The organism is Serratia sp. N21D137 (assembly GCF_047530005.1).
Lineage (GTDB): Bacteria > Pseudomonadota > Gammaproteobacteria > Enterobacterales > Enterobacteriaceae > Chania > Chania fonticola_B.
Window position 1 is genome coordinate 57,672 of the sequence record NZ_JBLJAJ010000007.1, and the last position, 115,343, is coordinate 173,014.

The following is a 115,343-nucleotide window of genomic DNA, read 5'->3' on the forward strand; positions in this document are numbered from 1 at the left end:
CGGCCCCACGGCGGCACAGGATATGCAAATCGAAGGCCGCAAAGGCGATCTGATCAAAGCGTAAAGCCTTGGAACCGTCCGGCAGTTGATATTCCAAATCGGTACGCGTCCAGTCGAGGATCGGCATAAAGTTGTAGCACACGGTATCAATGCCACATTCCGCCAGATTGCGCAGCGATTGTTGATAGTTGGCGATATAACGTTGATAGTTGCCGCTGTGGGTTTTAATTTCCTCGTGCACCGGGATACTTTCCACCACCGACCACACCAGCCCTTTTTCCGCTAACAGAGCCTGCCGCGCCTTGATCTGTTCAACCGGCCACACTTCGCCATTAGGAATATGGTGTAACGCGGTCACTACGCCAGTCGCACCAGCCTGACGCACATCGTCCAGCGAAACCGGATCGTTCGGCCCATACCAACGCCATGTTTGTTCCATTGATTTATCCTTGTAAAAGTCGCTCTGTCATCGTTAAAGCGATATCGGTGGTGAGGTAGATCGCAAAATCAAATCAATCCTGTTATACCACATTGCAGTAGATATCATTCATCTTTAACCTTACTGATTAGCGGCATGCTGTCAAAACAGAAACGTCGATTGATTGATCCAACTCACGATCCTGGGATATTTTGGACCGACCAATTTTATTCACCTCTCTACCGCTCTACACTGGCGGTTGTTAACAGATACGCGAGAGCCGGGCATACACCTGCGGCTAACTGGTCTGATAGCTTTATACCAGCGATCAACCGCCCCTTGCTCTCGTCATGGAGCCATTAATGAAAACTATCGCCAACTCACCGTTACCCGCCAAGACACAACTGCCCCAGTACGATCGCCAGAGCCTGCGCAGCCGAATTGTCCACCTGGGCTTTGGGGCTTTTCACCGCGCTCACCAGGCATTGCTGACCGACAGAGTACTCAACCGTAACGGCGGCGATTGGGGGATTTGCGAGATCAGTCTGTTCGGCGGCGATAAGCTATTCCAGACCCTGCGCGACCAGGATCATCTTTACACCGTGTTGGAAAAGGGCGCGGCGGGCGATCAGGCCATCGTGGTGGGGGCCGTTCACGAAAGCGTACATCGCAAATTGGAAGGCATCGACGCCGTGCTGGAAAAGCTGGCCGAGCCACAGGTGGCGATCGTCTCCATGACCATTACGGAGAAAGGCTACTGTATCGAACCCGGTAGCGGCCAATTAGACCTGCAACACGACGCGATCAAAGCCGATTTGGCTAATCCGGCCCAACCCACCACGGTGCCGGGGATCCTGGTGGAAGCACTGCGCCGGCGTCGAGAACGTCATCTACCCGCCTTTAGCGTGCTGTCCTGCGACAACATTCCAGAGAATGGGCATGTGGTGCGCAATGCGGTGACTGGGCTAGCCAAAGCGCGCGATCCACAGCTGGCCGAGTGGATCGCGCAACACGTCACCTTCCCCAGCACCATGGTCGATCGCATCGTTCCAGCCGCTACGCCAGCAACGCTTGATGAAATCGCCGCCGCTCTGGGTGGCGTGCGTGATGAATGCGCTATTGCCTGTGAACCCTTCATTCAATGGGTGGTGGAAGATAATTTTGTCGCTGGCCGTCCACGCTGGGAGGATGCCGGTGTGCAACTGGTGGACGACGTTCTGCCGTTCGAGCAGATGAAACTACGGATGCTCAACGGCAGCCACTCCTTCCTGGCCTACCTCGGCTATCTGGCGGGTTACCAATACATAGTTGACTGTATGGCGGATGAGAATTATCGCCGCGCCGCACACCATTTGATGTTGAACGAGCAGGCTCCGACGCTGCAGGTCACTGGCATCGATCTGGCCGCCTACGCGGAGCAGTTGATCGAACGTTACAGTAACCCGGCACTGCAACACCGTACCTGGCAGATCGCTATGGATGGCTCGCAAAAGTTGCCTCAGCGCCTGCTGGAGTCCATCCGTTGGCATCGGCAATATGGCGGCAGCCATGCGGGGCTTGCGCTTGGCGTAGCGGGCTGGATGCGTTATGTCGGCGGGATTGATGACGCCGGGCAACCGATTGATATCCGCGACCCCATGCTGGCCACGTTGCAACAGGCCGTTAGCAGCTCACAGGACGGAGAACCCCGCGTGACCGCATTGCTGGCGTTGAAAAGCGTGTTTGGCGAGCAGTTGCCAGCAGATAGTACGTTTGTGGCGGAGGTAACCCGGGCCTATCTGTCATTGCGCGATCGAGGGGCACGCCAGACGGTAAAAGATTGGGTAACCACCCAGTTGAATTGATCCCTACCGGCCGCCATGCCAATCTACCAGGCATGACGGCCACTTGACTGAATGTGGATTAATGGTATTCCAGCGTCATTATTCCGAGTTTTTTCTGCTGATCCAACCACTTGATTTCGCTCTTGCCGAGATTCATTGGCAGCTCTTTGCTACCGCTCTGCAGGCTCGCTAACCGATGTTTGCTGGTGTAGTTTTGCCCGTCGCGATAGCATTGCGTTTGCGCCGTTGAGTCAGCGACTTCCACCGTGCAAGGGCCTTCGACAATGGCGCCATAGAAGTGGATCACGCCACCGGTAGCTGCATTAGCCACACCAGCTGCCAGCCATGAAAACAACATTCCTGCGATCAAAAATAACCGTAAGCTTTTCATGGTCACCTCACTTGTTATTAAGCCAATATAAACCTGAAAAAAAGTTCTTGGATTAAGCGCAAGTTAGAAAGGTTTTATCTATTTATCATCTAGTTAGATGTATCCCTACCTCTCTGGCGGCGCATAATTTATTGCCGCAAAATACAGATTTCAATTCGGAAAAGTCTTAATTTATTATCTGACAACGGCCTGCTGTGCAGACGGCTTGCCGTGCACAATCCTGGTCAGTCGGTTGGGCAATGAAAGGTGTGGAGAAAACGAATCAAAATGCGGGATCTGGGGAAGTCATGCCGAGCCCCACTCGGCATGACTAGAGGACTTAACGATAAATCACTGTCATTATTGCGAGTTTTTTCTGCTGATCGACCCACCGCATTTCGGTGGTACCGATATTCAGCGGAAGTTCTTTACTGCTGGCATCAAAACTTGCCAGCCTTTGCGTGCCTGTGTAGTTTCGCCCGTTACGATAACATTGGGTATTCGCCGTTGAGTTGCTAACATCTACCGTACAAGGGCCTTCGACAATGGCACCCACAAAGTGGATAACGCCACCTGTGGAACCCGCATGACTTGCTGCCATCCATGAAAACAACGCTCCTGCGATCAAAATTAACCGTAAGCTATTCATGGCAACCTCACTTTTGTTAAGCCACTTTAAAGATAGGTTACTTTTTTAGGAATAATCGTAAGGATAGGCAGTTTTTTTAACGGTTAATCGTTGAATTAAGGTCGTGGAAACAATACGGTACGGTACAGTTGACTTTGTTAACGCCACGTTTTTATGGGAAAAATCCTATCGTTTTAGCGAAAAACAAGCGCACAAAAAACAGGCGATTTTTATGCTTAAATTTGTGATCTTCTCCTCCTAGTTGGCCAAGAGCGATAAATAAGCAAATAATTGCCAACCTGCATACATTGAAAACATCACTAACGGGAATCTCCAAATGACAAAAACCAATCTGATCACCGGCTTTCTCGGTAGCGGCAAAACCACCACCATTCGACACCTGTTGGCCAATAAGCCGGAAAATGAGCGTTGGGCCGTGCTGGTCAACGAGTTTGGCGAGATTGGTATCGATGGCGCCCTGCTGGCCGACAGCGGTGCGGTATTGAAAGAGATCCCCGGAGGCTGCATGTGCTGCGTTAACGGGCTACCTATGCAGGTAGGATTGAATATGTTGCTGCAACAGGCCAAACCCGATCGGTTACTGATTGAACCCACTGGATTAGGTCACCCTAAGCAGATCCTGGCGCTGTTGACCCAGGAAACCTATGGTGGGTGGATCGATTTGCTGGCAACGATCTGTGTGCTCGATCCCCGCCAACTCGGCGAATCTCGCTATAGCGAAAATGAAAATTTCCGCGATCAGCTGGCCGCAGCCGACGTCATCATCGCCAATAAAATGGATACCTGGCAGCCGCAAGATGCCCTGGCTCTGGAAACCTGGCAAACCCTGCATGGCCAGCAGCGGCCGGTCTTTACCATCGAGCAAGGGCGCATGGATATCAAGCTGTTGGATCGGCCACGCACCAATTGCACAGAATTGCCGGACGCACAGCATCATCATAGCCACGCCAAGACCCAAGGATTGGCAGCGTTGCGTTTGCCCGAAAACTCCCGCTGGCGCCGCGCCCTTAATCAAGGCCAAGGATTCATCAGCTGCGGCTGGATATTTGATGGAGAAACCGTCTTCGATACCGTCGGTATGATGGAATGGATCAGGTTAGCACCGGTTGATCGGGCCAAGGCAGTGGTACGCATTGCCGAAGGCAGTTTGCTGATCAACCGCCAAGGGCAGGATCTCAGTATCGAGACGCGCCCCACCGCTCCGCTCGACAGCCGTATCGAATTGATCCACAGCGACGAGGCCAACTGGAATGCTTTGCAAGCGGCCTTGTTTAACATTCGTTTAAGTTAATGCTTTTAACGTTGGCATTATTTTTTTGATTTTTACAGGTTAGCCATGACACGCCGTAATTTACCCTTCATCCTCATGCTCAACGTCTTGGGCATCGTGCTATTTCTTTCCTGGTATTTACCCACGGATCACGGGTTCTGGTTCAAGATTGACTCAGCAATCTTTTTCTACTTCAACCAACATCTGGCCAGCGATGCCTGGTTTCTGAGAATGGTGGCGATCACCAACAATCGGATATTCGACGTCATTTCACTCATCGCCATGGGGTTGTTGTACCTTTACTTCTACCTCAAGCAGGATGCCTTTGGCCGCCGCCGTCTGATCGTTACCGGCGTCGTGATGTTGTTAACGGGAGTGGTGCTCAACCAGTTTGGCCACCTGCTGCCGGTCAAACACGCCAGCCCAACCCTGACTTTTGACAATATCAACCGGGTCAGCGAACTCACCGGCATCCCAACCAAAGACGCCTCCAGCGACAGCTTCCCTGGCGATCATGGCATGATGCTGATGATTTTCTCCTGCTTTATGCTGCGCTACTTTAATCGCACGGCATTTGCCATCGCGCTGCTGATCACCCTGGTCTTCTGCCTGCCACGCATCATGATCGGCGCACATTGGTTTACCGATATTGCCGTCGGCTCGCTGTCGGTGGTGATGGTCGGAACCAGTTGGTGGCTGATGACACCGGCCAGCGATGTTGTGATCCACTGGTTGAACTGCAAACTACCTGGTAAGTATCGCCCAACGCAGCCATAACTTTAGGTTATGATAGCCGGGAGGCCAGCGCCTCTCGGTTATTTACCGGCCGGATCTTGTTTACTCAACAACCACACCGTTAACATGCCTACCCCATTAATTAACCTCAATCCAACATAACCGCCAAACCGCGGTTTTTTATATGAAGATTTACATTATGTTACATCACAATTTCATATAAAGAATGTCGGAAAAAGGCTCGCAATCCTCACGTCATTCCGGTACTCTCGGATGCGTTTGTGCCTGGTTTAGCTTGGCTCATTAGTAAAAATCCGAAAACTGTGCGTTCCTGCACATTTCCGATGCTAACTGATTGTCCTTCCTGCCAGTGCCAACTAGTCTCGTTCCGTTTGGTATTTTTCAGATAACGACTTGCGTCGTTAAGGACTTCAAGGGAAAACAATTACAATGGTCAAATCTCAACCTTTTCTGAGATATTTTTTGCGGGTTTTACCTGCAATTGCGGCAGCCTTGGTGCTCTCCGCCTGTAGCTCAACAAACACTTCGAAGTTAGATAGATCACAAACTGAGATGCATGCAGTTAATGACAAAAACGGTCTTTTACTGCAAGCCTCTCAGGATGAATTCGAAGCGATGGTGCGTAACGTTGACGTCAAGTCAAAGATTATGGACCAGTATGCTGATTGGAAAGGCGTCCGCTACCGTTTAGGCGGTGAAAGCAAGCGCGGTATTGATTGCTCGGCGTTTGTGCAACGTACCTTCCGCGAACAGTTTGGTATGGATCTGCCCCGCTCAACCTATGAGCAAGAAGATATGGGCAAACAAATCCAACGCGCCAAACTGCGCCCAGGCGATTTAGTGCTGTTCCGCGCCGGTTCTACTGGCCGCCACGTCGGCATCTATCTGGGTAACGACAAATTCGTTCATGCCTCTACCAGCAGTGGTGTGACAATCTCTAGCCTTTCGGATAACTATTGGGATAAACGTTATCGTGAAGGCCGCCGGTTACTGGGTAAAAGCTCCAGCTAACGGCGCAGTATCTGAATCTGGTCCTGAAAGCCAAACAAACGAGACGAGAACGCTGCCCCAGGGCAGCGTTTTTTTTCACGGTCATGCTGGCGCCGAACAAACCCGCATCGCTATTTTCGCTTATCACTGTGCCATAAACCACGCAACGGTTGAAAAAATAGCCTATTATCGTCAAGTGACATGCCATTTCGTAACGCACTATTTACGCTGTGTCTCAACAGACAGCCTTGGTGCAAGCCAAACGAATAATGACGCAGGCAGGATCGGTGGGATATATTAATCACCAGCAATATAACAATAATATTTTTATGCTGCGCTCAGGGGGCGAGTAATGGGATTGAAGGGAGCATTTGCACGCCATGCATCCAACACACGACGTAGCCTGACTAAAAGCTGTATTGTCGCCGTCGTTTTCCTCATTGTTTTTACCTCTGTCACCTTATTTCTGATCGATCATCAGCGCTCGCAATATCAGCATAAAATCGAAACCCGTACGCAGAAATTTGCCGTTAATTACCTCGATCATCTGCAAGAAATGATGCAACAAATCATGCCGCTTACCGGTAAACCCTGCGAACAGGCTCAGTCCGATCTGACCTACCGTGCTGCATTTACCCCCGGCGTACGCACCTTTGTTCTGGTAAAAGACGGTTTTGCCTATTGCTCCTCGGCAACCGGTAACATGATGCTGCGGATGAGCCATATTTATTCCGATATCGACTGGCATAAGCCACTGGATATGGCATTACAACAAGGCACGCCGATGGTGCCTGGAAAACCAGCGATTGCCGTGTGGTTACGCCAACCAGGGCCAGGCAATACCGGCATATTAGCCACGCTGGATCTCACCCTGGCCCCCTACCTGCTGCTCAATTCGCCCGATAGGGATACTCCCGGATTTGCCATAGTGATCGGGGGGCATGCGGTTACCACCTTCAGCTCGAATATGCTGCCGCTGGCGCAATTACCTAAAAGCCACGCCAGCCAACTAGCCGTCCCGGGCTATCCACTGAGTATGATCTTCTATCACCAATCCCTGACGGCTAATGATATCCGTTTGACCGTGCTGGGTAGTCTGGTGCTCTCCCTGATGGTGGGCGCGCTGTATTACTATATGCAGATACTGCGCCAAAGCCCCGAACGGGCCCTGATGAGAGGCATCAAGCACAATGAGATCTTTGCTGAATATCAACCCGTGTTTCACTCTGCAACCAACACCATTGCCGGCCTTGAGGCATTGATCCGCTGGCAGCATCCCACCGAGGGGCGCATTCCACCCGATCTGTTTATCCCCTATGCTGAAAGCGAAGGGTTGATCGTAGCGCTGACCCGCCACCTGTTCCGTAGGATCGTGGCAGATATCCCGCAATTGGTACAAGCTCTGCCACGGGGCGCCAAACTGGGCATTAACCTCGCGCCTTCTCACCTTAATGCGCCTTCGTTCCATGACGATATCACCGAGCTACTGGCTAAGTTGCCAACCGACTATTTCACCGTGGTGTTTGAAATCACCGAGCGCGGCATGGTGGAAGAGCAAAATGCCTTGGAAGAGTTTGACTGGCTACATCGCCAAGGGGTTGAAATCGCCGTGGATGACTTTGGTACCGGCCACAGCGCCTTAATCTATCTACAACGCTTTACCCTGGATTACCTCAAAATCGACCGCGGTTTTGTCAATACCATTGGCCAGGATACGGCGACCGCTCCCGTCCTGGACGCAGTGATCTCGCTGTCTAAAAAGCTGAAAATGCTGACCGTGGCGGAAGGCGTTGAAACCGCCGAACAGGTGAGTTTTCTGCAAGAACGCGACGTTAATTTCATGCAGGGCTATTATTTCAGTAAGCCACTGGGTATTGAGGAGTTTGTGGCCTTTTGCCAGAATAAGGCCGTTTTTGATTATCAGGCCGCAGTTAATCCCTGATATTTAAACTTCTTTACTCAGAAAACCAGCCTGAAATGCTATGCTACCGGCTGGATTAATTGACTTATATCCGACGTATTTCAAGCCATGGCTTGAAAGGCAACGGGTATAGCTAGCAGGAGCTTACCGTAGAGATGTCCGTACGCATTTTTGCTGCCTTGGTGCTTTCGGCACTCAGTTTTAGCATGCAGGCCGAAACCCTTAATGAAAGCTACGCTTTCGCCACGCTCGGTGAACCGAAATATTCCACCGACTTTAGCCATTTTGACTACGTGAACCCTGCGGCCCCCAAGGGCGGCGACGTTAGGCTGGCAGCCATCGGCACCTACGATAACTTCAACCGTTTCGCCTCGCGCGGTGTACCTGGTGAAAGAACCGGGGAACTCTACGACACGCTGTTCACCAGCTCGGACGATGAGCCTTCCAGCTATTATCCGTTGATTGCGGAATCTGCCCGCTATCCGGCAGATATGCGTTGGATGGAGCTGGATATCAACCCACGCGCGCGCTTCCATGATGGCAGCCCGATCACCGCCGCCGACGTGGCCTTTACCTTCAACAAATTTATGACCGAAGGGGTGCCGCAATTCCGTTCGTCGTATAAAGGCGTCACCGTCAAGGCCATCTCCCGTCTGACTGTGCGCATAGAACTCCCCAAACCGGATAGAGATCAGCTACTCGGCCTCTTAAGCCTGCCGGTGATGCCAGAAAGCTTCTGGAAAGACCATAAACTGAATGAACCACTGACTGTTCCCCCACTAAGCAGTGGCCCTTATAAAATCAGCAGCTACCGATTGGGCCAATATATTACCTATGAGCGCGTACGTGACTATTGGGCCGCCAATCTGCCGGTGAATCGTGGGCGCTATAACTTCGACACGCTGCGTTACGACTATTACCTGGACGATAAGGTGGCGCTTGAAGCCTTTAAGGCCGGGGCTTACGATTTCCGCGTCGAAGGCTCGCCAAAAAGCTGGGCCACCCAGTATCAAGGCGGTAACTTCGCGCGCAACTTCATCATCAAACAGGATGAAACCAATCAGGCGGCGCAGAATGCCCGCTGGCTGGCATTCAATATCCAGCGCCCGATTTTCGCCGATCGCCGGGTGCGGGAAGCCATTACCCTGGCCTTCGACTTCGACTGGATGAACAAGGCGCTGTATTACGATGCCTATCAGCGCGCCAACAGCTATTTCCAGAATACTGAATACGCGGCCAGCAGCTACCCAGACGCTGCGGAGTTGGCCTGGCTGGCCCCGCTAAAAGGTAAAGTGCCAGCAGAAGTGTTTACCTCAATCTACCAGCCTCCAACATCCGACGGCAGCGGCAATGACCGGGCGAACCTGCTGAAAGCCACCGAATTGCTTAAACAGGCCGGTTGGGAAGTGAAAAACCAGCAGTTGGTCAACAGCAAAACCGGTAAGCCCTTTACCTTTGAACTGATGTTGCCGAGTGGCAGCAATTTCCAATATGTACTGCCTTTCCAGCACAATCTGAAGCGGTTGGGTATCGATATGCAGATCCGTGAGATCGACATCAGCCAATTCACCCGCCGCATGCGCGAACGTGATTTTGATATGATGCCGAGGGTCTACCCCGCGATGCCGTTCCCCAACTCCAACCTGCAGATCTACTGGGCCACAGAATATCTGAACTCCAGCTACAACAGCCCTGGCGTCAGCGATCCAGCCGTCGATGCCCTGATAGAACAGATCATGAAGCATCAAGGGGATGAAAAAGCGTTGCTGTCCCTTGGCCGTGCACTGGATCGGGTGTTGACCTGGAACATGTATATGCTGCCGATGTGGTACTCCAATCACGACCGTTACGCCTATTGGGACAAATTCTCTTCGCCAGCGGTACGCCCGGCCTATTCGATCGGGTTCGACAACTGGTGGTTCGACGTCAACAAGGCGGCACGCTTGCCGGCGCAACGGCAATAAGGAGCCTCAGGTGGCCGCTTATCTGATACGCAGATTACTGCTGGTGATCCCCACGCTGTGGGCGATCATCACCATTAACTTTTTCATTGTGCAAATCGCCCCCGGTGGACCGGTCGATCAGGCCATTGCCTCTATTGAGATGGGGCAAACCAGCGGCTTTGGCGGCGGTGGCGCAGGTGAAGGCCTAGGGCATATGAAGGCCGGCGCGGGCAACGTGGCCGAAGGCCAATACCGTGGCTCACGCGGCCTGGATCCCGAAGTGATCGCCGAGATCACCAAGCGTTACGGTTTCGACAAGCCGCTGCACGAACGCTATTTCACCATGCTGTGGAACTACATGCGCCTCGATTTCGGCGAAAGCCTGTTCCGCGGGGCCTCGGTAATGCAGCTGATTGGCCAGAGTCTGCCAGTTTCCGCGACCCTGGGGCTATGGAGTACGCTGATCATTTATCTGGTGTCGATCCCGCTGGGGATACGCAAGGCCATCCACAACGGCAGCGCCTTTGACACCTGGAGCAGCACGCTGATTATCATCGGCTACGCCATTCCGGCATTCCTGTTCGCCATCCTGATGATCGTGCTATTCGCCGGTGGCAGCTATCTGGACTGGTTCCCACTGCGCGGGCTGGTTTCCAGCAATTTCGACACACTGCCGTGGTACGGTAAAATCACCGATTATCTGTGGCACATTACTCTGCCAGTGCTGGCTACGGTGATCGGTGGCTTTGCCGCCCTGACCATGCTGACTAAAAACTCGTTTCTTGATGAGATCCGCAAACAGTATGTGGTCACCGCCCGTGCCAAAGGGCTGGACGAGAAGAAGATCCTTTACCGCCACGTGTTCCGTAACGCCATGCTGCTGGTGATCGCCGGTTTCCCGGCCACCTTTATCAGCATGTTTTTCACCGGTTCGTTGTTGATCGAAGTGATGTTCTCGCTCAACGGCCTTGGGCTGTTGGGCTACGATGCCACCCTGCAACGCGACTATCCGGTGATGTTCGGAACGCTCTACATATTTACCCTGATCGGCTTGCTGTTGAATATCGTCAGCGATATCACCTATACCCTGGTCGATCCGCGCATTGATTTCGAGGGCCGTCAATGAGCCGCTTAAGCCCCATCAATCAGGCCCGCTGGGCACGTTTTCGCAGCAACCGCCGTGGTTACTGGTCGCTGTGGATTTTTCTGTCTGCCTTTGCACTCAGCCTGGCCGCCAACCTGATCGCCAACGACCGGCCGTTGCTGGTGCGCTATGAAGGCCGGCTGTATGTGCCCTTTATGGTCAACTACAGCGAAACGACCTTCGGCGGGGAACTGAATACCACTACCGATTTTCAGGATCCCTTTGTTATCAAGCAGATTGAGCAACACGGCTGGGCCATCTGGGCCCCGATCCGCTTTAGCTACAACACCATCAACTTTGCCACCAAAGTGCCCTTCCCGTCGCCGCCGTCACGCCAAAACCTGCTCGGCACCGACAGTAATGGCAGCGATGTGCTGGCCCGAGTGCTGTACGGTTTCCGTATCTCAATGCTGTTCGGGCTAGCGCTAACGCTGTGTTCCAGCGTGATTGGTATCTGTGCGGGAGCAACGCAGGGCTATTACGGTGGCCGATTCGATCTTTGGGGGCAACGGCTGATCGAGGTTTGGTCGGGGATGCCGACGCTGTTCCTGATCATCCTGCTGTCCAGCATCATCCAACCCAATTTCTGGTGGCTGTTAGGCATCACCATCCTGTTTGGCTGGATGAGCCTGGTGGGCGTAGTGCGTGCCGAATTCCTGCGTACCCGTAATTACGACTACATTCGTGCCGCCAGAGCGATGGGCGTGCCGGATCGCGTGATTATGTATCGTCATATGCTGCCTAACGCCATGGTGGCCACGCTGACCTTCCTGCCGTTTATTCTGTGTGGTTCGATCACCACCCTTACCTCTCTCGATTTCCTCGGCTTCGGCTTGCCGCTCGGTTCGCCTTCGTTGGGTGAGCTCCTTTTACAGGGCAAAAACAACCTGCAAGCTCCGTGGTTGGGCATTACCGCCTTCCTGGTGCTGGCGGTGCTGCTCTCACTGTTAATCTTTATCGGCGAAGCGGTGCGCGACGCCTTCGACCCAAGCAAGGCGCATTAATATGACCACTCCTCTGCTCGCTATTCAGGATCTCAGTATCGCCTTCCGCCAGGGAGGCAGCTTGAATCAGGTGGTCAACGGCGTCTCGTTACAGGTGGAACAAGGGGAAACGCTGGCGTTGGTGGGTGAATCAGGCTCAGGCAAAAGCGTCACCGCCCTCTCCGTGCTGCGGCTGCTACCTTCCCCGCCGGTGGTGTATCCCGGTGGGGATATTCTGTTTAACGGCAACTCACTGTTACATGCATCGGAAGCCGAACTGCGCAAAGTACGTGGCAACCAGATCTCAATGATATTCCAGGAGCCGATGGTGTCGCTCAACCCGCTGCACACCATCGAAAAGCAACTGGCCGAAGTGCTGATGCTCCACATGGGTATGCGCCGTGACAGCGCCCGTGCCGAAATCATTCAGTGCCTGGATCGGGTGGGAATACGTAACGCCAAAGCGCGCCTGAAGGACTATCCCCATCAACTCTCCGGCGGAGAACGTCAGCGAGTAATGATCGCTATGGCGGTGTTGACCAAGCCCAAGCTGTTGATTGCCGATGAGCCTACCACCGCGCTAGACGTGACCATTCAAGCGCAGATCCTGATGCTGCTGAAAGAGTTAAAGCAGGAGCTGGGGATGGGATTGCTGTTCATCACCCACAACCTGAACATCGTGCGCCGGTTGGCGGATAACGTGGCGGTAATGCGCCAAGGGTTGTGCGTAGAACAAAATAGCCGCGATGGGCTGTTTAGTGCCCCACAACACGCCTATACCCGTCAGTTATTGGCTGCGGAAGACGTAGGCGAGCCTCTGCCACTACCTGCCAGCGATAAGCCTATGCCACTGCTCAAAGTGGAACACCTGCAGGTCAGCTTCCCGATCAAACGTGGCCTGTTACGGCGTATCGTCGATCAGAACTACGCGCTGAAAGATCTGAGCTTCGAAATACGGCCTGGGGAAAGCGTGGGCCTGGTAGGCGAATCGGGTTCAGGTAAGAGCACGACTGGCCTGGCGCTGCTGCGCCTGTTGAGCTCCAAAGGTGCGATCTGGTTTGATGGCCAACCGCTGCATCAGTTCAATAACCAGCAGATGTTGCCTTACCGCAGCCGGATGCAGATCGTGTTCCAGGATCCCTATTCCGCGCTGAATCCACGCCTGAACGTGCTGCAAATCATCGCCGAAGGGCTGGAGATCCACCAGCAACTGACCGCAGATCAACGCGAACAACGGGTGATTGAGGCGTTGGAGGAAGTCGGATTGGATCCGGCCCTGCGCTATCGTTATCCCACGGAGTTTTCCGGTGGGCAGCGACAACGTATCGCCATCGCGCGTGCGCTGATCCTGCAGCCGCAGCTGTTGATCCTGGATGAACCGACGTCCTCACTGGATAAATCGGTGCAGGCACAGATCCTGACGCTGCTGAAGTCGCTTCAGCTCCGTCACCGGCTGGCCTATCTGTTTATCAGCCACGATTTGCAGGTGGTACGATCGTTGTGCCATCAGGTGATCGTACTGCGTCAGGGAGAAGTCGTGGAGCAGGGTAACTGCCAGACGATTTTCAACGCACCTGCTGCTGCCTATACACAGCAGTTATTGCAGTTGGTTGATTAGCGGCATCATTCAGAAGGGGTACTGCGCGCTGAGCTGCTCGGCAATCGCCGCACCGACGTTTTTCAAGCGGCACATGGCGGCACTTTCATCACATTGATGAACGAACAGGCAAGGCTCGCCTTCCCATTCAACGATGGAGCAGTTGACCTGTATCTCTTGCAGAGACAGGTTGAGCTGCTGCATGACCCGCCAGGCTTCGCGCCCGTCATGGCTGAGCAGCTTGAGGCCGATCAGATCGTTATCTTCGTCTATGCCGCTAAGCGGAATCGGTTCAACCTTGCTGCCGGTAAAACCTGATAGCCAACGATAACTTTGCGGCAAGCGATGCACTACCGAAAGCTGGAAACTGTCCACATGAAATCCCTAGTATGAAAAGATGAAACACTTTTTACATCACAGGATGACTTAATTATAGCCGGGATCATCCGACTTTGCCGCCCACAAATGTTATTTTAAAGTAAAATTTGCAACAAACAATTAACCACATCCTGCGCTTGCTGATATCACTCAGTTTTTCTCCACCGTAGAAGGTTCTCTCACGGCGTTTTGCGACTCAGCTCGCATTTTTGCGTTATATGTAACCCTTTCCTGCCGCGATCTCAACATTTTTTTCTTGCAATGCGGTTACTTTACAATCGGTATAATTTTACATTGTGCAAACATCTCGCTCAAATACCCAAGGCAGGTTAAATCAATAATATTTTGATTTAAAACAATATTATCCCGATTAACCGCCAAGGAAATACCCCATCAACCAACGGGTTGCACCTCTGGCCACCAGGGAAAATAACGCCGCCATATTTAACAAAAAAACTACAGTTCGTTTGGTCGACGTTTAGTTAGCCTGCATATATTTCGCAACAAACTTAAACTTGCTAGCAGGCAGATTGGGGTCTAATTGCATTTGATCTCCCTCACCCCAACCCTCTCCCCAAGGAGAGGGAGCTGGCCCGGCGCTGTAATCCGATGCAGGATTTAACCTATGGCACATCCGGTCCCGAGGGAGTCAGGTGTTGTGGTAGGGTTCAGGCGTAAAGTGGTGGCACATTCATTGGAAGAGCCAAGGTGATCTCAGTATCGATAAAATAGCTCGATCGGTCCCCTCTCCCTGTGGGAGAGGGTTAGGGTGAGGGGTAATCAGGCAGGATTATTGCGCGGACGGCTGGCATAAAAATAGAACAATACCGCAACGATGCTGCACAGAGCCATCGATGAAACCATCGGCCACGCGCTCTTACCTGGGGCCAAGGACAGTATTGCCCCAACCAGCGCGCCAATGCTGAAGCGCAACGTCCCGGCCAGTGAAGAAGCGGTTCCCGCCATATGGGGGAAATCGTCCAGGATCACCGCCATTGCGTTAGACGAGATCATGGCGATACAGCCGAGATAAACCGCCACCCCGAGCACCAAAGCCCAAAAACCCAGCCCGCTGGCGGTGACGGCCAGCAACCACACGCCCATCGTCAATTGCACAAACAGACCAAGACGGAACATTTTTACTGCCCCTAGGCGTCGCACGTTGCGGCTATTGATCAGGGTTGTCAGGAACAGAAACACGATGTTCAGCGCAAAGTAATAGCCAAAATGCTGCGGTGAAACGTTATTCAGCTCGATATAGACAAACGGCCCGGCGCTGAGGAAAGAAAACATCCCGGCAAACGAGAAAGCACTGGCCAGCATGTAGCTCAACACGCGCTTGTGGCGGAACAACGAGCCGAAATTCCTCAGCGTGGTACGCAGATGGAATTTTTGCCGCCGCTCCTTGGGTAACGTCTCCTTGATAAAGAACGCCACCAGTACCGACCCCAACAACGCCGCAGCCCCCATGGTCCAGAAGATGGCATGCCAGCTGAACCATAGCAGCAGCACGCCACCGATCATCGGAGCCAGCAATGGCGCAATGGTCATCACCAGGATCACGAACGACATCATGCGTGAGAACTCATCCTTGGTGAACATGTCACGCATCAGGGCGTTGATCACTACGCTTGCCGCAGCAGCGGCCAGCCCGTGCAGGAAACGCAGGTTGATCAGTTGCTCCACGGATTGGGCCATCGCACAGGCCCCACCGGCGATAGCAAAAATCAGCGTGCCCCACAGGATCACCGGCTTGCGACCAATGCTGTCGGACATCGGCCCATAGAACAGTTGGCCAACGGCAAAGCCCAACATGTAGGCACTGAGCGTCATCTGCACCCGGCCCGACTCCACGCCAAACTCCTGGGCGATTATCGGCATGCTGGGTAAGTACATGTCGATCGCCAGTGGCATCAGCATGGACAGCAGGCCCAGAATAAAGATCAAACCGAGGTGAGAGGTCCGGTTCTGTTGCACGTTCAACGACTCCTTGGTCGGTCGCAAAAATTAATCCAGCAGGTGCGGTGCGCCTACGCTGGCAATCTCTTCTTCGGTCAGCGGGCGATATTCCCCCGGTGCCAAATCGTCATCCAACACAATGGCGCCAATGCGCTCACGGTGTAATTCGATGACCCGATTACCCACGGCTGCAAACATGCGCTTCACCTGATGGTAACGCCCTTCGCTGATGGTGAGGCGCACCAGGGTCTCTTCGATTTTTTCCAACTTCGCTGGCTTGGTCAGATTTTTTTCGTTATGTAGCTGCACGCCTTGCTCGAACTGCTGAGCGGTATCAGCGGCCAACGGATGTTCCAACGTCACCAGATAGGTTTTCTCACACTCGTGGCGCGGTGAGGTGATACGGTGCGACCACTGGCCATCATCGGTCATCAGTACCAGGCCGGTGGTATCAATATCCAGCCGTCCTGCCGCATGCAGCTTGTACGCAACGGGTTCATCCAGGAAATAGAGCACGGTTGGATGATCCGGATCGTCGGTCGAGCACACATAACCCTGTGGCTTATTGAGCATGAAATAACGTGGTCCGTTCAGCTGTGACAACACGTTGCCATCAAACCGCACTTCCTGTTCCGGAGCCAGCTTGAGCGCCCCGCTCTTGACCACTTCACCGTCTACGGTGACACGTTTTGCACGGAGTTCACGCGCTACCAGCGCACGGCTGATACCCAACTGCTGAGATAAAAACTTGTCCAGTCGCATTGAATCTGCTTTGCCTGTCGTTGTTATGATCGCATTGATCTGGTTGCTAAATATGACGCCCCGTTGTCGCACCAGGTGCAGAAAACAGGTTCGAAGAGGATGTTCGAGTAGGGAAGCCGCTTAGTATAGCGACGGAAACGATGCCATAACAGGGGTAATTTCCATGCTTCTCGCACTGCGTAGCCGCAGAGGGCATAATAATAGAAATTTTTCCGCCGTCTGAGGAGCAAAATGTCACAATTTCAGTGGAATGTTACAGCCCACTTCAGCGAGCGATACTAACGCATGGCTTTTACCCTTCGCCCCTATCAGTTGGAAGCGGTCGATGCCACCATCAAGCATTTCCGCCAACATCCTGAACCGGCCCTGATCGTGCTGCCAACCGGCGCAGGCAAAAGCCTGGTGATCGCCGAGTTGGCAAAACGCGCCCGTGGCCGGGTGTTAGTACTGGCCCACGTTAAAGAGCTGGTGGCGCAAAACCATAGTAAATACTGCGCTTACGGCCTGGAGGCCGACATCTTCGCCGCCGGGCTTCAGCAAAAAGAGAGCAGCGGCAAGGTGGTGTTTGGTAGTGTGCAATCGGTAGCACGTAATTTATCGCTGTTCGACGGCGCGTTTTCACTGCTGATCGTCGACGAATGCCACCGCATCAGCGACGATGACGACAGCCAATACCAACAGATTATTCAACACCTGCAAAAAACCAACCCACAGTTGCGCCTGCTTGGGTTGACGGCCACCCCTTACCGGCTGGGCAAAGGCTGGATCTATCAATATCACTACCACGGCATCACCCGTGGCGACGGCAACAGCCTGTTTCGCGACTGCATTTATGAGCTGCCGTTGCGCTATATGATTAAACACGGCTTCCTGGTGCCGCCAGAACGGCTGGATATGCCGATCGTGCAGTACGATTTCAGCCGCCTGGAGGCCAGAAGCAACGGCTTGTTCAGCGAAGTGGATCTTAACCGCGAGCTGAAACAGCAAAACCGCATTACGCCACACATCATCAGCCAGATCGTCGAATACGCCGAAACCCGCAAAGGCGTAATGATTTTTGCCTCCACGGTCGAGCATGCCCGTGAAGTGCATGGCCTGTTACCAAGTGGGGAGGCGGCGCTGGTCAGTGCAGAAACGCCCCCCGGCGAACGTGACGCGCTGATCGAAGCTTTTAAGCAACAGCAATTGCGCTATCTGGTTAACGTGGCAGTGCTGACGACGGGTTTCGACGCACCTCATGTCGATCTTATCGCTATTTTGCGCCCCACCGAGTCCGTCAGCCTGTATCAGCAGATCGTCGGGCGCGGTTTACGGCTGGCCCCAGGCAAGACCGACTGCCTGATCCTGGACTATGCCGGCAATCCCCACGATTTGTTCACGCCGGAAGTGGGCGTTAGCAAACCCCACTCAGACAGCCAACCGGTGCAGGTCTTTTGCCCTGGCTGCGGTTTTGCCAACCTGTTTTGGGGCAAATGCACCGAGAACGGCGACATCATCGAGCACTATGGCCGTCGCTGTCAGGGCTGGCTGGAAGATGATGAGGGGCATCGCGAGCAGTGTGACTATCGCTTCCGTTTCAAATGCTGCCCGCACTGCGGCGCAGAGAACGATATTGCGGCACGCCGCTGCCATCAGTGCCAGGAAGTGCTGGTCGATCCGGATGATATGCTGAAGGCCGCATTGAAGCTGAAGGATGCGCTAGTCCTGCGCTGTGGCGGAATGGAACTGCAGAGCGGCAAGGACGACAAAGGGGAATGGCTGAAAGCCACCTATTATGACGAAGATGGCACCAGCACCAGCGAACGGTTCCGCCTGCAAACGCCCGCACAACGCAAGGCCTTCGAGATGCTGTTCCTGCGCCCGCACCAACGGGCACCAGGCGTCCCCTTCAGTTGGCAAAACGCAGCGGACATTCTGGCTCAGCAGGCGCTGTTGCGCCATCCAGACTTTGTCGTCGCACGTAAACGCGGCCAGTTCTGGCAAATACGTGAAAAAGTTTTTGATTATCAGGGCCGCTTTCGCCGTGCCAATGAGCTGTATTAGGCCCGAGCGGCAGGTTTTCATTGCCCAGCGAGCGGCTTTCCGTTAAAATGCCGCCCGCTTTACCTGGGTTCGCCCAGTGTGAAAGCAGGTTATCGAGCCTGTTACTGGGTCGCCTGTAGCAGGGTAAATTTTCTTTTAAGAGAAAAAACAATGTTCACTATCAACGTACAAGTACGTAAAGACCAGGGTAAGGGTGCGAGCCGCCGCCTGCGTGCAGCAAACAAATTCCCAGCTATCATCTATGGTGGCGAAGAAGCTGCGATTGCTATCGAACTAGACCATGATTCTGTCAAGAACATGGAAGTTAAACCAGAATTCTACAGCGAAGCCGTAGTTTTGGTTGTCGACGGTAAAGAAACCAAAGTTAAGGTTCAGGCTGTACAGCGTCACCCGTTCAAGCCAAAACTGGCTCACATCGACTTCGTTCGCGTTTAATCGCCACGTTATCGATTTTCGGGACGCCGAAGTGAAAAACGCCGCAATTGCGGCGTTTTTTATTGGCTATCATTCTGCGATGCTTACTTGCCGCCCGTGCGACGTTGCAACTGATCGCGCAGATTCGGTGGCGTACCTCTGATCGTCAGGGTATCGGTGGCCGCATCCCAGAAAATGCGCTCCCCCAGCAGCATCGCATCAAAGTTCAGGCTGATACCGCCGCCGCTGCCGGCAAATTTGGTCAATTGGCGTAACGTGCCGCGATCCGCCGGGAAGCTATCTTCCAGTTCGTAGCCCTGTTCGCTGGAAAACTGCAGGAAATCCTTCTCGCCCACCGGGGCTATCTCTTTCGACAGTTCCTGCAGCTCAATCTCTTCACCGGCCTGCAACTGCTCATTACAGTAGCTGTAAACCTGCTGACGCACCGTCTGGCGTTCGTGTTTGCCTAGTTGAGCATCGGCACAGTAATCATCCACCGCCTGTAACAAGCCACGGTTTTGCGCTTTGGTATCCAGCCCTTCCGACGCCGCCAGGAAATCCATAAAGAAATCGGAGACCTTGCGCCCTACCCGCCCTTTGAGGAATGTCAGGTAGCGAGTCGATTGCGGGTTGGTTTCCCATTCGGTCAGATCGATACGCGCCACAATGTCCGCGTGGTTGATATCCAGATAGTGGGTGGTGCGGATATCCAACTCTTCATTGACACGCGTACTGTTGCAACTGTTCAGCACCGTGATCAGCAAGTATTCCACCGCCAGATAGCGGTAATGAGCGAACAGCACCACGCCACCGTCGGCAAACGGATATTTGGCCAGTTCGTCGCGCAGACGGCCGGTGGCAGCACGGCTAAATGCGAGGAAATCGTCATCACCTTTACGGCAGTTACGCAACGCGTCCGCCAGTTCGCTCTGCTCGTTGAACAGGCCGTAAGCCTTACTCTTGGCGCTGTAAACGCGATGCAGCTCTGCCATCATCTCTTCCACCGCCGCATTGGTGGTAAGAAGGGAATCGCGCAACACCACTTCCAGCGTCTGCTCATCGCGTTTTACCAACTGGTGCAGTGCAATCTGCTCGATATCCAGACTCATGATCAATCCTCCTGTTCTTTGAGCGCGTATTCAAGCACTGACGAAGCCGAAAGACAACGGGCATGGCAATGCCTTAACGATCTTCACGCTATAAAAGAGCGGAAAATCACGGCTCCATACGGTAAGATATGGGACTTTGTCGAGCTTTGAGCACAATATTTATGCCACAATCATCTCGTTATAGTGACGAACACGTTGAACAACTGCTCTCTGAGCTGGTCAACGTTCTGGAAAAACACCATACTCCCACCGACCTCTCTTTGATGGTTCTGGGCAACATGGTAACCAATTTGATCAACACCAGTATTGCTCCCGCACAGCGGAAGACACTGGCCAGATCGTTTGCTGAAGCCCTGCAGGCTTCTATCCGTGAAGATAAAGCGCATTAATAATTACTTATGGTGACAAACCGTCAGCGTTATCGTGAAAAAGTCTCCCAGATGATTAGCTGGGGGCACTGGTTCGCCTTATTTAATATTCTGCTCAGTATCGGGTTGGGCAGCCGCTACCTGTTTGTTACCGACTGGCCGTCCTCATTGCTGGGGCGAGTCTATGCGTTGGTCAGCCTGATTGGGCAGTTCAGCTTTATTGTCTTTGCCGCCTACCTGCTGATCATCTTCCCGCTCACCTTTGTGGTGATGTCGCAGCGCCTGCTGCGATTTATTTCCGCGACGTTGGCCACCGCTGGGCTGACGTTGCTGCTGGTCGACAGCGAAGTCTTTACCCACTTCCACCTGCACCTTAATCCGGTGGTGTGGGAGTTGGTTATCAATCCGGACCAAAGTGAGCTGGCGCGCGACTGGCAGCTAGTGTTTATCTGCGTGCCGGTGATATTCCTGATCGAAATGCTGTTTGCGACCTGGAGCTGGCAGAAACTGCGCAGCCTGAACCGGCGCAACTTCGGCAAACCGCTGGCGGTGCTGTTCATCTGTTCGTTCTTTGCTTCGCACCTGATTTATATCTGGGCGGATGCCAATTTCTATCGGCCGATCACCATGCAACGCGCCAACTTACCACTCTCTTACCCCATGACGGCGCGTAAGTTCCTGGAAAAACACGGCCTGCTCGATCAGCAAGAATATGAGCGCCGCCTGATGCAACAGGGCAATCCAGAAGCGGCTGCCGTTGAATATCCGCTCAATAGCCTGAACTACAGCGATAAAGGCAGCGGCTACAACCTGCTGATGATCGTGGTGAACGGTGTGCGTACCCAGGATATGGCGCAAGACATGCCAGGCCTGAGCCGCTTTGCCCAGGAAAATATCCGCTTCAGCGACCATTACAGCTCCGGTAACCATGCGGACACCGGCCTGTTTGGCCTGTTCTACGGTATTTCGCCTACCTATCTGGATGGCATTCTGGCCGGGCGCAAACCGGCCGCTTTGATTAGCGCACTGAGCGATCAAGGCTATCAGTTCGGCCTGTTCTCTTCAGACGGTTTCAACGCCACGCTTTACCGCCAGGCACTATTGACCGATTTCTCGCTCCCGCCGGAACCGTTCGTGCAGAGCGATGCCGCCACCACGCATCAGTGGCAGAGCTGGTTGGCCACACAGAGCGGAAATAGCCCCTGGTTCTCCTATATCAATTTCAGCGGTGCAAAGTTCCCAGAAGGCGACAACAAGCTCTCGCCGGAAGCCTTTACCCAGCTCTATCGTACTGGCGCGAAAGACGTCGATGCGCAGATCGAGCAGGTGCTGGCAACGCTGAAAGAAAAAGGCCTGTTGGATAAAACCGTGGTGGTGATCACCGCTGAGCACGGCATAGAATTCAACGATACCGGTAAAGGCAACTGGGGAGCAGGTAGCAGCTTTAATCGCAGCCAGTTGCAGGTTCCGTTGGTCATTCACTGGCCAGGCACCCCGGCACAAACCATCAATAAGCTGACCAATCATAACGATGTGATGCGCACGCTGATGCAACGTCTGCTGCATGTGAAAACACCGGCTAACGACTATTCGCAGGGCGAAGACCTGTTTGCCGCACAGCGTAAAAACAATTGGCTCGCCACCGGTGACGGCACCCAGTTGGTGATCACCACGCCAACGCAGACGCTGACATTGGATGGTAATGGCAACTACCGTGCCTACGATCAAGACGATAACGAGATTAAAGACGAGAAACCCCAGCTAGCCCTGCTGTTACAGGTGCTGACCGATGTAAAACGCTTTATCGCCAACTAACTGCTTAAATCTAGAGCAATCGGTGAGGTAGCTGCTTGAATTTACTTCTGAAAACGGTAGTATAGGGTTCTGCGTCGGCATGTAGCGCAGCCTGGTAGCGCACCGTCATGGGGTGTCGGGGGTCGGAGGTTCGAATCCTCTCATGCCGACCAATATTCGATAGAGAAACCAACCACTTACGGTTGGTTTTTTTATGCCTGGAATTTGGCAATGGTAAAACGATGGTAAAATTGCCGGCGAAATGAGTGATTCAGCTAAATACGTCTATACCGTATACCAAGTCTGCTTATTCTATGTTTTAACAGTGTTTTTTTAACCCTCCTGGTTTAACCGTGCATGCTCAACGTAATCCTGATCAGGAAAGGCGCTGCCCCTCCCTATGTTCCAACCCTATTGCGAACATTACGGAGCCGGTACGGGGCAGCGTTGATTATGTTGTGGCGGCTTTGGGGATTTCAACTACCGCCATGGCCCTTGCCGTCTGAAGTGGCTAATGCGCGCTTTATAAACTCAATCTTTGCCGTTTGCCGCCTGAGCTCCAAGATGTGTAATACGTTGAAAACGTCTGCCTGGTCGATGGTTTTATCACTCGCTCGCCAGGGGCCTGAATTCCAGTACAGTGTTTTTAAAAACACTATAAACAACTTGTGATGGAGGTTTGGGGAAGGTGGTATTTGCTATTGCCTTGATAGCTGCACGACAAAGTGCAGGGTCACCATCTACAGCCTGGACATCCAGAAGCATACCATCCGGAGCTAACTGGATCCTTAAATTGCATTGTTTACCAGCATATGAATTGGCATCGTAAAAATTGCGTTGAATAGCGTATCGAACCTGCTCGGCATACTTTTCCCCCCCCACCCCAGAGGCATTAGTAGTACCACCGTTGAGGGGAGTAAAAAGATCATCAACACTGTTTCCGGATGGCCTGGTTTTAGCAACAGAGTCTGTTTTTACACACCCCGACAATAACGATGTGGCAATTACTAGCAGCAATGTCGGCAAGCCAATTTGAAATCCTATCCAAACCCTCTTCACGCTTTGTTCCTTATGGAATATCCACAGCAAAGAATAATAAACTAGCAAAAGAATTCAGAAGATTAGAGCGGTTTCTTACGCTCACGCGTAAAATGTTAATAAAAATGATAAAACCCCGCCAAAGCGAGGTTTTTTGATTAAATAAGCTACTGACTAGCAACAGGCCATACCAATGTATCATCTCAGGTCGTTCGTCAGCTTGTGTTTCTCATTGGATAGCGCTGCCATGGCGACTGTTCTCAAGCACATCACTAATCAGAGACCACCATCGATTAATAACCCAACGAGTTTCAGCTCTGCGGGCAAGCGACCAGATAAAGATCGTGAACGGGCATACTCGCATCAAAACCACGCACTCTCTCTGGATCATCAATAGCCGGGTCAGCAAGCTGCTTGGCTACGTCGTCTACACTGACATCTTCAACATAAAAAGTCGCATCAGTCATTTTATTGCAGTTAAAGTAGGTCCCCATTAATACCATTTTCCCAGGGGTCGTATAGCTCTCCTGTTTATTGACCAGTGCAACAACACCATCCGCTCGTTTAGCGACGACAGTATAGCTTTCCTCTGAGCGATCAAAAACATAGGCATCATTTTCAGGATAAGTCGACCATATACCAGACTTTTCAGCAAACAACTCTGCCAAATTAATCGCTGGCTTTAGTGCATTTTTGTTATCAGCATCTTGGGCAACTGCCGACGTCACCACACCGATGGTGCCAACCGATAGCACACCTAAAAAGAGTAATGTTTTTTTCATGTAATTAATTCCCTTTGGAAAAATTTTAAATATAAGAGCTTAAATACTAGCCTTAGACATGTAAAAAAAGTATTGCACAACCAAGCATCTTTGCACTCAACTATGATGGATTCATTCAAACTGACGCACAAATATCAATATGCATAATAAAAACCAACGATGCATACCTTGACAAATAGTGAGTAATGGCAACAGCAAAATCCAGGTTAAGAATGTCACCAAACCTGGCAGCACTGACACCACCAACATCGAGGGATCCCCTTTCACAAGAAGTGTGGAGACCATAACTCATTATCGATGGCACTCAGTTCGGAGATACCCCATCGTCGCAAACAGGCAAAGCGAATAGCCAAATAGCTCACAGCCCTCTTCCACCATATTCTTCACCACGCGGTTATATCCATCGAGCATCAGCTCATGCCATAGCAGTTGCATACCAAACAGACGTGAAAAAACTAATATGCATAACAGCCCGGAAAACATCACGCCGTAACTTGGGTGACTGAAGAAATGTGCTAGCCCACGTAGCGTAGCGGGCAGCTCTTTGAGAGCATAAAGTACACAGGTCAGCGCTACGGCTAAGGCAAACCACACCCAGGCACCATGCCGCAGCATATCGAACACAAAGTCCATCTCGCGGATCAGCATACATAGGAAGAAGCCACCGATTAATACCCTGGCATACCGATGTTCCGCCTGACGATAAGCGGAGATAAAGAAGCTGAGGGCTATCGCCACCAGTATGATCTCTTGGGTTACCTCGGTGAGCGACGTCTCGGAGACAAAGTTATGCAACCAATGAACGTCAATGAAGATAAGGCCTATCAAGAATGCTAGGCAGATACCTGATAGAAAGAAGGCACTCAACCTTCTAATAATTATGGATAAATCTTGTTGCATATTAAGAATGATTATCAATTTCAAGGTAGCTCTATACTATTAATCTCAGCCAGGGATACCGTGGCAAATAGTGCGTAATGGCGATATTGGCAACTCTATAGAGCACACATTCCCCAAAATAGACCACGATAAAATTTTCCCCTCCCCCTCTTGCACTCACCCCGTCCCTTCGGTCAAAATAACTGTATACATAAACAGTAAATTTAGGGTTGGGCTATGTTCGTTGAATTGGTGTTTGATAAGCGTAATGTCGCAGGGATCCCCGGTGCCGATGAAATCATCAAGGCCGAGCTGACAAAACGGGTACATCGCATCTTTCCGGATGCAGAAGTGAAGGTAAAACCCATGCAGGCCAACGGCCTTAACTCAGACGCCAGCAAAAGTGACCGCGAGAAGTTAAACCGTATGCTGGAAGAGATGTTTGAAGAGTCTGATCAATGGCTGGCCACCGATATTTAAAGGGCCTAAGGGCGCGGTCATTGACTGCGCCGCACCATGGATGCCCAAAACAAAAAACCCCAACATTTCTGCTGGGGTTTCTTATATGGTGCCGGCTACCGGAATCGAACTGGTGACCTACTGATTACAAGTCAGTTGCTCTACCTACTGAGCTAAGCCGGCGAAATCTGTTGGAAGTCGTGCTGTTTCCGTGGGGCGCAATATAATACAGCCAGACTGGAACAATCAAGCGTAATCAACAGATTATTTATCTTGTTGATTAAAAAACGGCTTATATGCCGAATTTCTCACCGATGGCCCGTTCTTCGCGGCTTAATGTCTGATTAATATAGTCCACAAACAGCTCCAAAGCCGTGCTCCGCTGCCGCCCCAGAGGTAATTGCAGCTGCAAGGTCCGCGGGCTTTGCTGCTCGACAGCAAAATGTTTCAGGATCAATCCTTGCGGTTGCAACAACGGCATCGCGGTAAACTGGCTACAGATGGTCACCGCCAGCGGGGAGCCCTGTAAAAAATAGTACAGCGTGGAGAAGTTATCACAGGTTAGCACTGGTTCAATGAAGGTGCCATTCATCTGGCAAGCGATATCAAACAGTTGACGTATTGTGGAGCCCGGCTCTGGCAGACACACCGGATACTGGCAGAGATCTGCCAAAACCACCTGCCTGCCGGCTAATGGGTGCTCCTTCCTCATCAACAACAAGACCGGTGCAGGCCACGAAGCCGCTACCTCAACACCCCGCTCTGGGTGCAAACTAAACTGCAGCACCATGTCACACTCGCCATTACGTACCAACCGCGCCAACGTTTTAGTGTCTGCCACCGTCAGCACGAAGCTGACAGCCGGGTATTCTGCACGAAAACGCGCCATCAGTTGTGGCATCAGCATAAAAGCCACTCCATTACTACAGGCCACGCGTAGCGCAGTACGGCGTTCGGCTTTCAACCCTTTGATTTCTGCCACCGCCTGTTCAATATTCAACAGGCTTTTACGAATATGGTTTTCAAAAATCTGCCCGGCCTCGGTCAGCACCATCCCCCGCGCGTGGCGTTCGAACAATGGCGTGCCAACCTGCACTTCCAGGCGCTGGATCTGCCTGCTGATCGCCGAGACCGCCACAAACAGCTGTTCACTGGCCGCACTGAGCGAACCACAGTTGGCGACCACCAGAAAAAAGCGAACCTCGCTACTCAACATGCCGTCCCTCTCCATGGTGCAAAGCTTGCCAACGAGCAAACCACCGTTGCCTTTAAAGCAAAGCTTGTTTGTTAAATGGATAATTGTGGCAAACCCCGATTTTAGCTTAGATAACAAACACAACAAGTAAAACAACACAACGCAAACACAACGGGGAAAATAATCATGACGGGTGAACAGGCCGTCGCTTTGGCGACAGCGTATTTTGACAGTGGCGAATTCCGCCGCATATTGGCACGGCGCATCGCGCTGGCCACCGAAAGCCAGCGGCATGACGACGATGCCGGCATTTTGCTCTACCTCGAACAGGAAATCATGCCGCCGTTACGGGCATTGGGTTTCGAGTTACAACTGTTCGATAACCCGGAAGCAGCCAACCGCCCGTTTCTGATCGCCGTACGCATTGAAGATCCTTCCTTACCTACCCTGCTGAGCTATGGCCACGGCGATGTGGTTTTCGGCGATGACGAGAACTGGCGCACAGGTCTTTCGCCTTGGGAATTGAGTGAAGAAGGCGATCGTTGGTACGGCCGTGGCAGCGCGGATAACAAAGGCCAGCACAGTATTAACCTGGCGGCGCTGGAGCAGGTTTTCCACGCACGCGGGGGCAAACTAGGGTTCAACTGCAAGCTGATTTTCGAAATGGGCGAAGAGATCAGTTCCCCTGGGCTCGCGGCCATTTGCCAGCAGCAACGCGAATTGCTGCAAGCCGATCTGTTTATCGCCTCCGATGGCCCACGGCTGAACGCCACACAGCCCACATTGTTCCTAGGCTCACGCGGCTGTATCAATTTCCGCCTCAGCATTCACGCCAGGGATAACGCCTATCACTCTGGCAACTGGGGGGGATTACTCAGCAATCCTGGAACCCAACTGGCTAATGCCATCGCTTCTCTGATTAATCAACATGGGCAGTTACAGGTTGCAGCGCTGAAACCCGCCCCTCTGGATAGCAACCTGCGTGCCATTTTGCGCGATCTCAGCGTTGGCGGCCAAGCTGGCGATCCGGCGATCGATGAGAACTGGGGTGAAGCTGGCCTGACCCCTAGCGAGCGCCTGTATGGTTGGAACACGCTTGAAGTACTGGCCTATCAAACGGGCAACCCGGCTCGGCCAATGAACGCCATCCCCGGCAGCGCAACGGCGGTATGCCAACTGCGCTTCGTGGTCGGTACCGACTGGCAAAATCTGGTTAACCATATCCAACAGCATCTGCAATTACACGGCTTTGGCAATGTGGAGGTGGAATGGCTACATGGTTCACCGGCCACCCGGCTCAATCCACAAGATCCACTCGTTCCCTGGGCACTTGAGATCCTGCAACAAACCAGCGGCAAAAAGCCCGCATTGCTGCCCAATCTGGGCGGTTCGCTGCCTAATGACGTGTTTGCCGATACGTTGGGACTGCCCACGCTGTGGATCCCCCACTCCTATCCGGCCTGTGGTCAACACGGGGTCAATGAGCATATGTTGAAATCCATTGCTCGTGAAGGATTGCAGATCATGACTCGCCTGTTCTGGGAGTTGGGCGAAAATGGCAGCACGATCCTGGCACAACGCCGGGCAGGAGAGTCTTCATGAGCGCGATAGCCCAACAGGATAGCGTAGCGGCCAAGCCCAATTTGTATAAAACGCTGTTTGCCACCTGCATCGGCAACGCGTTGGAATGGTTCGATATCGCGGTTTATGGCTTTTTCGCCAGCTATATCGCCCATGCCTTTTTCCCTACGGAGGATCCGGCCGTTTCATTGTTGCTGACTTTCGGCAGCTTCGGTGTCTCATTCTTAATCCGCCCTCTGGGTGCTGTGGTGCTCGGAGCCTATGCCGATCGGGTTGGCCGCAAGAAGGCACTGTTGATGTCCATCAGCCTGATGCTGCTTGGCGGTGCGATCATCACCTTTATGCCTTCTTACGCCACCATTGGGCTGGCGGCTCCGCTGATGATCTTGATTGCCCGATTGATTCAGGGTTTTTCCGCCGGTGGGGAGTTTGGCAGCTCAACCGCCTTTCTGGTCGAACACTTCCCGGAGCGCAAGGCGTTTATCGCCAGTTGGCAGTTTGCCACGCAAGGCGCCAGCACGCTGATGGCTTCCGCCTTCGGGTTAGGTATGACCCACTGGCTGACAGAAAGCCAAATCCAGGACTGGGGCTGGCGTATTCCCTTTGCTTTTGGGCTACTGATCGGCCCGGTGGGGCTGTATATCCGCCGCCATGTGCATGAGCCGGCCAGCTTTGTACAGCAGAAGAAACCCGAAGCACCGTTAAAGATGCTGGTCGGTAATCAAAAAAACCTGCTGTTGCTGGCCATCGGGCTGATGGTGATTTCCACCGCCATCAACTACATGCTGAATTATGTGCCCACCTACGCAACCAAAAACCTGAATCTGTCCGGTTCCGCCGCCTTTAGTGCAACCCTGTTAGCCGGTGTGATTTTAACGGTAGTCACCCCGATAATGGGATTATGGGCGGAAAAAGTCGGCCGCCTGCCGTTGATGTGGGGTTCACTGATCCTGCTGCTGCTGACTATTTATCCGGCATTCCTGCTGGTGGTGAACCACACTTCGCCGATGATGCTGATGTTAATGGTTGGCTGGCTGGCCTTGCTGAAGTCCATTTACTTCTCGACGGTGCCTTCGGTGATGGCCGACTTGTTCCCGATGGCAACACGGGCCAGCGGTATGGCGATCAGTTACAACGTGGCGGTGACGGTATTTGGTGGCTTTGCACCGCTGATCTGCACCCTGCTAATCACCGCAACTGGAACCAGCCTGGCACCAAGCTATTATCTGATGATGATGGCACTGCTGAGCGGCTGGGCACTGTTAGGTAGCAGAAAACATTTGCGTTCGGCCTGATAAACAACCCCAGGCTATTGGAATAATTAGCCTATTTAACCCCTTGAAGGGATCTTCAAGGGGTTAAAAAAACCTCACGTCAATTAGCAACCATCAGCACACTGGGGTTCAGGATTGTTGAACAGGATACGAACCAGCAAAGCCCGGGGTTCGCGCAACGGATCATTGCCGATAGCTAACACTCGGCCATCATGGGTCGCAGTATATTCCCGAATGATGTCGCCAAATGCATTACGCTGAACCGCCACCTTCTGCCCTTTGACCACCGTATCGCCGACCTTAACCAAAACCTCGGCAAATCCGCCAACCTCAGCTCGGATCGAGCTCATTTCATTACCGATAAAGGTTTTTTGCTCTTTAGCCGTTGTCCCTAATGTTCCGGCTGTCATGCCTTGTTGAACCATCAGATTACGCACCCCTGTCAAACTGCGCGCGATAAGTTCAGGTTGATAGAGCTTGGGCTTGCCAATTTCGAGTGTAATGGCAGGGATCTTGTTCTCAACGAAAGTGGTTTCGACGGAGCCTTCCTCACCAGGATCGGCTTTAATCTGGTCCGCCGGGAACAGTTCAGCCATTTGCTTCACCTGCGGGTTACGATAATCCGCATAGATGAACAAGGGATATTCGGTACCCCGGCTCTGCGTGTGCATATCAACGAACAGCGTGGCATTGCCCGCCCACAAATTATTCCATAGCAGCCAAGCCTGCTGTTCGGCGGCGTTACCTTTTTCTTTACCCGGCCAGACCCGGTTGAAATCGACCATATCTCCGCCGTCATTGGCCAACTGCCAGTTTCGGTTATTGGCCAACATGCCTGAAGGATTCGCACCCACGGCACCGATCACGCTGCCTTTCAACTCTGCGGGATCCAGCTTTTCAAACACCTGCTGTATCACCCGGGTACCATTTAATTCATCACCATGGACCGCCGCTTGCAGACCCAGCTTAGGACCAGGCTGCGCACCTTTGGCCACCATAACAGGAACATACCAATGTTGACCGATCCCATTGCTGGTTCCCTGGAACATGAAGCGATAAACCTTTCCTGCCTCCAGATCGTCTACATCCAACTTGCTGATAACCGGATTACCCTCAATTTTATCTCCGGTATAAACCGTTGCCGCCTGAGCATTAAGCATTCCCGTAAGCAACACCGCCAACATCGTAATCTTATACATAACCATTCCCTTTAGTATCAGTAAGTAACACGCGTGTGATTTCTTGATCATTGGTCAACCGACTAACAAAAGTCGTACTTCAGGAACAAGACTGGGTGCGCTTGCTAGCGCTTCCAATCAAGATATAGGCGCTTAAAAGCTCCAGGGTATAAACATATTGACCGCGCCCGACACGGCGAGCCAGGGGCCAAAGGCTAACGGTTGATTAAGATCTTGTTTCGCCAACCCGCGCTGTATCAGCGTAACCAGCAGCCCACTGGCCGCCGCCACCAAAATCACCTGTGGCAACGCTTGCCAACCTAACCAGGCCCCTAACGCCGCAAGTAATTTAAAATCACCATAGCCGAGAGCCTCTTTACCGGTTGCCAGCTTGAATAGCCAGAACACGCTCCATAGGCAGACATAACCCGCTACTGCGCCAATCGTCGCCTGTTCCAGCGAGGCAAAATGCCCCTGAATATTGAACAAAAGTCCGATCCACAGCAGTGGCAACGTCAGCACATCTGGCAACAGTTGTCTGTGATGGTCAATAACTGCCAGCGTCAGCAAAAAGGAGAGCAATATCCAGGCGCCCAGCAAAGGGAAACCTAGCGGGAATATAAGCGCCGTCAGCACAAACATCATAGCCGTTGCCACTTCAACCAGCGGGTAGCGCCTTGGGATCCGCTCACCACAGCAACGAGCCTTACCCTTTAACAACAGAAAACTCAGCAAGGGGATATTGTCCCTGGCTGCAATAGGATGCTGGCAATGCGGGCAACAGGAATGCGGTAATAGCAGATCAAAACGTGGTGTGGATTCAGGTAAGGGCAGCGCCAGCTGCACTAGCGCCTCACGCTGCCATTGCTTTTCCAGCATCACCGGTAATCGATAAATCACCACGTTGAGAAAGCTACCCACTATGGCCCCCAATATCCCCGCGACACACAGCCAGAGGAGGGGAAATGCAACGGTAAAATCCAATAATAAACTCAAAAAACCTCCCTGCAGTCAGCCAAGTACCTACCCAACCCTTTTAAGACGGCCTAGCGCCGTTTAAAGCAACCGCCCCTGAACCTGCCAGGGTATCTGCCCCTGATCGTTGGCCCTGCCTAACTGATTTATCAGTGGCCTCATCGTCTCCGGTAACACCGGCCCTCGGCGAACCTGACCGTTGAACTGATAGCGCCCGTCAAATCCGACGGTGCCACGCCCCGTCAGGCTCAGATGAGAGGAGTCTTGTTTCAACACCAACACCAGAGCCCCTTTTCCATCACAGCTCAATTGTCCTTGCACGTTGGCCAGCTCCAACGCCCCCAACGGGGTCGCAAGCTGTGCGTGCTGCCAGTTGACAACACCACCGCCAAGACTCCGGCAACCCGCGGAACTGAACTCTCCTTGTTGCAACCGCAGTCGCAGCTCTCCCTGGGCGGTGATCGGTAAAGGCAACGACAACTGTTGCCGCACAACATCTGCAGGAACAGAGAGTTGCCATTCATGCAGTTGAAGATCCTGCCAACCACGCAGGATACCGGCTCCCTGCAAGCCTTGCGGATCTCGTAGCTCAATCTCCAAGGCTGGCATCCAAGAGGAAAAAGTGAACTGCCAGTTCAGCTTGGCCAGCATAATGTTACGCCAGCTTAACTGGTGCAAACTGCCCTGCCACAGGGAACCCGAAAAGCCACCGACCTTCATATCTGCGGGTATAAAAGCTTGTAATACCCGTGCTGGCGCATGGCCTCCCAACAATAGGAGATAACAGGCCAACAAAAGCACGGCCTTTTTGGCTTTAGCTCCCATCGCTGCGCTCCAGCATCAGTTTGTTTACTGTCACCCATCCGGGTTTATCGGGACGCATCGCCACCTCAAGCGCCACAATGCGAACGCTATAACGTTTTTCCAACTGTGTGAGCCAAAGCATCAGGGCATTAAAATCGCCAGGTTCCAGCGTGACCGCCAGCCGCTCTCCCTGAGGCTGCATGCGGGTAATGTTCATGTTTTGAGCTGTAGCGCTCTGCGCCACCCTAGCCGACAAGCTTAGGGAAGCCTCCTGTATGGGTTGTGCCCCTTGCTGGCGCAAGCGCGGAGCCTGTTGCAACATCCATTCCACCGTGTTTTGTTCACGAGCGATAGTACGCTGCCATTGGCTAGCCTGTTGTTGCCAGGGCAACCACAGTGCGTAGTAGCACAAGCTGACGATAACCAATACACCACAGCCCAATACCAATCCTCGTTCCCGAAGGCTGAGCTGTAGCCAGCGGTGCTTGAGTTCATTCATCCTTTATCCCCAGAGTCAGTCGGCCCTCTACCCCAGTTGGATTCTGCTTGATTTCACCAGGTTGCAGCTGATAACGCTGCCCGGCAGCAACCTGAAACTGTTCCAACGCCTGAAAAGAGGCCGCCTGTATATCGACTTTCAGCTCTTTACGGCCAGCGTCATAAGACAGTGCCTGGAACCGGATTGCCGAGTTCTCCGCCATCAGCTGTTGCAATTGGCGCATCTGTGCGACCACACCGGCTTGCTCGATGGGTTGTAATTGTTGCAAGTGCTGCTGCATCTGCACGCGCGGATTAACCACCTTTTTATCAGCCGGAAAAAGCTGTTGGTAGACCCGCACACTTTCCTGTCGCCAATGTTCAGCCTGTTGCCAAAGCCGGTAATGAGACAGCCCGGCGCTCACACACAACAGCAGTAAATACACCGTTAATGCCATCATCACGGTTCGCCAGGGGCGTAATCGTGTACGCCAGGGGCTAGAGCGGGTGAATTCGCCCTGGCGCAGATCGGCTCCGCTCTCGTGCACACCTTCTGCCGCCAGTTGCAGTAAATCCCTCGGTGGTTGAACACGCCATTCCGGAGGGCTAGCGGTTGATGCTGGTGGCGCGGAGTAGCTTTCAATTACCGGCGGTGCCCACACGGCCAAAAACTCCGATAACCAGGAGGATTCAACAATCATGCCGGCATGCTTTTCCCGGCGAAACAACCATTGATCATTGAGACTGACCGCACTCCAACCGTCGGCGGCCAAGGGTAACGCCAGCACATCTGGCAACATTGCCTGCACCTGCCCCCCCAGACGTTCACAACGGGCTACCCACTGATGCATCAGGCTTTTATCAACTACCGCAACGTCACACACATCACCACTTTGCTGCAAAATGGCAAAATGCAGCCGTTCAACCTCCGTTGCCAGTTGCTCCTCCAGCATAAACGGCAGTACTTGCAGACTCTGACGCCTGGCACGACGAGGCAGCGTCACACGATGGAAAACCAACTCGCTCGCAGGCACCAATACCCAGGCAGGGTATCTGGCAAGCAGGCTCACCAATTGGTCATCGTTCTCCCCCATAGCCAAACTACCTTGCTGATGACCGTCTGCTGAAGCGAAATACCACAGCACTGGCTGCGTTTCATCGCTGGGTAAGCGCAGTATCAACCTGGCTTGCTCACGGGGCTTTCTGTTAGGCATCAAGGCTCCACCATCATGCTTAATCCATATTGCCGCTGTACTACCTGGAAACTGTTACCGGCTTTGCGCAACAGGCTGCGCTGGCTATAGTGAGTCTCCCCCATCAGCACGGTGAAACTGGCTAAAAACAGCTCACTCTTTATCGTCAACAGCGATCTGACCGTTGAGGTGTCGATGTCCTTCAGGGCAACCTGTGCCAAAAATGCCGTCGTACTGCTCCACCCTTCACGTGGACGCTGTTGTAACAATCGAGTCGCCATGGCTGTATCAAGCTCCTTGAGAAATAGCGCCGCCAGTAATGGCCCTTGAGACTCACTCAGGGTATTAACGTTTACCAACAGCGTCTGGGTTGGCAGCGCGCAAACGTAAGGCAAAAGACGCCGATAAAGGCTGGTATCAACCCCTGAGACGGTGCGCAACTCGCTGACATCCTGCATGGGTTGATTGGCGGGCAAGTAAGCCACCGCCTGGGCCATATAGACCTCATCTTCAGCCCCGTCACTGACTGGTTCGCTATCACTGTCTACCCAGTCGCGCAGTGCCGCGGCTATCTGCGTCGCACGCAGGGGCTCTTCCCCCAGGTTGATTAACAGCTGTCTAAAAACCTGGCTAGGATAAGGCAATGTCGGCTGCATCCCCTCACTGGCTGCCCCTTGGTTAATGGCATTGAGATTAAAGCAGGCCTGCCCATCAACAATCTGCCCAAACACCTCCCCGCCTTCAACGGGGAAACGGCGCTGTTCTTGCGCCCAGTTTTGCGCCAAATGCGTTTTATTCGGTGAGTCCAGCGCATCTCGTTGCAAAATTTTTACCGCCAGTGTTTCTGCCGAGCGGGCATACCATTTTGCCTGCTGGCGATCCAAATGAGCCGCTGTGCGCAGATAGGTACGCCCGTTTCGCTCGGCAATGGTCGCAGCAATCGTCACCATCAGCGCCAGGATCAGCAACACCACCAGCAGGGCAACGCCCTTTTGCCGCGTCCTCATTCTTGCCCCACCGCCGTGATCAAAAACAGACGGGTCAATTCACCCACGCCAGCAACCACTAATGTCACTTCAATCCCCTGCGGCAAAACCGACGCGTTGTCCCAACTCTCCCGCCACGTCCCCTCGGCAAAAAAGCGCAGACGAAATACACTGACCTCATTGAGCAAAACCTTGACCACCGGCGCTTCCCCAACGAGCGGATCCGCATGGGCATAGCTCAACCGCTCTAACTGCTGATGGCGCAGACGATATGCCACCGGTTGTAACTCGGCGCGGGGCAACATTCCCATCGGGTTTTGCCAACCGTTGCGCATGAAAGAGACGCCCCAGTCCTCACTTTTTAATTGATAGCGCGCCGCGGAAAATACGCGTTCATTCCCTCTGTGATGGCGAGGGATGATCTGACCGAAATCCCCTTCCAACTGCATAAAGGCACGTTGAAGTTCGGCCAACCGCTGCGCCTTGCGCTGCGAAATCTCATCATTGCGCATCACCCCCTGCAACACCTGGAAGGCGCTGATGCTCAACGCAGCAAAAATTGCCAATGCCAACAGCATCTCAAGCAACGTGAAGCCCCGCTGGCTACGACCATTCATTCCCGCACCACGTAGCTGCGTAAAGAAACCACTGGCGCAGCGTCTTCTTTATGACGCCGTACCTCAACATCCAGTGCCCGTAATTGACCCAGTTCGGTATCAACCCCCTGCCAGCGTACAGACCATTCCTCGCCAGCATAGGTCACCGTGGTGCCGACCCAGCGCTTTTCCGGCCAGGTTTTATCAAGATGTAACCTGGCCTGTTGATTATCCGCCAACCAACTTGCCAGTATTTTTTCCTCCATACGGCCAATACTGCCAGCCTGCTGTGCCGTGGTTTGCAGCACGGCTAACCCCGCCAAGGCGAAAACGATCAGTGCCACCAGCACTTCCAGCAACGTCATCCCTCTTTGGGCGTTCACTGTGCTGCTCCGTTTACTGACGATTCGATCGCGCCCACGTCGTCGACCCGCAGCCATACCAATGGCTGGCTACCGGCCTCACTGAACACCAGCTCAAATGGCGTAATCTCCCCGCCAGGTAACAGCAGAATATCGGGTTCCGATGCAGATTCCGCAGCACGCGGCCACTCCTGCCGATCGGGGAAATGCAGCTTGAGCCGAATATCATCAGGCATTTGGCTCCCTAACGCCGCCTGACGGGGTTGCCAATTCTGCCAGACGTAACCTTGCCAACTATCCGAGCCAGATACTGCCCCGCGTTTTTCAGCGGCCTGACGCTGTAGCATTTGGAATTGCCAGCCGTCAGGTCGAACCCGGATCCCCAGCAACTGGTCATTTTGCACCGCGGCATCCATGGCAAACGCCAACTGAGCCTGAAAACGTTTCAGCTGTAGCTGCGGGTTATTTTGTTGCATGGACGGAAATGACATGATCACCAAACTGGCTGCACTCCCGATCAGCAGCACAACCAGCATCATTTCCAACAACGTAAAGCCGCGTTGGCGCACTACTTCTTCCCAATCGTCCAGTTACCGATATCATCCTCGGTGTCCGGTATGCCATCGGGGCCATAAGAGAAAACGTCTAACTGACCGTGTTGGCCTGGGCTAAGCAACTGATAGTCTGCCCCCCAAGGATCCTGTGGCAAACGGCGAATATAGCCACCTTGGGGATAATTGCGCGGTTCCGGTTGTGCCGAGGGCTTGGTCACCAGTGCCTGCAACCCTTGTTCGGTGGTGGGATATCGACTGTTATCCAGCTTGTACATATCCAATGCGCTCTCCAGCGCGACAATATCGCTGACGACCTTCTGATGGTCCGCCTTCTCTTTATTTCCCATCAGGTTAGGCACGACCAGACTCGCCAGGATGCCCAGGATCACAATCACCACCATAATTTCCAGCAGGGTAAAACCTCGCTGACGCTGTTGCCGCATTTTTCTCTCCGTTATTTGCAGATTGAATTTACATACTCATCAAGGTATTTAATTGCAGGATTGGCTGCAGGATCGCCAAAACGATAAACAGCACCACGCCCGCCATACTCACTACCAACAAGGGCTCAAAAAGCCCAAATGCCAACTGCATTTGGGCAGTAAACTCCCGATCCTGGTTGTCTGCCGCACGTTCCAGCATGCTGTCCAGTTCCCCACTGCGTTCACCGCTGGCGATCATGTGCCGCATCATCGGGGGAAACAGCGCAGTGATTTCCAGAGCCCGATGCAGGCTCACCCCCTCGCGTACAGATTCCGTTGCCAGTGACAGCTGGCGGCGCGCATATTCATTGGTTAAAACCTCTCCGCTGATGCGCATCGCTTGCAGCAATGGCACCGCGCTGGCATTGAGAATGCTTAGCGTTCTGGCGTAACGGGCAGTATTGAGCCCTCGTGCGATGCGTCCGATCACCGGGAGGCGCAGCAACTGCCGATGGAAAGCAATGCGCCGGGCTTGTTGGCGCAGCAACAGACGCATCAGCATCGGCGCCAATAACAGCAACAGCAGCACCCAAGGGCCAAAGGCTCGAACTCCGTCACTCAGCCCCATCAGCACACGAGTGGATAGCGGAAGTGCCTGCTTCATGTGAATGAACTGTTCCACCACCTTGGGCACGACGGCGGAAAGTAAAATGGCGATCACACTGATGGCGACCACCGTCAGCACGCAGGGGTAGATCATCGCCTGCAGGATACGAGCTCGCATTTGCTGGCGCTGCTCGGTGTAATCCGCCAACCGGTTCAGAACCAGATCCAGATGACCAGAAGCTTCACCCGCCGCCACCATCGCGCAGTACAACCGCTCAAAACTGGTGGGATAAGCGCTCATGGCTTCAGCCAAGGAATGCCCCTCCAGTACTTTGGTGCGCACTGCGGCCATCAGGCTGCGCTGGCGGGGTTTTTCACTCTGTTTTGCCACGGCATCCAGCGCCTCCTCCAAGGGTAAGGAGGCGGCGACCAAGGTCGCAAGCTGACGAGTCAACAACGCCAGATCGGCACTGCTAATCCCCCGCCCCCATGAAAGACGCCGCCCGTTTTGGGCCTGCTGGCGTTCATCCTGCCCTTCGTCCAGGCTTACAGGGACCAACCCCTGTTCCCGTAAAAGTTGACGGGCATGGCGGGCTGAATCCGCTTCCTGCACTCCCCGTCGTTTTTTGCCGCGCTCGTCTAGCGCCTGATAATGAAATAGGGCCATGTCATCCCTCTTCCTGAGACTGGCTTTCGGTCACGCGGATCACCTCTTCCCAACTGGTCTCACCCGCCAACACTTTTTCCAATCCCCCCTGGCGCAATGTCTTGTACTCATGACGTAATTGACGAGCAATCGCGAATTCACTCTCTCCCTGATGGATCGCCGTACGCACTCGGTCATCAATCAGCAGCAGCTCATGGATACCCGTACGCCCACGGTAACCGGTAAAATTACACTGCGAGCATCCTTTCGGCTGCCATAATGGGGTTCCGGGTAAAATCCCCATTTGATCGGCCAAGGCCGGATCGGCGGCGTAAGTTTGACGACAATCGGGGCAGAGTGTGCGAACCAGTCGCTGCGCCAGCACGGCCAGTAATGAGGTGGAAAGCAAAAAAGGCTCGATGCCCATATCCTGCAGCCGTGATAAGGCCCCCAGCGCGCTGTTGGTGTGCAGCGTGGAGAGTACCAGGTGCCCTGTCAGTGATGCCTGAACCGCAATCTGAGCGGTTTCGCTGTCGCGGATTTCCCCAACCAGCACTACATCAGGATCCTGACGCAGAATGGCTCGCAGACCGCGAGCAAATGTCATATCTACCTTGGGGTTTACCTGCGTCTGGCCGATACCCTCGAGTTCATACTCGATCGGGTCTTCTACCGTCATGATATTGCGTTCGCTGGCATTGAGGCGGCTCAATGCTGCATAGAGGGTGGTGCTCTTACCCGAACCTGTAGGTCCGGTGACGAGGATAATACCGTGTGGCCGCTGGATCAGTTCATCGATCTGCCGCCGATTATGTGAAGACATGCCAAGCGCGGCGAGATCCAGACTGACGCTGTTTTTATCCAGTAAACGCAGAACAATTCGTTCACCATAATTAGACGGTAAGGTCGAAACCCGCACATCAATGGCTCGGCCACCGATTCGCAATGCCATGCGCCCATCCTGCGGTATCCGCTTCTCGGCAATATCCAGCCGTGCCATGACCTTGATGCGCGATATCAATAAAGAGGCCAACCGCCGCTGAGGGCGCAGAATTTCACGCAACACGCCATCGACCCGGAAACGGATCTGCAAATGGCGTTCATAGGTTTCGATATGGATATCCGAGGCTTTATCCTTGATGGCTTCCGTCAGCATCGCATTGATCAGGCGGATAATAGGGGCATCATCATCGGCATCCAGCAAGTCGTCGCTGTCGGGTAGCTCTTCTGCCAGGGTATAAAAATCCATTTCATTGCCGATATCGGTCATCATGCGTCGCGCCTCTTGCGAATCGCGCTGGTAGCTGATCACCAGTTGTTTCTCAAACTCTTCACCCGACACCGTGCTGATAGTCAGCCCACACCCGGCCACCCTACGCACCTCAAGCAATGCTGTGGCGGTGGTTTCCGCCAGACGGAGCACTCGGCACCCAGCATGATCCCGCAAAAGCAAAATGCGTTGCTCGCGCGCATAGGCAAATGGCAACTGCGGGCGTAATTCACTCAGGTCCTCGGGGAGAGTGTTCATCGTCCCCCCGTTGAATAGAATGCGCTGATCGCGGCATTAACCTGGCGGAAAGTGGCACCGTTTTGATCGGGTGGCAACTTCAATACTTCGTTATTCAGCGTGGCTTCGCTCCCTTGTTTGCCACGCTGATGGTCTTGTTCCTGATTAAAAGCCTGATACTTTTCTGAGGAGGCCTGGCGATACTGGTCACGATCCCGGATGATCGACGGGCGGATGAACAGCATCAGGTTGCGCTTGGAAACCTGTTTGCTGTTGGAGCGGAACAGATAGCCCAGCACCGGGATATCCCCCAGCACCGGAACCTTGTCGCTGCTGTCGCGGACGGTTTTATCCAGCAAGCCACCCACCACCACGGTTTCACCGCTGCCTACCAGCACCGCGTTATTGACCGTGCGGGTATTAAAGGTCGCCCCCAGATTAGCACTGCTGCTGGACGCCGCATCAGCCACACTGGAAACCTCCTGCTCGATCTCCAGCAGCACGGAGTCCCCTTCGTTGATCTGCGGTTTGACTTTCAGCTTAATGCCGACGGTTTTACGCTCTACCGTGTTGAAGATATTATCGCCCGACGTCGTTTGCGAGCCGGAGAGGACAGGAACTTCCTGGCCGACATTGAATGTCGCCTCCATGTTGTCAAGCGTGACAATGCTCGGTGTCGCCAGAATGTCATTCTTGCTACTGCTGGAAAGCGCGGTCAGCAGCATTGCCCAATTGCCCTGATAAAAACCGGCAGCAATACCGTTAAAACTGCTGAGAGCGCTGGCCAGGGTACTATTCACCGTCCCGTCCTGATTGTATTGATTGGCTCCGGCAATCGCCGTAGTGATAGGCAAACCGGTATTGGTGAACTGCGTCACTCCAGCATTCTTGTTGGCCCACTGGATCCCCAGGTTCAAACCATCGGCGTCTTGTACCTCTGCGATAATCGCCTCTACCAGTACCTGTGCACGGCGAATATCCAACTGAGCTATCACCTTCTCCAGATCTCGCATGACATCCGGAGCCGCCGTCAGTATCAGTGAATTGGTTTGCTCATGGGCTTTGATGGTGATGTCTTTACGCAGTGCTTCCGCCGGCTTGGCATTCTGTTGCTCACTTTGAATACTGGTACTGACGCCAGTCAACACCTCAACCAGATCGGTGGCTTTGGCATACTTCAGGTAAATCACTTTGGTATTGCCTTGCACGGCCTGCTCACGATCCAGCTGCTTGATCATGGCGATGATCCGCTGGCGGGAGTTGGGTTCTCCGCTCACCAGGACCGAGTTGGTTCGTTCATCCGCAACAAGATTGGCTACCATCAGGCTTGGCATCGCTGATTTGCTGGCATCCTTGGTTAATTCGGTGACCAGTTTGACGACTTCAGCAGCTGACGCGTAAGCCAACGGTACCGTGACCACACTACGGTCACCGACCTTGTCAACGCGTTCAACAATCGCCATCAAGCGTTTGATGACCGCTGCACGCCCGGTCATCAGCAACACGTTGGAAGGCTCATAATGCACAACACTGCCAGCCCCGGCGTTATCGTTCAGTTGACGGAGTAACGGGGCAAGATCGCGTGCCGCCACGTTATTGACCGGCACGACACGTGTCACCACTTCATCACCCTCGCCCGGCTGAGCATCGCTGGCTACCGGCACCGCAGCGGTTTTAGCATCCTTGGAACGCACCACTTTCAACACGCCGTTACGCATATCGACCACGGCAAAGCCATAAACGTCCAGCACGCTGAGGAAGAACTGGTAATACTGCTCCTCATTGAGCATGTCATAACTGCGTACGGTGATAGTGCCGCGCACGGCAGGATCGATAATCACCGTTTTATTCAGGTTCTTGCTGACCGTATTAATAAACTCCTGAATATCCGTGCCCTTGAAGCTGGCAGAAAACTCGGCACTCCAGCCCGGCCGAGTACCAAGCAGCATCACCGCCAGTAGCACAATGCGTAAGCTCCTGATTATTTTTGTATTCAACAATTAGTCATCTCCAAGAGCCAAATAGATATCCTGTAACTGACCGCCACGCTCAACGGTAAGATTCAGTTCACTGAGTTCTGAAAGCTGTTTCAATGCCTGTTGAGCCTGCTGTGCATCACGCAAATCCAGGCCATTTAGCGCTATGGCAAGATCGTTTTCCTGCAGCCCGACCTTGCGGAATAACTCGCCTTGTTTGCCCGGATTGAGTCGGTAGCCGATGAGTTTGTCATCCACCATCACCGGTGAGATATTCAGGTAATTGAGAATGCTTTGCGGCTGCTTTTGCAGCTGTGCCTTGAGCTGCGACGCTGAGGTTTTTTTGTCACTTTTAGCGGCCTCGGGTTGCTCGCTGAACAGCAACAACGATTCATAATTCCCCTGATAGGCGATCACGATACGATCGGCAAAAATTGACGCAATTCGGGCGTCATAACCAGGCACCTTCTCACCCACGCCAAGGCTGAACTGTTTGCTATCTTTGGCGATAATGGCGATGGAACGCTCTGGGCTGGGGCTGGCGACAATGCCGGTCAGGTTTAGCTTGAGAGAAGAAGGCGGTGCGTTACGCAGGGCTTGGTCAGAGACAGAATGCTCAGTAGCAGAAGATGAGGGCAGCGAAGTACCAAAGAGGGTGAAGCGGTAACGTTCAGACTCACCTCCACCGCCGGTTGTTACTGGTGCGAAGTCTGCTTTGGATAAGCGTACGGGGGATATTTCTGGGGGCAGGAACCCGTGCCAGGTGAGCAAGGCGAGTTGATTGCAAATCAACAGTGACAGAACGCATAAAGCCCATCGCGGCGTGAACAGCCTGAAAGTAGCCTCTCTGCATACCGATAACAATACAGAAAATCGCATCTTGCCTTCCTTTGCCTGCTTCTCTGTTTACGCCAGCCAGAAGTTCACCGATATCAGTCAATCGGTGGGCATATCGTTGGGGGCATTGTCGTTGGAGAATATGTAAGGTTATGACTGAAACCTTACAACTCAGTACCTCCATCAGCCCTTACGTTTCTGAATACATCCTCTCAGAAAGGGTTACTTTATACATACTCCCCTCAATAATAAATCATTATTTTTGCTTATCGAAATAATTTATCTTTCTGTTTTTATAGCTATTTATTTCTTAATCTCGCTAGCATAAAAGCGGTTTAACCCGTTTGATCTCCCTACTCTAAACTTCGCGTCCTCCTTCCACCTACGCCCCTCCTCCTCCTAAAGCAGGAGGATGCTCCTCCTTATCATGCAATATCTAATACCACTGCTTTACACATTGATACGATTTTTTACTTTCTATAATGCAAGCCTGATAGGGAATTTAGAATGCTGAAAAATACCTGTAATGCCCTACTTTTCGGCTCGCTCGTCATATTGAGCGGCTGTGATAATAATAATTCTTCAGACGTTAGCCCCGATACCAACAACCAAGAGCCGATTGCACGTCTGCCTGACATAGCCATGCCTGGCGAAGCCGTCATGGCAGGTGAAAACCAGGCGGTCATTCATCTGGTCGATATTGCTGGTATCACCAGCGGCTCCGCCGCTGATTACAGTACCAAGAACCTGTTTTTGTGGAATAACGACACCTGTGACGCCCTGGATAAGCCCTCTGGGGACTGGAATGACACCAGTACAACACCGACAGGCAGCGACAGTTATGGCCCGTATTGGGTGCTACCTCTGAGCAAAACCACTGGGTGTATCAACTTCATTCTGCGTGATGGCACCAATAAGCTGATTGATGCGGATATGCGTTTATCGTTCAGTGATTTTCCGGACAGGACCGTTTCTACGCTTGCAGGCAGCAGTACGCTTTATGATACCCGTGCCGAAGCTTTCCGCGCGGCCTTCGGGGTGGCTCTGGCTGAAGCCCATTGGGTAGATAAACACACCCTGCTGTGGCCTGCCGGGGAAGGGAAACCTATCGTACGTCTGTACTACAACCACAATGGCAAAGTGGCCGCCAACAGCGAAGGGAAGTTTACCGATCGCTATCTTTCGCTGACACCGACCAGCATCAACCAGGAACTGGGTTCACGCTTCCCTCACCTTGCGGGTTATGCCGCCTTCAAATTGCCGGACAATGCAAAAGTAGACGAACTGCTTAGCGGCGAGACCGTCGCCCTGGCCGCCAATCAGGACGGCATCCTTATTTCAGCCACCCAGGTACAGACCGCTGGCGTTCTCGATGATCGCTTCTCAGCCGCAGCGGAAGGCCTGGAATATGGTGCTCTGCTGACTGATTCTGGCGTCACTTTCCGTGTCTGGGCACCCACGGCCCAGCAGGCAGAACTGGTGATCTACAGTGCGGATAAAAAAGTCATTGGTAGCCATCCGATGACCAGAGATAACGATTCCGGTGCCTGGTCATATCAAGGAAGTCATGACCTTAAAGACGCTTTTTATCGTTACGCCCTGACCGTTTATCATCCGCAATCGCGCAAAGTGGAGCAGTATGAGGTCACCGACCCTTACTCCCATAGCCTCTCCACGAACTCCGAATACAGCCAGGTCGTGGATCTCAATGACAGCGCGTTGAAACCAGAAGGCTGGGACGGCCTGACAATGCCACACCCACAGACCAGCCAGGCTGATATTGCCAAGATGGTCATCCATGAGTCGCATATCCGCGATCTTTCCGCCTGGGATCAGACCGTTCCTGAACAGGTACGGGGTAAATATCTGGCGTTGACTGCCAGTGACAGCAATATGGTGCAGCATCTCAGACAGCTTGGGCATGCGGGCGTAACCCACATTGAATTGCTACCGGTGTTTGATCTGGCAACCGTCAATGAGTTCAGCGACAAAGTGGCGGATCTCACCCATCCATTCAGTCGGCTTTGTGAACTGAACAGCGCCGTTAAGCAAAGCCGTTTTGCTGGCTACTGTGGGAGTTCAACCACCATCGGTGATGTACTAGAAGAACTGAAACAGAATGACAGCCAGGACAATCCGCAGGTGCAGGAATTGAATGGCTATGTGGCCCAGACTGACTCCTACAACTGGGGTTATGATCCGTTCCATTACACGGTGCCTGAAGGTTCTTACGCTACCAATCCCGAAGGCACTGCCCGCATCAAAGAGTTTCGTACCATGGTGCAGACCATCAAACAGCAACTGGGTATGAACATCATCATGGACGTGGTTTATAACCACACCAATGCGGCTGGCCCAACGGATCGCACCTCGGTGCTGGATAAAATCGTGCCCTGGTATTATCAACGATTGAATGAAACTACGGGCAGTGTAGAGTCGGCCACCTGTTGTTCCGACTCGGCCCCCGAACACCGGATGTTTGCCAAACTGATTGAAGACTCTCTGGTGGTCTGGAGCCGAGACTACAAGATTGACGGATTCCGCTTTGACCTGATGGGCTATCATCCGAAAGCACAAATCCTGGCGGCCCGGGAGAAAGTAAAATCGGTGAACCCCAACGTTTATTTCTTTGGTGAAGGTTGGAATTCAGGTCAGGACGATCGCTTCGAAATCGCTTCGCAGATCACGTTAAAAGGCACCGGCATTGGCACCTTCTCCGATCGTCTGCGTGATGCTGTTCGTGGAGGCGGCCCGTTTGACTCTGGTGATGCCTTGCGTCAAAACCAGGGGGTGGGTAACGGTGCCGGAGTATTGGCTAACGAGTTAACCCAGCAAAACGAGGATACCGTGCGCCATCTGGCCGATCTGACCCGTCTGGGCATGGCCGGCAACCTGGCTGAATTCCTGTTGATCGATAAAGACGGCTCCGTCAAAAAAGGCAGCGAAATTGACTATAACGGGGCGATTGGGGGTTATGCCAACGATCCGACCGAAGTGGTCAACTATGTTTCCAAACACGACAACCAAACCTTATGGGATATGATCAGCTACAAAGCCGCACGTGAAGCCGATCTCACCACTCGCGTACGCATGCAGGCGGTGTCACTGGCCACTACGTTGTTGGGCCAAGGGCTGGCATTCGATCAACAAGGCTCTGAACTGTTGCGTTCCAAGTCATTTACCCGTGACTCATATGATGCCGGGGACTGGTTCAACCGTGTGGATTACAGCTATCAAGACAACAACTTCAACGTTGGTATGCCACGCATCAGCGATGACGGTGACAACTATTCGCTGATCGCCAGCGTAAAAGATGCTGTTGCCACACCTGGCCAAACAGAGATCGCGCAGATGAACTCGTTCTATCAGGAACTCACGCAACTGCGCCAATCCTCGCCTCTGATTGCCTTGGGTAGCGGCCACGAAGTGATGAAACGTGTCGATTTCCGTAACACGGGCGCAGAACAGCAACTGGGCTTACTGGTAATGACCATTGATGACGGAGTTCAGGCCGGAAACGATCTTGATCCCCAAGCCGATGCGTTAGTCGTTATCATCAACGCAGCGCCGGAAGCCAGAACGCTTAATGACTTTACCGGTGAAAATCTCACCCTGAGCGCAATCCAACAAAACCTGGGAGACCGCTCACTCGCCTCCGGCGTCAATATTACCGCAGAGGGCAGCGTTACAGTTCCCGCCTGGTCGGTGGCCTTGTTGGTCAAACAACAAGTCACTGCCCAAGGCACAGGTTTGCCTGTAAGCAGTAAATAAAACGGTTCGTTTCGGGTCACCATCAGGTGACCCGAAACGAGATGTTAAACCCACTGAGTCACATCAATCCCGAATATCAGTACAATGCTATTGACCCGAGTTTTCGGGCAGGATATACCCTTCATACCTTGGCGTTACCCAGCGTTGGCGACACGCCAATAAACAACCTCTGGCTGTAGAAATCAGCGTTTATTAAAGGTTCAGGGATGTGGACAATAAATCGAAAGTAGAGCTAGAAGCCAGCGTTCACCCCGCCAAGGGGCTGTTTATTCCCCGCTATCTGCTGCCAGTGTATGCATTGCTGTTAATAGCGATAGGCTGGTTTTCCGGACAGCACTGGCGTAACAACGAAGCTTTCGCCGCCCCCGCGTTGACTCAAGTTGCCCCCTCTGTCGTGGTAAAAATGGAGATGCCCAGGCATACGGTCACCAACGCTGATAGAGAAACTGCGCATGATGAAAATAAACCAGCGCAACAAGTGGGATCAGATAATAAAGTCCCCCCCTCCTTAGCCAGTGATGAATTAGCCCCTTTAAGATACAGCGCGCACGTTTACGCATCGGAAGATGACAAACGCAGCATCACGCTGAACGGTCAGCGTTATCAGGAAGGAGACAGCCCTGCCCCCAACCTTACGATTGAGCAAATACAACAGGACGTGACCATCTTTAACTTCAATGGCGAGGTATTCACACTTGACGCATTAGAGGATTGGCCGGGCGGCAAGGTGGATAGCGACAGCACCGCTGAAGAGTCAGAATAAAGCTTACCACTAGCCCGTACACTGGGCACAGGACACCAAGTTGGTGTCACTAACTGCTTTTTTCTGCACGCAGTTCGTCGGTAAAAGGTGCCAACAGGCTGTTAAAGCTGCTGCACTTGGTTTGTTCCGGCGTGTTGTCTCTCATCAGGCTTTGATAAATTTCCTCGCTACGCTGCGGCAAAGCCCCGTAGCCAGCGCTATTCCAGCCTCGTTGTTTGGCGACTTTGTAGGCAACCTTGTCAATGACCGCATCGCTGGGTAAATCACTACGATTACACTTATATTTCAAATACTTGGTACTGGCAATCACTGAAGCCAGCTGTTCTACCTGTTCATTAAGGGCGACAGGCTCCTTTTGCAGAGAAGAACGGGGTTGCTGACAACCCGCCGTTACCAGCAAAAGCAACACAGGGACAAGACGAAAAATCTTAGTTAACTGCATGATAATAATAATCTTATCTTGATTAAGTGGGTCTATTTTAACAAATCCCCCAGCACTGTCACTTGCTAGAGAGAAAAGTTTTCCTTATTGCGATCCCGCTTGCAGATTCATTTTCAGTGCTTTGCATTTTACCTCGTCGCCACACAAGTAGAGCACTGCGCGCAACAAGCACCGTGTTCCGTTGGAACCAAGAACCATTGAGATCTTGGAAGGTATGTGGGGATGACAAGGTGAGTTGGTGTTCTCCCTCCTCCCCCGAACTTCCTGGAAGCTCGGGGTCATCAATAATACGCGTAACTCAAATAAAAAAGTTATATTTTGCCACGTTAAGAAACACTCATCCTAGCTATATAGGCTTCAATTTTTTGATGTCCTTGTCTATCTGACAATGTCGCCCTCATCATTTTAATTTATGGATATATCTTTTAAAAAATCTATTTTCATCCTGTTACACATACAATAATGAAAACCATCACATCTACTTGCTATTCATTATGTTCAAGCATTACTATCTCACCGTTTTATTCTCACCACGGGGGCCTTATGGACGATGGAAGTTTTAGTTTTAGCTTAGTACTACTGGATAAATTTCAGTAATGTAGTTCATGCTACATTCTGAAATAAACAGAATGTAGACAATCAATCAACGGCTTATCAGCAACGTCCTGGCACTGCCTATGTGCCTTGGCATCTGATAATACCGGCTTGTCATGCCTGTTCCTGTAGTATTCATCGTTCACCATCAGCGTAACAATCAGCAAATTAATTTATCTCAAGCTATATATTTTCGTTTAAAACGGAGGCGCTCGGCTTTATCAAGTTGACGTTCCCGCCGGTTTTTTGAGAAATTTATGGGATTGGCATTATGCAAAAAAGCAGAAGTACATCTATTTCTAGAAAGTACTATCTAAATGACCTTATTGTTTTTGTAATAGCATCATTGGTCATCGTCTTTCTTATCCGTGCCTGGGGGGACATGCACGGTTCGTTCGATGAACACAACGTGGGTGCCATTAGTCTGGATACCTGGAATCTTTTCTATTACTCACTAAGAACGACAATGCGGTTTGCCATCGGCATGATTTGGTCATTGTTATTCTCCATTGTCTTTGCCGTCCTGGCGGCGCGCTACGTGCCGTTACGCAGGGTGATATTACCTTTCGTCAACTTTATGGAGTCAGTACCCTTGGTGGGCTTTTTAACCTTCACCACGGTGTATTTTCTTGGCCTGTACCCACACAGTGTGATGGGGCTGGAGTGTACCGCTATCTTTGCGGTATTTACCGGCCAGGCATGGAACATGATGCTAACGTTGTACCAGACGCTGCGCATCGTTCCAAGTGAACTGGATGAAGCCGCACGCAGTTTCAACTACAATCCATGGCAACGTTTCTGGCGGTTAGAGTTTATCTATTCCGTACCCGGATTATTGTGGAATGCCATGGTGTCACAATCGGCAGCATGGTTCGCTCTGGTGGCGTCGGAGGCGATCCCGGTCAACGATAAATCGGTGGCGTTGCCTGGTGTAGGTTCCTATATTGCCGAAGCGCTGGCGCAGCAAAACCTGCACGCTATTCTGTTTGCCGTGATCACATTAGCGGCCAATATTATCGTGCTTGACCAATTGGTTTTCCGCCCGTTGGTTCGCTATACCTCCCGTTTCAAATACGAAGATGTTAGCGCCAATAAAACTGAAGGCAGCTCATGGTTTTATAACTGCCTGAGCTATTCCCATCTAGGATCAATGTTGTCAGCGGCCCTACACATGCTGGCTGATGTATGGCTATTTAAGCTGCCGCAGATCTGGTACGGCCTTGGTTTGCACAAGCTGTTTCGCATCACCGCAAAAGCCAACTGGCTGTGGCGCAGCACTTGGTATCTCGCGGTGGTCATGGCCTGTGCCTGGTTTGGTTATCAACTGTGGGAGTATTTCCCAAAGCAATACTTCGCCATGATGCCTGAATGGATGCTGCTGACTACTGCACGTGTAGTGGCTGCAATGGTGCTCAGTATCGTGATTTTCACCCCACTCGGCGTCTGGATAGGGATGAATCCACGCCTGGTGAAATTCTTCCAGCCGATCATTCAAATCCTGGCTGCTATCCCACCCAATATTTTCTATCCTCTGATCGCCGCTTTTATCGCTGTTTATCATCAGGATCTTGGCTGGTGGGCGATTCCAATGATCATGCTCGGCACGCAGTGGTATGTGTTGTTTAACGTCATTGCCGGCGTCACGGCAATCCCATCACATATCACCGAAGTCAGCGAAACCTTCGGTTTACGGAGTTTCAAATGGTGGCGTTACTATATGCTGCCCGCGATTTTCCCCTACATCGTTACCGGCATTATTTCTGCAGCAGGCGGTGCCTGGAATAGCGCCATTGCAGCAGAAGTCATTCAATGGGGAGCTACCACGATCAGTACTACCGGGCTGGGCGCTTTTATTTCAGTCGTGACCGATGCCGGTAAAAACCCGGAATCCGCGCTGGGCTGTGCTGCCATGTGCTCACTGGTGGCGTTATGCGTAATCTTTATCTGGCAGCCACTGTATCGCGTTGCAGAAACCAAATTCAAATATGATTAATGCAGGGAAATTAAATGACTATTCAAGAAGTGGTACTCAGCGCCAAGCAGGTAAACAAAGCCTTCATTGGAGAAAACAAGCTCCCCAAGGAAGTGCTGCGCGACGTGGATCTGAATGTTCACAAGGGTGAGTTCGTTACGATCCTTGGGCAGTCAGGTTCTGGCAAATCAACGTTGATGCGCATATTTGCCGGCCTGATTTTCCCTGATACCGGCACGGTATCACTGGCAGGAAAACCTATCGAAGGACCCAATGCCGATATCAGCATGGTATTCCAGTCTTATGCTCTTTATCCGTGGCTCACGGTGTATGACAACATCGCCTTTGGCCTGATCGCACAAGACTTGCCACCGCAATTGATCGACAAAAAGCTGAAAGCATTACTCACGCTGGTTGGCCTGAATGGGTATGAGAAAGCCTGGCCCCGTCAACTTTCCGGTGGTATGCGCCAGCGCGTAGGTTTTGCCCGAGCATTAGCCGTGGAGCCCAAAGTTTTGCTGTTGGATGAGCCCTTTTCTTCTCTTGATATCTTTACCGCACAGAAACTGCGGATGGATTTAATGAATATCTGGACGAACAAAAAAAATAATATCAGCGCCATCATCATGGTGAGCCATGACATAGAGGAAGCGGTCATGATGTCCGACCGAGTCGTCATTATGGATGCCAATAAACGGCAAATCACCGATGAGATCGTTATCGACAGGCCAAGAGAATCACGAGGCAGACAGAATATGGCAGCCATTATTGATGAAACCAGCGATCGTTTGTATAAGAGAATTGCGATATCACAAAAAGCATCATAGCTTTCAACGTATTTATTAACATCAGGTTATTGAAATGAAAAAAATAATGCACTTGGCTGTATTGGGGTTACTATTGCCAGTAGCCAGCACCACGTTAGCTGCAGAAATCGTAAATAAAGACGGCAATAAATTGGATTTATATGGGCAGATTAATGGTGTTCATTATTTCAGTAATAATGCTGGCAGCAGCGGCGATCAATCCTACACTCGCTTTGGCTTTAAAGGCGAAACACAAATTAATGATGACATCATTGGATACGGCCAATGGGAATATCAGATTGGGCTGAACGGAGCGGAAAGCGGCGAGCAAAGTGGTAACTACACTCGGTTGGGTTTTGCCGGGGTGAAATTCGGCCCGTTTGGAAGCATCAGCTATGGACGCAACTACGGTTTACTCTATGACGTGGGAAGCTGGACCGATGTATTACCCGAGTTTGGTAATGACAGCTATGAAGCTGCCGATAACTTTATGACCAGTCGGGGCAACGGTATGTTGACCTATCATAATCAGGGTTTGGGGGGGATTATTGATGGCCTGAATATTGGCATGCAATTTCAGGGAAAGAATCGGGGGGACGATGCCCATCACACGCAAGACCTGCAGACACAAAACGGCGACGGATATTCCTTCTCCACGACCTACGACATAGGTTGGGGACTGAGCGCTGGCGGTGCCTACGCCAATTCGGATCGTACACAGGCACAGCGTAGTTTTGGTCTGGCCAATGGCGATCGTGCCAGAGCCTGGACTTTGGGCCTGAAGTACGATCGGGATAACCTCTATCTGGCAGCAAACTATACCCGCACTCAGAACATGACCTACGTAGAGGGTGGCAACTACACCGGCTTTGCACCAAAGGCAGATGCCGTCGAAGCCGTGGCGCAGTATCACTTTGATTCTGGCATCACCCCTTCTCTTGCCTATTTGCAGTCACGTGGGCGTGACCTACCTGGCATCGGTGATACCGATCTGGTCAAGTATATAGATATGGCGCTGGGTTATAGCTTCAATGCCAATATGTCAGCCTATGTAGAGTACAAACTGAACCTGCTGGATAAACACAATGCAGCCGGTTTAGGTTCTGATGATGTCGTTGAAACGGGGATTATGTACCAGTTCTGAGAAGTTAAGCGCTGAAACCCATGCCTGATGAGGTTTGACCTCATTGGGCTTTTTAGCATTTTTGAATGGGTAAAAGCTAGCAAGCAAGACATATGAATGAAAGTTAAAAACAGTGAATACAATCATATTAGCCGTTTCTTTCCCCATTCCACATTGCCAATAGGCATTTCCCTCTGAAATTAGAGTATTTTTCATAGCGACGCCAAAGATAACAATCACCACGTTGACTGCATTACCTTCATTTAACGTTTTAGTTTCACTTCCAATGCTCCGGGGTTTATAGTCAGCCACTCATTTAAACTCCAATCTCGTTGATGCTGTGTTTAGTTTAAACATCCCTTGCGATATCCATTAATATTAAATTACATTTTGCAGTTATAAAACATCACTCAGTTATTGAGCTTCCTGACCCTTGTGGGTACTATGAGACTCCGATTTGATACAGGATAAAATTATGGACACCGACGGTTCGTTATTCATTGGTTTGTTGAGCCTGCTGGAGGCTTAGGCGCAATAGTCATTTTACTGCATCCTGAAAAGTATTCGTATGTGACGTCATCACGTTACAGCTGCACTTTATTCTCACCTCCTTCAGCGCCTTATACTAGGCGATCCTAAGCTGACAGCATCTCTCAATAACCAGAATTCAACTTATTAATCAGACCAATAAGACCGCTGGCATTCTCTAGTGTATATTTTCACGTCTGGATGTTTCTGTGAAAAACTCAGCGGCATATCCTATTCACCTATTTATTTTTTAAAAGATAACCAAGGAAATATGATGGCCAAGAAAAAAATATTACTTACTGTCAGCAACGTGAGTAAGAGCTTCCAACCTACGACCCAAAAATCACATTTGGTCCTTAGTGATATCGACCTCAACGTCTATGACAATGAAGTGATCAGCGTATTAGGGAAATCCGGCTCGGGCAAATCCACCCTACTGCGGATCATCTCAGGTTTGATATCTCCTGATTTTGGGGATGTCATGCTCGGTGAGGACAAAGTCACAGGCCCTAACCCACAAATCAACATGGTTTTCCAGAACTTTGCTATTTTCCCTTGGTTAACCGTTTATCAAAATATCGCCTTTGGATTGCAGGCACAGCATTATTCCCAAGACATCATCGACAAACAGGTGATAAAAATGCTGAACCTGATTGGTCTGGAAAAATACCGCAATGCTTTCCCACGAGAACTTTCCGGTGGTATGCGCCAACGGGTGGGGTTTGCCCGTGCGCTCGTCGTCGAACCTGCGTTGCTGTTACTGGATGAACCTTTCTCTTCCCTGGATATTTATACCGGAGAAAATCTACGCAACGACCTAATGCAGATCTGGTCGACGCGGCAAATAAAAACTCGCTCCATGATTTTAGTAACCCACAGCATAACAGAAGCCGTAATGATGTCAGATCGGATTATTTTGCTAGGTTCAGACCCCGGTACCGTTACTGGAAATTATGAAATCACCCTGCGGCGTGAGGAGCGGAACAAACGCTCAATGCAAAGCCTGATCGAAGAAATCAGCGCTGAGCTAAGCCAGCAAATTGCTACTTCGGTCTATTAAAGCCCGGCCTGTATAAACGCCACTGCTCCGCGTCTGCCAGGCATAATATCAATTTTTAATCGCTGACTGGCAGATGAAAAGTCTGCCATTTTAACTACCTGTTTATCAAGGACTACCTTTTTATCGGTGTTTCATGATAAGCAGATAACATGTTGGTTTTTATCATGCATTTTATTCAAACATTAATAACGCTATCAACAGCATCTTTACTTGGCGCAATTATTGGCTATGAAAGACAGTTCCGGCAACGCACTGCCGGGTTACGCACCAATACACTTGTTGCCACCAGCGCAGCTATCTTTGTCCATCTGGCCATGACCATTGATGGCAGTGGGGGGGCGGTAAGAGTGATTTCTTATGTGGTTTCTGGCGTCGGTTTTTTCGGAGCCGGGGCAATCATGAAAGAAGGAATGAATATCCGCGGTCTGAACACAGCGGCTACGCTGTGGGGATCGGCAGCCGTCGGTACCTGCGCGGGTTGTGCATTATATGGAGATGCACTGGCCGCTACGTTATACGTACTGGCTGCCAATACACTGCTGCGCCCGATCGTCAATATGGTCAACAAACAACCCTTCAGCGATGTTAACGGTGAATCCACCTACCAGATCTGCGTGATTGCATTTGAACACGAGCAACGCGAAGCGTTAGCCAAATTCAAACAGGTGATGCAAGCCGAAAACTGCTTTATCTCGCACCTGGATATTGAGCCTTTTGGCGATGATGACGTAGAAATCACCGCAACTCTCATGCCCGCCTCTGTCACTACTACGGTACTTGATAAAACCGTCAATACTTTACTTGGCGATAGCATGATGAAACAGGCCTATTACAGCAGAATTTGTGGCTCTGGTTAAAAACGTCATACAGCCCCCTTTTACACCGCCAATTCAAATATGAATGAAGAGACTGATTATGAAAAGTATGCCGAAATTATCTCATCTGACTACTTTTAAAGAAATTATTTACTGCGGTAGCTTACATGAAACATCAAAAAAGCTGGCTATTTCACAACCGACACTCAGCCGTATTATTAAAGAACTTGAAGAAAATATTGGCTCGCGTCTTTTGGAACGCAGAAACCGCGGTGTCCGGCTCACTGCGGTAGGTGAAGCATTTTTTCAACGCATTGACGCTATCACCAATGAGTTAAGAAATACCATTTATGAATTCCGTGGACTGAAAGAAACCGGAGAGAAATTCTTGCGCTTAGGCATGAGCACCTACCCACTGCTATGCTATCTCCCCGAGGCACTTGAGATCTTTAATCAGCGTTATCCACACACCCGCATTATCGTGATTGAGGATTGCTCCGAAGAGTTGATTGCCAAGTTGAGAAATAACGAATTGGATCTGGTGGTCTGCAACCTCAGCGAGGGGATTAACAGTGTCGATCTGGTAACGCAGGACTTCAAATGTGAGACGTTTTCGCTTTATCAAGGGAACAATCACTCCTCTGATGAGCTGCCGCTGGAAGAAACAAAGTGGGTAGTTCCACATTCCTGTACTGCAGGCCGTTTAGCAATGCAAGACTCCTCTTTCCCGTGCACGCAGCAGGGTAATGTCGTGGAAACTGACTCTTTCCTCGCCACCTGGTGTCTAGTGAAACAACAGGGTTATCTCGCGCTATTAAGCGATCGTGTTGTGGAGCATTACAGCCCACAGCTGAACCTCAAGAAAAAATCTGCTGAAGATATCAATATCAGCGCATGCTTTTATATTATTAAACGTGACGAGCCCATGACATCGTCTATCACTAACGATTTTACCGAGATCCTGATGGCAATGTGAACACGCGGAAAATCACCTGGCGAAGTGGTGCAAGCGCCTGGAAAGTAAAGACCTGAAGGCCATCTGAAAACGAAAAACCCCAAGCTCTTACGAGCTTGGGGTCTGTATTTGGCGGAAGGACAGAGATTCGAACTCTGGGAGCTGTTACACTCGACGGTTTTCAAGACCGTTGCCTTAAACCACTCGGCCATCCTTCCAATGGGCGCAGATATTAACGGTACCGTTATGAAATGTCTATCGTTTTGACGTAAAAAAATGCGTCAAAACGCTCGTTCGCTTAAATTTCAGACCAATTGCGCTTAAAAAAACCAGAGCCCCGCATCAGCGAGGCTCTTTTCGGACAATAAGCAGGCAGTTATTTAGGTTGGGTATCGTACTCTGAACAACTCTGATACCCCTTGTTCATCACGTGGCCCGTGTCGTTGAAGCTGACAAAATAGGTCTGTGCTTTGCCGTCCCGTGGTGCCACGGCATAAGTATCACAGGTACCCTGCGCATGGATCAGGCTGGCTGAGGTTGATGGTGGCCCGGCAATTGCGCGCACTTGCTGTTTAGTCATCCCGACTTTTACATCGCTTACCACAGGCTCGTTCACATAGCTCGCGGCCCTGTCGTAAGTGGTACACCCAGTCAGTACGGTAAATAGCGCCGCAGTACATCCGGCCAAAACCAGTTTCATTGTCATAGCTTATCTCCTTAGCATGCTTATTGTTATGTAAGTGTAGAAGCTAAAAGGCTTTTATGCCAATAATGCGTTGCCGCTGTTAATAGTTGGCCCAGATACCCGGCGTCACCAGTTCCAACAGGTGGCCATCCGGATCGCGGAAATAAATGCTCTCCGCGCCCTGCTCCCAACGCATACGCCCTTCTATATCAACACCGTGTTCGGCCAACTGCTGCTCCCACAGGGGTAACTGGGCCTTGCTCACGGCCAAACCAAGATGTTGTGGGCCGCTGCCGTCATGAGGGGGAATATAGCCTCCCGGATACTGAGCGCCGTTCAGCGAATCTCCGGCAACAAACAGCAGCAACACGCTTTGATCGGAGATGTTATAGGCCCGGAAACGCTCGTTCGCGACCATCGCTGGCAGTTGCAACACCTGCTGATAGAAGGCTGCGGCACGTTCGATATCGTTAACATACAACACCGTCTCAATCACACGCTCAATCTTAAGTTCCATACCAACCTCCTGATTTATCAATTTATAAACAGGGTAGGCAGGTACGGACTCAGCAGAATAGCAATCAGTGCCGCGTGAAGATCAATCTGTGCGGCTGGCGAACGGACAAAAAAAACGCGGCCCGAAGGCCGCGTAGTCACATTCACGGTATTGCTTAGAACTGGTAAACCAGGCCTACAGCAACCACGTCGTCGGTATTGATACCGGCTTTGTCGGTGAATGTGTTGTCGTCCAGCAGGTTGATTTTGTAGTCAACGTAGGTGGACATGTTTTTGTTGAAGTAGTAGGTCGCGCCCACATCAACATATTTCAGCAGATCCTGGTCGCCGTAACCGCCGCCAATGTCCTTGCCTTTAGACTGCAGGTACGCCACGGAAGGACGCAGGCCGAAGTCGAACTGGTACTGTGCAACCACTTCAAAGTTCTGTGCCTTGTTCGCGTAACCGTACAGAGAGCTATTGCTGTTGCCGAAACGGGTAGCATTGTAAGACTGGGTATACATCGCTGCCAGATAGACGTTGTTGGCGTCGTATTTCAGACCGCCGCTATAGCCTTCGGCTTTGTCACCACGACCCAGAATGGAAGAGGTGCCGTTAGGGCCACCGTTCTGATCGTTGGTACGGTCAGAGTTGAAGAACGCACCGGCAGCACTGATGCCATAGCCCAGATCGTAGGATACGGACATACCGTAGCCGTCACCGTTCTGGTTCAGGACATCACGGCCATTGTTGCTTTCTTCACCGTTGCCGTTTTTACCCTGATACTGCAGAGCAAAGTTCAGGCCATCAACCAGACCGAAGAAGTTGTTGTTACGATAAGTCACAACACCGCTGGTGCGTTGGAACAGGAAGTTGTCCGCGCCATAGGTATCGCCACCAAACTCAGGCAACACGTCGGTCCATGCGCCGATGTCATACATCACACCGTAGTTACGGCCGTAATCCAATGAGCCGTAATCGCCGAATTTCAGACCAGCGAAGCCCACACGGGTGAAGGAGTCATTTTCGTCTTCAGTTTTGTTCAACTGAACCTGATATTCCCACTCACCATAACCGGTCAGTTGATCGTTGATCTGAGTTTCGCCACGCAGGCCAAAACGCATGTAAGACTGATCGCCGTCGGTTTTATCGTTGTCGGAAAAATAGTGAAGACCATCGATTTTACCGAACAAATCCAGTTTATTGCCGTCTTTGTTGTAGATTTCTGCTGCACCTGCTGTGCCTGCCATCAACAGAGCTGGGACGACCAGGGAGAGTACTCGAAGTTTCATCGTTATTATCCTCTTAATTATGTCGAGCTACGGCCACTGCTCTTCTGAGCATTATTAGCGCGACTGTGAATCACCATTCTGGTAACAAGGGCTATATTAATCCAGAAAGAAAATGATACCAAGTATCCGATGGTGTTTCACACCTATATTTAAAGGTTTCAAAATGTAAATAATGGCGAACTTTCACAAAACATTACCGACAAGACAAATAAAGCACCGAAAGATAAAAAAATAAAATAACCAATATAAATCAATTGCATATACAAAACTTTATAAAAATAAAGATAACAGTACAAAAGTATCCAGCAATAAGCACATTGTGCCAAAAATCGTTGCCATGCCTGACGCTATAATCATCCCGCTATCATCATTATTTTCATTATTACCTTCATTATCCGTATGATAATTTTTGTAGTTACAACCGGCCTCTGGCCGGTTTTTTTATACCCAAAAATCAGCGATAAAATCGTTCCAATAAAGCATTTTATGCACAAATTTAATCACAGAGAGATATCATAAACATGATCAATTACCGCACTAATAGCTAAATCACCCCTAAAAGACCGCCGATTAATTAACCAACGAATAATTTGCCGCCGCTCATCGTTTAAATAGACAACAATCACATACAAAATAGCAATGAATCCTGCTTCAATTCCCTAGATAATAGATTTGTTACCTTGAGAAACTATTTCTCCCTCATCCGCGAGTGATCTTACACCGCTCCTGCCCCCCTGATGGGTTACACGGTTAACGCGAATCCTTTCGACCCCGATCACAGATTGTGATAAAAACAGGGGTTCATTTAAGCCACTATCCAGAGCCGATCCCGATACCGACATGACAGTCACTTGCAACGAACAAATTAAGCCCGGTGTGCCCGAGCAGAATGCCACCCGCCTGGCCTTTTTTATCGCCGGACTGGCAATGGCCACCTGGGCGCCGCTGGTGCCTTTTGCCAAAACGCGTATCAATATAGATGACGGCTCATTAGGCCTGCTGCTGCTGTGCATCGGAGTTGGCTCGATCATGGCAATGCCGTTGACTGGGCTTTTGACCGGCAAATTTGGCTGTCGCCGCGTGATCCTGCTGGCGGGTATCGCCCTATGCATCGATTTGCCGCTGCTGGTGCTGATGGACTCCACCTTGGGGATGGCATTAGCCTTACTGCTGTTCGGTGCAGCGATTGGTATGATTGACGTGGCCATGAACATTCAGGCCGTGGTGGTCGAACGCGCCAGCAATCGAGCCATGATGTCCGGCTTTCACGGTTTCTTCAGCATTGGCGGGATAGCCGGTGCGGGTGGAGTCAGCGCCCTATTATGGTTGGGGCTCGGTCCGCTACAAGCCACTCTGATCGCCGTCGTCGCCATTCTGGCTCTGCTGCTGATTGCCAGTAAAAACCTGCTGCGTGAAAGCGGCGGAGATAAAGAAGGCCCGATGTTCGTTCTGCCACGAGGCTGGGTGATGTTCATTGGCCTACTGTGCTTCATCATGTTCCTGGCGGAAGGCTCAATGCTCGACTGGAGCGCGCTGTACCTGACCACCATGCGCGGGATGGATCATAACCAGGCTGGCTTGGGTTACGCTTTGTTCTCCATTGCCATGACGATCGGCAGACTGAATGGCGATCGCGTAGTGAATGCCATGGGCAGATATCAGGTACTGTTGCTGGGTAGCTTGTGTGCGGCCATCGGCCTGGCGTTGGCGATTACCATAGACAGCGCCTTAGCCTCTTTGATTGGTTTTATGCTGGTCGGCGTCGGGGCATCCAATGTGGTCCCTATTCTGTTTAGCGCAGCGGGGAACCAACGCGTCATGCCTGCCAACCTGGCCATCGCTTCGGTCACCACGGTGGGCTATGCCGGTATTCTGGCCGGCCCGGCAGTGATCGGGCTAATCGCCCAGGTCTCCAGCCTGACGTTTGCCCTGGCCTGTGTCGCGGCATTACTGCTGATCGTCACTGCCAGCGCCAAAGCGGTGACTCGCTAATTTCAGGAATGCGTAGCCATGTTGCAAGATAGACAACTGACCATTAATTCCCGCTACATCACCCGCAGCTTCTGGCTGTTTGTCGTGCTGCTGGCCATGGCCATTGGGTTGTACAGCTATAATTATACCAACGCCTATCTGACGGAGAAAAAACATGCCGTCAACACCATCGCCAACATGCTGCAAAAGCGTATCGACAGCTACCGCTCTCTGACCGAGCAAATCTACGACAAATTTGGTAATACCGCGTCGCTTGCTGTTGAGACCAACCTGCAGGAAACCCGGCTGCGTCCGGATGTCTATTATGTCGAGAAGCGACGCAGCAAAACCGATGCGGTCATTTTTGGCAACCACGACAACGCCACGCTGGCTAAGGTTGCCAATATCTCGGACTTCCTGGATAACCGCTGGGGAACCGAGACGGAAAACTATGCGATGTATTTTCTCAACGGGCAAGATAACAGCCTGAGCCTGGTGACGACCCAATCGCTGAAAGACCTGACTTCGCGATTGAAAGAAAACTACCTGACTACGTCGGTGTCAGACCGCCGCACCGAAATGCTGCAACAGGCCAATATGCTGGACGAACGCGAGAGTTTTTCCGGCCTGCGTAAACAGCGCTTCCAGAACGCCTACTCGTTTTCTATCCGCACCACCTTTAACCAGCCGGGGCATTTGGCCACGGTGATCGCCTTCGACCTGCCGATTAACGATATCATTCCGCTTAATATGGCCCGCTCCAACTTCCTGCTGCTGCCCGATAATGCAGAGATCGACGACAGCATGGTGCCAAGCGAAACGGCAATCAACGCCCAGGCCGCCCTGAAAGGCAGTTGGGTTGAGTTCAGTGTTTCATTACCCAACTCGCCGCTGCAGCTGATTTACCGCGTTTCAGCTTTTAATCTGGCGATTGACCTGCTACGCAATAACATCTGGCTACTGGCGGTCAATCTGCTGTTGCTGACGCTATCGATGGTGGGCATTTATTTCCTCCGCCAGCAATACATCCGCCCCAGCGAAAATATCGCCGCCGAACTGGATCTCCAACGCTCGCTCAACCAGGAAATTGTTGCCAGTCTGCCTTGCGGGCTGCTGGTCTATGACTTTGCCGATAACAGCGTGATCACCAGCAACAAGATCGCCGAGCACCTGATGCCACACCTCAGCCTGTCCAAAATTGCCCATATGGCGGAGCAGCATCATGGCGTGATCCAGGCGACGGTCAACAACGAAGTCTATGAGATCCGCATCTTCCGCAGCCAACGCACGGCGGAAACCTATCTGTTCCTGCTCAACGATCAGGATAAAGAGGTGATGGTGAACAAACGGCTGCAACAGGCCCGCCGCGAATACGATAAAAACGTTCAGGCCCGTAAGTTGATGCTGCATAACCTGGGGATCGAGCTGAATCAGCCGGTGCGGCAAATGCACGAACTGGCCGGGAGCCTGTGCCAATCATCAGACGCCGAACAGCAACAGACATTGCTTAAACAACTCAACCTGGCTTCGGCATCGGTATTGGATCTGATCGACAATATCACCCTGCTCACCAGGCTGGAGACACAGGATTGGCAGCCGGTTCGTCAACCTTTCAACCCCACTGTACTGCTGGATGAACTGCTGCTGGACGTGCTGCCAGCCATCAACCAGAAAGGGCTGGCGCTGTTCAATCACGTTAATCTGGACGTCAACCAACGGTACATTGGCGATGCTGGCGCACTGCGCAAAATCCTTTCATTGCTGCTGCGCTACGCCATCATCACTACCGCCTACGGCAAGATCACCCTGGTAGTGGAACAGGAAGTCGATCGTCCTGAACACCTGGTATTTCATATCAACGACACCGGCACCGGCATTTCCAATGAGGAAATCAGCAATCTGACCTACCCGTTCCTCAGCCAAACGCTGGTCGATCGCTTCGATCACGGCTCTGGGCTGACGTTTTTCCTGTGTAATCAGCTGTGCAAAAAGCTCAATGGCCAGTTGGATATCCGCAGCAAAATCGATATCGGTACCCGCTATACCATTCGCGTCACTATGGAGCAGGAGAAAACAGAGGAACAGGCGACGGAGAAATTACTCGATGGGGTAACGGCGCTGCTGGATATCACCTCCGACGAGATCCGCCGGATCGTGACTCAGCTACTGGCGGGATATGGGGCCAACTGCATCGTGGCCGAGGAGCACCAAAACAGCCGGGAATATGATGTTTTACTGACCGATAACCCGCAGCAGGCCGACGACTATACGTTGCTGCTAACCAGCGATGAAGCAGGCTGGCAACAGCTTGATAAAGGCTATATCCGCGTCAACTATAACCTGCACAATGCCATGATCGACGCGGTTCTGATCTTGATAGAACACCAGATGGCGGCACAAGAGCAGGAAGAAAACCCTGTAGGATCCCTGGCAGAAAGCGCCCAAGTGTATGAAAAACAATTGAGATCAAGTGATTACTATGGTTTGTTTATTGATACAGTACCCGACGATATCAAAAAACTGTATACTGAGGCGGGCAGCGGTGATTTTGCAGCGCTGTCTCAAACCGCACACCGCCTGAAGGGCGTGTTTGCCATGTTAAATCTGCTTCCCGGAAAGCTTCTGTGTGAATCGTTAGAACAGCACATCGCGGACGGTGATGCGCTCAAGATCGAGAATAACATCAGTCAGATTGATTTTTTCGTCAGTAGACTGCTGCAGCAAGGTAGCCAACAACATGAATAACCTGAACGTAATTATTGCCGATGACCATCCTATCGTACTGTTTGGCATCCGGAAGTCACTTGAGCAAATTGAGTGGGTGAATGTCGTTGGGGAGTTCGAGGACTCTACAGCACTGATCAACAATCTGTCCAAGCTGGACGCCAACGTCCTGATCACCGATCTTTCGATGCCGGGTGACAAATATGGCGACGGCATTACGCTGATAAAATATATCAAACGCCACTATCCGCAATTGTCGATCATCGTTCTGACCATGAACAACAATCCGGCCATTCTCAGCGCGGTGTTGGATCTGGACATCGAAGGCATCGTCCTGAAACAGGGGGCGCCTACCGATTTGCCAAAAGCGCTGGCCGCATTGCAGAAAGGCAAGAAATTCACGCCAGAGAGCGTCTCGAAGCTGTTGGAGAAAATCAGTGCCAGCGGTTACGGTGACAAACGCCTCTCTCCGAAAGAAAGTGAAGTGTTGCGTCTGTTCGCCGAAGGTTTCCTGGTGACCGAAATCGCCAAAAAACTGAACCGCAGCATCAAGACTATCAGTAGCCAGAAGAAATCAGCCATGATGAAACTGGGTGTTGATAACGATATCGCACTGCTCAACTATCTCTCCTCCGTCAGTATGACGCAGTTGGATAAAGACTAAAGTTCAACGGGTGCAGTATGCGGCGCCCCTGAACCAGCATGGTTATCAATCTAAAGGGCGCTCTTAGGCGCCCTTTAGTGTTTATACCGTTTGCGACTCAGCCCTAAGCCGCCGTACCCGTTGACTGTAATAGCCCAGCGACTGCTCCAGCGTCTCCAGCGTGACCGGTTTCGACAGGCAGTTATCCATCCCGGCCTCAAGACAGCGCTGTTTCTCTTCTGCCAGCGCATTAGCCGTTACGCCAATCACCGGGGCAGTGAAATTCGACTGGCGCAGGCAACGTGTCAATTCATAGCCATCCATATTCGGCATATTGACGTCAGTCAATACGATATCCACCGCATTGCGTTCCAGTACGCTGAGCGCATCGACACCATCATTGGCGGTAATCACCTGATAGCCCAACGATGACAGCTGATCGGACAGCAAGCGCCGGTTGATCGGGTGATCGTCTACCACCAGCAGGCGAATATCCCCGTTATCGGCATTATTGGCCTTAACCGATAACGGCAGTTGTACCAACGCCTTATCGTTTTCGGTAACCACACCAAACAACCGGTTCAACAGCAGGATGGCATCCCGTGGCGTAGAGGTACTATGCAGCCAGTAACCCGGGTGCGTTTCCAATGACGGTCCGATGTGCGCAATGGAGAATTCAATCTGTGCCAACAGCGGGGTATCCACCTGCAAAGGATAATCGCTGAGCAGAACGTCCCCTGCTGCGGTTTGCTGCCCCTCATAACGTAATACCGTGGCACCGAAGCCGCCAAGGATCGCCTGCAGATAGCTTTCCAACCGCTGATTACGAATTTGCAGCCACAGGTTTTTGCCCTGCCAGGTATCGCTGGCCTGCGGCGTCGGAAACTGCGCTCCAAACAACGGAATGCGAATGGTAAACAGGCTGCCGAGACCAGGCTCGGACTCCACCGCGATATCACCGTCCATCAGGTTGATCAGTTTTTCACAAATCGCCAGCCCAAGCCCAGTGCCCTGGAAATAGCGCTGTACCCCGCTGCCAACCTGGAAGAAGGGATCAAACAGGCGCAGGACCTCTTTTTCTGGAATACCGACGCCGGTATCGCGAACGCTGAACTCCAGATAGCTGTCACGGGTGCAGACCTGCAGGATAATACAGCCGGTGTCGGTAAACTTGATGGCGTTATTCAACAGGTTAGACAAGACCTGTTGCAAACGCACGGGATCGCCATTGATACGTTCAGGCACACCTTGTTCAATAAAACAGTACAAACCGAGCCGCTTTTTCACCACCAACGGCAAGTAGTTGCCCGCAATGTGGGTAATCACTTCCAGGCAAGAAAACTCACGGGGTTCTATCTTCAACTGCTCGGATTCAATCTTGGAGAAGTCCAGGATGTCGCTGATGATCTTCAGCAACAGCCCCGAGGAGTTGTTCATCGCATTGACCAGGCGATCAACCCCTTGCGGCAACGCCTTGGTCTGCAACAGATCCAGGTTGCCGATAATCCCGTACAGCGGTGTGCGCAGCTCATGACTGACGGTGGCCAGGAACATCGATTTGGACTGGCTGGCCTGCTCCGCTGCCGCGGCCATTTCCTGCAGCGACTCTTCCATTTTGACGCGGGCACTAACGTCAACCAGCACGCAGATAGCCACGTCCTCATTGCGATAACGGGAGTGCACAAAGCTGATTTGCAGATTGTTGTTATTACTGGTCATCACATCTACAAAGTTGACCTGCTGTTCGCAGATAATGCGTGTAATGCGATCCCGATCCTCGTTGGTCAACAGGTTGATATAGTTATGCGCCAGTTCATTACTCAGGATGTTGGTACCATCACTGATGCGCAGAATGCAGATACCCACCGGTGCCGAAGCCACGATTTTGCGGTTGAACTGTTCATGCTCCTCCAACCGGAAGGCATTCTCTTCCGCTGGCAGAAACATCTTGCGCTCGAACAACCACGCCAGGCTGAACAACACCACGGCCGACAGCAGGTTAAGCAGCACCGCATTGAGGATCAGTACCTTGAAACGCTCCACCACGCTCTTCACCGGCAATGAATACACGATGCTGAGCGACGAAGGCGGCAGCGCCTTCTTCATGATCAGATCCTGGTAACTGTCGACATAGCCAAAATAGGTGTGTTCCTGCGGATAAACATTGAGCGAAGAGGCATAGCGATCGCCATTGGCCAGTCGCAGCACCGATTCGTTGTTCTCATCCAGCAGATTAACCCCTACCGGCAAGTTGCTGGTGGTGACAAAGTCTTCCAGGCGGATCGTCTGTTCAATTCCCAGCAGCGCTTCCAGTTTGTTGCCGACATAGACCGGCGTCATTACATACAGGTAACCTACGTCAGGCCGCTGCTGGCTCGGGCTGATCCAGTAAAGGTTATTGTCTTTCTCCGCGCTGTTGGCGGCGTTACGGTATTTAAGGATGCGCTCATGCAGCACCTTGAGCACGTTTTGCCGATCGGTGATGCCGTTACTGCTACCGAATTCGGTCATGCACAGGCTGTCACTGCCGATAAAAAACACCCGGTTCAGATCATAGGCCGCGACAAAGTTTTCTTTCCAGTATTGGATCAGACTGTTTAACGAGGTGATCGAGTCACGGTAGTTGGAGTTCAGCGCACAATTCGATTCCGGGTACAGCGGCTTCATCTCCGGCTGGCTGTCTTTGCCATTCATCATGCCGGTGAACAGCTCGAGGCTCCCTACCGTGCCGTTGAGGCGGTTTTCCGCCATGTATTTGATGTCGCGGATGATATCCGCCGAGTGGCGAATGTAGCCCTGAGCCTGGTCAAAGTTGAGATTATATTCCTGCCTGATATCGGATTCTTTCTCATGCACGATATCCAGGATATAAAACGTGGTCAGCAGTGCACCCAGCGACCACAGCATGAACGCCAGTACCCGAAACAGATAGCGGGAAATTTTTAACGTGGTACGGAAAGAGGCTAAGTATTTCAAGCAGGTACCATGCCAGTGTAAGGGGTGACGAGCATAATCATAGCAAAACAACGATCCCGTGCAGCATCGACAAGTGATTGCAGCAATTAAACCATACAACTGAAAAAGGGCCTAGCATCGCTGCCAAGCCCTTTTTGAACCACCCAGATTATACGGCCAAGGCCGTGCTATTTAGGCGTTCTCGTCATCCATATCGTCTACGGCGCCGGTATCATCATCACCCTCATCGAGTGGTGTGGTATCTTCTTCCGCTTCTTCTGCGCCCGGTTCAAGGCTATCAAGCTCTTCATCTTCAACCGGTTCAGCAACGCGCTGCAGGCCGACAACGTTCTCGTCTTCCGCAGTACGGATCAGGGTGACACCCTGGGTGTTACGGCCAACCACGCTGACTTCCGCGACACGGGTACGCACCAGCGTGCCTGCATCGGTGATCATCATGATCTGATCGGTAGTTTCTACCTGTACAGCCCCAACAACCTGACCATTACGCTCGCTGACCTTAATGGAGATAACCCCTTGGGTCGCGCGCGATTTGGTCGGGTATTCCGTTACCGCGGTACGCTTGCCGTAGCCGTTCTGCGTCACGGTCAGGATATCGCCTTCACCACGAGGAATAATCAGCGAAACTACGCGATCGCCTTCACCGAGGTTGATACCGCGAACGCCGGTAGCGGTACGGCCCATTGAACGAACCTGCCCTTCTGGGAAGCGGACCACTTTACCGTTGGCGGAGAACAGCATCACTTCGTTGCTGCCGTCGGTCAGGTCAACACCAATCAGCTCGTCACCCTCGTTGAGGTTAACGGCGATGATGCCTGCGCTGCGCGGGCGGCTGAACTCGGTTAATGCGGTTTTCTTCACGGTACCGCTAGCGGTAGCCATGAATACATGGCGGCCTTCTTCGTATTCACGTACCGGTAGAATGGCGGTGATACGTTCGTTGGCTTCCAGCGGCAACAGGTTGACGATCGGCCGGCCACGAGCACCACGGCTGGCTTCAGGCAGTTGATACACCTTCATCCAGTACAGGCGACCACGGCTGGAGAAGCACAGGATCGTGTCGTGGGTGTTGGCCACCAGCAGACGATCGATAAAGTCTTCTTCTTTGATACGGGCTGCTGACTTGCCTTTACCACCGCGACGCTGCGCTTCATAGTCGGTCAGAGGCTGATACTTCACGTAGCCCTGATGCGACAATGTCACGACCACATCTTCCTGGTTGATCAGGTCTTCGATGTTGATATCAGACGTGTTGGCGGTAATTTCGGTACGGCGTGCATCGCCGAACTGATCGCGCATGGCCACCAGTTCTTCACGGATCACTTCCATCAAGCGGTCTGGGTTTTCCAGAATAAAGATCAGCTCAGCGATGAGGTTCAGCAGCTCTTTATACTCGTCCAGCAGCTTCTCGTGCTCCAGGCCGGTCAGTTTTTGCAAGCGCAGATCCAGGATCGCCTGAGCCTGTTGCTCGGTCAGGTAATATTTACCGTCACGGATGCCAAACTCTGGCTCCAGCCACTCTGGGCGTGCAGCGTTATCACCGGCACGTTCCAGCATCGCCCCGACGTTACCCAGATCCCAAGGCTGCGCGATTAACGCAATCTTCGCTTCTGCCGGAGTCGGCGCACGGCGGATCAGTTCGATAATCGGGTCGATGTTGGCCAAGGCAATGGCTAACGCTTCCAGGATATGGGCGCGATCGCGGGCTTTACGCAGTTCGAAAATGGTACGGCGGGTCACCACTTCACGGCGGTGGCGCACAAATGCACGCAGAATATCTTTCAGGTTCAGCAACTTTGGCTGGCCCTGATGCAGTGCCACCATGTTGATACCGAAGGTGACCTGTAGCTGAGTCAGCGAATACAGGTTATTCAGCACCACTTCACCCACGGCGTCACGTTTGACTTCAATCACGATGCGCATACCGTCTTTATCAGACTCGTCACGCAGCGCGCTGATGCCTTCAACGCGTTTCTCTTTCACCAACTCGGCAATTTTCTCGATCAGGCGCGCTTTATTCACCTGATAAGGAATTTCATGCACGATGATGGTTTCGCGGCCGGTTTTAGCGTCCGCCTCTACCTCGGCACGGGCGCGGAGATACACTTTGCCACGGCCGGTACGGTAGGCTTCTTCAATACCACGACGGCCATTGATGATTGCCGCCGTCGGGAAGTCCGGGCCTGGGATGTGTTCCATCAGCCCTTCAATGCTGATGTTTTCATCCTCGATATAGGCCAGACAGCCATTAATAACTTCAGACAGGTTATGCGGCGGAATGTTGGTCGCCATGCCCACGGCGATACCGGACGAGCCGTTGACCAGCAGGTTCGGGATCTTGGTTGGCATAACGGCCGGGATCTGCTCGGTACCGTCATAGTTTGGCACGAAGTCGACGGTCTCTTTTTCCAGATCCGCCAGCAGTTCGTGGGCGATTTTCGACATGCGCACTTCGGTATAACGCATTGCTGCGGCGGAGTCGCCGTCCACAGAACCGAAGTTACCCTGGCCGTCCACCAACATGTAACGCAACGAAAACGGTTGGGCCATACGGACGATCGTGTCATACACCGCGCTGTCACCATGCGGGTGATACTTACCGATCACGTCCCCAACGACACGGGCCGATTTCTTGTAGGGTTTATTCCAGTCGTTACCCAGTACATTCATCGCGTACAGAACGCGGCGGTGCACCGGCTTCAGTCCATCACGAACATCTGGCAACGCACGGCCGACAATAACCGACATCGCGTAATCCAGATACGAGCTTTTCAGCTCTTCTTCGATATTTACCGGTGTGATTTCTCTGGCAAGGTCGCTCATGGAGCTGCTATCCCTCATACTGAATGATTCATCTGCCTTGGCGTAGTGCCAAAGGTGTAAAACTATATCACAAAGCGCGCTTTACGGGGAAATTACCGGCGCTGTTTCGCTGAAATGTGCTGCCCTGCGGGCGAAAATTACCTCGATAACACTTGCCTCGATAACAACAGCGCTGCGCCAAGCCTGCCGGAACATGTATAATCTGCACCATAAGAGAACCAGGAGCCAATAACGCCCATGAATGCTGAATCATCCCGTCACGCGCCAAACGTTGATCACCAGGAAATCGCCAAATTTGAAGCTGTCGCCTCGCGCTGGTGGGATCTGGAAGGTGAGTTCAAGCCGCTGCATCGGATCAATCCGCTGCGTCTGAATTATATCATGCAGCGCGCAGGGGGCATTTTTGACAAACAAGTGCTCGACGTTGGCTGCGGCGGCGGCATTCTGGCAGAGAGCATGGCGCGTGAAGGTGCGTTGGTGACCGGGCTGGATATGGGGGCAGAACCGCTCCAGGTGGCGCGACTGCATGCGTTGGAAAGCGGTATGCAGGTGACCTACGTGCAAGAAACGGTAGAAAGCCATGCGCAAGCTCATCCACAACAGTATGACATCGTCACCTGTATGGAAATGCTCGAGCACGTCCCTGACCCGGCCTCCGTCGTGCGCGCCTGTGCACACCTGGTCAAACCAGGCGGCCATGTGTTCTTCTCCACCATCAACCGCAATACCAAAGCCTGGCTGATGGCGGTCATCGGCGCTGAATACGTACTCAAGATGGTGCCACAGGGCACCCATGATCATAAGAAGTTCATCCGCCCTTCTGAACTGATCGGTTGGGTCGACGGCACCGAGCTGCGTGAAAAACATATCATCGGCCTGCATTACAACCCGATCACCGACCATTTCAAGCTGGGCCGCAACGTTGATGTGAACTACATGGTGCATACCCAGCACCAGGGTTGAAACTGCCGAAACGTACCGGGGGCGATGTTTCCGCCGCCGGTGCAACTAAGCGTATAAGATAAATACCTATTTATCCGTTCTCGATCAAAAAAGCCGATCTAAACCATTTTTAAGAATATAAAAGCAGATCAATATGCGGTTTTTTTCTAACGTTTAATAAAGCGGCAAACGATCGGGGTTTTCACAAAATCAGCAAAATCTCATCGTGCTTATTGACAACCTTGCCACCCCAGATAGGGCGCGCACTAGGAACAATTGGTAACATTTCACCCCCAAGTTATCCACAAGATCGGCAGGTTTTGTTCACTTGCAAACCCACCGTTTTATCACTATCTTGTTACCTCACCGACATACACCCCCTATATATAGTGTTTACATACTGAGCAGAGCGACTACACTTTCTGCTTAGGGGAATCTCACGGACAGGTAAAAATGAACCAAAGCCTACTTGTAACTAAACGCGATGGCAGTAAAGAGCGCATCAACCTCGACAAAATCCACCGAGTCATCGACTGGGCCGCGGAAGGTTTAAACAACGTCTCGGTCTCTCAAGTAGAGTTACGTTCACATATTCAGTTTTATGACGGCATCAAAACCGCCGATATTCATGAAACCATCATCAAGGCTGCAGCCGATCTGATCTCCCGTGACGCACCGGACTATCAGTATCTGGCCGCTCGCCTCGCCATCTTCCATCTGCGTAAAAAAGCTTACGGTCAGTTTGAGCCGCCGAAGCTGCTCGACCACGTTGCACGCATGGTGGAAATGGGCAAATACGATAAACATCTGCTGGAAGACTACACCACTGAAGAGTTCGAGCAGATGGACTCCTTTATCGATCACTGGCGTGATATGAACTTCTCCTACGCTGCCGTGAAGCAGTTGGAAGGGAAATATCTGGTGCAGAACCGCGTTAGCGGCGAGATCTACGAAAGCGCCCAGTTCCTGTATATCCTGGTTGCCGCGTGCCTGTTCTCCAACTATCCGCGCGCCACCCGTCTGGACTACGTAAAACGTTTCTATGACGCGATCTCCACCTTCAAGATTTCACTGCCTACGCCGATCATGTCTGGCGTGCGCACCCCAACCCGCCAATTCAGCTCTTGCGTGCTGATCGAGTGTGGTGACAGCCTGGATTCCATTAACGCCACCTCCAGCGCCATTGTGAAATACGTTTCACAGCGTGCCGGTATCGGTATCAATGCTGGCCGTATCCGTGCCTTGGGTAGCCCAATTCGTGGCGGTGAAGCCTTCCACACCGGCTGTATCCCGTTCTACAAGCACTTCCAGACCGCAGTAAAATCCTGCTCTCAGGGCGGTGTGCGTGGTGGTGCAGCAACGCTGTTCTACCCAATGTGGCATCTGGAAGTGGAAAGCCTGCTGGTGCTGAAAAACAACCGTGGGGTTGAAGGCAACCGCGTCCGTCACATGGACTACGGCGTACAGCTCAACCGCCTGATGTATCAGCGCCTGATCAAGAATGAAGACATCACCCTGTTCAGCCCGTCTGACGTCCCAGGGCTGTACGACGCGTTCTTCGCCGATCAGGACGAGTTCGAACGTCTGTACACCCTGTATGAGAAAGACAGTAGCATTCGCCAGCAGCGCGTGAGAGCGGTAGAGCTGTTCTCACTGATGATGCAGGAACGTGCTTCTACTGGCCGTATCTACATCCAGAACGTCGACCACTGCAACACCCACAGCCCGTTCGATCCGCAGATCGCCCCGGTACGCCAGTCAAACCTGTGTCTGGAAATCGCTTTGCCGACCAAACCGCTGGATGACGTTAACGACGAAAACGGTGAAATCGCGCTGTGTACGCTGTCAGCCTTCAACCTGGGTGCGATTGAGAGCCTGGACGATCTGGAAGAGCTGGCTACGCTAGCCGTGCGTGCGCTCGACGCCCTGCTGGATTATCAGGATTACCCTATCAAAGCCGCTCACCGTGGCGCGATGGGCCGCCGTACTCTGGGTATCGGTGTGATCAACTTCGCCTATTACCTGGCGAAGAACGGCGTACGTTATTCCGACGGCAGCGCCAACAACCTGACCCACAGAACCTTCGAAGCGATCCAGTACTACCTGCTGAAAGCCTCGAACCGTCTGGCTCAGGAGCAAGGGGCTTGCCCGTGGTTCAATGAAACCACCTATGCGCAAGGCATCCTGCCAATCGATACTTACAAGAAAGATTTAGACGCGATCTGTAGCGAACCGCTGCATTACGACTGGGAAACGCTGCGTAAAGAGATCAAAGAGACCGGCCTGCGCAACTCAACGCTGTCTGCCTTGATGCCGTCGGAAACCTCGTCGCAGATCTCCAATGCCACCAACGGCATTGAGCCACCACGCGGCCACATCAGTATCAAAGCGTCCAAAGACGGTATTCTGCGCCAGGTCGTTCCTGAGTATGAACGTCTGAAAAATGACTACGAACTGCTGTGGGAATTACCGAATAACGACGGTTACCTGCAACTGGTTGGCCTGATGCAGAAATTTATCGATCAGTCGATCTCGGCGAACACCAACTATGACCCAACCCGTTTCCCGGGTGGCAAGGTACCGATGAAGCAGCTGTTGAAAGATCTGCTCACCACCTACAAGTTTGGTGTCAAAACGCTGTATTATCAGAACACCCGCGACGGTGCAGATGATATCCAGGAAGACATGCAGCCTGCTCAGGGCGGCGATGACGACTGTGAAGGCGGCGCCTGCAAGATCTAACGTTTGACACAGCGGGCCGGAACTCTTCCGGCCCCTTTAATTTTCAGCCCGGCACTAATGGATCCAAGCTCATGGCTTACACTACTTTTTCTCAAAACAAAAACAACCAGTTGCTTGAGCCGATGTTCTTCGGCCAGTCGGTCAACGTGGCGCGTTTCGACCAGCAAAAACATGAGATCTTCGAAAAGCTGATCGAAAAGCAGCTCTCCTTCTTCTGGCGTCCGGAAGAGGTTGACGTCGCGCGCGATCGTATCGACTATCAAGCGCTGCCGGAACACGAGAAGCACATCTTCATCAGCAACCTGAAGTATCAGACGCTGCTGGACTCCATTCAGGGCCGTAGCCCTAACGTGGCATTTCTGCCGCTGATCTCCATTCCGGAGCTGGAAACCTGGGTCGAAACCTGGTCATTCTCAGAGACCATTCACTCGCGTTCCTACACCCATATCATTCGTAACATCGTTAACGATCCGTCGGTGGTGTTTGACGATATCGTCACCAACGAGGAGATCCTCAAGCGGGCAAAAGATATCTCCGGCTACTACGACGATCTGATCGAAATGACCAGTTACTATCATCTACTGGGTGAAGGCACGCATCAGGTCAATGGTAAAACGGTGACCGTTAACCTGCGCGCCATCAAAAAGCAGCTGTATCTGTGCCTGATGAGCGTCAACGCACTAGAGGCCATTCGTTTCTACGTTAGCTTCGCCTGTTCGTTTGCTTTCGCCGAGCGTGAGCTGATGGAAGGCAACGCCAAAATCATCAAGCTGATCGCCCGCGACGAAGCCCTGCACCTGACCGGTACGCAACATATCCTGAACCTGATGCGCTCAGGCGCCGATGACCCAGAGATGGCCGAAATCGCCGTGGAATGCCAGCAAGAGTGTTATGACCTGTTCGTCCTGGCGGCACAGCAAGAGAAAGAGTGGGCCGAATATCTGTTCCGTGACGGCTCCATGATTGGCCTGAACAAAGACATCCTGTGCCAGTATGTGGAATACATTACCAATATCCGCATGCAGGCCGTCGGCCTGGGTTCACCGTTCCCTACCCGCTCCAACCCAATCCCGTGGATCAACGCCTGGCTGGTGTCGGATAACGTGCAGGTGGCTCCGCAGGAAGTTGAAGTCAGCTCTTACCTGGTCGGCCAGATTGACTCTGAAGTCAACGCCGACGACCTGAGTGATTTCGAGCTGTAAGTGGCGGCACCAACCATCACGCTGCGTGCCACCGGTACGCAGCTCTCCTGCCCCGAAGGTGAGAAGTGCCTGCTCGACGTGCTGGAACTGCATGAGGTGGAGGTGGAATACCAATGCCGCTCCGGCTATTGCGGTGCCTGCCGAGTGAAATTACTGAAGGGTGAGGTCGCTTACCACCAGCAGCCGTTGGCATTTATCAATCACGGCGAGATCCTGCCCTGCTGCTGCATGCCCGCCATGGATATCGAGCTGGAAATCTAACTCAATAAAATAATCATCGATCACTGAATACCCTAAGAATTTCAAGTTGCAGCTAGGTGGTAAAGGTGTGAATCCCCAGGAGCTTACGTTTAGTAAGTGACTGGGATGAACACCCGCAGCCAACAACGCTGCAGCTTGAAAGGCGGCGGGTATCAATGCCGAAGACGAAAAGTCTCAAGCACTCGCAAAGCGTGTAACAACACAATCCCACAGCGAATATCCCTTATATTATTATGATCCATAAGGGATATATCACCGCCATAAACTCGTTTCTACTCGATAATTTCCACAATTTCCAGCCAGCCGTTTTTGCCGCAAACCTGGCCGCCATTCAGCCAACGGCGCAGCATATCCAGCGCCAGCATCGCGACCGACTCCTGACGTAAACGCAGACCATGACGTGATGCACGATAGCTCACCGTCTGGCCAATACCGCCTTTTGGCGTATGCAGGGCAACGCTGACACGATCCCCTGCCATGGAGCTAACCGCCAACGCCAACTGCGCACCGGTGAGCTGCGCCAAAGACTGGGCACGCGCCAGCACCGTTGCCAATGTCTCGGAGCAATGTGCCGGTAACAGTTCGCCACCGGCCAGCGGGGCCCCTTCGCTCTGCAACTGCAGGTTGATTAGCCCGGCGGTAAATTGCTCGCTCAGCGCCAACGTCAAGTTTTGCTGCAGTAAGCGTTGCGTCAGCTCTGCCGGTAGCCCAGCCGTACCTTCAAAAATCGTATTGTCACCCGCAACCTGTCGCACTCGCTGCCAGGCTTGTTCCATCGCGGCACGCTGAGCCTGTGGACCGGTCAACTTCAATTCAATAATCGGGCTGGAAGAGCGATAGCCCAGTACGACACCCGGCGGCAAAGGCATGCCGTCCAGTTCAGCAGCCAAGTCGCTTTCCGAAGTCCCGAAGGTGGTAAGGCGAAGACACAATGGCGGCTCAGGCAGAGTAAAGCCCTGGCGCAGGCGTGGCAGGATCTGCTCTTCTACCATCACTTTAAATTCGGAAGGCACACCCGGCGTAAAGAACATGCGGCACTTATTCAGCGTTAAGGCGAAGCCGCAGGCGGTACCAACGCGGTTATCCAGCATTTCCGCATTAGCCGGGATCTGCGCCTGTTTACGGTTTGAAGCCGCCATTGGGCGGCCGCGTTCCGCAAAGTAGGCTTCCATACGGGCGATCCATTCGGGATGTTCGACCAGCTCGGTATCGCAAGCCTTTGCTGCCGCTAACGCGCTGAGATCGTCGCTGGTTGGCCCCAGACCGCCGTTGACGATCAGCACGTCGGCAATATGGCTACGCTCCTGCAGGATTTCGATCAGCGAAGAAAGGCTATCCCCCACCGTTTCGCGTCCGCTCATCGGCAAGCCTTGCTGGAACAGGTAATCTGCCAGCCAGGCAGCGTTGGTATCAATAATTTGCCCATGCAGCACCTCATCACCAGTGCTGAGCATCTCCACCCTTAACATTGACCTCTCCCTTTATGTTCAGATCCCACCACTATAGAAGCCTGTAACCAACTTTTCACCAAATAGCTGCGGCTAATAGTGCTACAGGCAGGGGGAGCAGTATGAACAGGGAGTTTCGTTAACTTATGATTTGGTCAACAATCCTCGCAGCAATAGCTCCAGCGCGCCAACACTTCCCGCCAGCCGCGTATTGCCGTCATCACCGTCCGCGATCCAGAACGCAGCCTCAGCCAAGCTACCGTAGATCAGCGATGCTAGCGCCTGGGGATCGACCTTAGCGACGATACCTTGTTGGATAAGGTTGTCTATCAGCCGCCGCATCGACTCAACACAATGGCGTTGCGAGTCCGGCGAAGCTCCGCCCAGCACCGCCCTGGCGTCGCGAAGCACGATGCGCTGGAATTCCGGCTCCAGCGCCATATCCAGATAGGCACGACAACGGCTGAGGAAACCTTCCCACGCATCTTCGGCGGTGTCGGAGATGAGTTGTAGGCGCGCATCCATCTCGGCATCGATTTGTTCCACCACTGCCGTCAGCAACCCTTTCTTGTCACCAAAGTGATGATAAAGCGCGCCACGGGTCAAGCCCGCCTGCGCGGTGAGTTCATCCATCGAGGTCTCGGCGTAGCCGTGCTCTCTGAAGACGTTACGGGCAGTTACCAACAATGTGGCACGGGTTTCTTCCATTTCTGCGCGGGTGCGGCGAGCCATTGACGTTCCCCTTTAGATACGTTACGTATGTTTATTTACATACACTCCGTATGAATATACACTCCTATTCATACGTGCCGTATGTATTATCACCGCGCTATGCCACTAAGGCAAGCGATGCCCCCTGGAGACTGAGATGGCTAACCCTTATAGAGAACTGTTCACCGCTCCCGGCACCAAGAGCTTAGCTCTGGCCGGACTGCTGGCAAGGCTCCCGCTGTCGATGACTGGCATCGGCATCATCACGATGTTGTCACAACTGCGTGGCAGCTTCGCTCTGGCCGGAGCCGTATCCGCCACCTTCGTGCTGGCCTACGCTCTACTATCGCCGCAGATATCTCGCTTGATGGATCGCCACGGACAGAGCCGAGTACTGCCAGCTGCGACGGCCATCAGCGTCATCGGGATACTGCTTCTACTCGCCAGTTCCTGGTGGCTGGCACCCGACTGGACTTTGTTCGCAGGTGCCTTACTGGCCGGTTTTATGCCCAGCATGTCGGCGGTAGCGCGGGCACGCTGGACAGCTATCTACCAGGGCCAACCGCGCTTGCAGACGGCCTATTCGCTTGAGACAGTGCTCGATGAAGTCACCTTCATCACCGGGCCGCCGCTGTCAGTTGGCCTGTCCGTAGCGCTATTTCCACAAGCTGGCCCATTAGCGGCGGCGATACTTCTCCCCATAGGAGTGCTGGCCCTGATCGCACAGCGCAGCACCGAACCGTTGGTCAAAACACATGACGCTACTTCGGGCCTGCCAGGATCTGTCATCAAATTGACGAGCGTGCGATTGCTGGCACTGCTGATGATGGCGATGGGTATCATCGTCGGCACTGTTGATATCGTCAGCGTGGCCTTCGCCGAGCAACTGGGGCAACCCGCGGCGGCCAGTCTGGTTCTATCTGCCTATGCCGTAGGATCATGCCTGTCAGGTCTGCTGTTTGGCGCACTCAAGTTACCTATCCCATTATCCCGCCTGCTGTTGCTGGGTGGGTTGGCAACAGCTGTGACAACGCTGCCCCTGCTGCTGGCAGGCAACATTGCCACATTAGCCACTGTGGTGTTCGTAGCAGGTCTGTTTTTCGCGCCAACGATGATCGTGGCAATGTCGCTTATCGAACGCCAGGTACCAAAGCGCCAATTGACGGAAGGCATGACCTGGCTGCTGGCCGCTCTAAATGTCGGGGTTGCGCTGGGAGCAGCCGTATGCGGCCAGGTTGTTAATGAAAGCGGTGCGCGTGCTGGATTTGTTATAGCCCTGTGCGCGGGCGCTTTGGTGCTGTTGGCCGCTCTTTGGGGGAGTCAGCGCCTGCGTGACTCATCCGTACCAAATGCCGCGTGATATGGGCACTACCTGTTTTCCCTACTCACAAGGAGCTTAACTATGGATAAATCTTCAAGTACTGCGCCTCAAACGTCTACCCGACACCAATGGTTGGCCGTCACCGCCATAGGTCTTGCCACCTTTTCGGTGGTCACGACGGAAATGCTACCGGTCGGCCTGCTGACACCGATTGCCGACACTCTGGAGACATCCACTGGCACTGCAGGCCAGATGATCTCGCTGCCAGCAGTGCTGGCGGCCTTGTTCGCGCCGCTGGTGGTGATTGCATCTGGTGGTATGGATCGGCGCAGGATCCTGTGCGGATTACTGGGCCTACTGGCTATAGCCAACATTGTATCGGCATTGGCACCGAACATGGCTTGGATGCTGGCTGCTCGTGTTCTCGTCGGCTTTTGTATGGGGGGAGTCTGGGCTATCGCAGGTGGCTTGGCTTCCCGGCTTGTTCCTGATAACTCCATCGGATTGGCAACCTCCATTATCTTTGGTGGTGTAGCGGCCGCTTCTGTATTTGGGGTTCCACTCGGAGCGCTGGTCGGTGACTTTGTGGGGTGGCGCTGGGCTTTTGGCAGTATGGCGCTGCTTAGCGTGTCGGTGTTGGTTTTGCATCTTGCCGTCGTTCCTGCACTCCCCGTTGCCAGTTCGGCTACCCTACGCCAGTTCGGCAAACAACTCGGTAATCGGAAGCTGCAAGTCGGGTTATTTCTGACGTTACTGCTGGTAGCCAGCCACTTCATGGTCTTTACCTTCGTGCGCCCGTTACTGCTGTCAGTACCGAGATTCGATTCGCAATGGATTAGCGCACTGCTTTTCGCCTACGGCTTTGCAGGCATTGTTGGCAACTTCTTGGCAGGTATCATCGCGGCGCGGTGCACATCCCTGACCTTGATAGCGGTCTCGATGGGCCTACTGCTCACTCCGGTGCTATTCCTGACCATTGGTGACTCCTACATCAGCGGTGGAGTGGTACTGCTAGTTTGGGGGCTGGCCTATGGCGGTGTATCAGTCGGTCTAATGACATGGACAATGAAAGTCGCACCGCGAGCCGTAGAGATTGCTACCGCACTGTATGTGGGCGTATTCAATATCGGCATTGCATTGGGGGCATGGGCAGGTGGCCAAGTTGTGGATGAACTTGGCATGACCGCCAACCTCTGGCTGGCCGGAGGCATCGCCGCCATCGCCTTACTGCTGTCTTTCGGTATCAGTCTGGCGGAACACAGAAGCGAAGCGACAAAGCAGCGGGCTGGCTCGCTAATGAACTGACTGGACAGAGAGCCCCCTTCTGATACCGCCGCGGCCTCACTCACAATCGTAAACTTAAATGTACATCAGACGTAACGTCGGTTTGACACAAAATCGGCAATCAACTATTCTGCCGCACTAAAAATAGGGTCCCGAAAACGCCCCTAAATTATCCAATAGCAGAGAAAAACGTGAAGAATCGCACGCTGGGCAGTGTTTTTATCGTGGCAGGCACCACCATTGGTGCAGGGATGCTGGCTATGCCCCTGGCGGCGGCTGGCGTGGGTTTTGGCGTAACGCTGGCACTGCTGGTCGGGCTGTGGTTATTGATGTGCTATACCGCGCTGTTGCTGGTCGAAGTTTATCAGCATGAGCAGGCGGACACCGGTCTGGGAACGCTGGCCAAACGTTATCTGGGCGGCGGTGGTCAGTGGCTTACCAGTTTCAGCATGATGTTCTTGATGTATGCGCTGACCGCGGCCTATATCAGCGGCGCTGGCGAACTGCTGGCTGTCAGCATCAGCCAGTGGACGTCTCAGGACTTCCCGACTTACCTCGGCGTGCTGCTGTTCACCCTGGTCGCAGGGGGGATCGTCTGCATCGGCACCCATTCGGTGGATCTGTTCAACCGTATTCTGTTTACCGCCAAGTCGATTTTCCTGATCGTCATGCTTGGCCTGATGATGCCGCACATCCAGCAAACCAACCTGCTGACGCTCCCGCTGGAACAAGGGCTGGCGCTCTCGGCCATCCCGGTGATCTTCACTTCGTTTGGTTTCCACGGCAGCGTACCCAGCATCGTCAACTATATGGGCGGTAACATCCGCAAGCTGCGTTGGATCTTTATCATCGGCAGTGCCATCCCGTTAGTGGCCTATATCTTCTGGCAGTTGGCGACGCTGGGCAGCATCAGTTCCACCACCTTTGTCGGCATTCTGGCACAACAGGCCGGGCTGAACGGTTTACTGCAAGCGGTGCGTGACGTGGTTGCGTCGCCTCATGTCGAGCTGGCGGTGCACCTGTTTGCCGATTTGGCGCTGGCAACCTCGTTCCTGGGGGTTTCACTCGGGTTGTTCGACTTCCTGGCCGATCTGTTCAAACGCCAGGATAACGTGCGGGGCCGTTTGCAGACCGGTGCCATCACCTTCCTGCCGCCATTGGCATTTGCGCTGTTCTATCCACGCGGTTTTGTGCTGGCACTCGGGTTCGCGGCAATTGCTCTGTCCGTTCTCGCCCTGTTGCTGCCTTCATTGCTGGTCTGGAAGACTCGGCGGCGGCATCAGGCCAGCTATCGAGTCTGGGGCGGAACGCCAGCGTTGGCGTTGGTGTTTGTCTGTGGGGTCGCGGTGATCGCCATTCAGATCAGCATTGCCAGCGGCCTGTTACCGGCCATCGGCTGACAGAAAAAAATGGGCGCAGCATATGCGGCGCCCGTTTAATAGCAGGCAGGATTAGAAGCCCACGCCCACACCGATATAAGGGCCGTCGGCTATCGCGTTGTCGCGGTTGCCGTCTTTACCTTCGATGTTGATGTAACGATAACCGACATCCACATTGAACGGACGCACGTTTAAGCGCACCCCGCCATTAGCTTCGTTGTAGGCTTTTGCCCCGCTGGTCAAAGACTCCGGCGCAAAATAGCCTTCGCCATACAGGCTGAGATAGCGGTTGAGATCCCATTGCAGACCACCGCCTAATGCCAATGCCCCACCATCTTTGCCATCTTTCGGGCTAAGATAAATGGCCTTGCCGCCCACGGTGGCCGTCAAAGGCCCAACCGGCAGGCCGAAGCTCAGCCCCAGGCTCCCGATATCACCATCATGATCGCTACGGATCCAGTTGCCGTTGATCCCCAGGCCCGCCGTTGTGCCTCCCAAGCCGACGCCCAGGTTGGTGTAATGTTCCCCTGCCTCACCGCTCACGCTGATCGCATTGGCAGAGCCAGCCACAAACAGCAAACCTGCTGCACACGCGACTAAAGTTTTGTTCATTATTGATCCTTTTCATTCTTCATCATCAAGGAGTGATGATGTCTGTCACCGGAAAAACACGCGGGTAAGTGTAACCGAATTGTCATCAGTTTCCGGAAAATTTAAAGCGATAACCCGTTCATTTTTCAATAAACTGTAAACAAATACCAATCAGTTACCCCAAAATTACAACGATAAGTGCTACCTATTTGCCGAGGACTGAGAATAAGTCTACAACTAGTAGTGCCTTTGATGGAGGTCAGCAGGGCTGGCCTTTTCATTTAGTCAATATGATGAAGATCTGCAGCACCCGAAGCTGAGCTTTCAACTTAACTGCTACACAGTAAGGAGCAATTGATGAGCAAGAAAGGATTAACTACTGCGGCTGGCGCGCCCGTTGTTGATAATAATAACGTGATCACCGCCGGTAAACGCGGCCCGATGCTACTTCAAGACGTTTGGTTCCTGGAAAAACTGGCCCACTTTGACCGCGAAGTGATCCCAGAGCGTCGTATGCACGCCAAGGGGTCCGGAGCTTACGGCACCTTTACCGTCACCCACGATATAACCAAGTACACCCGCGCAAAAATCTTCTCTGAGATTGGTAAGCAAACCGAAATGTTCGTCCGCTTCTCTACCGTTGCCGGTGAGCGCGGGGCTGCCGACGCCGAACGTGATATCCGCGGCTTTGCCATGAAATTCTATACCGAAGAAGGTAACTGGGATCTGGTCGGTAATGATACCCCGGTGTTCTACCTGCGCGATCCACTGAAATTCCCAGACCTGAACCATGTGGTAAAACGCGATCCGCACACCAACCTGCGCAATCCGGTATATAAATGGGACTTCTTCTCCCATCTGCCTGAATCACTGCACCAGTTGACCATCGACTTCAGCGACCGTGGCCTGCCTAAATCCTACCGTCATATGCACGGCTTCGGCAGCCACACCTTCAGCTTTATCAATGCCAATAACGAGCGTTTCTGGGTCAAATTCCACCTCCGCTGTGAGCAAGGCATCGAAAACCTGATGGACGATGAAGCAGAAGCCATCATCGCCAAAGATCGTGAAAGTTCGCAGCGCGATCTGTTCGACTCCATCAAGAACGGTGACTTCCCGCGCTGGAAACTGCAAATCCAGATCATGCCAGAGCATGAAGCGTCACAAACCCCGTATAACCCGTTTGACCTGACCAAAGTCTGGCCACATGGCGACTACCCGCTGATCGATGTCGGCTTCTTCGAGCTGAATCGCAATCCGGATAACTACTTCTCCGAAGTAGAACAAGTGGCCATGAACCCGGCCAACGTGGTGCCTGGCGTGAGCTTCTCGCCGGATAAAATGTTGCAGGGCCGTCTGTTCTCCTATGGCGATGCACACCGCTACCGCCTGGGCGTCAACCATCACCAAATCCCGGTCAACGGTGCCAAATGCCCGTTCCATAACTACCATCGCGATGGGGCGATGCGTGTAGATGGTAACAGCGGCAATGGCGCAACCTATGAGCCAAACAGCTTTGGGGTGTTCCAGGAGCAGCCAGATTTCAGCGAACCACCATTGAGCATAGAAGGTGCCGCCGATCACTGGAATCATCGTGAAGACGACGATTACTACAGCCAACCGCGCGCGCTGTTCAATCTGCTGAGTGCCGAGGAGCACCAACGTATGTTCACCCGTATCGCCGGTGAACTGTCGCAGGTGCCAGAACAGATCCAACGCCGTCAGGTTGAGCTGTTCACCAAGGTACATCCCGATTACGGTAACGGCGTAGCCAAGGCCTTGGGCCTGAAATAATTTTTTACACCAATAGCAAGGCCGCCCTCGGGCGGCCTTTTTTCGCAACGCTACAGGTTATGCCTGCAGTTGGCTACTCGCCCACTGTTGTAGACGACGGCGCGAAATCTTTATGCCGCCGTTTTTTAGCTCGTCGGGCAACGCCAATGCGGCAATCGGCCGCTGGAAGTTCGCCAGCCGGTCCTGCGCCCATAGCATTAACCCTTCCAGCGTCAACTCGCCTTCCAGATCGACCACCGCTACCGGCCGTTGGCCAAACTCCGCATCGTCAATCGGTACGATAAACACCTGCAACACCTGTGGATGCGCGGCAAAAACGCGTTCCACATCTTCCGGCTCAACGCCTTCCCCGCCGCTAAAGAACAGGTTATCCAGCCGGCCAATAATACGCAGTTCACCCTGCTCCATCGCGCCACGATCGCGAGTATGGAACCATCCTTGATCGTCGGTAATGGGCACTAGCCCGCCCCGCAGCCAATAACCCAGCACCAGGCTGGTGGAGCGGATCCAGACTTCCTGATCCACCAGGCGTATTTCACGGCCTGGTAAAGGTGCTCCAACGCCGGGCAGCTCGTCGGCACGCTTGGCGCAAACCGTTGAAGCCAGCTCCGTCAAACCATAACCGCACCAGCAGTGGATCCCTACCGCCTCGGCCTGCTGGGTGAGTGACACCGGGATCATCGCCCCGCCGAGCAACACCTCTTTTAGCGCATGCTTGGCCATCGGTTCAGACAGCAGGCGCCAAAGTTGAGTGGGCACCAGCGAAGCATGGGTGCATCCCGCCAGCGCATCGGCCAAAGGTTGCATTTCACGCACCACAAGCTGTGCCCCCACCGCCAGCCAGCGCCAGATAATACCCTGACCAGACACGTGAAACAGCGGCAGCGAGAGCAGCCAGCTATCCTGTGGCTGAAACTCCAGCAGTTGCAACACGCCATCAGCACTGGCAAGGTGGCCGGCATAGCTATGGGCGGCGGCTTTTGGCAAGCCGCTGGAGCCGGAAGTCAGCGTCAACGTTGCCAGTCTTTGTTCATCCCACGGCAGCAGCTGCAAGTGGCACTCATCAACGCCCGGCGGCGACAAGACGATCGCGCCAGGGGGCAACTCAGGTAATCCGTCCGGGCTGAAAGCAAAATCGATATCCAGATCCGGCAGCAAAGCCGCCAGCATCGGCGCCGGCAGCGTCGGATTGAGCGGCAGCAGGCGCGCACCACACTGCAAGAGCGCCAGATAGGCCAACAGCAGCGGATAGCTGTTTTTCCCACACAGCAGCACGCCGCTACCGGGTAATACGCCCTGGCGCTGAAAGTCGGCAGCCAGCACTTCTACCTGCCGTTGCAACATCAGCCAACTGACCGGCTGTTGTTCAAAGATCACCGCGGTCGCCTGCGGGCGCTGTTTGGCCCAATGCCGCCACGGCCAATCACTCAACTGCGCCATACACACTCCAAGGTATCAATACCCAATAACGGCAAGGTGCTCTCTGGCCAGTTGCGTATCAACTGGGCCTGCATCAGGTTCAACGTATCCAAACCTGGCACCGTTTGCGGCGTCAGCCAATGCGCAATGCGCGCCAGCTGCGTCAACCCCAGACTGGACTCAATGCTGGAACTGATCACCGCCACCAATCCGGCCTGATGCGCCTGCATGACCAGTTCACGGCAGCGGGCCAGGCTCCCCACCAACGTCGGTTTGATCACAATCGCTGCCACGCCCGGCTCGGCCTGTACGACAAAATCGGCTTCACGCACGCTTTCATCCCAGGCGATGGCAATACCGGTTGCCTGGGCAAACTCACGGGATTCGTCACGGGTTTTGCAGGGCTCTTCCAGAAACGCGATGCGATCGCGCCACGCTGGGTTAACGTATTTGGCAAAGCCGTCCGCTTTGGCCCGGCTCCAACTGCGGTTGGCATCGAGCCTTAGCTTGAGGTCAGGTAAGGCTTCCAACAGGACATTGACGACCATGCCATCCCGCACCGCCTCATACATCCCCACCTTCACCTTGGCCACTTTCTCCCCCGGCAGCGCGGCCAACAGGTCGAACAGCTCGTCCGGATCGCCAGTGCACAGCGGCGCCTTGCGATAATCGGCCTGCATTGGCAATTGCCCAGCCAGTTCTGCGAGGGCACAACTGGTGCCGAAAGCCACCGACGGCAACTCGCTTTCCGCAGGCAGTTCGCCCGCAACCCAAGCCTGCACCCAGGCCAAAGTAGCCTGCTGCGCCTGGTCGAGTGTCTCCTGGCTGAACTCCGGTAAGGGGGCAATTTCCCCCCATCCTTGCTGCCCATCCTGTTGCAGGTGGATCAGCAAGCCATCTCGGGTTTTCAGCCGCTGGTTGCGCAGCACCACGCCCGCCTCCATCGGCAGGCTATAGCGATAGATCGCAGCAACACGGGTTAGTGCCGTCATTACGGGTTACGCTTGAATTTGCTGAAGTCAGGCTGGCGTTTTTCGATAAATGCGTTGCGCCCTTCCTGACCTTCATCGGTCATATAGAACAACATGGTGGCGTTACCCGCCAGCTCTTGCAGCCCGGCCTGACCATCGCAGTCGGCGTTCAGTGCGGCTTTCAGGCAGCGTAGGGCCATTGGGCTGTTCTGCAACATCTCACGGCACCAGCGCACGGTCTCTTTTTCCAGATCGGCCAACGGCACCACGGTATTCACCAGGCCCATATCCAGCGCCGCAGCGGCGTCGTATTGGCGGCACAGGAACCAGATCTCACGGGCCTTCTTCTGGCCCACGATACGCGCCATGTAGGAAGCCCCCCAGCCGCCGTCAAAGGAACCGACTTTCGGCCCGGTCTGGCCAAAGATGGCGTTATCGGCCGCAATGGTCAGATCGCACATCATATGCAGCACGTGACCGCCGCCGATGGAGTATCCAGCCACCATCGCCACTACCGGTTTAGGGCAGGTGCGGATCTGGCGTTGGAAGTCCAGCACGTTCAGGTGATGCACGCCGCTATCATCACGATAGCCGCCGTAGTCACCGCGCACTTTCTGATCGCCACCGGAACAGAAGGCTTTATCCCCGGCACCGGTAAGAATGATGGTGCCGATGCCGTCGTCATAGCGTGCGTTCGACATCGCCTCAATCATTTCCTTCACCGTATGCGGGCGGAAGGCATTACGCACCTGCGGGCGGTTGATGGTGATTTTGGCAATGCCATCGCTGGACTTGTGATACAGGATGTCTTCGAAATCACCCGAGCAGTCCTGCCAGTCGATCGCGGCGTACAGTTGTTCTTCATTGGGATACAGCATGTTTGGTTCCTTTTTTAGCAAGAAATGCATCGAGCGCGGCGGCAAAATCTGCCGGATTGGCCAGATGAGCGTTATGACCCGCCTCTGGCACGGTTTGCAATGGCAAACCGGCATCACGCGCCAACGCCTGAAACTTGTGATCGTCGGCACCGCATAACACCATCACTGGCAGTGCCAACTGTTGTAATTGCGGCACCAGCCAAGGTTGCCGCCCGAGGGACGTCGCCTCCAGCATATCGGCAATGGCCGGGCCATGATTATCTGCACGGGCGGCGATCAGCGCCTCGCGGTGTATCGGGCTGAGGTTGGCAAAGACCGGTTGGAGATACCAGTCGGCCAATACCGTTTTGATGCGTTCGGTGCGAAAACGGTTCGCCCAGGCGGCATCATGGGCACGCCGCTGGGCACGTAAATCCTCGTTCTCCAATCCAGGATTACCACCCTCGATCACAATACCTTGCAGCCCTTGCGCTTCTCCGCAGCAAGCATGGTACATGGCGATGCGCCCACCGAGTGAATAGCCCACCAGCCAGTAACGCTCAATATTATGCTGCTGCAGCGTAGCGGTGATTTGCCTGCTGACGTCGGCAAAGTCCAGGCAGGATTGATCGGCAGAATCGCCATGGCCGGGTAAATCAATCGCCAGCGAGGGCCACTGTTCACAACGCGAAGCGATCACCCGCCACTCATTGTTGTTCCCTAGCAGACCATGCAGCCAGATCAACCATGGCCGCTGGCTTTCACCTTGTTGTAGCACGCGGGAAGCCAGCATCAGTTTGCCCCCATTTTTTGTACCAGATGTTGCAAGGTTTCTGCGCCATCGCTCGGCGGCACCTGCAACTCAATCAGCGTGGCTCCGCTGTGACGCCAGGCTTTTTCCACTGCCTGCTGCAACTGCCCCCAGTTTTCCGGGCAAGCATAATCAAGCTGGAACATGGCTGCCGCCTGGCTGAACTCCACATCCTGCGGCATACAGTAAAACCGCTGGCGCTCAGGTTCCGGCGTTGGCAACAGCGAGAAAATCTGCCCGCCATTGTTGTTCACCACGATCAGCACCGTGGGCGCCGAACATTGGCGCAACAGAGCCAGGGCATTCAAATCGTATAGCGCGGAGAGATCGCCTACCACGGCCAACGTCGGCTTGGCTGTGGCGCGCTGAACGCCAGCTGCGGTGGAGATTAGGCCGTCGATACCGCTTGCCCCGCGGTTGCTGAACACCGGATAACCGGCAGGCAACTGGGTTAAGGCATCGATCAGGCGCACAATCAGGCTATTGCCGAGAAACAGCTGGCCGTTCTCTGGCAACAGCTCAGGCAGGCGATGGGCCAGTTGCGCCTCACCAAACCGGTTAACCAGGTATTGCGAAGTCGCATCGAGGGCATCATCCGCCAACGCGGACAGATCGCCAGCCCAAGGTGAGCGAGGTTGCGCCGGATGCAGATCGAGCCACTCGCCAACGGTGGAACGAATACGGCGGCCGCGATGATGCGCAGGATCGAGGCGCCCAGGCAGATCGTCGATCAGCCAGAACTCCTCCGGCTGGCAGCGCTCCTGCCACTGTAGCAGGCGTTTGCCCGTCAGGCTGCTGCCAAACTGCACCACCACCTGCGCACTGGCCAACAGATCGCGGGCCTGTGGGTTGGCCAACCATAAGTCGGCACAGGGCAGCGGTTGCCCCGTTTGCGAGAGGGCATCGCCGATCAGCGGCCAACCGAGCATGCCCGCCCATTCGGCCAGTTGCACACCCTCTTCCGCCCCCATCCTGCCAGCAATAATCACGCCGCGCTTCTGCCGCCAGAAAAACCAGTCCGGCTGCTTAATAACCCGATGGGGATCCATTTCACGCAGCCAAGGGTGCGTATCCTGCCACCAGTCCCCTAGCTCCGCCGACCACTGCTCATACTGCTGTTCATCTCCGCCATATAACGGCTCCGCAAACGGGCAGTTGATATGCAGAGCACCGTGCCGCAGACGCGCCATCGCGCTGTCCAGGGTAGACACCAGCCAGCGAGCCGGAATATCCGGGCTTGGGCGTGGCAAATCGATATTCAAGGTAGGGTGGCTCGAGTAGAGGCCGTTTTGGCGGATCGCCTGATTGGCACCGCAGTTAATCAACTCCGGCGGGCGATCGGCGGTGAGAAACACCAGCCGCTCCCCGGTTAGCCCGGCTTCGATCAGGGCAGGATAAAGATTTGCTGCCGCGGTACCCGAGGTGACGATCACCGCCACCGGCTCACGCGTGGCCTTTGCCAGACCGAGCGCTAAATGGCCCAGGCCCCGCTCATCGAAATGAGTATGACAGACAAAAGCGCGGTTCGCGGCAGCGGCCAGAGTCAGAGGCGTTGAGCGCGATCCCGGAGCGATACAGACATGCCGCACTCCATGGCGGACCAGCGTTTCCAGCAACAACGCCGCCCACCGGCGATTAAAAACACTTGTCGACATATTTCGCTCATCAGTAGTAAACAGAGGTTACGCGCCGAAGCCTACCCAAACGAGGTAGCGAACCGGGGATCATAACTCTGAATTATATAAGTAATTATCTTTACGGCTTTTGCGCTGGCGCAAAAACGCCGTATTTCCCTGTGGCAGGTGGCCTGCAATAAATCAATTTCGACCCATCAATGCCCAATAGCGCCCCGAAAGAGAACAAAAAAGAAACATATAAAACACAACAAGTTTACACACGAAGATCGGCCTGCTCAATGTACCGGCCCAGAATGTTCTGACTGCAACAGCGTGCGCAAGCCCGCCGCCTTGTTTTCGATCTCTTGCCACTCCTGCGCCGGATCGGAACCGGCCACAATCCCCGCCCCGGCATACAGCTCAACACGAGCATCCTCGATCTGGCAGGAACGCAGCGCAACGCAGAACTCCGCCTGTGACGCAGAGAGATAACCCGCAGAGCCGGCATACCAACCGCGGGAAAAAGGCTCATGCTGGCGGATAAACTCTAGCGAGGCCTGGCGCGGCAGCCCGGCGACCGCAGCCGTCGGTTGCAGCCGTTGCAGGCAATCGGCATCATCACCCTGGTTCAGTTGCCCTTCAATACGCCGCCGCAGATGCTGTACCTTGCGCAACCGCACCACCTCTGGTGGCAACACATCGACCGCTCTGGCACCGCCTTGCAAACGCTGACAGATATCATCAACCACCAGCAGGTTTTCCTGTTGGTTCTTGCCGTCTTGCCGCAACCACTGGGCCAGTGCCTGGGCTTGCCGCTCATCGGGATGGTTGGCAACCGTCCCCGCCAACGCTTCAGTCAGCAAATGTTTTCCCTCACGCAGGTACAATCTTTCCGGGCTGGAGCCAAGAAATGCGGAATGTGCATCAAAGCGCAGCATAAAGTGGTAGCATTGGTGATTCACCCTGCGGCTGGCGGCCATCATCGCAGGAGCAAACAACGGACTCTCCAGCGTCAACACCGAGCTGCGCGCCAAAACCACCTTATCCATCTGCTGCCGATTTATCGCCTTCAGCGCATCGCGCAGCATGATTTCCCACCCGGAACGTTCCGGCTGATGCTGCACCGACAGCACGTTCACCTGTAAATTCTCGATCGGTTTGGTTACCAGCAGATTTTCAAGCCAGGCAAGCGCCGCTTGGGCATCATCACTCAATGCTTGTTCAGAAAACAGGTTTAGCGTCAGTTCACACTTGCCTTGGCGGTTGAGAATTTCCAGGCGCGGCAAAAACAGCTGGGCGTCACCGTCAAAGGCAGTCAGCCCCCACAAACGGGCCGCAGGATAGGCATTCACGAATGCCTGCGCCATTGAAGGGTGTGAAAACTGCCGCAAAGCGCCGCACACAGCCGCCTCCTGCCGCCCTTCGCGATGACGCCAGTAGAATTGAGGGAACAGCACCTGCGCCGCCAGCCACTCCAGCAACATATCGCTCAGATGGCCGGGAACCACCAGAGTTAACTGCCGAAATCCGGCTTCACGGGGAAAATCGTGCCCAAGCTGCTGACGTAACCGCCGCAGCACTCCCGAAAGTTGTTCCACTGCCACCTCATTAACCAAACGCTATGTGGGGAATTATACGGTAAATCAACCCTCACGGGCGGAAAAATAGCGTCTATTAACCTATACCTTGCGTCGCTAATTATTTATTAAAATTGAAGTTTGAGATTAAAAAACAACCACACGCGCACGGCGGAACTATACTTAGACGTCATGTTCCTGCCGCAGTGAAATCTTGTCATATCAAATCGATAGTTAAATCAAGATGTTCACAGCCTCCCAACGGTATTAACCCGCTGTCCTTTGGGTCAGATGAAAGGAGCTTTTTGCGTGAAAGAAATACTTATCAATTGGTTAAAGAAGCAGCGCCGACACCCCAAAGTAGCTCGGTTGCCCTTACGGCATAACCGTGCCACGGCCGAAACCCCTCCCGCCAGCAACATCAAGGCAGAGCTGTTTTCGGTCGACCAAATGGAACGCTATGGCCAGCGCCTGGCACGCTCCCATAAGCTGGCAACCCATAAAACGCCCTACTATTTGCTCAAACGTCTCGATAACAACGAGCAGGTATTAACGGACAGTTGCCGCAGGTTGAGCAACGACAAGAGAAACACCATGACCCCGGCGGGCGACTGGCTGCTGGATAACTTTTATCTTATCGAGGAGCAGATCCGCGTCGTTCGGCACCATCTGCCGAAAACCTTCGGCCGTGGGCTGCCACAGTTAACCGCCCCGCACAATTGCCCACGCATTTTCGATATCGCCACCGAAGCCATTGCTCATGGCGACGGGCGATGGGATGCCGAGAGCCTGACGCGCTATATTGCCGCCTACCAAAAAGAGGCCAATCTGACCCTGGGCGAGCTGTGGGCGCTACCGGGCATGCTGAGGCTGGCACTCATTGAAAACCTGCGCCGCGTGGCGGTAGAAGTGGCTCAGGCACAGGAAGAACGCAGCCTGGCCGATAGTTGGGTGACTAAAATGCTGGAATCGGCGGAAAACGATCCGGCCAACCTGATCATTGTGATTGCCGATATGGCGCGCTCCAACCCGCCCCGCACCAGCGCCTTCGTGGCGGAACTGGTGCGTCGTCTACAGGGGCACGGCACCATGCTGGCGCTACCGCTGACCTGGGTTGAGCAACGCCTGGCCGAAGTCAGCCTGACCTCCGACGAGCTTATCCATCGTTTCAACCAGCAACTGGCGGTCAGCCAACTTTCCGTCAGCAACAGTATCGCTGGCCTGCGGCAACTGAGTGAAATGGATTGGGCAGAATTTGTTGAGACCATGAGCAAGGTCGATCAGACGCTGCGCGAAGACCCCACCGGGGTTTATCCTTTAATGCATTTCGATACCCGTGACAACTATCGCCATGTGATCGAGAGGCTGGCTCGCCACTGTTCTCACAACGAGGTGGAAGTCGCACAACACGCTCTGAATATGGCACGGATCGCCGCCGAAGACCCCCGCAACGATCCACGCACTCATCACATCGGCTATTACCTGATTGACCATGGCCGCACGCAGTTAGAGCAACAGCTTGACGTGCGGCTTAGCCGTATTACGCGCATCCGTCAGGCGCTCAGCCAATCCCCACTGCTTTCCTGGCTGGGCAGCATCAGCCTGCTCACGACGGCCTGCTGGGCTTTGCTGTTACGCCATGCCCATCAAACCGGACTCACCTGGGGGTTGTTGATCTTGCTGTTCCCATTGGGGATGGTGCTCGCTCAGTTCGTCATTAGTCTGCTCAGTGAGATCACCACCCGCAGCCGTTCTCCACAGCCGCTGCCAAGGCTGGATTTTTCCTGTGGTATCCCGGCAGAGTTCCGTACGCTGGTTGCCATTCCCACGCTAATAAGCAGCAAGTCCGGCATTGACCAGTTGATCAACACGCTGGAAGTTTGTTATCTGGGCAACGCCATTAAACACCTGCATTTTGCCCTGCTCACCGACTTCAATGACTCGCCCCGGCAACAGCAGCCCGACGATACCGAACTGCTGACCTATGCCAGCCAAAAGATGAACGAGCTCAATGCAAAGTATGCCTGCGAAGGGCCAAGCCACTTTTTCCTGTTCCATCGCGATCGCCAATGGAATGAAAAACAGCAGAGCTGGATGGGGCTGGAGCGTAAACGTGGCAAGTTGAACGCGCTGAACGACTGGCTGCGTAACCGTGGCAATGCGTTTACCACTCAGGTTGGCCAAGGGCTGGAGGTGCTGAAAAACGTCAAATACGTGATCACCCTGGACAGCGATACCGTGCTACCGCGTGAAACTGCACACCGGCTGATCGCCGCTATGGCCCATCCCCTGAATCAACCTCAGTATGATGCCAAACTGCAGCGAGTGGTGGAGGGTTATGCCATCCTGCAACCCCGCATGGCCGAAGAGATCCCCGCTTATGGTCAGAGCCGTTATGCTGCCCTGTGCAGCAGCACGCCGGGCAACGATCCTTATACCCAGATGGCTTCAGATATCTATCAGGATCTGTTTGGCGAAGGCTCGTTTATCGGCAAAGGGATTTATGATGTTGACGTCTTCTCCCACAGCCTGAAGGGCACCTGCCCGGAAAACCTGGTGTTAAGCCACGATCTGCTGGAAGGCTGCTATGCCCGTTCCGGTTTATTGAGCGATGTCTTGCTCTATGAGCAGTATCCAAGCAACTATCTGGTCGATGTTGCCCGCCGTACTCGCTGGATCCGCGGCGATTGGCAGCTGTTTAACTGGCTGTTGCCCCGCGTCATCACCGAAGACGGTTCGCGGGCCGCTAACCCATTAAGCCCCCTGTCGCGCTGGAAACTGTTCGATAACCTACGCCGCAGCCTGGTAGCCCCCTGCTTTCTGTTGCTGTTGTTCTTTGGCTTAACCTGGCTACCGGATACCCCATACTGGTTGGCGGTGTTCGCCATTATTCTGCTGCTGCCTACGCTACTGGCGCTGTTGCAGGATGTGGTGCGTAAGCCCCCGCGTCGGCCTGTTATTCAGCACTTGCAGTTGGCACTGAAGGGCTCACTGCATCGGCTGTCTCAGATTGGCCTGCGTCTGGCCGAGCTACCTCATGAAGCCTGGTTCAGCCTAAAGGCCATTGGTATCACCCTGTGGCGTCTATTGATCAGCAAACGCAATCTGCAAGAGTGGACCAGCTTCGACCAATCCAAACACCACCTGACCGTCACGCTGGCGAATTTTTATCGTAACCTGTGGATCAACCCGTTGGCAGGTGTTGCACTGTTGCTATTGGCCGCTTTTTCCAGCCCGGTAGCGCTGTTAGCCGCTATCCCGCTGGCCGCCTTGTGGATCCTGTCGCCGTACCTGCTTTATTCGCTTAGCCTGGAGCCACAGCGCAGCAAAACGGCCATCGACGATCGCCAGCGCCGTTTCCTGCGCCAGAGCAGCCGAGAAACCTGGGAGTTTTTTGCCACCTTTGTCAACCAGCAGGAAAACTGGCTGCCGCCGGATAACTACCAGGAAATTCCAGAGCCGGTGGTGGCACATCGCACGTCACCCACCAATATCGGGCTGGCGCTGTTGGCCGACCTTACCGCCTATGACTTCGGCTATATCACCCTCAGTTCGGCCTTGCAGCGTATTACCCTGACGCTGAATACGCTCGATCGCATGGAGCATTACCGTGGTCACCTGTACAACTGGTACGACACGCGCACTCTGGAACCTCTGAATCCACGGTATGTTTCCAGCGTGGACAGCGGTAATTTCGCGGGCCATCTGCTAACCCTGAGCGCGGGCCTGCCAGGGTTAGCCATGCAGCCAGTTATCGAGCCAGCCCGTATTCTGGCCGGATTAGAAGATACGTTGCTGATACTGGAGCAACACTGGGGTAACGCCGCACCGAAAGGATTAACCAAACTGCGCAAACACTGGGAACAGGCGCAGAACGCCCATCCGGCGGCACTACAGGCTGAACTCAATGAAATGCGTAACCACTGTAATGGATTGCAGGAACCCGCTCTGCAACAGGGTGACGAGGTCAAACGCTGGGCCGGCAACCTGCACCAGCAGCTCAACGAACTGTGCGCCGAATGGGCATTATGGTTTGGCTGGCTGAGCGACAGCATGCCGGAGCTGGAGCAAATCCCTGGTTTGCATTGGCTGGCCAACCCACCTAAACAACTGACGTTGTCGACAGAACAGCAAACGCAGTTGGATGCCGTACAGCAATTGGCAAGGGAACGCCTGGAACAGTTGGTTCAGCTGGCCCAACGCCTGACAGCAATGGCGCAAATGGACTTCAGCTTCCTGTATGACGAAGCGACCCATTTGCTGACCGTCGGTTTCAACTGCGATCAAAACCGTGCCGACAGTGGTAAATACGATCTGCTGGCCTCGGAAATCCGCCTGACCAACTATGTCGCCATTGCCACCAACCAAATTCCACAACGGAGCTGGTTTGCGTTAGGCAGGCTGTTTACGGTGATCGACAAGGAGCCAGCGCTGATGTCCTGGAGCGGCTCGATGTTTGAGTACCTGATGCCGCAACTGGTGATGCCTGCCTATCCCGATACGTTGCTGGTACAGATGTGCCGCTCTGCAGTGGAGCGGCAAATTGCCTGGGGCAAAGAGCGCGGTGTACCGTGGGGGATTTCCGAGTCCGGTTACTTCGGCTTTGACGCTTTGCAAAACTACCAGTATCACGCCTTTGGTGTGCCGGGTTTAGGGCTGCGGCGTGGACTGGGTGACGACATGGTGATCGCCCCTTACGCCACCATGATGGCGCTGATTGTCGATCCCGACAGTGCCTGTAGCAACCTGGTGGAACTGGAAAAAAACGGTGCCAAGGGCCGTTATGGCTTCTATGAAGCGCTGGACTACACCACTTCACGCCTCAGCCGGGGGCAGCTGTATGTCATTGTTCGCTCCTATATGGCTCACCACCAGGGTATGAGTTTCCTGGCGCTGTCACACCTGTTGCTGGATGCGCCAATGGTGAAACGCTTTGCCAGTTACCCCGCCTTCCAGTCAACCCGTTTGCTGTTGCAGGAACGGGTGCCTGATGCGGTTGAGCTGTACAGCACCCGCCGCCACTTCGAAACCCATGAAGGCGCGATTAAACCGGCTAGCTTCGCCGCACGTGAATTCACCCGTGTGGATACACCGATCCCGGAAGTTCAGTTGCTGTCGAATGCCAACTACCACCTGATGATCACCCAAACCGGCGGTAGCTACAGCCGCTGGCAGAATCTGGCGCTGACCCGCTGGCGTGAGGATGCCACCTGCGATAACTGGGGGGCGTTCTGCTACCTGCGCGATCCGCAAACCGGCGAGGTGTGGAGCAATACCTGGCACCCTACCGGCGAAACCGAGAAAGGCGGCTATCGCGCGGTCTTCAACGATGCCGGGGCGGAATTCCAACGCAAGCAGGGGCTACTGTCGGTGAAAACCCAGGTGGTGATCTCCCCTGAGGACGACATCGAACTGCGGCGCTTAACCTTGGTGAACCGGGGCAAACAGCCGCGGACCATTGAGATCACCAGCTATGCCGAAGTGGTGCTGGCCCCGGCCAGCAACGATTTGGCGCACCCGGCGTTCAGCAATCTGTTTGTCCAAACCGAACTGTTGCCGGAACAGGATGCCATTCTGTGCCATCGCCGTCCGCGTGAGCCGAAAGAGAAATCGCCGTGGTTGCTGCATATGATGTCGGTCCAGGGTGCCAGCAGTAAAACCTCCTTTGAAACCGACCGGGCCAAGTTTATCGGCCGTGGCCGCACGGCAGCCAACCCGCAGGCGCTATATCAGAATCAACCCCTGACCAATAGCGCCGGGCCGGTGATCGATCCGATCATCGCCATCCGTCAGCGGATCCGGCTGGAACCCAACGTGCCGCTGACTCTGGATATCTTCTACGGCGTGTGTGAAGACCGCGCCACCAGCCTGGCGATGTTGGAGAAGTATCGCGACCGCCATATGGCCGACCGTATTTTCGAACTCGCCTGGTCGCACAGCCAGGTGGTGTTGCGCCAGTTGAACGCTAACGAAGAAGACGCCAATCTGTTTAATCGCCTGGCCAGCGCGGTGGTGTTCCCGGCGCAGGAAATGCGTGCCGCCAGCAATGAAATCATCAATAACCGCCGCGGGCAGTCCGGCCTGTGGGGCTATTCGATTTCCGGCGATCTGCCGATCGTGCTGCTGTCCGTCACCGACAGTGAGAATATCGGGCTGGTGCAACAGCTCATTCAGGCGCACAACTACTGGCGGTTGAAAGGATTGCTGGTCGACCTGGTGATCCTCAATGAGGATTCCGGTGGTTACCGGCAAGATCTGCAAAATCGGATCATGGGGCTGATCGCCGCCGGGATGGAGTCTTCCCTGACGGACAAACCCGGAGGGATCTTCGTCCGTTCCAGTGAACATATGTCACCGGAAGATCACACCTTGCTGCTGAGCGTAGCGCGGATCTATCTGGATGACCGCCGCGGTGGCCTGACGGAGCAACTCAACCAACGGTTGCAATTGCCGCAAACGCTGCAACAGCCATTGGGGCCGCCGACCGCCTCCTCCAAACTGGCTACCATGGCCAATCTGCCGCGTAATTTGCATTCGCCACAGTTGCCAATCATCGACAAACTCCAGTTCTACAACGGATTTGGCGGGTTCTCTGAGGATGGCAGCGAATATGTGATCGCCATGAACGAAAGCAAGGTGACGCCAGCGCCGTGGTCAAACGTTATCGCCAACCCGATGTTCGGTTCGGTGATCTCTGAAAGTGGCCAAGCCTACACCTGGTATGAGAATGCGCATGAATACCGCCTGACGCCTTGGGATAACGATCCGGTCAGCGATCGCAGCGGCGAGGCTTTCTATCTGCGCGATGAAGAGAGTGGTCACGTCTGGTCACCAACGCCGCTGCCCGCCCGTGGACGCGGTCATTACCTGACGCGTCACGGCTTTGGTTACAGCGTGTTTGAACACCGGGAAGGCGGTATCGACAGCCAGTTGACGATGCTGGTTGCCAAAGACGCTCCGGTGAAACTGTTCCTGCTGACGCTCACCAACACTTCTGGCCGTACGCGGAAGCTCTCGACTACCGGCTATGCCGAGCTAATCCTCGGTGATTTGCGCCAGAAATCGGCGATGCACGTGGTCACCCGCGTAGCCACACCGCCTGGTGGCTGTGGCATCCTCGCCACCAACCATTACACCAGCAGCGGATCGCCACGTACTGCGTTCTTCGGCGTTACCGGCGTCCATTGCTCAGTCACTGGCGATCGGCGGGAATTCATTGGCCGTAACGGTTCGTTGGCCGCTCCTGCCGTACTTAAGCTGCGGCGGTTATCCGGCAAGACCGGTGCCGGGTTGGATCCTTGTGGCGCAGTTCAATCGGCCATCAGCATGATCGATGGCGATCAACGCAGCTTTGTGTTTGCGCTTGGTCTGGGACAAGATGCCGACGAAGCCGAATCTCTGCTGCGTCAGTATCTCAGCGAAGAGGCATTGCAACACGAATTGCAGCAGGTCGCTGCCCACTGGGACAAGATCCTCAACAAGGTGCAAATCGGTACGCCTCATCCCGCGGTTAACTTGCTGGCTAACGGCTGGTTGCTGTATCAAACCCTCTCCTGCCGCATTCACGCGCGCAGCGGTTATTACCAGTCCGGCGGCGCATTTGGCTTCCGCGATCAGCTCCAGGATACCCTGGCCCTGACGCATGCCTTGCCTGAGCGGATGCGTGAGCAGATCCTGCTGTGTGCTTCGCGCCAGTTTGTTGAGGGCGACGTTCAGCACTGGTGGCATCCACCGCAGGGCAACGGGGTGCGCACCCGCTGCTCCGATGATTACCTGTGGTTGCCGCTGGCCATTTGCCACTACCTCGACTCGACCGAAGACTCGTCGATCCTCGACGAACAGGTGGGTTATCTGGAGGCCCGTATACTGGCACCGGGTGAAGAGTCTTCTTATGAACAGCCTGGTGTCAGCTCGAAACAAGAAAGCCTGTATCTGCACGGGGCCAGGGCGCTGAAGCATGGCCTGACCTTTGGCGAGCATGGTTTGCCGCTAATGGGTGCCGGTGACTGGAACGACGGCATGAACATGGTGGGATTGGAAGGCCGAGGTGAGAGCGTTTGGCTGGGCTTCTTCCTGTTCTATATTCTGCAACGTTACGGCAAACTGGCCACCCACCGCGGCGATCTGGAGCTGGCAGAACTGTGCCGCGAGGAAGCAGAAAAACTGCGCGCCAACCTGCACAACAACGCCTGGGATGGCGAATGGTATCGCCGTGGTTACTTCGATAGTGGAGAACCGCTGGGTTCACACCAAGCGGCAGAATGTCGCATTGATGCCATCGCCCAGAGTTGGTCGATCCTTTCCGGTGCGGGTGACAAAGATCGCAGCGCACAAGCAATGCAATCTCTGGATAAGCACCTGGTGGACGACCAGGCCGGCATCATCAAACTGCTGACCCCACCTTTTGACGGCAACGGCCCGAATCCTGGCTACATCCGGGGTTATCTGCCCGGCGTGCGAGAAAACGGCGGTCAATACACTCACGGGGCGGTATGGGCAGTGATGGCGTTTGCCGAGATGGGCAATATCGAGCGCGCCTGGGAACTGATGGCGCTGATCAACCCCATCAACCACAGCCTGGATAGCACCGCGGCGGAGCGCTACAAGGTCGAACCTTATGTCGCCACGGCGGATATTTACGCGGTCGCCCCGCACGTTGGGCGCGGAGGATGGAGCTGGTATACCGGCTCGGCGGGCTGGATGTATCGGTTGATCGTCGAGTCGCTGCTGGGGCTAAAACGCCACGGCAATACGCTTTCCATCCATACCCGCTTACCGGCAGATTGGCCACCGGTCACCCTAACCTACCGTGAAGGGGAGAGTGAATATCACTTCACCCTACGCCAAGGGGAAGGAGAAACGCAGGTGATGATTGATGGTGTGTTGCAGCAGGAAGCGGTGATTACCTTGGCTGATGAGGCTAAAACCTACCTGGTGGAGGTAATTCTGGGAAAGCAATAAGGTACGCAGTAGCTAAATAGCTATGTTTAATAGCGCTACACCCGAAGCTTGAGACAGGAGGGAGTCATTGCAGGTTAGCCGACCGTTGAGCGCATGGATGCGCGATTGCGAGCCCCCAGGGACGGGTTTACGGCGTGTCGGCGTTCTGCATGACTCCTTCCTGTGACACTATTCGGCAGCTATCGCGCTCATTGGTGTTACTTGCGGGCCAGCAATAGCCCAAGCACCAAACCTACCGTGGCACCAATGCCAACGCTATGCCAAGGCTTGTCACGGACATAGTCATCGGCACGACATGCCACCTCTTTCGCCCGCACGTAATAACATTCGGAGCTATTTGCCAGACGCGACTTGATGTCTTTTAGCGCCCGCTCGGCATGGGCTTTGATATCCGTATAAGCCTGATCGGCTCGATCGCCAGAGTAATCCAACACGTCTTGCAGTGTGTCACTCAGCATTCTCAGATCGTCGTCCAGCGTCGTTTGGTTCTCGTTTCGATTTATCGCCATCTTTAAGCTCTCCGTTATTAACAAATTCAACGTTGCTTAACCATCAACAATCATTGGTCGTAGTCCCATGGTAGGACACGACCTGGATACACGCCATCGGAATGTTGATTAAAAAAGAGGCGAGGCAAGATACTGACGCCCTTTCAGGCGTCGGTGGAGGCTTGTTCGGCCAGCGCTACAGAGGGCGATTTACGGCGTGCGGCCAGCCACAAGCCACTGTTTTTCATGGCGTAGCCAAACAATAGCCCGACCAGCAGTGAGACGGTGATCAATGGCCAGTTGCCATCACCGGCGAAGGTGGCGCAGGCACCGATAAAAGTCCCGGGAACAAAACCTAACCATTGTTGTTTGGCCTGAATGCACATCAGGAAGGCGACGATGCCAGTCAGCAGGTAGCCCAGAATGCTCCAGGCAGGTTCCAACGCGCTGCCGTGAATGATGACCATCGCCCAGAACACGCCGCTCAAGCAGGTCAGCGTGCTGATCGCCAAGCCCTTGAGGCCACCTTGCGGGCAGGCAAAATAGGCCGTGCAGCCAAGAAAGCCCGCCCAACTGATTAGCCCAAGGCTGATGGCAACCCAGCCCCATACGCCGGAGAGAATACCGGTAGTTACCGCAATGGCAAAAATGACGTTCATAATCCTGATCCGCTAAAAATAATCCACACAGTTTACGCGAAATCAGTCAATACGATGTGATAAAAATCACATCAATAGTGCAAATTGATGCATTGCAATCATTAAAATGAGATATTAATCACAAAAATAGGGCGTTTTTTCATCATCCTACGCGAAAAAACCGCTAGCCACATGATTGAATAAAGGCGGTGATCACAAGAGCGACCACCAGCCAAATAGCCAGGTTCAGCGCGGGAAGCCCACTCGCGTAACCCATAACCCCAACACCACACAGACGATGACAGTCACCAGGAATAATAGGTTTACCGCCAGATGCAGACTGGCATGGTCGATGATACTGCCAAGTAGAATGGGCACCCAGTTGGCAACATAAGCAATCACATAGAACAGCGAGATCAGGCGTGCATGGCTGGCTTGGGGTGAAATCAGGTTAACCAGCGTCGCACTGCCGACAAAGATGGCTCCGTAAGCATAACCGGCAATGACCATCCCCGCAGCGGCCAGCCCCAGTGAATGGATCTGAATGGCTTCGGCAAAGACCACCACCGCTAACGCCTGTGCCAGGCAGCCAAACATCAGCGAATGGCGTGCATTGATTTGACGACTCAGGATCTGGCTGGCCCCGGCAATCAGCAGGTAGACCGCAATCACATAGCCGAAACTGCTGCGGTTTTGCATACCCAGCAGCGTTTCCGCCACGTTGGGGCCGATCGCCAGGATGCTGGCAGCCAGCGCCCAACAGACAAACAGCGCGCCGGCACACACGAAAAACCGGCTCCCGGTCGCGCGCAGGCCCGCAGCCAAGGTATTTTCCCCTGCCCCAGTATCCTCAGCCAAACGGACGCCAGCTTTGACCACCACGCGCACAGGCCAGCTCAGCATAATCCCCAAAGCGGCAATCGTTGCCACCGCCATGATGATCACAAACGGCAGCGAGGTGGTATGAAAACCGGTCTGCAACGCTATACCACTAAAAATCGGCCCCAATGCCAACCCGGCAGTAAAGGACAAGGTAGCAATTAGCGCCGCCTGCTTGCCACCGTCCGCAGGGCCAAAACGCACCAACGCAATATTTGCCGCACCGGTCAACGCCCCCGTGCCTACACCGGCCAGCAAGCGAGCCATCAACATCAGGGAAAATGAATCAGCCAGGGCAAAAAGCAATGCTCCCAACAACACCACCAGCAGCGCCGGGACGATCATGCTGCGTAAATCTTTTACCTTGCCAGCCAGGTTGCCCACGGCGAACAGGGAAATCAGTACGCCAGCGGCATAAGCCCCGTAGATCAGGGTCAGGCTGACCGAGGTCAGTGCCAGTTGCTGTTGGTACAAGGGATAAAGCGGCGTTGGTGCACTGCTGTTGAGCAGTGCCGACATCAATGCCAGCGCTAGAAACAGTGCAATGGCTCCAGGCGAGGAGGCCGTGTTGGCTCGCGCGGTTTTATCAACGGCTACACCGTCGGACATGATTTTCTCCCTAAATACGCAGGCAAATCACCTCACCCGCAAAATATCAGGCGCTCATCATAGCGTTCAGAGCAGACCGCCAAAACCACCAACAATGCAGCACTATGATGCATTGTTGCAGGTGGCCAGAGCGGCAAAATCACACCGAAGCCGTGGCTACCTTTTTAGCGGGTGCACGGCGCAAAATGGCCAACGCTCCGGAAAGGATGATCAGCACCATGCCCGCCGCGGCGATAAACGACAGGGTCTGGGCAAAAATCAGGTAGCCGAGCAGCGTGGAGAAAATGATCGTGCTGTAGGAAAGAATGCCGACGGTGACCGCATTGCCGCCGCCATAGGCGCGGGTCATGGTGATCTGCCCCAGGCTGCCGAATACGCCGATAGCGCAGACATACAGCAGGCTGGTGGCATCCAACGCCGCGAATCCGACAATCGAACTCATCACCACGCCGAACAAGGTACCAACCAGAGAGAAGTAGAACACCACACGCAGTTCAGGCTCCCCGGTACGCACCAGTTTGCCGACGTTGAAATAGGCCAGTGCCGTCAGCAATCCTGACAGCAAGCCAATCAAGGTGGCGGTATATTCCCCGTTCGGTACATCTGGACGCAACAAGATCAGGATGCCCACAAAGCCCAGCAGCACCGAGAACAGCAACCTGCCGGTCAGTTGGCCTCTTGCCGTGACGAAGGTGATCACCGATTGGAAAATCGGATTGGTATAGCCCAGCGTGGTTGCGGTAGCGATAGGCAGATGGATCAGCGCATAGAAGCCGCAATACATGGCCGCATTGCCAATCGCGGCGCGCTTCATGTGCAAGCCAAGATGGCGGGTACGAAAACCGATATTTTTGATTTTTATCAGCGCCGCCACGATGGCCACGTTGATCAATGAACGGTAAAAAATAATATCGAAGAAACCGACCTTGGCCGAAGCCAGTTTGATGCAGGCCCCCATCAGCGCGAAGAACACGCTGGCAGCGACCATCCATAAAGCAACCATGATTTCCCCAGAATGCAGCCCTGCCGGGCTGCAAATAATCTCTTACGCGGCGGTTTTCACCGTCGGAAATGTGTTAGCAGCACCGACCAAGAATACCAGCATTCTTGCGCAAAATGGATTGCCTGCTACAAATAAGCTTGCTCCATAACGTCCCGCAGATGCATTTACTTATCGCTTACCAGATAATAACTCTCTCTGCCGCCGCTGGCGGCCAAAATAGATCGGATGCCACCAAGGACACTGCACAATGAATTGGGATGATGCACGCTTCTTTCTGGCGGTGGCACGCTGCGGTACGTTACGCAAGGCTGCCCATGAACTTCACGTCGATCAAGCTACCGTGGGGCGGCGGATCAGCTCTTTCGAACAGGCGTTGGGTTCAAAACTGTTTATCCGCACGCCAAAATCCTTCTCGCTCAGCCCGCTGGGTGAAGCCATGCTGGCAGAAGTGCTGGCAATGGAAAATGCGGTTCAGGCTATCGCTCGTAAAGCCAGCAGCGGCGATCAAAGCCTGACGGGTGAAGTACGCATCGCTACCACCGATACCTTGGCCGAGGCCTTTGTGATACCGGCACTGAAACGGCTGCGCGAGAAATACCCGCATATCACCATCACGCTACTGACGGCGCTCAATATCTCCGACATCTCCTATCGCGGGGCCGATCTGGCTATTCGTGGTGCTCGCCCTGAATATGATGAGCTGGTCATCAAACGTCTGGCAACTATTGAGATGGGGTTATATGCCACGCAGGGCTACCTGGATCAACACGGAACGCCGAGTAAAGGCGACCATCTGCGCGGCCACGATTTGCTGATGTTCCCGCGCGAGCTGGTACCACGCCACTGGGACAACTTCGGTGGAGAGCTGTTGAACGAGCCAAACGTGGTGCTGCAATGCAACTCACAGCTGTTACTGCGTTCGGCAACGCGCAACGGGTTGGGCATCGGCCTGCTTTCTTGCTTCCTGGCCGATAGCGATCCCGATCTGGTGCGTATCCTCCCAGAGAATCAGGACTGGGTCGATATCTGGCTGGTGTTACATCCGGATCTGCAACACACGGCAAGAATACGCGCGGTGGTGCAAGAGCTGGAAATCTCGTTTAACGGCGGCGTACTCTAGTCCACAAAAAAACAAGGGCCGCCATTTGGCGACCCTTGTTGTCTAGCTCGAGATCAATCAGAACATCGGCTGTGCCATCTGCACCAGCGTAATCAGCGGCTGCGGGTAGATACCCAGCAACAGCACCAACGCGGCAGAGATCAGCACCACCACACCACCGGCGGTCAACGCCCAGTTGTTTGGCGTATCGCGAACCAGCGTTTCCGGCGCGCTGAGGAACAGGCTGACGGTCACACGCAGGTAGTAGTACAAACCGATCGCACTACCCAGCACCACGGCACCGGTCAACCACCACAGGTGAGCACTAACGCCCATCGCAATCACGAAGAACTTACCGATAAAGCCCAGCGTCATCGGGATACCGGCCAGGGAAAGCATCATCACTGTCATAACCGCTGACAGGATTGGCTTGTGCCAGAACAGGCCGCGATAGGAGAACAGCGAGTCCGCGTCCGGGCCACGGTACGGGCTGGACATCAGGCTAACCACACCGAAGGCACCCAGGCTGCTGAACAAGTAACCGGCCAGATACACCCCGGCGGTTTCCAGCGACAGCTGGTGGGTTTGCACCGCAACCAGCGCTACCAGCAGATAACCCAGGTGAGCGATCGAGGAGTAACCCAGCAGTCGCTTGATGTTGGTCTGGCTGATCGCCATCAGGTTACCGAACAGGATCGAGCAGACGGCGATGATCGACAACACCATCCGCAGCGCTTCGTTGTCGGCAGCCGGTGCGTACAGGAACAGACGCATCACGACGGCGAAGATCGCAATCTTGCTGGCGGTAGCCAGGAAGGTTGAGACCGGCGCTGGCGCCCCTTGATACACATCCGGCGTCCACAGCTGGAAAGGTACCAGGGAGAGTTTGAAGCCCAGACCGACGATCATCATGCCCATGCCTGCCAGGATCAGCGGCTGATGCATCATGTTCTCCTGCATGCTCTTGCCCAGGCCTGCCAGTGACAGGTCACCGGATTCGGCATACAGCAGCGCCATGCCGAACAGCAGGAAGCTGGAGGCCGCCGCAGACAGCACCATGTACTTGATGGCCGCTTCCAGCGAACGCTTCTGGCGATAGGCATACCCTATCAGACCAAACAGCGGCAGCGAGATCAGCTCAATACCCAGGAACAGTGAAGCCAGGTGGTTGGCGCTCGCCAGCAGAATGCCACCCATGGTAGCAATCAGCACCAGCAGGTAGAACTCTTCGCGGTTATCCGGGTAACCCACCAGCCATGGATAGGCAAAGGTGCAGGTTGCCAGACTCGCCAGCACCACCAGCCCGGTGTAGAACATCGAGTAACCGTCAACCCGCACCAGCGGGGTGACGTCCATTGGGCCTACCTGGCCAACAAAGTAGAGTGAAAGCAGCGCCAGGTTAAGACCGATCACTGTCAGGGTGGCGTTGATAAAGTGGTCGCGTCGCCACGCAATGCACAGCATCACAACCACCACCGTCAATCCGACGATCAACAGCGGTAACAGTGCGATCAGTTGTTGAGGAGTTATTGTCATGGCGAATTACGGCCTTGTTGTTGAAATTGCTGAAACTGACGGACCAAACCAGTGTTGCACGTTGCTCATCGCCGCACTTGAGGTATCGAGGATTGGCTGAGGATAGACACCCAGCAGCACCAGCAGTACCACCAACAGCAGAATGATAAACAGTTCACGTGCGGTCATGCCCGGCAACGGTTGATCAGATTTCGGGGTGCCGTAGTAGGCACGCTGCATCATGATTAACGAGTAAACCGAAGCAAACACCAGACCGAAGGTAGAAATCACGGTGATCACTGGTACAACCTGGAAGCTGCCGAACAGGATCATGAATTCACCGACGAAGTTACCTGTACCCGGCATCCCCAGAGTTGCCACCGCGAAGAACAGTGACAGCGCAGGAAGGTACTTGATACGTCCCCACAGGCCGCCCATCTGACGCATATCGCGAGTGTGCAGACGTTCGTACAGCTGGCCACAGATGATGAACATACCGGCCGCAGACAGGCCGTGAGCGATCATCTGGATAACCGCACCCTGGTAAGCCAGCTGGCTACCGGTGTAGATGGCGATCAGCACGAAGCCCATATGGGAAACGGAGGTGTAAGCAATCAGACGTTTGATATCGGTCTGTGCGAACGCCATCCAGGCACCGTAGAAGATACCAATCACACCCAGCCACATGGCAATAGGAGCAAACTCGGCGGACGCGTTCGGGAACAGCGGCAGGCTGAAACGCAGCAGGCCGTAGGCCGCCGTCTTCAGCAAGATCCCCGCCAGGTCGACAGAACCCGCCGTTGGTGCCTGGCTATGCGCATCCGGCAACCAGCCGTGCAATGGCACCACCGGCATTTTCACCGCGAACGCGATGAAGAAGCCCAGCATCAACAGGTATTCAACGTTGTGCGACATTGGGGTTTTCAGCAGATCTTCGTAGTTGAAGGTCCACACGCCGGTCGCATTGTAGTGCACGAATACCAGGCCCAGGATCGCAATCAGCATCACCAGACCGCTGGCCTGGGTATAGATGAAGAACTTGGTTGCTGCGGTGATACGGGTTTTACCATCCGATGCTTTATGACCCCACAAGGCGATCAGGAAGTACATCGGCACCAGCATCATTTCCCAGAAGAAGAAGAACAGGAACAGGTCGATGGCCAGGAACACGCCAATCACGCCGCCCAGGATCCACAACAGGTTCAGGTGGAAGAAGCCCTGATACTTCTGGATTTCACGCCAGGAACAGAGGATCGCCAGCACGCCCAGGAAACCGGTCAGCACCACCATCAGCAGTGACAGGCCGTCCAGCGCCAGGTGAATGCTGATGCCAAAGCGTGGGATCCACGGCAACATAAACTCAGACTGCCACTGCGGCATGCCCTGCGGTTTTATCAACGAATAGCCCCCCTGCAACCACAGTTGCAGAGAAAGCGCCAACGTCAGCCCCATTGCGATCAACGCTATCCAGCGCGGCGCCTTAGTACCGAAACGCTCGCACTGCCAGCACAGCAGACCGCCGATAAAGGGGATAAGAATTAGCCAAGGTAATAGCATGGCGTTTTGTGTCCCTTATATGAATAATCTAAAAAACTTGTATCGGGCCCTTGTTCGACAAGGGCCGAACCCAAAATGCGTCTGTTTAAATTATTCAGTTAAACCAAAATCAACAGAGCCAGTACCAGCACTGCACCCACACCCATAGACGCGATATACCAGCGGATCTGACCGTTCTCACTCACCGTCAGGCGACGGTTCCCCCAGCGGGAGAACAGCGCAGGCAGGTTCATCAGTGAGTTCAGCGGATCGCTTTGCAGCAGCTTGGCGATGCCCAGGTATGGCTTGACGAACACTTTGTCATACAGCCAGTCGAAGCCCCAGGCATGGAACCACCAGGTCGAGAAGAAACGACCCGGAGCGCTGTTCGCGATGCTGTTGACCAGGCGACGTTGGCCCAGCCACAGCGCAGCTGCCAGCAGTATCCCGACGATAGCGACCACGCCAGAGGCGATCTCCAATGTCAGAACGCTGCCGTGTGCCAGTTCGGTGGTTTCCGGCAGTACACCCTGCAACGGCGGCACTATCATCGCGCCGACGAAGGTGGACAGCACCATCAGAACCAACAGTGGCAGGTGGTGAGTAATACCTTTGCCCGCATGCGCTTTGATTTTTTCTTCGCCGTGGAACACGATGAAGATCATGCGGAAGGTATACAGTGAGGTCATGAATGCACCAATCAGACCGGCAATCATCAGGTTGACGTGGCCGTTCGCCATGGCGCCCGCCAGGATTTCATCCTTACTGAAGAAGCCAGCGGTGACGATAGGCAGAGCAGACAGCGCCGCGCCCCCCACCAGGAAGCACACATACACCAGCGGAATGCTCTTGCGCAGGCCACCCATCTTGAAGATGTTCTGCTCATGATGACAGGCCAGGATGACTGAACCGGAGGACAGGAACAGCAGCGCCTTGAAGAACGCGTGAGTCATCAGGTGGAAGATAGCCGCATCCCATGCCTGCACGCCCAGCGCCAGGAACATGTAGCCAATCTGGCTCATGGTGGAATAGGCAAGTACGCGTTTGATGTCGGTCTGCACCAGCGCGGCAAAGCCCGCCAGCAGCAGCGTAACGCCACCAATGATACCGACCAGATTCAGCACTTCCGGCGTCATCAGGAACAGGCCATGCATACGGGCAATCAGGTAGACACCTGCGGTAACCATGGTTGCCGCGTGGATCAAGGCAGATACCGGGGTTGGCCCCGCCATCGCATCTGCCAGCCAGGTTTGCAACGGCAGCTGAGCTGATTTACCTACTGCGCCACCCAGTAACATCAGGGTTGCCCAGGTCAATGCCGTATCGCCAACCGCCAGTTTCTGCGGTGCCAGCACCATCAGTTCACGGATGTTCAGCGTACCCAGCTCGTGGTACAGGATGAACAGCGCAATGGCCAGGAACACGTCGCCCACGCGGGTAACGATGAAGGCTTTCATTGCCGCCGCGCCGTTGGCCGGATCTTTGTAGTAGAAACCGATCAACAGATAGCTGCACAGGCCCACGCCTTCCCAACCCAGGTACATCAGCAGCAGGTTGTCTGCCAGTACCAATACCACCATGCTGGCAATAAACAGGTTGGTGTAAGCGAAGAAGCGGGAGTAGCCCTCTTCCCCACGCATGTACCAGGAAGCATACATGTGGATCAGGAAGCCAACGCCGGTCACTACCGACAGCATGGTCAGGGACAGGCCGTCCAGCACCAGGGTAACGCCGACGTTAAAGTCGCCAACGCTCATCCAGTTCCACAGGCTTTGCTCATACAGCTGCACGCCAGCGGCCTTTTGGCCCAGGAAATCAATCGCCACATACACCGTGACCAGTGCCGCCAGGCCAATCGACCCTACGCCAACGGTCGCCGCGGTGTTTTCAGACCAGCGACCACGGGAAAATGCCAACAGCAGGAACCCGATCAGCGGTAGCAGAATAGTTAAATATAATAGGTTCATCCGCGCATCTCACTGACAGTGTCAATATCCAGGGTATGCCGACGACGGTAGAGCTGTAGCAGCAACGCCAGGCCGATACTGGCCTCGGCTGCCGCCAGGCTGATGGCCAGGATGTACATCACCTGCCCGTCGGTTTGGCCCCAATAGCTACCCGCCACGATAAACGCCAACGCCGCAGCGTTGATCATCACTTCCAGACTGATCAGCATAAACAGCAGGTTACGGCGTAACATCAAGCCGGTCAGCCCCAGGACGAACAGGATCGCCGCCAGGATCAGCCCATGTTGAAGAGGGATCATGCTTGGTCCTCCGATTTTCTTTTCGCCATTTCGCTGCTTGCCGGGGTATTGCTGAACACTTCACCCGGTTTGTGCTCACGACCAATGTGGAAGGCAACGACCAGGCCCGCCAACAGCAGCATTGAAGCCAGCTCAACCGCCAGCACGTAAGGACCAAACAGGCTGATCCCAACCGCTTTAGCATCCACCATTTCACCGGTGATGCCCTGATCGGACACGCTGCGGATCGCCACAATCAGCACCACCAGCAAGATCAGTGACAGCAGACCAGGGCCAATCCAGACGGCAGGCTTCAGCCAGTCGCGCTCTTGCTGCTGCACCGCGTTGCCGAGGTTGAGCATCATGACCACGAACACGAACAGCACCATAATGGCACCGGCGTAGACGATGATTTCCAGAGCACCCGCAAAATAGGCACCCAGTGAGAAAAAGACTGCCGAGATCGCCAGTAAAGAGACGATCAGATACAGCAGCGCATGCACAGGATTGGTATGCGAAATGACGCGAATGGTCGCGATAATCGCAATGAACCCTGCCAAATAAAAGGCAATTTCCATGCTTGCTGGCTCCTTAAGGCAACAGACCTTTGACGTCGATCGGTTTGGCTTCGTTTTCGGCTTCGCCTTTGGCTTTGCCGTCAATCGCCATACCGGCCATCCGGTAGAAGTTATATTCCGGATATTTACCCGGCCCCGAGATCAACAGATCTTCTTTTTCGTACACCAGATCCTGGCGCTTGAACTCACCCATTTCGAAATCCGGCGTCAGCTGGATCGCGGTGGTTGGGCAAGCTTCTTCGCACAGACCGCAGAAAATGCAGCGTGAGAAGTTGATGCGGAAAAATTCCGGATACCAGCGGCCATCCTTCTGCTCTGCTTTTTGCAGGGAGATACAGCCAACCGGGCAGGCAACCGCACACAGGTTACAGGCTACGCAGCGCTCTTCACCGTCCGGATCGCGCGTCAGCACGATGCGGCCACGGTAGCGCGGCGGCAGGTAAACCGGTTCTTCCGGATACATCTGGGTTTCGCGTTTGGCGAAGGCGTGCAGGCCAATCATCCAAAGGCTGCGCACCTGGGTGCCGAAACCAACCACTAACTCTTTCAATGTCATGGTTTATTCACCCCTTATTGAGCGTTGTACAAAATGACCGCGGCGGTTGCCAGCAGGTTCAGCAGCGTCAACGGCAGGCAAATCTTCCAGCCGAATGACATCACCTGGTCATAACGCGGACGCGGCAACGAAGCACGGATCAGAATGAACATCACCATGAAGAAGGCCGTTTTCAGTGCGAACCAGATGAATGGCGGCAGGAATGGACCCTGCCAACCGCCGAAGAACAACGTCACAATCAGGGCGGACACGGTCACGATACCGATGTATTCCCCCACGAAGAACAGACCGAATTTCATACCGGAATATTCAATGTGGTAACCGTCGGCCAGTTCCTGCTCGGCTTCCGGCTGGTCAAATGGGTGGCGGTGACATACTGCCACACCGGCAATCGCAAAGGTAATGAAACCAAAGAATTGCGGAATGACGTTCCAGATGTGCGCCTGTGATTCAACAATCGCCTGCATGTTGAACGAGTCGGCTTGCGCCACCACGCCCAGCACGGACAGGCCGAGGAACACTTCGTAGCTCAGGGTTTGTGCCGAAGCACGCATCGCCCCTAACAGCGAGTATTTGTTGTTACTGGACCAGCCGGCGAACAGCACGGCATACACCGCCAGGCCAGCCATCATCAGGAAGAACAGAATACCGATGTTGAGATCGGCCACCGACCAGGTCGGGCTGACCGGCACGATGGCAAAGGCCAACAGCAGCGAGGTAAAGGCAATCACCGGGGCCAGCGTAAAGATCATGCGGTCGGCGAAGGTCGGAACCCAGTCTTCTTTGAAGAACATTTTGATCATGTCGGCGACCAGCTGCAGCGAACCGCCCCAGCCGACACGGTTTGGCCCGTAACGGTTCTGGAACAGGCCCAGCAGACGGCGTTCGCCGAAGCTCATAAACGCCCCGCAGGTGACCACGACCAACAGGATCACCACCGCTTTCAACACGGCGATCAGGATGTCGATCACCTCAGGTGTCAACCAGCTCATAGTGCCGCCTCCCGCAGATTTTCAACCTTCGCACCCACCAATACCGGCGGGATCCCTGGCAAGCCGAGCGGCAAACCAACCTGGCCTTGGCTCAGGGTTTCACTCAGGCGTACCGGCAAACGCAGCGTTTGACCTGCACAGCTGAACTCGACCCAGGCACCGGCATTGACACCCAACTGTGCGGCATCGGCAACGTTGATCATCACGTAGGCCTGAGGCATACGCTGCTGGATCACTTCGGAGCGCTGTGACATTTCGTCACTGCCAAACAGGTGGTAATACGGCGCAACACGCCAGCCTTCGGCTTTGAACGCCGTAGGGATAGCGGTGAAGTAACCGAGGTTGCCCTCCCCTGCTTCGATCAGGCGGATACCCGGATCGCCATGGCGCAGTTTGCCACCCACTTCGGCCTGGAACTTGTTCCATGCCTGCGGTGAGTTCCAACCTGGTGCCCAGGCAAATGGGATCTGCTGACGGTCAGCCAGCGGGCTGTTGTTCCCTTCCATCGAGAAGGCGAACATGGTGTCTTTATCTTGCGGCTGACGCGGTTCATGCACGCTGATATCGGCACGCATCGCGGTGCGGCCACTGTAGCGGTGCGGTGAACGGGCCAGTTTCTGACCACGGATGCGGAAGGTCGCATCTGGGGCAGCTTCGACAATACCTTGCAACTGCGGCAATGCGCTCACGCAGGCGGCAATCACGTCATCGAGCTGGGTCCAGTCAACCTGGCGGCTGGTGTAGGTGGAATGCAGCGAGTGCATCCAACGCCAGCTTTCCAACATCACGCTGTAGATATTTTTCTTGGCATCATCGTAATAAGCCGGGTCGTAGACCTGGAAGAAGCGCTGTGCGCGGCCTTCCTGGCTGACCAAGGTCCCATCGCTCTCTGCAAAACTGGCCGCAGACAGGATCAGGTTGGCTTTGTCCATGATGGCGGTGCGCTGGTGATCGGCAACGATCAGGTTACTGATCTTGGCCAATGCGGCATCCACTTTGGCCGCAGGGGCGTGACGATAGAGATCGTTTTCCATCACGATGGCGGTATCAGCTGCACCACTTTCCAACTGCACCAGTGCCTCGTCCAGCGAGCCACCACCAATCATCGCCAAGCCCATGCTGTTGGCAGCGGCGGCAACGAAGGTGATGCCGACATTGGCACCGCGACCTTTCAACGCCTTGGCAATGTTGGCCGCAGCTTCAATGATCGCTGTGCTACCCGCATTGCTGCCGGTGATGATCAAGGGTTTCTGCGCACCGGCCAGGGCCTGCACGATCACATCGATTTTCTTGTTCAGATCTTCGGCCAGATCGGTCACCGCCGGCGCGGACTCATCCAGCGCGTGGGCAATGGCGAAGCCTAAACGGGCTTGCTCATCCACCGGCGCACGGTAGTTCCAGGCGGCGATGTCGTCCAGACGGGTGTTATCAACGTTAGTGACGAACAGCGGGTGTTTGGCGTGCTGGCCGATCGTTTGCACCGCCGCGATCTGCCAATCGGCGACGCGATGTGCCGCAGCCATCGCGCGGGCTTTCCCTTTCACCGCCTGACGTACCGACAGCGCGATACGAGCGCCGGTCTGGGTCAAATCTTCACCCAGTACCAACACCGCGTCGTAGCTTTCGATTTCACGCAGGTTAGGCGTATAAACGCCGCTGTTTTTCAACACGTTGAGCATCAGGTCCAGGCGCTGTTGTTCAGCCTGATTGATGCCGGTATAGAAGTTCTCGGCGCCGACCAGTTCACGCAACGCAAAGTTGCTTTCCAGGCTGGCACGCGGTGAACCGATACCGATGGTTTTGTTGGCCTGACGCAGAATATCTGCCGCGCCCTGCATCGCCTGTTCGGCGTTCAGGGTGATCCAGTCGTTGCCACGCAGTTGCTGCGGCTGACGAGGGCGATCTTTCTGGTTCACATAGCCATAACCAAAGCGGCCGCGGTCACACAGGAAATAGTGGTTCACGCTGCCGTTGTAACGGTTTTCGATACGGCGCAGTTCGCCATAGCGCTCACCTGGGCTGGTGTTACAGCCGATGCTGCACTGCTGGCAGATGCTCGGGGCAAACTGCATGTCCCACTTACGGTTGTAACGCTCGGAGTGGGTTTTGTCGGTGAATACGCCGGTTGGGCACACTTCTACCAGGTTACCGGAGAACTCGCTTTCCAGCGTGCCGCTTTCCGGACGACCGAAATAGACGTTGTCGTGCGCGCCGTAGACACCAAAATCGGTGCCATCCGCGTAGTCTTTGTAGTAACGCACACAACGGTAACAGGCGATGCAGCGGTTCATCTCGTGCGAGATAAATGGCCCCAGTTCCTGATTGTTGTGGGTGCGCTTACTGAAGCGATATTTACGGAAGCTGTGGCCGGTCATTACTGTCATATCTTGCAGGTGACAGTTACCGCCCTCTTCACATACCGGACAGTCGTGCGGGTGGTTGGTCATCAACCACTCGACCACGCTTTCACGGAACTGTTTGGCTTCTGCGTCATCGATGGAAATAAAGGTTCCATCGGATGCCGGTGTCATACAGGACATCACCAAACGGCCACGCGTATCGTCCGCGTTTTGGTATTGCTTTACCGCACATTGGCGGCAAGCGCCGACGCTTCCAAGCGCCGGATGCCAGCAAAAGTAAGGAATATCGAGGCCGAGGGAGAGACACGCCTGCAACAGGTTGTCGGCTCCATCTACGTCGTATTCTTTGCCGTCTACATGAATCGTAGCCATAGTCAGCATGCTTCCAAGTGGCCTGCCCATAAGGCAGGCGTTAATCAAAAATTCTGGCCGTGTTTCGGGGCGCGCTCACCGCACCCAGGCAAAGCAGGATTACCAGCGTTGCTTCAACAAGTTGTTTGGCTGAATGCCGCCAACCGCCTGGAGATTGCCCAAGTACTGTGGGGAAATCCCGGCTTCAAACTCTTCACGGAAATATTTAATCGCGCTTTGCAGTGGCTCTACGGCACCTGGCGCATGGGCGCAGAAGGTTTTACCCGGGCCAAGGGAGCGGCACAGCTGCTCGAGGGTTTCGATATCCCCCGGCTGGCCTTCGCCTCTTTCCAAAGCACGCAGGATCTTCACGCTCCACGGTAAGCCGTCACGGCACGGTGTACACCAGCCACAGGACTCACGGGCAAAGAACTCTTCCAGGTTACGCACCAGGGGAACCATGCCGATTTCGTGATCCACCGCCATCGCCAGCGCCGTACCTAAACGGCTGCCCGCTTTACCGATGCTTTCGAAGTCCATTGGCAGATCCAGGTGATCGGCGGTCAGGAAGTCGGTACCCGCCCCGCCCGGCTGCCAGGCTTTAAATTTCAGGCCATCACGCATGCCACCGGCGTAATCTTCCAGAATTTCACGCGCGGTAGTGCCAAACGGCAGCTCCCAGACGCCTGGGTTTTTCACCCGGCCAGAGAAGCCCATCAGTTTGGTACCGGCGTCGTTACTCTTACCGGCAGAGATCCCTTTGTACCAGTCCACACCATGCTCGAGGATGGCAGGCACGTTACACAAGGTCTCTACGTTGTTCACGCAGGTCGGTTTGCCCCATACGCCCACGGAAGCGGGGAATGGCGGCTTGGAGCGCGGGTTGGCACGGCGGCCTTCCAGCGAGTTGATCAGCGCCGTTTCTTCACCGCAGATGTAGCGGCCAGCGCCGGTGTGGACGAACAGCTCGAAGTCAAAGCCGCTGCCCATGATATTTTTGCCCAGCAGGCCTGCTTCGGTAGCTTCCGCAATCGCACGGCGAAGGTGCACTGCAGCCTCGACGTATTCGCCACGCAGGAAGATGTAACCTCGATAGGCTTTCAGCGCAAATGCCGAAATCAGCATGCCTTCCACCAACAGGTGTGGCAGTT

The 115,343-nt window shown here is 53.8% G+C and carries 92 protein-coding genes and 3 tRNA genes (2 of these 95 cut by a window edge); 39 read left to right on the forward strand and 56 right to left on the reverse strand.

Annotation, left to right across the window (positions count from 1 at the left end):
* Window positions 1-439, reverse strand: the beginning of a protein-coding gene (gene uxuA, locus ACMV5H_RS07960; protein WP_223536007.1) for a mannonate dehydratase. 752 nt of this gene lie to the left of the window's left edge; 439 of the gene's 1,191 nt are visible here — the first part of the coding sequence; the start codon lies at window positions 437-439; the stop codon falls past the left edge of the window.
* A 341-nt stretch (window positions 440-780) separates the two neighbouring features.
* On the opposite strand from uxuA, the gene ACMV5H_RS07965 reads away from it, so the two are divergent.
* Window positions 781-2,262, forward strand: a complete 1,482-nt coding sequence (locus tag ACMV5H_RS07965) for a mannitol dehydrogenase family protein (protein ID WP_115158163.1) — start codon at window positions 781-783, stop codon at window positions 2,260-2,262.
* A 58-nt stretch (window positions 2,263-2,320) separates the two neighbouring features.
* Here ACMV5H_RS07965 and ACMV5H_RS07970 read toward each other — a convergent pair whose 3' ends face one another.
* Window positions 2,321-2,632, reverse strand: a complete 312-nt coding sequence (locus ACMV5H_RS07970; RefSeq protein WP_021805864.1) for a type 1 fimbrial protein — start codon at window positions 2,630-2,632, stop codon at window positions 2,321-2,323.
* 319 nt (window positions 2,633-2,951) lie between these two features.
* A complete protein-coding gene (locus ACMV5H_RS07975) occupies window positions 2,952-3,260 on the reverse strand; it encodes a fimbrial protein (RefSeq protein ID WP_037375456.1) in 309 nt (102 codons plus the stop codon).
* Window positions 3,261-3,576: 316 nt separating this feature from the next.
* Between ACMV5H_RS07975 and ACMV5H_RS07980 the strand changes: the two genes are divergently transcribed.
* From ACMV5H_RS07980 to yejF, 8 genes are all read left to right on the forward strand, one after another.
* A complete protein-coding gene (locus ACMV5H_RS07980) occupies window positions 3,577-4,551 on the forward strand; it encodes a CobW family GTP-binding protein (protein WP_021805866.1) in 975 nt (324 codons plus the stop codon).
* A 45-nt stretch (window positions 4,552-4,596) separates the two neighbouring features.
* Window positions 4,597-5,307, forward strand: coding sequence for a phosphatase PAP2 family protein (locus tag ACMV5H_RS07985; protein ID WP_021805867.1), 711 nt, complete (start codon window positions 4,597-4,599; stop codon window positions 5,305-5,307).
* 408 nt (window positions 5,308-5,715) lie between these two features.
* Window positions 5,716-6,297, forward strand: a complete 582-nt coding sequence (gene mepS / locus ACMV5H_RS07990; protein ID WP_024528047.1) for a bifunctional murein DD-endopeptidase/murein LD-carboxypeptidase — start codon at window positions 5,716-5,718, stop codon at window positions 6,295-6,297.
* Between the two features lie 331 nt (window positions 6,298-6,628).
* On the forward strand, window positions 6,629-8,218 hold the full coding sequence (locus tag ACMV5H_RS07995; RefSeq protein WP_414821675.1) for a cyclic di-GMP phosphodiesterase: 1,590 nt from the start codon (window positions 6,629-6,631) through the stop codon (window positions 8,216-8,218).
* 134 nt (window positions 8,219-8,352) lie between these two features.
* Window positions 8,353-10,161 (forward strand): extracellular solute-binding protein, encoded by a 1,809-nt coding sequence (locus ACMV5H_RS08000; protein ID WP_414821676.1) that lies wholly within the window; start codon window positions 8,353-8,355, stop codon window positions 10,159-10,161.
* A gap of 10 nt (window positions 10,162-10,171) precedes the next feature.
* Window positions 10,172-11,266, forward strand: coding sequence for a microcin C ABC transporter permease YejB (locus ACMV5H_RS08005; protein ID WP_021805871.1), 1,095 nt, complete (start codon window positions 10,172-10,174; stop codon window positions 11,264-11,266).
* The gene (locus tag ACMV5H_RS08010) at window positions 11,263-12,288 is read left to right on the forward strand and encodes an ABC transporter permease (RefSeq protein WP_021805872.1); all 1,026 of its coding nucleotides are present in this window, start codon (window positions 11,263-11,265) and stop codon (window positions 12,286-12,288) included. Before ACMV5H_RS08005 ends, ACMV5H_RS08010 begins: the two co-directional genes overlap by 4 nt.
* A 1-nt stretch (window position 12,289) precedes the next feature.
* Window positions 12,290-13,885, forward strand: a complete 1,596-nt coding sequence (gene yejF / locus ACMV5H_RS08015) for a microcin C ABC transporter ATP-binding protein YejF (protein WP_414821677.1) — start codon at window positions 12,290-12,292, stop codon at window positions 13,883-13,885.
* 9 nt (window positions 13,886-13,894) lie between these two features.
* Here yejF and ACMV5H_RS08020 read toward each other — a convergent pair whose 3' ends face one another.
* The 3 genes from ACMV5H_RS08020 to rsuA all read right to left on the reverse strand — a co-directional run bounded on the left by ACMV5H_RS08020 (window position 13,895) and on the right by rsuA (window position 16,963).
* Window positions 13,895-14,239 carry a YejG family protein gene (locus ACMV5H_RS08020; protein WP_021805874.1) on the reverse strand — a complete coding sequence of 115 codons (345 nt, stop codon included), beginning with the start codon at window positions 14,237-14,239 and terminating at the stop codon, window positions 13,895-13,897.
* A 783-nt stretch (window positions 14,240-15,022) separates the two neighbouring features.
* On the reverse strand, window positions 15,023-16,219 hold the full coding sequence (locus tag ACMV5H_RS08025) for a Bcr/CflA family multidrug efflux MFS transporter (RefSeq protein ID WP_021805875.1): 1,197 nt from the start codon (window positions 16,217-16,219) through the stop codon (window positions 15,023-15,025).
* 30 nt (window positions 16,220-16,249) lie between these two features.
* Entirely contained in the window at window positions 16,250-16,963 is a 714-nt protein-coding gene (gene rsuA / locus ACMV5H_RS08030; protein WP_059201228.1) for a 16S rRNA pseudouridine(516) synthase RsuA, read from the reverse strand.
* Window positions 16,964-17,248: 285 nt separating this feature from the next.
* On the opposite strand from rsuA, the gene ACMV5H_RS08035 reads away from it, so the two are divergent.
* The gene (locus tag ACMV5H_RS08035) at window positions 17,249-19,006 is read left to right on the forward strand and encodes a DEAD/DEAH box helicase (RefSeq protein ID WP_059201229.1); all 1,758 of its coding nucleotides are present in this window, start codon (window positions 17,249-17,251) and stop codon (window positions 19,004-19,006) included.
* Between the two features lie 150 nt (window positions 19,007-19,156).
* Window positions 19,157-19,441, forward strand: a complete 285-nt coding sequence (rplY, locus tag ACMV5H_RS08040) for a 50S ribosomal protein L25 (RefSeq protein ID WP_024486231.1) — start codon at window positions 19,157-19,159, stop codon at window positions 19,439-19,441.
* 83 nt (window positions 19,442-19,524) lie between these two features.
* Here rplY and yejK read toward each other — a convergent pair whose 3' ends face one another.
* Window positions 19,525-20,529, reverse strand: coding sequence for a nucleoid-associated protein YejK (yejK, locus tag ACMV5H_RS08045; RefSeq protein WP_024486230.1), 1,005 nt, complete (start codon window positions 20,527-20,529; stop codon window positions 19,525-19,527).
* A gap of 161 nt (window positions 20,530-20,690) precedes the next feature.
* Here yejK and ACMV5H_RS08050 point away from each other — a divergent pair, with 161 nt between their 5' ends.
* The 3 genes from ACMV5H_RS08050 to ACMV5H_RS08060 all read left to right on the forward strand — a co-directional run bounded on the left by ACMV5H_RS08050 (window position 20,691) and on the right by ACMV5H_RS08060 (window position 22,864).
* Window positions 20,691-20,918: a YejL family protein gene (locus ACMV5H_RS08050; protein WP_021805879.1), complete on the forward strand. Its 228-nt coding sequence runs from the start codon at window positions 20,691-20,693 to the stop codon at window positions 20,916-20,918.
* Window positions 20,919-20,927: 9 nt separating this feature from the next.
* Entirely contained in the window at window positions 20,928-22,712 is a 1,785-nt protein-coding gene (gene yejM / locus ACMV5H_RS08055; protein WP_115158166.1) for an LPS biosynthesis-modulating metalloenzyme YejM, read from the forward strand.
* 75 nt (window positions 22,713-22,787) lie between these two features.
* A tRNA-Pro gene (locus ACMV5H_RS08060) sits at window positions 22,788-22,864 on the forward strand.
* Window positions 22,865-23,297: 433 nt separating this feature from the next.
* On the opposite strand, the gene tolA is transcribed toward ACMV5H_RS08060, so the two are convergent.
* The 3 genes from tolA to ACMV5H_RS08075 all read right to left on the reverse strand — a co-directional run bounded on the left by tolA (window position 23,298) and on the right by ACMV5H_RS08075 (window position 25,411).
* A complete protein-coding gene (gene tolA, locus ACMV5H_RS08065; protein WP_115158167.1) occupies window positions 23,298-23,750 on the reverse strand; it encodes a cell envelope integrity protein TolA in 453 nt (150 codons plus the stop codon).
* A 290-nt stretch (window positions 23,751-24,040) separates the two neighbouring features.
* The gene (locus ACMV5H_RS08070; RefSeq protein WP_414821678.1) at window positions 24,041-24,511 is read right to left on the reverse strand and encodes a hypothetical protein; all 471 of its coding nucleotides are present in this window, start codon (window positions 24,509-24,511) and stop codon (window positions 24,041-24,043) included.
* Between the two features lie 291 nt (window positions 24,512-24,802).
* Window positions 24,803-25,411 carry a hypothetical protein gene (locus ACMV5H_RS08075; RefSeq protein WP_115158268.1) on the reverse strand — a complete coding sequence of 203 codons (609 nt, stop codon included), beginning with the start codon at window positions 25,409-25,411 and terminating at the stop codon, window positions 24,803-24,805.
* 216 nt (window positions 25,412-25,627) lie between these two features.
* Between ACMV5H_RS08075 and ACMV5H_RS08080 the strand changes: the two genes are divergently transcribed.
* The gene (locus ACMV5H_RS08080; protein ID WP_021178442.1) at window positions 25,628-25,870 is read left to right on the forward strand and encodes a DinI family protein; all 243 of its coding nucleotides are present in this window, start codon (window positions 25,628-25,630) and stop codon (window positions 25,868-25,870) included.
* Window positions 25,871-25,956: 86 nt separating this feature from the next.
* Here ACMV5H_RS08080 and ACMV5H_RS08085 read toward each other — a convergent pair.
* Both ACMV5H_RS08085 and ACMV5H_RS08090 read right to left on the reverse strand, forming a co-directional pair.
* Window positions 25,957-26,032 (reverse strand) — tRNA-Thr (locus ACMV5H_RS08085).
* A 109-nt stretch (window positions 26,033-26,141) separates the two neighbouring features.
* Window positions 26,142-27,065, reverse strand: coding sequence for a LysR family transcriptional regulator (locus tag ACMV5H_RS08090; RefSeq protein ID WP_115158169.1), 924 nt, complete (start codon window positions 27,063-27,065; stop codon window positions 26,142-26,144).
* A 165-nt stretch (window positions 27,066-27,230) separates the two neighbouring features.
* Here ACMV5H_RS08090 and ACMV5H_RS08095 point away from each other — a divergent pair, with 165 nt between their 5' ends.
* The gene (locus tag ACMV5H_RS08095; RefSeq protein WP_414821679.1) at window positions 27,231-28,646 is read left to right on the forward strand and encodes a M20 family metallopeptidase; all 1,416 of its coding nucleotides are present in this window, start codon (window positions 27,231-27,233) and stop codon (window positions 28,644-28,646) included.
* Window positions 28,643-29,920 carry an MFS transporter gene (locus tag ACMV5H_RS08100; protein WP_021805928.1) on the forward strand — a complete coding sequence of 426 codons (1,278 nt, stop codon included), beginning with the start codon at window positions 28,643-28,645 and terminating at the stop codon, window positions 29,918-29,920. Before ACMV5H_RS08095 ends, ACMV5H_RS08100 begins: the two co-directional genes overlap by 4 nt.
* Window positions 29,921-30,003: 83 nt before the next feature.
* Here the strand turns inward: ACMV5H_RS08100 and ACMV5H_RS08105 are convergent, their stop codons facing one another.
* The 14 genes from ACMV5H_RS08105 to gspC form a co-directional block, all read right to left on the reverse strand.
* A complete protein-coding gene (locus ACMV5H_RS08105; RefSeq protein WP_414821680.1) occupies window positions 30,004-31,098 on the reverse strand; it encodes a succinylglutamate desuccinylase/aspartoacylase family protein in 1,095 nt (364 codons plus the stop codon).
* A gap of 132 nt (window positions 31,099-31,230) precedes the next feature.
* Entirely contained in the window at window positions 31,231-32,073 is an 843-nt protein-coding gene (locus ACMV5H_RS08110) for a prepilin peptidase (RefSeq protein WP_037375496.1), read from the reverse strand.
* A 60-nt stretch (window positions 32,074-32,133) separates the two neighbouring features.
* A complete protein-coding gene (locus tag ACMV5H_RS08115) occupies window positions 32,134-32,877 on the reverse strand; it encodes a type II secretion system protein N (protein WP_115158171.1) in 744 nt (247 codons plus the stop codon).
* Window positions 32,867-33,355: a type II secretion system protein GspM gene (gene gspM, locus ACMV5H_RS08120; protein WP_414821681.1), complete on the reverse strand. Its 489-nt coding sequence runs from the start codon at window positions 33,353-33,355 to the stop codon at window positions 32,867-32,869. The genes ACMV5H_RS08115 and gspM overlap by 11 nt, the downstream gene beginning before the upstream one ends.
* On the reverse strand, window positions 33,348-34,547 hold the full coding sequence (gene gspL, locus ACMV5H_RS08125; protein ID WP_223664422.1) for a type II secretion system protein GspL: 1,200 nt from the start codon (window positions 34,545-34,547) through the stop codon (window positions 33,348-33,350). The genes gspM and gspL overlap by 8 nt, the downstream gene beginning before the upstream one ends.
* Window positions 34,547-35,533, reverse strand: a complete 987-nt coding sequence (gene gspK / locus ACMV5H_RS08130; protein WP_414821682.1) for a type II secretion system minor pseudopilin GspK — start codon at window positions 35,531-35,533, stop codon at window positions 34,547-34,549. The genes gspL and gspK overlap by 1 nt, the downstream gene beginning before the upstream one ends.
* On the reverse strand, window positions 35,530-36,129 hold the full coding sequence (gspJ, locus tag ACMV5H_RS08135) for a type II secretion system minor pseudopilin GspJ (protein ID WP_414821683.1): 600 nt from the start codon (window positions 36,127-36,129) through the stop codon (window positions 35,530-35,532). The genes gspK and gspJ overlap by 4 nt, the downstream gene beginning before the upstream one ends.
* Window positions 36,126-36,491 carry a type II secretion system minor pseudopilin GspI gene (gene gspI, locus ACMV5H_RS08140; RefSeq protein WP_115158175.1) on the reverse strand — a complete coding sequence of 122 codons (366 nt, stop codon included), beginning with the start codon at window positions 36,489-36,491 and terminating at the stop codon, window positions 36,126-36,128. The genes gspJ and gspI overlap by 4 nt, the downstream gene beginning before the upstream one ends.
* Entirely contained in the window at window positions 36,488-37,039 is a 552-nt protein-coding gene (gene gspH / locus ACMV5H_RS08145; RefSeq protein WP_115158176.1) for a type II secretion system minor pseudopilin GspH, read from the reverse strand. Before gspH ends, gspI begins: the two co-directional genes overlap by 4 nt.
* A complete protein-coding gene (gene gspG, locus ACMV5H_RS08150; protein WP_021805938.1) occupies window positions 37,039-37,467 on the reverse strand; it encodes a type II secretion system major pseudopilin GspG in 429 nt (142 codons plus the stop codon). Before gspG ends, gspH begins: the two co-directional genes overlap by 1 nt.
* Window positions 37,468-37,495: 28 nt before the next feature.
* On the reverse strand, window positions 37,496-38,719 hold the full coding sequence (gene gspF / locus ACMV5H_RS08155) for a type II secretion system inner membrane protein GspF (RefSeq protein ID WP_414821684.1): 1,224 nt from the start codon (window positions 38,717-38,719) through the stop codon (window positions 37,496-37,498).
* A 1-nt stretch (window position 38,720) separates the two neighbouring features.
* Window positions 38,721-40,226: a type II secretion system ATPase GspE gene (gene gspE / locus ACMV5H_RS08160; protein WP_179247781.1), complete on the reverse strand. Its 1,506-nt coding sequence runs from the start codon at window positions 40,224-40,226 to the stop codon at window positions 38,721-38,723.
* Window positions 40,223-42,187: a type II secretion system secretin GspD gene (gene gspD / locus ACMV5H_RS08165; RefSeq protein WP_181817490.1), complete on the reverse strand. Its 1,965-nt coding sequence runs from the start codon at window positions 42,185-42,187 to the stop codon at window positions 40,223-40,225. The genes gspE and gspD overlap by 4 nt, the downstream gene beginning before the upstream one ends.
* Before the next feature lie 18 nt (window positions 42,188-42,205).
* The gene (gspC, locus tag ACMV5H_RS08170) at window positions 42,206-42,952 is read right to left on the reverse strand and encodes a type II secretion system protein GspC (protein WP_257014211.1); all 747 of its coding nucleotides are present in this window, start codon (window positions 42,950-42,952) and stop codon (window positions 42,206-42,208) included.
* A 10-nt stretch (window positions 42,953-42,962) separates the two neighbouring features.
* Between gspC and ACMV5H_RS08175 the strand changes: the two genes are divergently transcribed.
* From ACMV5H_RS08175 to gspB, 3 genes are all read left to right on the forward strand, one after another.
* The gene (locus ACMV5H_RS08175; RefSeq protein WP_179251688.1) at window positions 42,963-43,166 is read left to right on the forward strand and encodes a hypothetical protein; all 204 of its coding nucleotides are present in this window, start codon (window positions 42,963-42,965) and stop codon (window positions 43,164-43,166) included.
* Window positions 43,167-43,525: 359 nt separating this feature from the next.
* On the forward strand, window positions 43,526-46,789 hold the full coding sequence (gene pulA / locus ACMV5H_RS08180; RefSeq protein WP_414821685.1) for a pullulanase-type alpha-1,6-glucosidase: 3,264 nt from the start codon (window positions 43,526-43,528) through the stop codon (window positions 46,787-46,789).
* A 208-nt stretch (window positions 46,790-46,997) separates the two neighbouring features.
* A complete protein-coding gene (gspB, locus tag ACMV5H_RS08185; protein WP_021805944.1) occupies window positions 46,998-47,552 on the forward strand; it encodes a type II secretion system assembly factor GspB in 555 nt (184 codons plus the stop codon).
* 49 nt (window positions 47,553-47,601) lie between these two features.
* On the opposite strand, the gene gspS is transcribed toward gspB, so the two are convergent.
* On the reverse strand, window positions 47,602-47,994 hold the full coding sequence (gene gspS, locus ACMV5H_RS08190; protein WP_172413936.1) for a type II secretion system pilot lipoprotein GspS: 393 nt from the start codon (window positions 47,992-47,994) through the stop codon (window positions 47,602-47,604).
* Window positions 47,995-48,970: 976 nt separating this feature from the next.
* Here gspS and ACMV5H_RS08195 point away from each other — a divergent pair.
* The 3 genes from ACMV5H_RS08195 to ACMV5H_RS08205 are packed head-to-tail and all read left to right on the forward strand — an operon-like array spanning window position 48,971 to window position 52,510.
* Entirely contained in the window at window positions 48,971-50,581 is a 1,611-nt protein-coding gene (locus tag ACMV5H_RS08195; RefSeq protein ID WP_414821686.1) for an ABC transporter permease subunit, read from the forward strand.
* A gap of 14 nt (window positions 50,582-50,595) precedes the next feature.
* Window positions 50,596-51,387 carry an ABC transporter ATP-binding protein gene (locus ACMV5H_RS08200; RefSeq protein ID WP_059201261.1) on the forward strand — a complete coding sequence of 264 codons (792 nt, stop codon included), beginning with the start codon at window positions 50,596-50,598 and terminating at the stop codon, window positions 51,385-51,387.
* A gap of 34 nt (window positions 51,388-51,421) precedes the next feature.
* Window positions 51,422-52,510: a porin gene (locus tag ACMV5H_RS08205; protein WP_414821687.1), complete on the forward strand. Its 1,089-nt coding sequence runs from the start codon at window positions 51,422-51,424 to the stop codon at window positions 52,508-52,510.
* On the opposite strand, the gene ACMV5H_RS08210 is transcribed toward ACMV5H_RS08205, so the two are convergent.
* Window positions 52,463-52,801, reverse strand: a complete 339-nt coding sequence (locus ACMV5H_RS08210) for a hypothetical protein (RefSeq protein WP_414821688.1) — start codon at window positions 52,799-52,801, stop codon at window positions 52,463-52,465. The genes ACMV5H_RS08205 and ACMV5H_RS08210 overlap by 48 nt on opposite strands.
* 487 nt (window positions 52,802-53,288) lie before the next feature.
* Between ACMV5H_RS08210 and ACMV5H_RS08215 the strand changes: the two genes are divergently transcribed.
* The 3 genes from ACMV5H_RS08215 (at window position 53,289) to ACMV5H_RS08225 (ending at window position 55,868) form a co-directional block, all read left to right on the forward strand.
* Window positions 53,289-54,077, forward strand: coding sequence for an ABC transporter ATP-binding protein (locus tag ACMV5H_RS08215; RefSeq protein WP_115158183.1), 789 nt, complete (start codon window positions 53,289-53,291; stop codon window positions 54,075-54,077).
* 149 nt (window positions 54,078-54,226) lie between these two features.
* Complete coding sequence (locus ACMV5H_RS08220; protein ID WP_414821689.1) at window positions 54,227-54,934, forward strand: MgtC/SapB family protein; 708 nt, start codon at window positions 54,227-54,229, stop codon at window positions 54,932-54,934.
* A gap of 58 nt (window positions 54,935-54,992) precedes the next feature.
* Window positions 54,993-55,868: a LysR family transcriptional regulator gene (locus tag ACMV5H_RS08225; protein ID WP_414821690.1), complete on the forward strand. Its 876-nt coding sequence runs from the start codon at window positions 54,993-54,995 to the stop codon at window positions 55,866-55,868.
* Window positions 55,869-55,977: 109 nt separating this feature from the next.
* Here ACMV5H_RS08225 and ACMV5H_RS08230 read toward each other — a convergent pair.
* The 4 genes from ACMV5H_RS08230 to ompC form a co-directional block, all read right to left on the reverse strand.
* Window positions 55,978-56,065, reverse strand: a tRNA-Ser gene (locus tag ACMV5H_RS08230).
* A gap of 158 nt (window positions 56,066-56,223) precedes the next feature.
* On the reverse strand, window positions 56,224-56,553 hold the full coding sequence (osmE, locus tag ACMV5H_RS08235; RefSeq protein WP_021805952.1) for an osmotically-inducible lipoprotein OsmE: 330 nt from the start codon (window positions 56,551-56,553) through the stop codon (window positions 56,224-56,226).
* Window positions 56,554-56,632: 79 nt separating this feature from the next.
* Window positions 56,633-57,049: a VOC family protein gene (locus tag ACMV5H_RS08240; RefSeq protein WP_115158184.1), complete on the reverse strand. Its 417-nt coding sequence runs from the start codon at window positions 57,047-57,049 to the stop codon at window positions 56,633-56,635.
* A 154-nt stretch (window positions 57,050-57,203) separates the two neighbouring features.
* Window positions 57,204-58,319 carry a porin OmpC gene (gene ompC, locus ACMV5H_RS08245; RefSeq protein WP_021178487.1) on the reverse strand — a complete coding sequence of 372 codons (1,116 nt, stop codon included), beginning with the start codon at window positions 58,317-58,319 and terminating at the stop codon, window positions 57,204-57,206.
* An 840-nt stretch (window positions 58,320-59,159) separates the two neighbouring features.
* On the opposite strand from ompC, the gene ACMV5H_RS08250 reads away from it, so the two are divergent.
* Genes ACMV5H_RS08250 through rcsB form a run of 3 tightly spaced genes read left to right on the forward strand, consistent with a single transcriptional unit; the run spans window position 59,160 to window position 63,678 of the window.
* Complete coding sequence (locus ACMV5H_RS08250; protein WP_094981968.1) at window positions 59,160-60,311, forward strand: MFS transporter; 1,152 nt, start codon at window positions 59,160-59,162, stop codon at window positions 60,309-60,311.
* A gap of 21 nt (window positions 60,312-60,332) precedes the next feature.
* Window positions 60,333-63,035: a phosphotransferase RcsD gene (rcsD, locus tag ACMV5H_RS08255; protein WP_414821705.1), complete on the forward strand. Its 2,703-nt coding sequence runs from the start codon at window positions 60,333-60,335 to the stop codon at window positions 63,033-63,035.
* Window positions 63,028-63,678 (forward strand): response regulator transcription factor RcsB, encoded by a 651-nt coding sequence (gene rcsB, locus ACMV5H_RS08260; RefSeq protein ID WP_021178490.1) that lies wholly within the window; start codon window positions 63,028-63,030, stop codon window positions 63,676-63,678. The genes rcsD and rcsB overlap by 8 nt, the downstream gene beginning before the upstream one ends.
* A gap of 81 nt (window positions 63,679-63,759) precedes the next feature.
* On the opposite strand, the gene rcsC is transcribed toward rcsB, so the two are convergent.
* Together rcsC and gyrA are read right to left on the reverse strand one after the other, a co-directional pair.
* Complete coding sequence (gene rcsC / locus ACMV5H_RS08265) at window positions 63,760-66,633, reverse strand: two-component system sensor histidine kinase RcsC (protein ID WP_414821691.1); 2,874 nt, start codon at window positions 66,631-66,633, stop codon at window positions 63,760-63,762.
* Between the two features lie 171 nt (window positions 66,634-66,804).
* Entirely contained in the window at window positions 66,805-69,456 is a 2,652-nt protein-coding gene (gyrA, locus tag ACMV5H_RS08270; protein ID WP_021178492.1) for a DNA topoisomerase (ATP-hydrolyzing) subunit A, read from the reverse strand.
* Window positions 69,457-69,693: 237 nt separating this feature from the next.
* Here gyrA and ubiG point away from each other — a divergent pair, with 237 nt between their 5' ends.
* The 4 genes from ubiG to yfaE all read left to right on the forward strand — a co-directional run bounded on the left by ubiG (window position 69,694) and on the right by yfaE (window position 74,603).
* Window positions 69,694-70,419: a bifunctional 2-polyprenyl-6-hydroxyphenol methylase/3-demethylubiquinol 3-O-methyltransferase UbiG gene (ubiG, locus tag ACMV5H_RS08275; protein WP_021178493.1), complete on the forward strand. Its 726-nt coding sequence runs from the start codon at window positions 69,694-69,696 to the stop codon at window positions 70,417-70,419.
* Window positions 70,420-70,851: 432 nt separating this feature from the next.
* Window positions 70,852-73,140 (forward strand): class 1a ribonucleoside-diphosphate reductase subunit alpha, encoded by a 2,289-nt coding sequence (gene nrdA, locus ACMV5H_RS08280; RefSeq protein WP_021178494.1) that lies wholly within the window; start codon window positions 70,852-70,854, stop codon window positions 73,138-73,140.
* Window positions 73,141-73,211: 71 nt separating this feature from the next.
* A complete protein-coding gene (gene nrdB / locus ACMV5H_RS08285) occupies window positions 73,212-74,342 on the forward strand; it encodes a class Ia ribonucleoside-diphosphate reductase subunit beta (protein WP_021805959.1) in 1,131 nt (376 codons plus the stop codon).
* A complete protein-coding gene (yfaE, locus tag ACMV5H_RS08290; RefSeq protein WP_021805960.1) occupies window positions 74,343-74,603 on the forward strand; it encodes a class I ribonucleotide reductase maintenance protein YfaE in 261 nt (86 codons plus the stop codon).
* A gap of 272 nt (window positions 74,604-74,875) precedes the next feature.
* On the opposite strand, the gene ACMV5H_RS08295 is transcribed toward yfaE, so the two are convergent.
* On the reverse strand, window positions 74,876-76,072 hold the full coding sequence (locus ACMV5H_RS08295) for a nicotinamide mononucleotide deamidase-related protein YfaY (RefSeq protein WP_115158187.1): 1,197 nt from the start codon (window positions 76,070-76,072) through the stop codon (window positions 74,876-74,878).
* A 123-nt stretch (window positions 76,073-76,195) separates the two neighbouring features.
* The gene (locus tag ACMV5H_RS08300) at window positions 76,196-76,783 is read right to left on the reverse strand and encodes a TetR/AcrR family transcriptional regulator (RefSeq protein WP_115158188.1); all 588 of its coding nucleotides are present in this window, start codon (window positions 76,781-76,783) and stop codon (window positions 76,196-76,198) included.
* A 136-nt stretch (window positions 76,784-76,919) separates the two neighbouring features.
* On the opposite strand from ACMV5H_RS08300, the gene ACMV5H_RS08305 reads away from it, so the two are divergent.
* From ACMV5H_RS08305 to tyrP, 3 genes are all read left to right on the forward strand, one after another.
* The gene (locus tag ACMV5H_RS08305) at window positions 76,920-78,122 is read left to right on the forward strand and encodes an MFS transporter (protein WP_414821692.1); all 1,203 of its coding nucleotides are present in this window, start codon (window positions 76,920-76,922) and stop codon (window positions 78,120-78,122) included.
* Window positions 78,123-78,164: 42 nt separating this feature from the next.
* Window positions 78,165-79,388, forward strand: coding sequence for an MFS transporter (locus ACMV5H_RS08310; protein WP_021805971.1), 1,224 nt, complete (start codon window positions 78,165-78,167; stop codon window positions 79,386-79,388).
* A 170-nt stretch (window positions 79,389-79,558) separates the two neighbouring features.
* On the forward strand, window positions 79,559-80,767 hold the full coding sequence (gene tyrP / locus ACMV5H_RS08315; protein WP_021805972.1) for a tyrosine transporter TyrP: 1,209 nt from the start codon (window positions 79,559-79,561) through the stop codon (window positions 80,765-80,767).
* A 51-nt stretch (window positions 80,768-80,818) separates the two neighbouring features.
* Here the strand turns inward: tyrP and ACMV5H_RS08320 are convergent, their stop codons facing one another.
* Window positions 80,819-81,358: a YfaZ family outer membrane protein gene (locus ACMV5H_RS08320; protein WP_021178499.1), complete on the reverse strand. Its 540-nt coding sequence runs from the start codon at window positions 81,356-81,358 to the stop codon at window positions 80,819-80,821.
* 336 nt (window positions 81,359-81,694) lie between these two features.
* On the opposite strand from ACMV5H_RS08320, the gene katA reads away from it, so the two are divergent.
* Window positions 81,695-83,131 (forward strand): catalase KatA, encoded by a 1,437-nt coding sequence (gene katA, locus ACMV5H_RS08325; RefSeq protein WP_414821693.1) that lies wholly within the window; start codon window positions 81,695-81,697, stop codon window positions 83,129-83,131.
* A gap of 57 nt (window positions 83,132-83,188) precedes the next feature.
* Here katA and menE read toward each other — a convergent pair whose 3' ends face one another.
* The 6 genes from menE to menF form a co-directional block, all read right to left on the reverse strand.
* Window positions 83,189-84,571, reverse strand: a complete 1,383-nt coding sequence (gene menE / locus ACMV5H_RS08330; protein WP_414821694.1) for an o-succinylbenzoate--CoA ligase — start codon at window positions 84,569-84,571, stop codon at window positions 83,189-83,191.
* Window positions 84,559-85,542 carry an o-succinylbenzoate synthase gene (menC, locus tag ACMV5H_RS08335; protein ID WP_115158192.1) on the reverse strand — a complete coding sequence of 328 codons (984 nt, stop codon included), beginning with the start codon at window positions 85,540-85,542 and terminating at the stop codon, window positions 84,559-84,561. The genes menE and menC overlap by 13 nt, the downstream gene beginning before the upstream one ends.
* Window positions 85,542-86,399 (reverse strand): 1,4-dihydroxy-2-naphthoyl-CoA synthase, encoded by an 858-nt coding sequence (gene menB, locus ACMV5H_RS08340; protein ID WP_021805976.1) that lies wholly within the window; start codon window positions 86,397-86,399, stop codon window positions 85,542-85,544. The genes menC and menB overlap by 1 nt, the downstream gene beginning before the upstream one ends.
* Window positions 86,383-87,171 (reverse strand): 2-succinyl-6-hydroxy-2,4-cyclohexadiene-1-carboxylate synthase, encoded by a 789-nt coding sequence (gene menH, locus ACMV5H_RS08345; RefSeq protein WP_021805977.1) that lies wholly within the window; start codon window positions 87,169-87,171, stop codon window positions 86,383-86,385. The genes menB and menH overlap by 17 nt, the downstream gene beginning before the upstream one ends.
* Window positions 87,171-88,844, reverse strand: a complete 1,674-nt coding sequence (gene menD / locus ACMV5H_RS08350) for a 2-succinyl-5-enolpyruvyl-6-hydroxy-3-cyclohexene-1-carboxylic-acid synthase (RefSeq protein ID WP_021805978.1) — start codon at window positions 88,842-88,844, stop codon at window positions 87,171-87,173. The genes menH and menD overlap by 1 nt, the downstream gene beginning before the upstream one ends.
* Before the next feature lie 257 nt (window positions 88,845-89,101).
* A complete protein-coding gene (menF, locus tag ACMV5H_RS08355) occupies window positions 89,102-90,403 on the reverse strand; it encodes an isochorismate synthase MenF (protein WP_115158193.1) in 1,302 nt (433 codons plus the stop codon).
* A 288-nt stretch (window positions 90,404-90,691) separates the two neighbouring features.
* On the opposite strand from menF, the gene ACMV5H_RS08360 reads away from it, so the two are divergent.
* Window positions 90,692-99,343 carry a GH36-type glycosyl hydrolase domain-containing protein gene (locus ACMV5H_RS08360; RefSeq protein ID WP_414821695.1) on the forward strand — a complete coding sequence of 2,884 codons (8,652 nt, stop codon included), beginning with the start codon at window positions 90,692-90,694 and terminating at the stop codon, window positions 99,341-99,343.
* Window positions 99,344-99,540: 197 nt separating this feature from the next.
* Here the strand turns inward: ACMV5H_RS08360 and elaB are convergent, their stop codons facing one another.
* The 4 genes from elaB to ACMV5H_RS08380 all read right to left on the reverse strand — a co-directional run bounded on the left by elaB (window position 99,541) and on the right by ACMV5H_RS08380 (window position 102,960).
* A complete protein-coding gene (elaB, locus tag ACMV5H_RS08365) occupies window positions 99,541-99,852 on the reverse strand; it encodes a stress response protein ElaB (RefSeq protein WP_166732998.1) in 312 nt (103 codons plus the stop codon).
* A gap of 143 nt (window positions 99,853-99,995) precedes the next feature.
* A complete protein-coding gene (locus ACMV5H_RS08370) occupies window positions 99,996-100,490 on the reverse strand; it encodes a DUF1097 domain-containing protein (protein ID WP_115158196.1) in 495 nt (164 codons plus the stop codon).
* A 225-nt stretch (window positions 100,491-100,715) separates the two neighbouring features.
* Complete coding sequence (locus ACMV5H_RS08375) at window positions 100,716-101,957, reverse strand: MFS transporter (protein ID WP_414821696.1); 1,242 nt, start codon at window positions 101,955-101,957, stop codon at window positions 100,716-100,718.
* Window positions 101,958-102,096: 139 nt separating this feature from the next.
* Entirely contained in the window at window positions 102,097-102,960 is an 864-nt protein-coding gene (locus ACMV5H_RS08380) for a DMT family transporter (RefSeq protein ID WP_021805984.1), read from the reverse strand.
* A gap of 247 nt (window positions 102,961-103,207) precedes the next feature.
* On the opposite strand from ACMV5H_RS08380, the gene ACMV5H_RS08385 reads away from it, so the two are divergent.
* Window positions 103,208-104,080 carry a LysR family transcriptional regulator gene (locus ACMV5H_RS08385; protein ID WP_414821697.1) on the forward strand — a complete coding sequence of 291 codons (873 nt, stop codon included), beginning with the start codon at window positions 103,208-103,210 and terminating at the stop codon, window positions 104,078-104,080.
* A 57-nt stretch (window positions 104,081-104,137) separates the two neighbouring features.
* Here the strand turns inward: ACMV5H_RS08385 and nuoN are convergent, their stop codons facing one another.
* The 9 genes from nuoN to nuoF form a co-directional block, all read right to left on the reverse strand.
* Complete coding sequence (gene nuoN / locus ACMV5H_RS08390; RefSeq protein WP_021805986.1) at window positions 104,138-105,595, reverse strand: NADH-quinone oxidoreductase subunit NuoN; 1,458 nt, start codon at window positions 105,593-105,595, stop codon at window positions 104,138-104,140.
* Between the two features lie 6 nt (window positions 105,596-105,601).
* Window positions 105,602-107,131: an NADH-quinone oxidoreductase subunit M gene (gene nuoM / locus ACMV5H_RS08395; RefSeq protein ID WP_021805987.1), complete on the reverse strand. Its 1,530-nt coding sequence runs from the start codon at window positions 107,129-107,131 to the stop codon at window positions 105,602-105,604.
* 98 nt (window positions 107,132-107,229) lie between these two features.
* Window positions 107,230-109,077, reverse strand: coding sequence for an NADH-quinone oxidoreductase subunit L (gene nuoL / locus ACMV5H_RS08400; RefSeq protein WP_414821698.1), 1,848 nt, complete (start codon window positions 109,075-109,077; stop codon window positions 107,230-107,232).
* On the reverse strand, window positions 109,074-109,376 hold the full coding sequence (nuoK, locus tag ACMV5H_RS08405) for an NADH-quinone oxidoreductase subunit NuoK (RefSeq protein ID WP_021178516.1): 303 nt from the start codon (window positions 109,374-109,376) through the stop codon (window positions 109,074-109,076). Before nuoK ends, nuoL begins: the two co-directional genes overlap by 4 nt.
* The gene (gene nuoJ, locus ACMV5H_RS08410; protein WP_021805989.1) at window positions 109,373-109,933 is read right to left on the reverse strand and encodes an NADH-quinone oxidoreductase subunit J; all 561 of its coding nucleotides are present in this window, start codon (window positions 109,931-109,933) and stop codon (window positions 109,373-109,375) included. Before nuoJ ends, nuoK begins: the two co-directional genes overlap by 4 nt.
* 13 nt (window positions 109,934-109,946) lie before the next feature.
* The gene (gene nuoI, locus ACMV5H_RS08415) at window positions 109,947-110,489 is read right to left on the reverse strand and encodes an NADH-quinone oxidoreductase subunit NuoI (RefSeq protein ID WP_021178518.1); all 543 of its coding nucleotides are present in this window, start codon (window positions 110,487-110,489) and stop codon (window positions 109,947-109,949) included.
* A gap of 14 nt (window positions 110,490-110,503) precedes the next feature.
* Window positions 110,504-111,481 carry an NADH-quinone oxidoreductase subunit NuoH gene (gene nuoH / locus ACMV5H_RS08420; RefSeq protein WP_021805990.1) on the reverse strand — a complete coding sequence of 326 codons (978 nt, stop codon included), beginning with the start codon at window positions 111,479-111,481 and terminating at the stop codon, window positions 110,504-110,506.
* The gene (gene nuoG / locus ACMV5H_RS08425) at window positions 111,478-114,213 is read right to left on the reverse strand and encodes an NADH-quinone oxidoreductase subunit NuoG (protein WP_094981983.1); all 2,736 of its coding nucleotides are present in this window, start codon (window positions 114,211-114,213) and stop codon (window positions 111,478-111,480) included. Before nuoG ends, nuoH begins: the two co-directional genes overlap by 4 nt.
* Window positions 114,214-114,312: 99 nt before the next feature.
* Window positions 114,313-115,343, reverse strand: the 3' portion of a protein-coding gene (gene nuoF / locus ACMV5H_RS08430) for an NADH-quinone oxidoreductase subunit NuoF (RefSeq protein WP_021805992.1). Its footprint extends 322 nt past the window's final position; the window shows 1,031 of its 1,353 coding nt (coding positions 323-1,353); its start codon lies beyond the right edge, outside the window; the stop codon is at window positions 114,313-114,315.

Excerpts from the sequence above, each read along its gene's own strand:
- ACMV5H_RS07965 (WP_115158163.1), top strand. The coding sequence starts at position 781 with ATGAAAACTATCGCCAACTCACCGTTACCCGCCAAGACACAACTGCCC.
- ACMV5H_RS07970 (WP_021805864.1), bottom strand. The coding sequence starts at position 2,632 with ATGAAAAGCTTACGGTTATTTTTGATCGCAGGAATGTTGTTTTCATGG.
- ACMV5H_RS07975 (WP_037375456.1), bottom strand. The coding sequence starts at position 3,260 with ATGAATAGCTTACGGTTAATTTTGATCGCAGGAGCGTTGTTTTCATGG.
- ACMV5H_RS07980 (WP_021805866.1), top strand. The coding sequence starts at position 3,577 with ATGACAAAAACCAATCTGATCACCGGCTTTCTCGGTAGCGGCAAAACC.
- ACMV5H_RS07985 (WP_021805867.1), top strand. The coding sequence starts at position 4,597 with ATGACACGCCGTAATTTACCCTTCATCCTCATGCTCAACGTCTTGGGC.
- mepS (WP_024528047.1), top strand. The coding sequence starts at position 5,716 with ATGGTCAAATCTCAACCTTTTCTGAGATATTTTTTGCGGGTTTTACCT.
- ACMV5H_RS07995 (WP_414821675.1), top strand. The coding sequence starts at position 6,629 with ATGGGATTGAAGGGAGCATTTGCACGCCATGCATCCAACACACGACGT.
- ACMV5H_RS08000 (WP_414821676.1), top strand. The coding sequence starts at position 8,353 with ATGTCCGTACGCATTTTTGCTGCCTTGGTGCTTTCGGCACTCAGTTTT.
- ACMV5H_RS08010 (WP_021805872.1), top strand. The coding sequence starts at position 11,263 with ATGAGCCGCTTAAGCCCCATCAATCAGGCCCGCTGGGCACGTTTTCGC.
- yejF (WP_414821677.1), top strand. The coding sequence starts at position 12,290 with ATGACCACTCCTCTGCTCGCTATTCAGGATCTCAGTATCGCCTTCCGC.
- rsuA (WP_059201228.1), bottom strand. The coding sequence starts at position 16,963 with ATGCGACTGGACAAGTTTTTATCTCAGCAGTTGGGTATCAGCCGTGCG.
- ACMV5H_RS08035 (WP_059201229.1), top strand. The coding sequence starts at position 17,249 with ATGGCTTTTACCCTTCGCCCCTATCAGTTGGAAGCGGTCGATGCCACC.
- rplY (WP_024486231.1), top strand. The coding sequence starts at position 19,157 with ATGTTCACTATCAACGTACAAGTACGTAAAGACCAGGGTAAGGGTGCG.
- yejK (WP_024486230.1), bottom strand. The coding sequence starts at position 20,529 with ATGAGTCTGGATATCGAGCAGATTGCACTGCACCAGTTGGTAAAACGC.
- ACMV5H_RS08050 (WP_021805879.1), top strand. The coding sequence starts at position 20,691 with ATGCCACAATCATCTCGTTATAGTGACGAACACGTTGAACAACTGCTC.
- yejM (WP_115158166.1), top strand. The coding sequence starts at position 20,928 with ATGGTGACAAACCGTCAGCGTTATCGTGAAAAAGTCTCCCAGATGATT.
- ACMV5H_RS08070 (WP_414821678.1), bottom strand. The coding sequence starts at position 24,511 with ATGAAAAAAACATTACTCTTTTTAGGTGTGCTATCGGTTGGCACCATC.
- ACMV5H_RS08075 (WP_115158268.1), bottom strand. The coding sequence starts at position 25,411 with ATGCAACAAGATTTATCCATAATTATTAGAAGGTTGAGTGCCTTCTTT.
- ACMV5H_RS08080 (WP_021178442.1), top strand. The coding sequence starts at position 25,628 with ATGTTCGTTGAATTGGTGTTTGATAAGCGTAATGTCGCAGGGATCCCC.
- ACMV5H_RS08090 (WP_115158169.1), bottom strand. The coding sequence starts at position 27,065 with ATGTTGAGTAGCGAGGTTCGCTTTTTTCTGGTGGTCGCCAACTGTGGT.
- ACMV5H_RS08095 (WP_414821679.1), top strand. The coding sequence starts at position 27,231 with ATGACGGGTGAACAGGCCGTCGCTTTGGCGACAGCGTATTTTGACAGT.
- ACMV5H_RS08100 (WP_021805928.1), top strand. The coding sequence starts at position 28,643 with ATGAGCGCGATAGCCCAACAGGATAGCGTAGCGGCCAAGCCCAATTTG.
- ACMV5H_RS08105 (WP_414821680.1), bottom strand. The coding sequence starts at position 31,098 with ATGTATAAGATTACGATGTTGGCGGTGTTGCTTACGGGAATGCTTAAT.
- ACMV5H_RS08115 (WP_115158171.1), bottom strand. The coding sequence starts at position 32,877 with ATGGGAGCTAAAGCCAAAAAGGCCGTGCTTTTGTTGGCCTGTTATCTC.
- gspM (WP_414821681.1), bottom strand. The coding sequence starts at position 33,355 with ATGAATGAACTCAAGCACCGCTGGCTACAGCTCAGCCTTCGGGAACGA.
- gspL (WP_223664422.1), bottom strand. The coding sequence starts at position 34,547 with ATGCCTAACAGAAAGCCCCGTGAGCAAGCCAGGTTGATACTGCGCTTA.
- gspK (WP_414821682.1), bottom strand. The coding sequence starts at position 35,533 with ATGAGGACGCGGCAAAAGGGCGTTGCCCTGCTGGTGGTGTTGCTGATC.
- gspJ (WP_414821683.1), bottom strand. The coding sequence starts at position 36,129 with ATGAATGGTCGTAGCCAGCGGGGCTTCACGTTGCTTGAGATGCTGTTG.
- gspG (WP_021805938.1), bottom strand. The coding sequence starts at position 37,467 with ATGCGGCAACAGCGTCAGCGAGGTTTTACCCTGCTGGAAATTATGGTG.
- gspF (WP_414821684.1), bottom strand. The coding sequence starts at position 38,719 with ATGGCCCTATTTCATTATCAGGCGCTAGACGAGCGCGGCAAAAAACGA.
- gspE (WP_179247781.1), bottom strand. The coding sequence starts at position 40,226 with ATGAACACTCTCCCCGAGGACCTGAGTGAATTACGCCCGCAGTTGCCA.
- pulA (WP_414821685.1), top strand. The coding sequence starts at position 43,526 with ATGCTGAAAAATACCTGTAATGCCCTACTTTTCGGCTCGCTCGTCATA.
- gspS (WP_172413936.1), bottom strand. The coding sequence starts at position 47,994 with ATGCAGTTAACTAAGATTTTTCGTCTTGTCCCTGTGTTGCTTTTGCTG.
- ACMV5H_RS08195 (WP_414821686.1), top strand. The coding sequence starts at position 48,971 with ATGCACGGTTCGTTCGATGAACACAACGTGGGTGCCATTAGTCTGGAT.
- ACMV5H_RS08200 (WP_059201261.1), top strand. The coding sequence starts at position 50,596 with ATGACTATTCAAGAAGTGGTACTCAGCGCCAAGCAGGTAAACAAAGCC.
- ACMV5H_RS08205 (WP_414821687.1), top strand. The coding sequence starts at position 51,422 with ATGAAAAAAATAATGCACTTGGCTGTATTGGGGTTACTATTGCCAGTA.
- ACMV5H_RS08215 (WP_115158183.1), top strand. The coding sequence starts at position 53,289 with ATGATGGCCAAGAAAAAAATATTACTTACTGTCAGCAACGTGAGTAAG.
- ACMV5H_RS08220 (WP_414821689.1), top strand. The coding sequence starts at position 54,227 with ATGTTGGTTTTTATCATGCATTTTATTCAAACATTAATAACGCTATCA.
- ACMV5H_RS08225 (WP_414821690.1), top strand. The coding sequence starts at position 54,993 with ATGAAAAGTATGCCGAAATTATCTCATCTGACTACTTTTAAAGAAATT.
- osmE (WP_021805952.1), bottom strand. The coding sequence starts at position 56,553 with ATGACAATGAAACTGGTTTTGGCCGGATGTACTGCGGCGCTATTTACC.
- ACMV5H_RS08240 (WP_115158184.1), bottom strand. The coding sequence starts at position 57,049 with ATGGAACTTAAGATTGAGCGTGTGATTGAGACGGTGTTGTATGTTAAC.
- ompC (WP_021178487.1), bottom strand. The coding sequence starts at position 58,319 with ATGAAACTTCGAGTACTCTCCCTGGTCGTCCCAGCTCTGTTGATGGCA.
- ACMV5H_RS08250 (WP_094981968.1), top strand. The coding sequence starts at position 59,160 with ATGACAGTCACTTGCAACGAACAAATTAAGCCCGGTGTGCCCGAGCAG.
- rcsB (WP_021178490.1), top strand. The coding sequence starts at position 63,028 with ATGAATAACCTGAACGTAATTATTGCCGATGACCATCCTATCGTACTG.
- gyrA (WP_021178492.1), bottom strand. The coding sequence starts at position 69,456 with ATGAGCGACCTTGCCAGAGAAATCACACCGGTAAATATCGAAGAAGAG.
- ubiG (WP_021178493.1), top strand. The coding sequence starts at position 69,694 with ATGAATGCTGAATCATCCCGTCACGCGCCAAACGTTGATCACCAGGAA.
- nrdA (WP_021178494.1), top strand. The coding sequence starts at position 70,852 with ATGAACCAAAGCCTACTTGTAACTAAACGCGATGGCAGTAAAGAGCGC.
- nrdB (WP_021805959.1), top strand. The coding sequence starts at position 73,212 with ATGGCTTACACTACTTTTTCTCAAAACAAAAACAACCAGTTGCTTGAG.
- ACMV5H_RS08295 (WP_115158187.1), bottom strand. The coding sequence starts at position 76,072 with ATGTTAAGGGTGGAGATGCTCAGCACTGGTGATGAGGTGCTGCATGGG.
- ACMV5H_RS08300 (WP_115158188.1), bottom strand. The coding sequence starts at position 76,783 with ATGGCTCGCCGCACCCGCGCAGAAATGGAAGAAACCCGTGCCACATTG.
- ACMV5H_RS08305 (WP_414821692.1), top strand. The coding sequence starts at position 76,920 with ATGGCTAACCCTTATAGAGAACTGTTCACCGCTCCCGGCACCAAGAGC.
- ACMV5H_RS08310 (WP_021805971.1), top strand. The coding sequence starts at position 78,165 with ATGGATAAATCTTCAAGTACTGCGCCTCAAACGTCTACCCGACACCAA.
- ACMV5H_RS08320 (WP_021178499.1), bottom strand. The coding sequence starts at position 81,358 with ATGAACAAAACTTTAGTCGCGTGTGCAGCAGGTTTGCTGTTTGTGGCT.
- katA (WP_414821693.1), top strand. The coding sequence starts at position 81,695 with ATGAGCAAGAAAGGATTAACTACTGCGGCTGGCGCGCCCGTTGTTGAT.
- menE (WP_414821694.1), bottom strand. The coding sequence starts at position 84,571 with ATGGCGCAGTTGAGTGATTGGCCGTGGCGGCATTGGGCCAAACAGCGC.
- menC (WP_115158192.1), bottom strand. The coding sequence starts at position 85,542 with ATGACGGCACTAACCCGTGTTGCTGCGATCTATCGCTATAGCCTGCCG.
- menB (WP_021805976.1), bottom strand. The coding sequence starts at position 86,399 with ATGCTGTATCCCAATGAAGAACAACTGTACGCCGCGATCGACTGGCAG.
- menH (WP_021805977.1), bottom strand. The coding sequence starts at position 87,171 with ATGCTGGCTTCCCGCGTGCTACAACAAGGTGAAAGCCAGCGGCCATGG.
- menD (WP_021805978.1), bottom strand. The coding sequence starts at position 88,844 with ATGTCGACAAGTGTTTTTAATCGCCGGTGGGCGGCGTTGTTGCTGGAA.
- elaB (WP_166732998.1), bottom strand. The coding sequence starts at position 99,852 with ATGGCGATAAATCGAAACGAGAACCAAACGACGCTGGACGACGATCTG.
- ACMV5H_RS08370 (WP_115158196.1), bottom strand. The coding sequence starts at position 100,490 with ATGAACGTCATTTTTGCCATTGCGGTAACTACCGGTATTCTCTCCGGC.
- ACMV5H_RS08375 (WP_414821696.1), bottom strand. The coding sequence starts at position 101,957 with ATGTCCGACGGTGTAGCCGTTGATAAAACCGCGCGAGCCAACACGGCC.
- ACMV5H_RS08380 (WP_021805984.1), bottom strand. The coding sequence starts at position 102,960 with ATGGTTGCTTTATGGATGGTCGCTGCCAGCGTGTTCTTCGCGCTGATG.
- ACMV5H_RS08385 (WP_414821697.1), top strand. The coding sequence starts at position 103,208 with ATGAATTGGGATGATGCACGCTTCTTTCTGGCGGTGGCACGCTGCGGT.
- nuoN (WP_021805986.1), bottom strand. The coding sequence starts at position 105,595 with ATGACAATAACTCCTCAACAACTGATCGCACTGTTACCGCTGTTGATC.
- nuoM (WP_021805987.1), bottom strand. The coding sequence starts at position 107,131 with ATGCTATTACCTTGGCTAATTCTTATCCCCTTTATCGGCGGTCTGCTG.
- nuoL (WP_414821698.1), bottom strand. The coding sequence starts at position 109,077 with ATGAACCTATTATATTTAACTATTCTGCTACCGCTGATCGGGTTCCTG.
- nuoK (WP_021178516.1), bottom strand. The coding sequence starts at position 109,376 with ATGATCCCTCTTCAACATGGGCTGATCCTGGCGGCGATCCTGTTCGTC.
- nuoJ (WP_021805989.1), bottom strand. The coding sequence starts at position 109,933 with ATGGAAATTGCCTTTTATTTGGCAGGGTTCATTGCGATTATCGCGACC.
- nuoI (WP_021178518.1), bottom strand. The coding sequence starts at position 110,489 with ATGACATTGAAAGAGTTAGTGGTTGGTTTCGGCACCCAGGTGCGCAGC.
- nuoH (WP_021805990.1), bottom strand. The coding sequence starts at position 111,481 with ATGAGCTGGTTGACACCTGAGGTGATCGACATCCTGATCGCCGTGTTG.
- nuoG (WP_094981983.1), bottom strand. The coding sequence starts at position 114,213 with ATGGCTACGATTCATGTAGACGGCAAAGAATACGACGTAGATGGAGCC.